This is a genomic window from Sunxiuqinia sp. (assembly GCF_055140945.1).
Genome location: NZ_JBSQYS010000010.1, coordinates 1 through 115343, shown reverse-complemented (window position 1 = coordinate 115343; position 115343 = coordinate 1). Strand labels below are relative to the sequence as shown.

The following is a 115343-nucleotide window of genomic DNA, read 5'->3' as shown; positions in this document are numbered from 1 at the left end:
CAGATTCGCATTTTCGGTGGCAGTCAAGTTCCAACCTTCCTGAAGTGCCAGTTCATCGAACATTTTAATGCCACTTGAAATCGATTGATGGTGCCAGCCTTCGGTTTTAGAGAATACCAGTACGTTCAAGGTTTTTGGAGGGAAATTTTTACTGGGTTGAGCATATCCTGAAAACAGACTAATGCCGAGAACCATTAGGAGAAATATTTTTTTCATGGCTTAATTCGAATTGGTTTATAGTGATACAATAATACAAAAAAAAGGTTGTCCTCAAGCGAGAACAACCTTTTGAATTATAGTCTTGTTTTTTTTTACATCAAGAAACTCAACAAGATACCTGCACCAATAGCAGAGCCAATTACTCCCGAAACGTTCGGAGCCATGGCATGCATTAGCAAGTGGTTTGTTGGGTCCTCTTTCAATCCCATGGTTTGCACTACACGCGCGCTATCGGGCACCGCTGATACTCCAGCTGCACCAATCATCGGGTTAATTCTATTGTCTTTTTTGGAGAACAAGTTCATAATCTTAGCACTGATGACACCACCAGCCGTTGCGATAACAAAAGACGCTGCACCAAGCAAGAAAATCTTGATTGACGAAGGGGTTAAAAATACGTCAGCTTGTGTAGATGCTCCTACCGTAATACCAAGCAAAATAGTAATGGTATTAATTAAGGCAAAGTTTGCAGTGTCAGCCAAGCGTTTTGTTACGGTTGATTCTTTCAGTAAATTACCAAAGAACAACATACCTAATAGGGGCAGAGCTGATGGCGCGATATAAGCCGTCAAAATCAAACCAACAACGGGGAACAAAATTTTCTCTAGCTTAGAAACCGCTCTTGGAGGTTTCATGCGGATGAGACGTTCCCTTTTGCTCGTTAAAAGTCTGATAACCGGAGGTTGAATAACTGGAACTAAGGCCATGTATGAGTAGGCTGCAATTGCAATTGGACCAATGAGGTTTTTCACCGTTTCTCCATTGGCCATCACATTCAGACCGTTGGCTAGTTTCGATGAAATGAAGATTGCCGTTGGGCCGTCGGCACCACCAATAATACCAATCGCACCAGCTTCCGGTGGTGCAAATCCCATCCAAAGTGCTCCAAGGAATGTTAAGAAGATACCAATTTGGGCCGCTGCTCCCAATAACATTAATTTCGGATTTGAGATTAATGAAGAGAAGTCAGTCATGGCGCCAATTCCTAAGAAAATTAATGGTGGATACCAGCCCTGCACAACCCCTTGATAAAGAATATTCATGACAGATCCCGGCTCGTAAATTCCTAATTTCAGGTTGAAGTCAACGGCCTGAAACATCGGAATGTTTCCGATCAGAATACCAAAGCCGATTGGCACCAGCAATAGTGGTTCAAAATCGTATTTGATAGCCAGAAACAAAAATACGAAGCCGATGAACATCATTAGAATGTGCTTCCACGAAACGTTTGCAAAACCGGAAAATTCGTAAAAGTTAAATAATCCGGAAACCGCTCCTGAATAGTTTTTGTATACGTATCCGTCACCGGTTAGTTTACCGTCTTTCAAGCTAAGTTCACGAGTGCCAAGCTCCAACAATTCGTCCTTTGAGACATAGTCATTGGATTGGCTATTCGGATTCATGTTTTTATACAGGTGGGTAACTGTTTTTGGATAGAACCCTAATATGACTTTATCATCTTCTATTTTCCATTTACCCGAATAACGTTGTTTCAAAGAGTCCATCACAAACGTGTTGTTCTCCGAAAAAGAAAGTGTTTTGTAACGTTTAGCCGTTTCAAAATCTTCCTTCTTGTCTACCTCCGGGTTGAATGTAGGCGACGCGACATAACCATCGCTTCGGTTAATCCATTTCCCATCGGTTATTTTTTCAGCTAAATCACTGCTTTCATCAGCCCTGGTAAATGAGGGTAAAATCAACAGCAACGCAGCTATTATTAATAATAGTTTTTTCATTACCAGCAGATTTTTTAGCTAATTTCAATTAATACATCATCCTGTAGCACAGCATCTCCTTCTTTAACTTTGACGGCTGTTACTTGACCCGATTTCTCAGCAAGTACCTGGTTTTCCATTTTCATGGCCTCCATGATGAGTAAGTTTTGACCTTCTTTCACTTCGTCGCCAACAGCTACAAGCATTTTAAAAATGGTTCCCGGAAGAGGCGCTTTTACGGCTGTTCCTCCGCTGGACTGTTGCTTTTTGATTTGACCTTCGCCAGGTTGTTGAATAATCGGTTTACGAACAAGTTTTGGGGTTTTAGAGGACTTCACCTCACCCTTAATTTCAACCTGGTATTTGGTACCGTTCACTTCAATTGTGGCAATGTTTTCTTCAATATCTTTGACATGAACATCGTATTCATCGCCGCTTATGGTAAATTTGTATTTTTTCATTTTCTAAAAATTATGCAATAATATTATTATCGCGGCCAGTTATTGGTCACACTGTAAATTTTTGAACTCCACGGGGAATAAGCTTTCTTAACCTTTTTGATGGTTACAATGTTACTTTCTTCGTCGTGTTGGTTTATAAAATAAAGGTGCAGTGCCATACCTATCGCGGCAGTCACATTTCCTTCTATGTGGCATTCTCCTTCTGTGTCTTCGCAATGGGGGTCTTTCTTTTTAGGTTCTTTCTTTTTGAACTTCATGTTGATTAGCTTTGGAAGCCTCAGAAAAACAATCACGAGCAAGGTCAAAGCGAAGAACACGATAAAGAACCCAACAAGGGCAACGGTCCATCCGAAATCCATTTGAGAAGCCAATATGATTAAAAGATTATTCATAGACTAGTTTGATTATAATGGAATGTTTGAATGTTTTTTAGGTGGATTGACAAGCTTTTTAGTTGCTAAGCTTTGTAGGCCACGAATAATACGAATACGAGTGTTACGAGGCTCAATGACATCGTCAATATAGCCGTATGATGCAGCTTGGTATGGATTTGCAAACTTTTCTTTGTATTCTGCTTCGTGTTCAGCTATAAACTTAGCACGTTCTTCAGGATCCTCGATTGAAGAAAGCTTACGTCCTTGCAATACTTCAACAGCACCGGCAGCTCCCATTACTGCAATTTCAGCTGATGGCCATGCATAGTTTAAGTCGCCACGCAATTGTTTACACGACATTACATCGTGTGCTCCACCGTATGACTTACGCAAAGTAATCGTGATCTTTGGCACAGTTGCTTCGCCGTAAGCAAACATTAGTTTTGCTCCGTGTGTAATGATACCGCCATATTCTTGCTTACTTCCAGGTAAAAATCCAGGAACGTCAACCAGCGTGACGATTGGAATGTTGAAGGCATCCAGAAAGCGAACAAATCGAGCAGCTTTACGTGATGCTTCAATATCGAGAACTCCGGCTAAGTAATTCGGTTGGTTGGCAACAATACCAACAGGTTGTCCGTCGAACTTAGCGAATCCAACAATGATATTTTTGGCATAGTTCCGGTGTACTTCTAAAAATTCGCCATAGTCGGCTAACGAGTGAATCACCTCTTTTACATCGTAGGGTTGGTTTGGATTGTCCGGAATGATTTCATTCAATGAATCTTCCAATCGGTCAATTGGGTCGTCGCAGTCGGTAATTGGTGCATCTTCCAAGTTGTTTTGAGGAAGGTATGACAATAGTTTGCGGATGACCAAAAGTCCTTCTTCTTCATTTTCAACTAAGAAGTGAGAAACTCCTGATTTTGATGCATGAACCTTACCGCCACCTAAATCTGCAACTGAAATATCCTCTCCGGTAACAGTTTTAACAACTTTAGGACCGGTTACAAACATGTACGAGTTTTCCTCGGTCATCATGATAAAGTCAGTTAGGGCAGGGGAGTATACCGCTCCACCGGCGCAAGGACCAAAAATGGCTGAAATTTGAGGAATAACACCTGACGCCAGGATGTTGCGTTCAAAGATTTCAGCATAACCAGCCAAGCTAGTCACACCTTCCTGAATACGTGCGCCACCACTGTCGTTGATTCCAATAACCGGAGCGCCTGCTTTCATGGCCATATCCATAACTTTGCAGATTTTTTGTGCAAAGGTTTCAGACAGGGATCCACCAAATACGGTAAAATCCTGTGAGAAAACATAAATTACACGACCGTCGATTGTTCCGTGACCGGTAACAACACCATCGCCCATAAATTTGGTTTTCTCCAAACCAAAGTTGGTACAACGGTGAGTGACAAACATGTCAAACTCTTCGAAACTACCTTCGTCTAGTAGCATTTCGATGCGTTCACGTGCGGTGAATTTGCCTTTGGCATGTTGGGCTTCAATTCGTTTGATGCCGCCACCTAATTTGGCCTCTGCACGTAATTCAATTAATTTGTTGATTTTATCTTGATTGCTCATTGTATATATAATAAATGATTTTTGGTTATTTATCGCTGCAGAACTCAGTTAATACGCCAAGTGTTGATTTTGGATGCAAGAAACCAATGTTCAACCCTTCGGCTCCTTTTCTTGAGGTTTTGTCGATCAGGCGGATACCGTCTTCTTCTGCTTGCTTTAGTGACTCATTAATGTTGTCGACAGCAAAAGCCAAGTGATGGATTCCTTGTCCTTTTTTCTCAATGAATTTACCAATTGGCCCTTCTGGATCGGTTGACTCTAATAATTCAATTTTAGTGTCACCAACTTTAAAGAAGGCTGTTTTTACCTTTTGGTCGGCAACCTCTTCAACAGCATAGCATTTTAGGCCTAATACTTTTTCGTAGTATGGTATGGCTTCTTCTAAGCTGTTTACCGCAATTCCAATGTGTTCAATATGTGAAACTCCCATGATTAGTTATTTATATAAATGGTTGATAGTATGTTTATTTATTTGTTAGAGTATTTTTTTAACAAATTGCTCAAAAGTTCGAAAATTGATTAAAAAAAGGAGCAATTAAAGTATAATTATAAAAACAGATTGAATACGAAAACAGGCAGGATTCCCCTGCCTGTTTGATTGTTATACGTTTTGCTGCTGTTGGACAAAATGATAATGAGAACCGAACCGTTCAAATGCGGCTTTGTCCAATGCTTCTCTATGTTCGGGATGTGCAATAGATGTTAGTAAGCGCGCACGTTCTTGTAGCGTCTTTCCGTACAAGTTAACGGCTCCGTATTCGGTAACAACCCAGTGCATATTGGCACGAGTACTTACAACACCTGACCCTGGTATTAGTATCGGACTAATTTTAGAAACCCCTTTTGCCGTAACAGATGGTAACGCAATAATTGGTTTACCGCCCTTTGAATGACCAGCTCCACGGATGAAGTCTATCTGACCACCAACACCTGAATAATGTATTGTTCCAATTGAATCGGCACAAACTTGTCCGGTTAAATCAACAGCCAGCGCAGAGTTGATTGCCGTAACCTTGTCGTTTTGTCTTACAATGTGTACATTATTTGTATGGGCAACATCCATCATGGCAACCATTGGGTTGTCGTCAATGAAGTCGTATAGTTCTTTGGTTCCCATCAAAAATGAAGCAACCATTTTACCTTTATCGGTTGTTTTGTGTTTACCGGTAACAACTCCTTTTTCAACCAAAGGAAGAATACCATCAGCAAACATTTCAGTATGAACTCCCAAATCTTTGTGATTTCCGAGTTGAGCTAAAACAGCATTCGGGATACCACCGATTCCCATTTGCAAGCAAGCTCCATCTTCAACGAGTTCTGCTACATTCTTACCAATGGTTACGTCAATTTCTGAAAGTGCTCCCATTTCGTGTGCGTACAGCTCAATATCATCTTCAACAAATAAATCAATTTCGTTGATATGAATCATTGCATCGCCCCAGGCTCTTGGCACGTTAGGGTTAACAGCAGCGATAACAACGTCGGCACATTCAATAGCTGCTTTAGTTGCATCTACTGACGTTCCGAGCGATACAAAACCATGTTTGTCTGGAGTTGATACCATAATCATCGCTACATTCACTTTCAAGTATCCTTCGCGGATTAACTTTTGTGTCTCACTTAAAAACACGGGGATGTAATCGGCATACCCAGCTTGGGTTTGCTTTCGTAGGTTTCCTCCGACAAAGAATTGCTCCGCTGCGAAAATCCCTTCAAATTCAGGATTCGCGTATTCCACTTCTCCTTCGATGTGGATATGCTGGATTTTTACATCTTTGAGTTCACCGTTGCGTCCGCGTTCTACCAATGGCTTAATTAATGTGTGTGGGGTTACAGCCACACTACTTAAATGAACACGATCACCGGATTTTATAACTTTTACTGCCTCCTCAGGAGTAATGTATTTAATTTGCTTCATAATTGTGAATTAGAATAGATTGCGCTCTGAGATTTGCGGCAAATATAAAAAAGAATCTATCAATAATAAGCGAATGAAACTTATTTAAAAATGGTCTATACAATACAGGCTTGTTTGTAAAGTTAACGTTAATAAAAGGCGTGTGTTTTACAAAAGAATATTCGCTTTGATGTGCTATTGCTTTTATCTATCATAAATCACTACGGTAGGTTTTTCTAACTATTGAAAGTAATATTCAAATCCTTAAAAATTCAAAAATACAATCTACTTAGCAAGATTGATTTGTGTTTGGTAATATGTTAATAATAGTGGGCTTTTTTCAATTGATTTTGATGGTCAGAAAACTGCTTAGGTGAAAAATACTCTTATTGAATCATGCATCATTGTGAGTGCCACTTTCCCGATATTTTCAGAAATATGATAACTGAACTTATTTTCAGAATAATAAACTTTTGTCCCTTTTTTGCTATTTCTTCTGTTTTGATAAATAGATAAATTAAAATTGAAAAAGATCAAAATACTTGGTTACCTTTTAGTTGTAAACTGTATTAACAATTAGAGGATATAATAAGAAAAAGATCGGAATGTATGAATAAGCGGGGTGGATCATGCTTTTTCTTGTTGTCGTATATTATCCTGAAACAATCAACTCGCTGAAGGATTCTACATGTTTTCTGGAAGCGAACTCTGAAAAAACACATGGTTCAAGAACCTGTACGTTCCGACTGTATTTAGTTAATCACTGGTTCTTAGAGCTAGCAAAATTAATTGAAAGCCCCATGATTGAACAATCGCTTTTCTTCTTGAAAAACCAATTGAATAATTACCTCAAATTACGTACTAATTCAGATGATGATAAGGTTGAGCTAATTCCACTTTTCGATAAAAATGGTAAACAACAGGTTTCCAGCTTGGCAATGACTCTGGTGAGTATTGAAGAGGAACGGGTTTTAAAAAATCAGAATCTATACCGAGAAACACCACAGGGAACAATCGCCAAAACCGATCCCAAAATCATGGTCAATTTGTATGTACTTTTTGCGGCCAACTTTGGTGACGATGAGTTTGGTTATCGCGAATCGCTCAAGTTTATTTCATATGTCATTAGCTTTTTTCAGTCACACAGCCTTTTCACGCCTACCAACTTTCCCGATCTTGATGAGCAAGTTGCCAAGTTGACAACTGAGCTTCACACTCTCTCTTTTGAGCAGCAAAATAACTTATGGGGATCACTCGGAGCTAAACTGATGAGCTCGGTGATGTATAAAGTTAAAATGCTGGCTATCTATGACGATAACATTAAAATGGATGCTCCACCAATTACAGAAGCAAACCTTAACTCTTAAATGATGCAGTTGTTTAGCTATCAGTCACCCATGCAAATAGAGATTTTAAACGACTACTATGAGTCTTTAATATCTCCAGATTTTTCTTTTGTGCCAGAACGAAATACAGCTCGTTTAATGAAAGGTTTGGGGATTCGATCGATGGAGAAAAATGGAGTGTTGAGTTTTTTTGCTGAAGTTGATGAAACCGGAAAACTGAAAAATGATCAGGTTTCAGGATCATTCAAACTTGTCTTTTTTCTGAAGTTGAATACCCCTTCTTATTTTAATTTTACAAATCTTCCCTTTGATTCGGGCAATTCAAAAATTTATTATTTCTCGAATAAAGCCAGTAACGAGCAAGAGGTTTTTAACACCGGTGTCGATTCGCTGCTTTTAAACCAGAATACTCATACCGGTGATGCAGATCAGATTGTTGCTTCCGGAATGGTTTATTCATACATCCATGATGGAGATGACGGAGCGAAAACGGCTGAGCTGGTTTCGGTTGATAACGATGGAACTGTCGATTCGCAAGAATTAGATCCAGTCGATGAGCATTACAATTTTCAATTTAAACTGAATGATCTTCCTGCCGGAATGTATAAGCTAATGATTGATGGAGGGGAGGTAGACCGATTTTATTTTACCGGCGAGCAATTTTCAAACAGGCATTTTGGAGTGCTTGAACTGTTTAGTCAGACTCCTTCAAATTATAGATGGTTTACTAATGCTAACGAAGTTGCGCCCAAAAAATACCGAATAGCATTTGAACACCGCAAAACCACTTGGCGGTATCAGGTTTTTAACCGTAGCGAAGTCGATTTTTCAAATCCGGGAGTGCGGGAAGCCGATACACCCTGGGAATTTACCGATATCGGGAACAATGTTTTTGTTTCCGACAATCCAATGCCCTTAAAAGAAGCCTCTATAAAAGGAATTGCCCTGCTCGGCAAAAAAAATAATATGGCTTCAGTTCTTATCGATAATCTACCGAATCCCGATCCTTCGCTGATAAAGCCTGATCCGGGAGATCCAACAACAATTTACTCTGATATGTACATCTATCTCTGACACTTAAATTTTAATAAATTATGGCTAAAACGTACAAAACACCGGGAGTTTACATCGAAGAAATTTCGTTGTTGCCTCCATCCATAGCAGAGGTTGAAACTGCTATTCCGGCTTTTATCGGTTATACCGAAAAAGCCAAAAAAAATAATCAATCGCTGACCAATGTTCCAACCCGAATTACCTCGCTGTTGGAATACAAAGCCTATTTTGGTGGGGCTGATTCCGAAACAGGTATTGTCGTGAATATTAACGATACCTATGACACATCCGGCAATTTAAGCCGGGTTCTCGATGTTCCTGAACCTGCTACCAAATCAAAATTTTTAATGTACTACTCTCTGCAAATGTATTTTGCCAATGGAGGAGGACCATGTTACATTATTTCGGTGGGCGATTATGCCGCAACCATTAGCAAAAGCGATTTGGGAGCCAACGGTGGCTTAGCCGAACTGGCCAAAGAAGATGAACCCACCCTGATTGTTTTCCCCGATGCAACCGGTGTTTCAACGGTCGCCAATTTTTATGGTTTATATCAAGATGCCTTGCAGCAATGCCAAAGCCTTCAGGATCGCTTTACTATTTTAGATACCTACAACGAAGCCAGTGGGTTTGCTGACACCTTGCGCACGAACATTAGTTTGGGAACCGACTACCTGAAATATGGTGCCGTTTACTATCCGTGGCTGAAAACAACTTTACCCTATGTTTATCGTGAAAGTGATGTGAGTATTGCTCATGTTGAAGTTGATGCACCCGGAGGAACGACCAGTTACGATGGAGATAAACTCAGCGACCTGACTGCCAATACTGAACTTTACAATCAAATTAAAATTGAACTGAATAAACTGACATTGACTTTACCTCCGTCAGCAGCGGTAGCCGGAATTTATGCCCGTGTTGATAGTAGCCGTGGCGTTTGGAAAGCTCCTGCTAATGTGGGCGTAATGGAAGTAATTGGACCTAATAAAAAGGTGACTAATCTGGAGCAAGATGGATTGAATGTGCATTCAACCGGAAAGTCAATCAATGTTATTCGTTCGTTTGCCGGAAAAGGAACATTGGTGTGGGGTGCCCGCACATTGGCTGGTAACGACAATGAATGGCGGTATGTACCCGTTCGCCGGTTTTACAATTTTGCCGAAGAGTCAATAAAAAAAGGTTCGCAGTGGGTGGTATTCGAACCCAACGATGCCAATACCTGGATACGCGTAAAAGCCATGATCGAGAACTTCTTGACTAAGCAATGGCGTGCAGGTGCATTGGCCGGTGCTAAAGCTGAAGATGCTTACTTCGTAAAAGTTGGTCTTGGCGAAACTATGACTTCACTTGACATTCTTGAAGGACGCATGAATATTGAAATTGGCATGGCTGTAGTTCGCCCGGCTGAATTTATAATCCTGAAGTTTTCTCACAAACTCCAGGAGTCCTAAAACAAACCTTTAATTAATTTGATAAAAACGAAATATTATGCCAGAATATCCAATTCCAAAATTTCATTTTCAGGTTGAGTGGGGCGGAACCAAACTCGGGTTTTCCGAAGTTTCGGGCCTCGATGTTGAAACCGAAGTTATTGAGTACCGTGATGGGAACATGCCCGAATACAACAAGCTAAAAATGCCCGGCATGCAAAAGTTTTCCAATATTACCCTGAAGCGTGGTGTGTTTCAAAAAGACAATGAGTTTTACGATTGGTGGAATACCGTCAAGCTGAATACGATTGAGCGACGCGACATCATCATCAGCTTGTTGAACGAAGAACACGCACCGGTTTTGAGCTGGAAAATCAAGAATGCTTGGCCGGTGAAAGTTCAGAGCACTGACCTGAAGTCAGATGGAAACGAAGTGGCCATCGAAACACTTGAACTGGCCCACGAAGGTTTGTCAATGGAAATGAGCTAAATAAGATAAAACATGGACTTTACTTATCCACCAGTAGGATTTCACTTTTCTGTTGTATTTGAGTTATTGCCCCAGCTGCCCAACGACTTCCGTTTTCAGGAAGTTGGCGGGTTAACAGTTGATGTGGAAACGGAAGAATATAAAGAGGGAGGTGAAAACCGGTTTGTTCATCAACTGCCAACTCGTACCAAATATCACAACATTGAGTTGAAACGGGGAATGTTTATGGGCTCCGGAATATTGATGTGGTGTCGTAATGCCATTGAAAGCTTTAATTTTCAACCTACAAATCTAACGATTGCTTTATTAAATGAAGATCATATCCCGGTTGCTGCCTGGTATGTCGTGAATGCTTATCCTGTTTCGTGGTCGGTTTCAGATTTCAATGCCATGGAAAACAAGGTAGTCATTGAATCGATTAAGCTTCAATATAACTATTTCAAAATTCTAGCAATATAAATATGCCAGTAGTAATTCGAGAACTTGTTATACGAGCCAATGTAACTGATAACGCTCAAGATGAGTCGGCTTTCACTTCTGCTGAAAGTCAATCTTCAAAAGAAGAAATTATAAAAGAATGTGTTGAGCAGGTGATGGAGATTTTGAAACAAAAAACAGAACGTTAGCATGGATATTTTCACAGGAATGGAAGGTCAGTTGACCAAAATGAAAATAAATATTTGTGAAAACACCGAGCCTTTTAATCCGCGCACTGGCGAGGATTACGAATTTGTGGTTTTGGTGAATCCGGAGCAAATAAAACAGAAGTACGCGACTCAGTTTGACGAGTCGCAAGCTGATGGAGCAACGGGTGCCGATGTTCGTTTTCGCGTGCAAAAGCCACAGAAATTCGAAACCGACTTGCTATTCGACAGTACTGGTGTGATTGCTAACGACCAGATGCCCTTGTCCAATATCTTGGGCACAAAACAGGTTGAGGGAGTTGACTCACAATTGGAGCGTTTCAAAAAAATTGTGTTTAAGTACAATGGCGAAAACCATGAGCCCAACTTGCTGCAAATTCAGTGGGGAAGCTTTTTGTTTCGGGGGAAGTTGAAAGATTTGATCATTACTTACTCGCTTTTCAAACCAGATGGAACACCAATTCGGGCAAAAGCAAAGTGCACATTTGTTGAATCTATGGCTGATGCATTGAGAGCAGCTCGTGAGCGATCAGAATCTCCGGACTTAACGCATGTTCGAACACTAAAAAACGACGAAAATTTGCCCTTGATGTCACATCGGATATACAAAGATCCGGGTTACTATCGGGAGGTTGCAAAAGCAAATAAACTGCGCAGCCTCCGCCAAATTAATATCGGTACACAAATTCATTTTCCACCCATAAATAAAACAAGCCGATGACAAACCAACGGAACATAGCAACTCCTTCTTCAGGTAGTGTTGTAACATTCACCATCTTAATTAACGGAGAACCAATTCAAGATTCCATTGGGGTGAAGTCGATTTTCGTTAAGAAAGAAGTGAATCGGATTTCCTATGCTCAGCTAAGTATTTTGGATGGTTCAGCAGCGGAAGAGGATTTTGCTATTAGTAGTGGTTCGTCTTTTTTGCCGGGAAATGAAATTGAAATCCAGCTTGGGTACAATTCCGGGGAGCAAACCGTGTTTAAGGGAATCATCACAAAACATGGTTTAAAAACGCGCAATAATAATTCGTCAGAATTAAAGGTTGAGTGTCGCGACAAAGCTTACAAAATGACCTTAAATCGAAAAAGTAAATACTTTCACGAATTGACGGACGGTGAGCTTTGCGAGCAAATGGCTTCGGAAAACGGGGTGGAAGCCGACAATATTGAAACGGACACCTTTACAAATTCCAGTATTGTGCAGATGAATGTTTCGGATTGGGATTTTTTATTGAGCCGTTCCGAAGCTTGCAACAAACTGCTTTTTACCGACGATGGCAAGCTGAGTTTTAAAAAGCCGGATTTGAGCAGCGATCCTGTGTTGAGCCTAACTTATGGGAACGATATCATGGAATTTGAGGCGGAAATAGATGCCCGTGACCAATATGCCGCTGTTCACGGGGAATCGTGGGATAATACCAGCCTTGAAGTTTTAAAGTTGGAATCGGCCGAAGAGCCTTTCGAAGAAGCAGGCGATTTGTCGACCAGTAAGTTATCAGAAACAGTTGGCCTCGAAAGCTTGAATGCCAGGCATTCCGGGCAGCTGAAAACGGAAGAATTGCAGTCGTGGATTGATGCTAAGATGTTGAAAAGCAAACTGTCAAAAATAAACGGACGGGTGAGCTTTCAAGGTTTTGCCAGTGTAAAACCCGACGATTTAATTGAGCTAAACGGACTTGGCAGCCGCTTCAATGGAAATGTTTTTGTTGCATCGGTTAACCACGAAGTTGCACAGGGAGGATGGATAACTCATATCCAGTTTGGCTTGGATAAAGACTGGTTTGTGGCTCACGCTAAAGGTTTTGAAGATAAACCTGCATCGGGCGTTATTCCGGGTATTAACGGACTTCAAATTGGAATTGTAACAGCTTTGGAGGGGGACCCGGAAGGAGAATTCCGCATTCAGGTTAAACTACCACTTATCTCGGATCAGGATGACGGGATCTGGGCGAGAGTGGCCACATTGGATGCAGGAGATAATCGCGGAACATTTTTTTTACCCGAGATCGATGATGAAGTGGTGGTTGGCTTCTTGAACGATGATCCGCGGGATGCCATTGTTCTTGGTATGCTGAATAGTAGTTCCAAGCCGGCGGCGTTTAATGCCAGTGACGATAATCATGAAAAAGGCTATTCGAGCCGCGATGAGCTTAAACTCGTGCTTAACGACGATGAGAAAAGTATCACCATTAGCACTCCAAGTGGAAATAAAATACAACTGAGCGAAGATTCCGGTCATATTTTACTGGAAGACGAAAATGGAAACAGCGTCACCATGAACAGCTCTGGTATTACGCTCGAATCAGCTTCCGATTTAATTTTAAAAGCCAGTGGCGACCTCAAATTTGAAGGAACTAACATTGAAATGGGCGCCAACTCACAAATGAAAGTGAGTGGTTCGGCTTCAACCGATATTACGTCATCCGGATCATTGAAAATTGAAGGATCAATAGTACAAATCAATTAAAAGGAAAGCACATGCCACTAGCAGCAAGAATAGGAGATATGCATACTTGTCCGATGGTGACCGGAACAGTGCCACATGTCGGAGGTCCCGTTGCCGTTGGTTGTCCAACAGTTTTGATTGAAGGAATGCCAGCAGCAAGAGTAGGAGATATGGCTGTTTGTACTGGGCCACCTGATACGATTGCAGCAGGCTCTGGCACGGTAATGATTGGTGGAATGCCAGCCGCACGAATGGGAGATTCAACAGTGCATGGCGGAGTAATTGTGGTGGGAGCTGGCACGGTGATGATTGGCGGTTAGACAAAAGCAAACGATTTAAAATCATGGAAAAAAACGAATTCTATACTTCATTTTTAGGAACAGGCTGGAGTTTTCCACCCGAATTTTCAAGGAAAGCAGAGCAGGTTCGCATGTCTACCGACGAAAGAGATATTGAAGAAAGCCTGCAAATCTTATTGTCAACAAGGCTGGGCGAACGAATCATGCATCCGGACTATGGGTGTGATTTGACCGATTTGATTTTTGAACCACTAAGCGTAGCGGTGAAAACATATATCTTCAATCTGGTTGAAACAGCCATCTTGTACCACGAACCGCGTATTCTGCTAAATAAAATTGACTTGTTGGCTGATAGTGAAAACGAAGGACTGGTGAAAATAAAAGTTGATTACACCGTCAGTTCAACCAATTCAAGAAAGAATTTCGTCTATCCATTTTACATGAATGAAGGAACAAACCTCAATAAATAATGCAAATGAAGGATTGTAAGGATAAAATACCGGTTTTAGTTCGCGACGGCACCAGCCAGTCAGATCGATTTCCAAAAAGTTTAGATCCTTCTTTTGTGAAGATTGATGGCCGGTCGGAAAGTGATTTAATCGACTATGCACTTCAGTTTGCCGAATTGCTCAACTATTACGATTTGGAGAATCAAGTGGATGGAAATTGGACGCCTTTCCTCAAACAACTAAAAGCTGATCCGAAAGCTGCCCTGAGTGGAACGATGTCACCTCAGGCTAGTTTGTTTTTAACTTTTCTGCGTTTGTTTCGACAACAGCAAGATCAGATGAATGGGCTGACCAAGAAGCATTTAGATGCCTTTTTTCGCGATGTGCTTCACATTCAACCCAAACTGCCCAAAGCTGATCAGGTGCATGTTTTGTTTGAACTGGCTAAAAAAGTTGATCCAACACTTGTAAAAGCTGAGAGCTTGCTGAAAGCCGGAAAAGATTCGGAAGGCAATGAATTGACCTATCAATTGCTGGACAATGTCGTTGTTAATCACACGAAGGTTGATGCAATAAAGAGCATTTTGGTTGATCCGACCAGTAATGATACTGTGCATTTTGGAGAAATGGCAAACAGCATCGATGGTTTGGAAGAAGAGCTTCCTGAAGACGATCCTAAATGGTCGGCTTTGGGACGGAAAGCCTTTCCAAAAGCCGATGTCGGTTTTGCATTGGCCAGTCCGGTTTTATGGTTGCAGGAGGGAGAGCGCAGCATTCAGGTGACATTAAATCTCCAAACGGATGAACTTGATATCCCAAATCAGGCACTTCAAAATGCCTTCAAAATATATTTGAGTGGTGAAGAAGAGTGGCTGGGACCTTACTATTCGACTCCTTCCCTAAAAAAAGTATCCGGACAATTTGAGCTTATTTTCAGCATCAATTTGCCAGCAGCGGAAAAACCGGTAATGTATTTCGACAGTCAGGTTTTAGCTGGCGATTTCCAAACTATATTTCCTATGATGAAGGTTGTTCCGGATACATCTTCTTCAAACTATCTGAATGCCTATTTACAAGGTGTTACTCTGGAAAGTGCCCGGATTAATGTTGACGTGAAAGGTGTGAAAACGATCAAAGCTCGTAATGATCATGGAACACTGGATGTTTCTAAAGCATTTTTGCCGTTTGGCGCAGAACCCGTTCAGGGAGCCTCGTTTGATGTGGGCTACTCCGAAGCGTTTACCAAAAGACTGAATGAGTTTAAAATCAAGGTTGATTGGATGGATGTTCCCTCCTCTAACCTGCGGAGTTACTATGGCTCATCGTACGGTGGCGATTACTCATGGTTGAATTATTACCTGTCGGGCAACCAGTTTAAAGCGAATTTGAGTTATCGGAATAAAAAGGGGGAGACTAGTACGAAAACTGTTGGTTTGTTTAACTCCACAAATAATAAAAATCGGGCGACTTACACGGTTTCAGAAAGTCCTTTGCTGATTGCGCTTGTACCACAACTCATGCTGAGCAAGCAATTGGCGGTATCGTCGAGCCGAAAAATTTCAAGCCTCTTTCAACGTAAATATGGCTTTTTGTTAGGAAATAAATTGATTCGGAAACCATTGCCAAAATTACAATTGCAAACAGAATCGCCTGATGAAGGATTTGTAACTTTCGAGTTGCTGGACGATTTTTTGCATCGCGAGTATCGTCAAAAGTATGTGAAAGCAACTGTCCAATTTGCTCAGGGAAGCACATTGCATTTGCCCAAAGAACCTTATCAGCCCAAAATAAAAAGCATCTCGCTTGATTATAAAGCTTCATCAACAAAAGTCGATTTTTCATTGACGGATGAAGATTCCTTTGCAGATAAAGATGTGGAGTTTTTCCAGATTGGAGCTTTCGGGCAGCGCGAACGACATGGTTATTTGCTGACCCAAATAAAGAAAGAGGCGGGGCGAAATACCTTGTTGGCGGACTATTCGCAGCAGGGGCAGTTGCTGATTGGCTTAAAGAACTGGAGCAAAGGGCAAATCGTAAACTTATTGATTCAAGTTGCTGAAGGCAGCGCCAATCCACAAAAAGATAAAGAGCCAGTCAATTGGGCTGTGCTGATTGAAGATGATTGGCAGGAGTTAAATTCGGACTACCTGCTGGCCGATGCAACCAATGGCCTGTTGAAAAGCGGAATTGTAAAACTCAATTTGCCCGATGATGCGTCAAAAGAGCACAGTTGGTTGCCTGACGATCTGGTGTGGATCAGGGCATCGGTAAAAGCCAACCCGGATGCGGTTTGTCAATTAATCAATATTCATGCACAGGCAGGTTTAGCTGGGTTAGTAGAGCCGGAAAAGCACCCATCTCATTTGCAAACATCATTGCCGGGGGAAACAATTAGTAAGCTGGTCAAGCCTATTGGCACGATTAAAAAAGTTGCTCAGCCCTATGCCAGTTTTGGTGGTCGTTCGGAAGAAAAAGACGAGGCCTTCTACACGCGAGTGAGTGAACGTTTGCGCCATAAAAACAGGGCCGTCACACTTTGGGACTATGAGCGGCTGGTACTTCAAGAGTTTCCCGATATCAGCAAGGTGAAATGTTTGAACCACACTTGCGACACCTTGGAGCGTGCTCCCGGGCATGTGAATTTAATTGTTGTTCCCAACCTTCAGAATAAAAATGCGGTGAACATCCTTCAACCGAGAGTGAGTAAATCAACCTTGGAAGATGTCAAAGCTTCTGTGAAACGTTTGGCTCCCTCGCTCATCGAAATTCATACCAATAATCCGTCCTTTGAAGAAGTTCAACTCGAATTTGAAGTAAGCTTCATAAAAGGCTATGAATATGGCTACTATCGAGAGGAATTGAATCGTGAGTTAATTGAATTTCTATCGCCGTGGACAACTGGGAAGCAGGCCGAAATTTATTTTGGAGGCCGAATAGAAAAATCAGTTTTACTCAAATTTGTTGAGACCCGAAGCTATGTTGATTTTGTGTCTCATTTCAAAATGTATCACAACACATCGTCCGAAGATGTAGAATCAGCGATTGCTACCGATGCGCGAGCCATTTTGGTGTCGCACGCCGAGCACCTTATTTACAACTATAACAGTTAGAAATACATGAAAGAAAGTCCGGTCATATCAAAAATAAATAAGCAGGATGAAAATCCCGGGAATTATTATTGGCTGCGAGAGCAGGGGCTGAAATATATTCAGGAGCTTTCCGGGCAAATCTGGACAGATTACAACACGCATGATCCGGGAGTAACCATTTTAGAAATACTCTGTTTTGCCTTGACTGACTTGGATTACCGGACAAATTTTCCGATTGAAGATTTGTTGGCCGAGGAAACTGATAATGAGCAGGTAATGCACGAGCAGTTTTTGTCGGCTAGTAAAGTATTGCCGTCGCGCCCGGTGAGTATTGCCGACTATCGCAAGTTATTGATCGATATTCCCGGTGTTAAAAACGCCTGGTTAACGAAAGGTGACTCTGAAGTGCCTGTCTATTTCAATAAGGAAAAGGAAGAATTAACAACGCTAAAAACGGGATTAAAAACCATTGATCCAATAGATATTAAGGGGATTTATAAAGTAATTATCGAATTTGAAGCCGAGTTGAAATCGGCTCAGCAAAAAGCAATTTTGTCGGAAGTTGAGCGCCGCTTACATGCCAACCGAAATCTTTGCGAAACCTTTAATTCAGTGGAGCCCATCACACAACAAGATTTTATTTTGTGCGGAGAGATTGGCTTGTCTTCTGGCGCAAAAATAGAGGAAGTGGAGGCCAAAATTCTGTTTGAAGTACAGAATTATTTGTCTCCTTCGGTTCATGCTTACACGCTTCAACAAATGCTCGATAAAGGCAAAAAAGCAGAGGAGATCTTTGAAGGGCCTTTGTATCAGGATGCGGAGCAACTTTTTTCGGGTGGCTTTATTGACGATGATGAACTGGAAGCATCCAAATTAAAATCGACTATTTATTTGTCTGATTTGATCCACCTGATCATGGACATTGACGGTGTTGAATCGGTGCGTGATTTAATTATTCAGCCCAATGTGGCGAAACTGCCCAAAAACTGGGACAAGTGGGTGGTGTCAATTGAAGAAAACAAACAAGCACATTTAGATACAGATCAATCGCGGTTGGTGTTTTACAAAGATTTGTTGGCTTTTCGCTCCAACAAAACCATGGTTGATGCCGAACTGGCAGAGTTGAATGAAGCAGCACAAACAGCCTTCGAGTCGGTGAAAGTAAGCGATTTTCCGATGATTAATGGCGAATATATCGATCCGGCTTCTTATTTGTCGGTGGTGAAAGAATTTCCTGCAAACTATGGCATTGGCGAAATCGGCTTGCCGGCTCAGTCAACTTTGGAGCGCAAAGCCCAGGCTCGACAACTGAAAGCGTATTTGTTATTTTTCGATCAGTTGATGGCCAATTATTTTGCTCAGCTTTCCAAAGTGAAAAAGTTATTCTCAACGGATAGTTCTATCAGCCAAACCTATTTTACGCAGCTTGTTGAGGCGATGGACGATATCGAAAACTTACTGGGCGATTGGGGAAATGCGAATAAAAACCTGAAACAGATTATTGAGAACGAAGATCTGTTTTATCAACGTCGGCATCGGTTTCTGGATCATTTGTTGGCAAGGTTTAACGAGCAGTTTACCGATTATGTACTGTTAATGTACTCGATGTCTGGCGAGCTTAGCGAGCGTGACGATATGCTGGAAGATAAATCCAACTTTTTGCAGAATTACGAATGGATTTCCCGCAACTGTTCGGCCGGTTTCAATTTTACGTTGAAAGACGAGCTGTGGAATACCTATAATGTTTCAGGACTTCAGCACCGTGTGGCTCATTTGCTGGGAATTCGGAATTACATGCGCCGCGATTTGGCGCGTATTCAGTACGATATTTACGATGAAAAAGATGACGATGATATTACCGAATATCGGTTTCGGGTGATTGATAGTGAAACCGACAAGATACTGATTAGCAGTAGTACGCGTTATCTGGATGAAGATGATGCCATTGCCGAAATGAAAGCCTGTGTGGCTTTGGGTATCGATTTGGAGAACTATGAGTTGAAAGAGACTACTGACGATCGTTTCTATTTCAATTTGGTCAATCAGGAAAAAGAAGTGATTGGTCGTCGGATAGAATATTTTGAAACGGTGGAGGAACGCACCGAAGCCATCAAGTACCTGAGACGCTTTTTGCAGACAAACTACAGTAGCGAAGGGCTCTTCGTAGTGGAGCATGTGTTGTTCCGACCGCTGGTGAAAGGACATCCGGTGTTTGAAATCTGCGAAGGAAAGGATTCCAATTGCTTGGTGAAAGATCCGTATTCGTATCAGATTTCTGTGATTTTACCCGCTTGGGAAAAGCGTTTTCAAAACATGAATTTCCGACGTTTTGTGGAGAAAACCATTCGCTTGGAAACACCCGCTCACATTTTTCCAAAAGTTTGTTGGATCGATGAAATTCAAATGTCGGAGTTCGAAGATTGTTACCAGAAATGGTTAGATGCCTACGCAATTTACCCGAAATACGCTACCAAATACAAAGAAAAGCTCCAGTGCCTGTTGGATGTTCTGGTTCGTCTAAAGAATGTTTACCCACAAGGAACTTTGCACGACTGTATTGATGGGGGTGATGAGAACCCCATGATTTTGAACCTGACGAGTCTTGGCTCAATGAAAAATAAAGACAGTGAACAGTAAACTCTGTTCACGATTGATAACGAAATAGCAATAGCAGCAACTTTTAAGAAACAGCATCATGGATAGCAACTTATTAAAATTGAAAAACAGATTGGATCAATTCCCGGTCTTTGAAGAAAACCAGGTGTTAACAGAAGATCATCTCAACCAGGTTGTGAGTTATTTTGATCAGCAAACACGGTTGAGTCGACGAAATCTGCATGGCTATGGAACCGTCTGTGGTTTAAAGCTGAGTGTGGTCAATCGTCAGTTGTTCCTTTCAAAAGGTTGTGGGCTCACAACCGATGGCGATTTGCTGGAATGGCAAACTGATACCAGCTTTCCCAATTTCAGGCTATTTAAAGATGATCAAGCAAAGTATCCATTATTTCAAGATGCCGCTGTTTATGAGTTGCTACCAATTGGTGTGAAAGAAGAAGATCAGATGAGTTTCACTCAGTTTGGTCAGCAGACCGAAAGGAAGTTAAGCGATTTTGCTGCAGTGCTTTATCTGGAAAGTTATTTGTATGATCCGGATTTGTGTACAGGAGGCGACTGCGATAATAAGGGACAAAAGCAGATTAATAAATTGCGTGTGCTTTTGGTATCCAAGTCGGCTGCTGCTCAACAACAAAGTTTGCTCTCGGCCGGGAAATCCTTTTTTAAGTTGAACAAACTTCCCGTTCAGCGGCTGGTGATGACTCCCGGCACTTACGACAATTACACTAAGCTGGCTAACGCTTATCAATCAATTATTAAAACAACAAGCCAATCGTTGCAGGAGGCTTTGAAAAGCAGCTATGCACAATTGAGTTTTTTGTTGTCCGAATCATTCAGCAACGTAAATCCAACAGTCGTTTGGAATCAGAAGTTAGCGCAAGTATCTGCTTCTACATCAAATTCGGGAAAGCAATACGTGTACGCATTTATGAAAGATGTGGTGCAGGCTTACAACGAGTTTGTTGATTCTTGCTATCAGCTGGATGTATCATGTTTGGCTGACATCAGTCTTTCGCCCAAGCATTTATTTATTGGCGATGCCGCGGCTCAAATTGAAGATAAAAAAGATCCGTATCGACAACAATTTGTAGAAATACCCTATCAGAGCGAAGGGCGGGAGAAATTGCAAAAATGCCTTTTCCTGTTTAAACGTATTGGCGCTTTAATTCAGTCGACCGATTTCTCAACCGATACAACGATTAGAATTACTCCATCAATCTTGAATGATAGTTTGGGAAACAAAGCGATTCCGGCATATTATCAGGCAGCAGGGAGCGCGCGACTTTTCGAAAACTGGAATTTTGATTTGACTCAAAAAGATCGAGAGCTTAGCATTCAAGGTTATCACGCATCGCAGTATTCGCAACTGCCTGAGGTTGTAAATCCGCTGAGTTATGATTTGACTAATACCGATCATTTCCGGATTGAAGGGCATTTGGGTAAGTCGTTTAAAACAGCTTTCGAAGCACTGAAAAGCATGATTGCCAGCAATAATCTGCCCATCAAAGTGCTACCGATCATGATTGAAACCGACTTTGAACGTGCATGGGTATGGCCGGGCTTGAAATACTATGGAATGGAAATTATGCATAAGCTTTATCGCGACGAACTGGTCAATAATCTGAATGAATTAAAACGCTTTAATGTAGAGCTCAACGACAAAGTGCAGGCTGCTGATGATGAGGAATTACCTCCACGGAATATTGAGTCTAACTCACTTTCGTTAAAAGCATTTACGGCTCAGCAAACCAATTTAGTCAACCAAAAAATTACAACAACCAAGCAGTTTCTGGCTAAGTCTATTGTTGATTTTGATCATGACTCCTTCGAAAATAATTACAAAGAAGTGATATCAAATGGAGCAGCATTAAATAAAGGAATTAAGGGAGTTACGTTTGCATCGGCTTACACGCCGCTCGAAAAAACTGTTAATAACATCAATTTTAGCAAGCTGAAAGGCTTGGCCGATTTGATTAAGAAGCGTGCTGAAAAAGATAAGGAAAAATCGATGTTGCAAACTTTTCTGGAAGAACATCCCGGATTGGAACATACCGGCGGTGTGCCGCGTGGCGGAACATTTGTGTTGTTGTATAGTTCTTCAACTAAAAAGGTAGTGGCTGATATGAGTTTGCCGTATTGGTATGTTGATATTCCGGTTCAGGAAGTGCCGGAAGAATCAGATGTTTCAGACGACAATTTAGTACTCGACTGGAAATTCAATAACGACATTTTCGTCTACACCAACCAAAATAATAAACTAAAAGAAAACTTGTCACATCTCAACCTTCAATTTGATCAGTTGAAGCTTGATGTTGAGACACAGAAAACAAATCTGAATTCATATCAGGGAAGTATTAATACGCTGATTCAAACTATTCCTTCCTATCAAATTGATTATGGAAGCATAGGTGGCATTACAGCAGGCGTGCAAGATCCGGATCTGGCGAAAAATGTTGGTTTACTTACTGAGATGAATAATTACAAGATGAATTTGGAAAACCAGATCAATGCCGGAAATGCAACAGATGCTGAAAAAGAGGTTTACAATGACATGGAAATGGTGATGGCCGGAATTGTGGAAGACACCATTGTGAAAACCTCTAAAACAAGCTCTGATATTGTGAAAGGAGGTGATGAAGCTAAATCACTTGAAATAATTGTCAATTTGACTAAAAACTTGCAGAGTGATGGAGCTAAGTCTAAAGTTCGCAATGTAGTAGAGACTGTAAAAACCGAGTCGTCAGCAAAAACAAACTATGTGGAAACACTTGGAATGTTTCGATTATAAGTAGTGCGAATAATTTAGTGTCATGTTTTGAGTCTTTAACAATTTGTGATAGAAGCGAAACCGAAAATATCAAATAGGTCCGTGACCTTAATTTAAATACACCCCAGCTAAAATGAAAAAAGAAAAACATCATATAATTCAAGGCCTTCAAGTTGAGATCAATGTTGCCAATGAACGAATTGGGCAGGCTGCAGCCGATCAGACTCAGGATATCATTAAAAATAAGATCATTCCAATTACAGAGAAGGCGTTGAATGAATGGTCCGATGAAAATACACATACCCAGCTGGATCGTCTGGAGATTGATTTGGGAGCCATTCCGTTTGATGATTTGGCGAATGAGATGCCGGATCTATTCGAAACAAAAATTAAGGAAACATTGAAGGGTTTGTTTTCGCAAAGGCAGAAGATTGAAGAAGAATCACTTGTTAATGTTGAGTATCTGCAGGTCTTATTAGATCAACTTATCTTCTTTCTGCAAAAAGGGCACTTCCCATGGCACTTGCATGTTGCGTACAAAAATCCTGACGAGATGGTGTTAGAACTGTTGAATGACGACAGTTCACAGCTGAAAAAACAACTAAAACCACTTTTGACTTTGGATGAGGTGTTGAACCGCTTGGTTCGTTCGCTGCATTCCGATACCATTGATTTGTTTTTAGCCGAAATTGCTTTTTCAGATGCAGCTACACAAGCTATGCTGCTGATTGGGGAGCTGGCACGTTTCAATCACATGCAAAATCTTCATCTTGGTCGGGAGCAAATTGAAGCCGCGGTATATCGACAGGCTATTAAAAGAGCTGCTCTCGGACAGATTGTTTTTACAGGCAAATCGGTGGCGAAAGTTGTTAGCGAGTTGCTCTTGTTTCTTAACTACGATCGAAAACAAATTCCGGGGTATGTCAGGCAATTCTCAATGTTTGCAAAGTCAGAACGGTTTTTAGCGCAATTTGTTGATGTGATTGATGAACTGAAAAAGCAAGGGAAACTGGACGAATTGGATCGACCTGATCCAGCAATTGAGGAAGGTAAGAAAAAGCAAAAGTCCGACGAAAAAGAAACCATGCAAGAACAAGAAAAAGAGCAGGTTGAAGACTCGACTATTTGCAACCTCGACAATGCCGGCTTAGTTCTGCTTTATCCTTATTTAAAACATCTTTTTGAACGATTGAACTGGATGCAAAACAACCAGTTCATAAACGAAAACAGGCGAGCACAAGCCGTATTGTTGACCGACTATTTGGTTTATGGTGAGCAGGACTTTGTTTCGGAGCATAAGTTGGTATTAAATAAAATTTTGTGCGGGATGCAGCCAAGGGAGTCTTTAAATCCTTTGGTTGAAATCGGTGAGCAGGAAAAAAAGGAAGCTGATGAGCTTCTGATTGCAGCGATTGAACATTGGAGCATTTTAAAAAATACGTCAGCAGATGGATATCGCTATTCTTTTTTGAAACGAGACGGCGTGCTGAAATTTGTAAATGAAAGCTGGCAGTTGAACATTGAACGTAAAAGCTACGATATGTTGTTAGAATCGTTGCCTTATACAATCAGCATTATTCAACTGCCTTGGATGACTAATAAACTGAAAGTAGAATGGTAATGGAAAGTATCATCAATAATGCGATGTCGCTTGAACAAGACTTGAAATGGTTTTCAAAGGTTTTGGAGGTTCGAATGAAACTCTACTTTGATCAGGAGAGCTCTGTGTCATCAGTTTACGATATTAAGCCACCTGCCTTTAAGAATGAAGAATCCATATATGCTGATTTTATTATATATTACAATTTGTCATTTGCTGAACGGATTTTGCTTTTGCTAGCCTTAATTCCGCATGTAAAACCCGAATTGCTTGATCCTTTGCTTGTGGTTAATCAAACGACCAATCGGGGATGGACAGAATTTGGCGGCATCAAAGGGAAGAATCATGGCGGGATTTTGCCAACGGGTGAAACCTTTGTGTTTATTATGACCGGTGGTGTTTTGCAGGAGCGTTTTGCTTTGTCGGAAGCATTCAGTAGCGAACATATTTTTGCGAAGCACCAAATATTGAAACTGGAATCAGCCCCGGAAGGAGAGCCTTTTTTGTCCGGGATTATTCAAATTTCAGGTGATATTCTTGATCATTTAACACGTGGTGAAATTCATCGTCCTATGATGAGCTCAAAGTTCCCTGCCAAGCTGATTACAACAGAGCGGGAGTGGACCGATCTCGTTGTTGATGAGAAGACTTTTCATCAAATTGAAGAGATAAAAACCTGGCTTGAATATGGCAACGCTTTGCTTTACGAATGGGACATGAGCAAGAAGCTTCGTAAAGGCTACCGCTGCTTGTTTCATGGCCCTTCAGGAACCGGAAAAACAATGACTGCCTGCTTGTTGGGAAAAGATACAAACCGCGATGTTTACCGAATTGATTTGTCGATGGTTGTTTCTAAATACATTGGTGAAACCGAGAAAAATCTGTCATCTGTTTTCAATCAGGCTGAAAATAGAAACTGGATTCTGTTTTTTGATGAGGCCGATGCCCTTTTTGGCAAACGCACCAGTGTATCGGATGCACACGACCGCTATGCCAATCAGGAAGTTTCATACCTGCTGCAACGTATTGAAGATTATAATGGCTTGGTTTTATTGGCTTCAAACCAGAAAGAAAATATGGATGAAGCCTTTACCCGACGTTTTGATAATATCATCAATTTCACTTTGCCGCGACCTGATCAGCGGTTGGAAATATGGAAAAATGCCTTTGCCGAAAAATCAACTTTGGCGAATGATATTTCGCTAAAAGACATTGCTAAAGGTTACGAACTGTCAGGCGGGGCGATTATGAATGCAGTTGGCTATGCATCGCTGATGACTTTAAAGAAGAACTCACAGGAGATTTCGAGAAACGACTTGCTAACTGGTGTTCGGAAGGAATACCAGAAAGAAGGCCGAACCATTTAACGCTAAAAACAAATTAGTATGAACACAACCAAAGCAAAAAAACAAGAATCGAAAGATAAAAATGTAAGCCGATCGGTCGCCGATTCGGTTGTTGTTGTTGTTCAACCCAAAATGAAAGTTGGAACACCGGGAGACCGATATGAAAATGAAGCCGATCGTGTTGCTGATCAGGTGGTGACCGGACCGGAACCATCGATTCAAAAACAGGAAGAGGAAGAGGCGGTGCAAATGTCGCCAATCAAGGCCGCATCGGTTTCTCCGGTTCAGGCTTGCTCGTGCGACCAGGAAGATTCGTTGCAAAAAAAAGGAGTAAATCAGTCGGCAAGTGTGGCCTCACCATGGCTCGAGCAGCAAATTAACAACTCAAAAAGTGGGGGAGAAGCGCTACCAAAAAATACGAGGTCATTTATGGAAACTCGATTTGGTCATGATTTTAGCGGGGTGCGTGTCCATCATGATTCTAGTGCTGCAACCATGAGTTCGAACATACAGGCAAAAGCATTTACCAATCGAAATCATGTCTATTTCAACCAAGGGTATTATTCTCCCGAAACCAACTCGGGTAAAAAGCTAATTGCCCATGAGTTAACTCATACGATTCAGCAAGGAGCCAGTCAAAAATCGGATACCGTTCAGCGTGATTTGGCAGTTGCTCCTACAACTCCCGATGCAGAGGTTATTCCATTAACACCTGAGCAGGTTAGTGCAGCCTTGCATTATAATTTAAATCGATTTGCGAACGAAGATGAATTAAAGGTAATTCGAGATGTGATTGGACTTTCTCCGGAGGCTGAACATTTGATTGACGAAGAATTTGTGAGAAGCGTCGGAAGATGGCAGGCTTCGCATGGACTGGGGCAGGATGGTAAGCTTGGACCCAATACCGTTGCTACACTGGTTGCCGAGTATCAGGCAGAAAGTACTCTTGCTCCTGATATGGCTGAGCGTGGCCGTCGGCTAGATATTAGAACCAAGAGTAATGAGCGGCGAAATAACATTGACGTGGGTGGACATAGCGATTTGTTTGATGCGATTTTAAGCCATAAAAATGCGATGCTGACTCTTCTGATGCGGATCAATTTTCGGTTTCACCCCGATAGCTCTGGCACAAATCTGACTAACAATGAACAGGATACTTTTATCACTCGTTTCCGGCGAGATGTACGTCGTGTGTGGTCGTTTATGTATGCGCTTGTGCCAGCGGGCAGAAACCTGCTTCGCAACTACCTGGATACCTATTATGCCAATATTCGAGTGGTCAATACTGCAACCAATCCGCACTATGTGGCTCATATTACAAGAACTGCAAATGCGTACAGCAATACCAACCCGCCGGGAGCTGCAATAGGGAATGGTGGACCTGCAGCTGACAATGACAATGGCTGGCTTCGATTGGGAAGCCGTGATGTAGGTCTATTTAGAGGGCAGTCTCGCGGAGGTTTTCCTATGCGGCAATATACATCTGCTCATGAATTTGGTCATATGATGGGCTTACCGCATATTCATTGCAATACAAACTCCAATGCGTGCTATGGAACGACCCGAGCGGAGCGTGCCAATATTATGGGCTTAAATAATACGGTAACACCGAGCAATTATTTACCATTTACGACAGCCATGCGTGTAATTACCGGTTCAAACTGGCGAGCCAGATAATCATTTAACTTTTAGAATAAACGATATGAAGGAATGGATTCCTTTTTTGCAACAGTTGATTTGGCCTGTGTTTATTGTGCTTTTGTTAATTGTATTTAAAGGTAAATTAGAGGGGCTATACAAAATGGCTACCGAAGGCCGAGAGATTGAAATTGCTGGCGTGCTTAAGATTGGTCAGGCTATTAAAGAAACGGAAATTAAGCAATTCGCAACCGGCGACCTTAGTATTGATGCGATGGAAGGAGATGAGTTTGCTATTGAAAAAGGAAGTTGGGAAATGCTCAATCAGTTACAAGAAAAATTACGTAACTCCGAATTGAATTCCATTGACGTGATGATTCTTCGACCCGATAAATACTATTTCAAAAACCTGCTACTTCGGTATGTTGGTACGCTGGGAATCAAACAACTCATTTTTGTTGATAGCAGTGGTAATTTTGATGGGTGGATTGAAAGCAGCATCTTTTCGGGGCAAATATTGGCTAACGAGCAGCAGGAATATAAATATGAACAGCTGAAAGAATTTTTGGCCGGCATTCATCACGAAACCATTCAACCAAATGACAATACCGGCGATGTTCTTGAAAAAATGAGAAAATATAAACAGGAGTATATGCCTGTGATCGATCAGAAAAAGTACAAGTACTTTGTGAATAAATCGGATATTTTAACAGCACTCGTATCAGCAGCCGTAACCCAGGATAAAGAAGTCATCGAAAACTAAATTGAATATAGAATTCCTGAAATTAAGATATGGACTATGAAAAAGCCGGTTATTCGGCCGGCTTTTATTCCTGAAAATTTGAGATGTTTAAAATGAATATCCGTGGGTTTACACGCGGACAAACCTTCTATTTTATATTTCCACTTTCAGAATGGTATCAGTATCGTTTCGTTTGTCATAAGGGATGTGTAGCAGCGTACCAAAATCTGTAATTTTATAGTTAACTTTTGAATCATCGTCAAAAAATGTGATGGCCTTGATTTTTGTTTCAACGTTTGGAATCAAAAGGTTTTCTTCGGCCAATTGCAATACATGCAAATAGATAGTATTTCCTTTTTGAGTTGTTGCTCCCCATTTTAGCGGTTTTATTGGCCCTTTCCGAGTGCCGTAAATTGATTTTCCATATTTTTCCATCCAGTCACCGATCACCATCAACGTGTCAATGTTTTCAGGTTGTATTTTACCGTTGGGCATCGGTCCGGTATTTAATAGAAAGTTTGCGCCATATCCGGCAGCTTTTACCATGGTTTGAATGAGTTGTTTGGATGATTTATAATTTTGGTCTTTAATATTAAATCCCCAGCTGCCATTCATGGTTTCGCACATTTCAATGGGCAATTCAGAAATTGTATTCGTTTGGTTGAAACCCATGGTATTTTCTCCCGGCAAATCGCGTTCAAACATCTGAAAATCTTCTCCCGGAATCGGCTCTTTATGATGGTTGCTTCCAACCATTGCACCTGGTTGAAGCTTATGAATTAGTCCGTATGTCTCATCTAACTGCCAGTCTGCATTCGGCTTGTCCCACATGCCATCAAACCAAATACCACCGATTTCACCATAGTTTGTCAGCAACTCGGTAAGCTGAGTGTTCATATAATCGATATATTCGCTCCATTCTCCTTGTTTCGGTCTGCCTGTGAAGTCTTGACCGGTACGACCTCTTGGATAATAATCAGGATGATGCCAGTCGAGTTGTGAGTAATAGATGAATAGCTTTATGCCTTGCTTGTCACATTCTTCTTTTAGTTGCTTCAGAACATCTTTACCATAAGGAGTCTGGTCTACGATATTATAGTCGCTTATTTTAGAAGCGTACATGGCAAATCCATCATGGTGTTTGCTGGTGATTGTAATATACTTCATTCCTGCCTTTTTAACCATAGACACCCATTCGGCAGGATCAAATTGCACCGGATTGAAAAAGGATGGCAGTTTTTTATATTGCTGAATTGGAATTTTCTTTTGGTTCATAATCCATTCGGCAATTCCATGATCGCCACCACCAGCCATCACCGAGTATACTCCCCAATGTATAAACAGCCCGAATTTAGCATCTTGAAACCATTCTCTATTTGCTACGTTTTCTTTGCTTGGCGTATAATTCGTTTGTGCGGAGACCACCGTTGATAAAAATACGAGTAATAATAAAACATTTAGTTTTTTCATGATTTAGTTTAGTTTAGTTTAGTTTGCTGTGCTGTATTGTGCTGTTAAAGTTATAAGAATAATTCGATTTTAGCTAGATTTCAATTCGGTGTTTTATAGCAGATATGTGTCTTCCCAATACTCAATGGAAGTGCATTCAGGATCTTTTAAGCAAACAAATTTTTCTTCAGGATAAACTCTGGTTTTTTTATTTCAATACCATTGTCTTGGATTGACTTCGACTGTGTAGTCGAGATTATTTACCCTTAAGTTAATGGAAAGCGACCGATTGTCAGGAATCGAATGTTTTAATTTTATGAAGGAGAATACTAAATAGGCTTTTCGCTTTTTTCTGGCTTAATGTAAAAAACGAATAATATCGAGCATTGTACTCTTTCGTGTATTCATAATCGATTCCGAGTTTGTTTGATACCAATTGGTATACTCTTCCGAAAGAGTTTTAGTAAAAGATTATTCGGGGTTGTAATTATTTTGTAAGCATTTGAATATGAGCAAGAAATGTGTTTTGTTTAAAAAATACACATAATTATTAAACAAACATACTGTTTGCTTGTTGGTTAAACATGAAAACATTCGGAGGATAGATGATGAAAGTAAAGGGTTTTGTTAAAACAAGTCAGCCGTCGCAATTAGTGAATGGTGGAACAAATGGGAGCTCTGTCAGTAATTTTGTAGATCATGATATCATAGGAGATAACCATGTTGCAACTTCAGTAGATACGCCATTGCGTGATGATGCATTTATGAAAAGCGATGAGCAAAAGATGGCAGTCATTGAAGATAAGTTCCGTGACATAATGAATGCACTTGGACTCGATTTGAATGATGATAGTTTGAAAGGAACTCCCGGGCGTGTCGCCAAAATGTACGTTAAGGAAATCTTTAACGGACTACATCCTGAAAACAAACCTAAGATTTCAGTTTTCGAAAATAAGTTTCAGTATGGCGAAATGCTAGTCGAAAAGAATATTAATCTGAATTCGACCTGTGAACATCATTTCCTTCCAATTGTAGGGAAGGCTCACGTTGCTTACGTTTCTAGTGGGCAGGTAATCGGCTTATCAAAAATAAACCGCATTGTCGATTATTTCGCCAGACGTCCACAGGTGCAGGAGCGCTTAACGGTTCAAATTGCAAGTGAATTGAAACGGATTTTAAAAACAGATGATGTGGCCGTTTTGATAGATGCCAAACATATGTGTGTTTCATCGAGAGGTATTGAGGATGAAAGTAGTTCAACTGTTACTGCTGAGTACGGTGGCATATTTAAGCAACAAGACCGAAAGGACGAATTTCTCAAATATATTTCACTTGGGAAGTAGCTAGTTTTGCGCTATTCAGATTAACCTCTCAATTTGTCTTGGGAGGTTTTTTTATTCTTTGACTTGATTAATATTTATTAAGAAAGTTTGCAGCTTTTTGGAACAATTCTTGTCATTGTTATAAACAAGAAAACAAGAATTACCATGAAAAAAAGGATACTTTCAATTATACTAATCTCATTTTTAACACTTCCTATCGCTTTTGGTGCCAGAGCGGCCGAACAGCAAGTTGATAATAAGTCTTATCTAATCGAGAAAATTTATCCAAATCCGGTAAAAGACTTTGTTTATGTTGAGCTTTCTTCTAAAGAATATTCAATCGTTCAGTTTGATTTGATTGATATTCTTGGAAATAAAGTCAAGATTTGGAAGAAAGTTGAACTAGTTCCGGGAAGTCAGCGTATCCGGCTAGAAACAAATGATTTAAATAATGGGTTTTACTTGCTTAGAGCTACGATAGACAAACAAATAATTGTGAAGCGAATTCGCAAGCTCTAAATTACATTAGTTGTTGCTTGTCTTATTTTTTCCAATTCTTCAATAAGTCCGTCGATCCAGCTAAAACAAACGGTATCTTCCAACGAATTACGAAAAGTTATTGATGATTTGCCTATTTCGTTTTGTAGTAATTAAACGATACGACACTTGCTTTTTGATGGTTTTCATAGAACCAGTTTTGTCATTCTTCAATGTGTGTTGCATAAAATGTTTCCATAATTTCGATCCATTGTTAGGTGTAAGGGGGATCTTTCAACTTGAATTACAAATTGACTGGAATTTGTAGGATAAGTAAAAGTTTATTTCAACGTCATTTTTTACTAACTTGTATATAAAACGTCAGAATTTAGCGATGAAGTTGATATTGGAAAATATTAAGGAATTGGTGCAGGTTGAAGAAAAATCCAGGGTGCGGGTTGCAGGAAAAGAAATGGCCAAATTAGACGTACTGAAAAATGCTTATTTGGTTGTTGATGATGACCAAATTGAGACTTTCGGATCGATGGATGATTTTAGCGAAGACTTGGTTGATGGTATGGAGTTGATTCTGGAGATTGATTGTTCAGGAAAAATTGTGCTACCCGGTTATTGCGATTCTCATACCCATTTGGTTTTTCCGGCTGGTTGCGAGTATGAATTTGTTAACCGGATCAAGGGCCGAAATTGCGAAGAGAAAGCACGACGGGAGCGAATGATTTTGAATTCGGCTAAAGAAATGGAGCAAGCTTCGGAAGATGATTTATTCGAAGCTGCAACAGTACGCTTGAATGAGATCAAACAAATGGGAACCACTTCGGTGGAGATCAAGAGTGGGTACGGGCTAACTGTAGAGTCGGAGTTGAAAATGTTGCGTGTGATCAGGCAATTGAAAGAAGATAGCCCTTTAGTGATAAAAGCCACATTTCTAGGGGCAAATGCAATACCTCCCGGTTTTATGAATAACCGTCAAAAATATATCAACCTGATTATTCAGGAAATGCTTCCAGAAATTGGTAATGAAGGATTGGCTGATTATATAGATGTATTTTGCGATCAAGGCTTTTTTACTCCTGCAGAAACAACCAGAATTTTAGAAGCAGGCTTGAAGTATAATCTCCAACCCAAAATACATGCGAATGAATTTGGTCTGACCGGAGGGGTGGATATTGCGGTAAACAATCAAGCACTGTCGGTTGATTATTTGACGTATATTGGAGAAAACGAAATTTCTGCTTTGCTTAATTCGGAGACCATGCCGACCATTTTGCCGGGAGCTGCTTTCTTTTTAAACCAAGCTTTATCACCTGCTCGAAAGATGATTGGTGCTGGTTTGCCAATCGCTTTGGCCAGCGATTATAACCCGGTAACTGCACCTTCAGGTAATATGAATTTTATTCAATCATTGGCCTGTATTAACTACTGCATGACACCTGAAGAAGCGCTTAATGCCAGTACCTTGAATTCAGCTTATGCGATGGGCTTAGAAAATAGTGTGGGAAGTATTTGTAAAGGAAAGCAGGCCAATTTGTTAATAACAAAGGAACTTCCATCGTACACAGCTATTCCGTATTATTTTGGAACCAATCCTATTGAAACTGTCATTATCAATGGCGAAATTTATTAGTTTCGAAGAACCAGTTCGTATATATTTGAAGCAAAATTTACGTTAGTAAAGACTCGTGAATAAAAGTTTAAATTTAATGACAAAACTAATAGAATGTGTGCCGAATTTCAGTGAAGGAAGAAATCCAGCCGTAATCAAGCAGATTACAGATGCGATTGAAAGTGTTAGCGGCATTAAACTGCTAAATGTTGATCCAGGGAAAGCTACCAACAGGACTGTTGTGACTTTTGTTGGCAAACCACTTGCAGTGATTGAAGCGGCTTTTCGCGGTATCCAAAAAGCTTCGGAAGTTATTGATATGAGTAAGCAACAGGGGGAGCACCCTCGCTTTGGTGCTACTGATGTTTGTCCACTGGTGCCAATTACGGGTATTTCAATGGGGGAGACTGTTGAGTATGCCTACCAGCTAGCAAAGCGAATTGGCGAAGAGCTGGAAATACCCGTGTTTTGCTATGAGTTCGCAGCACGAAGTGAGGTTCGAAAAAGCCTTGCAAATTGCCGTTTTGGTGAGTATGAAGGATTGCCTGATAAGTTGAAAGATTCAAATTGGCAACCAGACTTTGGTCCCTCAAAACCAAATGTAAATGCTGGAGCCATTGCAGTTGGAGCCCGCAATTTCCTGATTGCTTACAATGTTAATTTGAATACCCGTTCGATAGTAAAGGCTAACGCTATAGCTTCTGATGTGCGGGAGTCTGGCCGCGTAAAGCGTGAGACAGGAAAAATAGTTAAAGATGAAAACGGGAATTCGGTTCGCATCCCGGGAGCATTAAAGAAAGTGCGTGCGATTGGTTGGTACATCGAAGAATATGAGATTGCACAAGTTTCCATGAATTTGATCGACCTTTCAGTAACCCCGATCCATATCGCTTATAGCGAAGTTTGTAAAAGCGCAGAAAGAAGAGGGGTGAGTGTTACTGGTTCCGAGCTAATCGGACTTATTCCATTGCAGGCAATGCTTGATGCCGGTAACTATTTTTTGCGAAACCAAAATCGCACAACTAATATTTCTGATCAAGAGATTGTCGATATGGCAATCAAGTCAATGGGATTAGATGAGCTTGCGCCATTTAATCCACGGGAACGGATCATTGAATATTTATTGGAAGATCGACTGACATAAGAAGAGTTTCACCGGAAACAGTGAACTCTGTATTCCATCCCAATTATGAAGTGATTACGTGTCTTGGTATGACGAGCAACATGAAGCTTTATGCGGTTTTAAAGGAAGTTTGAAATTTGGCGCAAGTCTTTCACTTTATCCTGGTAGCCGAGTGACTCATAGCTTTCGATCAGGCTTTCAAGCAGTTTTTTTATGATGATTTTGTCTTCACAAGCGGCATAAAAATCATCAGCTCCAAATTGCTCGTTTTTGTTTAAAAAATAATCAACTTCTTTCCGCCCTATAATAGCTCCTTTATTTGAAGGGTTGATATAAAAAAGGACGGGCGATTGGTGTTCACTTCCGTGTGCTTTTTGAGCTGCTTCAGCATCAACATAAGCAAGTAAAGGTGTTTTCGGAAAGTTGACGAACTGTACTGGCAAACTCAACTCACGAGCAACCAATGCGTACAAAATAGCGACTGAAATGGCGTTGCCTTTTTTGGTCTCAAGTAGTTGATTGATGTAACTGTTTTGCGGCGAATTGAGGTTGTTGAGATTGACCGAAAATTTGTTGGTGTCGTAGAAAATATGATTTAGGACGGTAATCTTTTCCAGGGAAGTCAGCCTGTTATTAATTTCAAGCCAGACATCATTACTAATTTTCTGAATTTTGGATTTGATGCTTTTCAGCTTCAAATCAGGGTATTGGTAACGGGAAATGAGAAAGAAGCCTTCAAATAAATCAACTTCTTTTTGGTTGTTCCAATTCCATAGTTTCGTTCGGGTTTCGCTGAATTGAATTTGTTGAATCAGGTTTTCAATTCGCATTTGGATTAATTCATCCAAACTTGTCTCCCAAATATGTTCCAATTGCTCAACAATTTTGCTATCCTCACACAACAATTGTTGCTCTACTTCTTCATACACGGCTTCATCCGGATCATCCAACAACGTAATTAAGGCTTGTAATCGATCACTTTTCATAGCATCCTATGAGTTACTTATCTTTTCTAAAACCAATTCAATCAATTTTTCCATATCGGAATGGTAGGATTCATTTGCTTCCTTATTCGTTCGGCTTGCAATAATCAGGCAAACCGTTACAGCCTCATGACCCAGTAGAGCCGAAAGTCCGTAAATAGCAGAGCATTCCATCTCGTAGTTCGTAACCTGAAGTTCTTTGTAGTAAAAGCTCTCTATTTTTTCGTTTAATGATGGATCAATTGTTTTCAGCCTTAGTTCACGGCCTTGGGGGCCATAAAAGCCAGGAGCCGAAATTGTCACACCTTCGTGAAAAACGTTTTTGTCAGAAAATAATCTGAGTAGTAAGGGCGAACAATCTACAACGTAGGGACGTCCCAGTATCGTGTTCCACTCTGTGTGATTAAAAAAATTCTTCTCAAAGTCAATATCTGATATGAGTTCTCGATCTGCATAAAAATTCAGCAATCCGTCGAAGCCAATTGCTTTTTTTGATACTACAAAGGAATTAACCGGCAAATGTTTTTGCATACCACCAGAAGTTCCAATGCGTATAATTTTAAGAGAGTGCTTTTCATCTTTTATTTCACGTTTGTTCAAATCAATATTTACCAATGCGTCAAGTTCGTTTAATACAATGTCGATATTGTCGGTGCCAATTCCTGTAGAAATGACGGTTATCCGTGTGTTGTTGTACTTTCCGGTAGTGGAAACAAATTCTCTGTTTTGAACAGTATATTCAACTTCTGAAAGAAATGACTGAATTGCTTTAACTCGGGATGGATCGCCTACAAGAATCACATAATCAGCTATGTTTTCTGGCTTTAAATGAAGGTGAAAAATACTTCCGTCTTTGTTGATGATTAGTTCTGAAGACCCGATCATACAAGAGTATTTTTTGATTACATGCCAAATCTAAGTAAAAAAAAGATTTTAACAAACCTTTCCACGCTATGAATCAGACTATTTTAATGTTCGGCTTTAATTTGAGCTAAATATTTGAGTCTTTGTTTAAAAACCTTACATTTACCTGAATGACAAATTAAAAATATAGAGCGAATGGATTTCAATTTTAAAAAATCGTATTTAATTATTGTGGGTGTAGTAGTGGTGGTACTTTTATTTTTTGGAAGTAGCATGTTTGTAACCGTTCAACCAGGAGAACGGGCAGTTCTTTTCCGCCCTTTTACTTCGGGATTAGACAAAGAGAATATTTACATACCCGGGTTTCATGTTGTGGCCCCATGGAATACCCTATTTGTATACGATGTAAAGGAACAACAGCGTGAAGAAACAATGGATGTATTGGATAAAAACGGATTGTCGATAAACGTCGATGTTTCGGTTCGTTTCAATCCTACTTATACCAGAATTGGCTATTTACATGAGATTTTTGGCAAGCGTTATATCGATAATCTTATCGTGCCAGAGGTTCGCTCTTCGGTTCGTCAAGTAGCCGGGCGTTACACTGCCGAAGAAATATACTCTACCAAGAGGAGCGAGGTTGAAGCATCAATTATCAATGAAACCAAACAGGTTTTGGAGAATAATGATATTGCCATGCAGGCCTTGCTGATTCGTTCTATCAATCTTCCCGACAAGATTAAACAAGCTATTGAGAAAAAGCTGGAGGAAGAACAGGCTTTTTTAACTTACCAGTATACGCTTGAAACTGCCAAGCAGGAGGCCGAGAAAAGACGGATTGATGCCGAAGGTATTGCACGGTTCAATCGCATTCTAGATGCATCGCTGACTGCCAGTATTTTAAAACAACGAGGCATTGAGGCGACTTTGGATTTAGCCAAATCACCAAATGCTAAAGTGATAGTCGTTGGAAGCACAAAAGATGGATTACCGCTTATTTTGGGTGGAAACTAACAAATAGTAGTTGAGAGAACAAGGAGCCGGCAAGATTTTATCTCGCCGGCTTTTTTATATCGGTTCTGGTTTAAACTTGACTATTTACCTCATGATTTTTTTCTGATATCGTATGCTCCAAGATAGTTGCCATGCCTTATGTATAAAACTCCATGATGAATTACCGGATGAGCAAAATGTTCCTTGGTGCCTTTTTTAATATCAAAAGAGCTAATTAATTCCAGCTTATTAGAAGGGTCGATAAGTGAAAGCTCCCCATTATCAGCGTAAAAATAGATCAGCCCGTCTGCCAATATCGTAATTCCTCGGCCAAGTTTGAGGCTGTCGGTTTTTTCTGCTGTTTCACCGTTTATGCCAACGAGTTGTCGTTTACTGTGGCTGCCTGTATAAAGTTGGTCGTCGAGCTTAATAAAACCACCCATATAGTTGTCGAAATCTGGTGTTTGCCATATTTCATCAATCGAATTTCCATCTTCGCTGATTGCTAGTTTTACGCCTCCATTTCCATCTGCCGCAGAATAATAAATAAAACCGTTGTCAAACAGGATCGTGTTTCCGTGGGTGTCACCTTTTCCCGGGCTTCTGTCGGCAACAGGAGTATTTGTCTGTTCATGCGACCAAAGCAGTTCTCCCGATTGAGCATCAACTGCAAGTAGATGATAGGCTGAAAATGTGGCTAGTATTTTTTTATTATTCCATTCGAAGAGGAGAGGAGAGTTGTAACCGGGGCGTTCTTTAAAACAAGGATGTGACCAAACCAATTCTCCACTATTTCGGTCCAGTGCAATCAAATTATGCTCCTCTCCACCGGGTTGACAATAAACTAGATCCCCGTTAATAACTAGCGATTGCGAATATCCAAAGCGTGGGATCTCGCCGCCAAAGTCGTCGAGCATATTTATTTTCCACAAAACACTGCCGTTTTCCGTTTCAATACAACACAAATCACCAGATCCAGAACAAACATAAATCTGGTCATTCAATAAGCTTGGTGTTCCTCGCGATCCTGGGAAGTTCTTTGTCCATTCTTTACCATAGACTGAACGCCAGATTTCTTTTCCTTGATGATCCAACTTAAACAGGTATCCGAGGCTATCAATTTCTCCGGTTGTATAGACAAATTTATCAGTAATAATAGGGCTGCTGTAGCCATTTCCAATTGATTCAGTTCCCCATATTTCAGCAGGACCAAGCTCCGGCCAACTTTTTAATAAGTTGGTTTCGTGATAGGAGCCTGAACGATTTATTCCGCGCCATTGGGTAACTTTGGGTTTAGGATTACAAGCCAATAGACTGGTTGCAATAATTAGGAAGAAGATTTTTTTCATATGTTTGTAGTTATGACGACAATTAGTTTTTAACTAAGAGTAGCTAAAAACATGTTTTTATTACAACCTATATTGAATTAAGCATTGAGTAGCAGATCGTCGATCCAATTTCTGAAGGACCGAATTTCATTCAACATGCTCGTTCTGTTTTTGGTAGTTCCTACGTCTGAGGATATTCCATTCGCATCATTTTGCGTGTAAACAAAAGCATTTTCAAGGGCTGAATCGCACTCGATCAAAACGGTTTCACGCTCGTAAAAAGGAACATCTTCCCATAGATCCAAAATTTTTAATTCCTCCTCATTAACCTCTACTAATTTTCCACTTACTGTTGATCCTTGATCCGGTTTTACAAACAGATAGCCACTTTCTTGATTTACAAAAAGACTAAAGTTAGACAGACGGCCCGCTTTGTATTTGGGTTTTCGTTTCAATAAACACTCAAAAAATTCAGGATCACCAATTGTTCCGTAAACAAAAAGTTGTGTTTTTTCCATTGGTCGTTTTTAATTGGAAGAAGCTTTTGCAGATAGTGGTTTGTGTACTTCTTTTTAGGTTTTGTTTTTTTATCGATTAAGATTAAATGTAAGAAATTTGGAAAGAAAACAGAGGCGATTGTTCCAGGAAAAGTAAAATTTGATTAATTTCGGGTTGTATTAATAACTTAAACCCCCGCCAAAATCCTTTCTCTCACCTTACCGGCGGGGGATTTTTTTGCAATATGTCGGAAATTACTTGTAGTGTCAGGCTTCGAAAAGCGGAAAGCTTAAATAGAACTCCGATCCTTTACCTTTTTTAGAAATAACATGAATTTTTGAGCCGAGCAATTGCGCAAGAGAATGAGAGATCGCTAGTCCTAAACCGGCACCTTGCTTTAAATTATCGACTTGAGTAAATCGAGAAAATAGAAGTGCCCGGTCCTCTTTGGAAATACCGATGCCAGTATCTTTAACGAAAAGATCAAAATTGCCGGGAATGGATGATTCTCGACACCCTAGTGTAACAATACCTTCAGGCGTATATTTAAATGCATTCGAAATAAAGTTGTTTAATATCTGTTCCAGGCGAGTTTGATCGGTATTGATGATGCAATTGTAATAATCCAACTGAATATCTAGTTTAAAGTCGATCGAAGCAGGACAATCTTCTTTGTGTTGGTCATAGATACTTTTCAGTAAAGGTTTTACTTCGGTTCTTTTTTTTACGATTTCAAGCGAGTTGGTTTCTATTTTCGAAATATCAATAACATCGTTAATGATTGTCAGTAGGGTTTCATTTTGTTTGATGATAATATTGATGAAATCCTGTTTTCTATCTTCTTCAACCTCATTAGACGCAATTAAGTCTGAAAAGCCAATGATTGAGTTCAGTGGGGTTCTTATCTCGTGACTCATATTTGCTAAAAAAGCTGATTTCAGTTTTTCGTTTTTTTCGGCTGTTTCTTTTGCTTTAATTAGCTCTTGTTCATGCAGTTTCTGATTTGTTATCATTTGGATGATTCCGATAGATTTTACAGGAATTTGTTGCTCATTTTTTAAAAGCTGACCGACAAGCCGGACGTAAATTGTTTGATTCAGCTTGTTAATTATCCGGCATTCTTTTTCGATCGTGTCTTTCTGGTCAATTTTCCTAAAAAAATTTATTACATCCTCAAGATCATCAGGATGAATAATACTCTTGATATATTCTGCAGTCAAATATTCTTTTTCTTTGTTTATCCCAGTAAAACTATACACTTCGTCAGACCAGTAAATTTTTCTAGTCTCCAAACTCATTTCCCAGGTTCCCATTTCTCCAACTTCCATTGCTTTGTGCAAATAGGTATCCCGGTCTTTCAGTTCCCGGGTTCTTGTTTTTACTTGTTGTCTTAGCACTGCTATAAAAAGAAAAGCAACACCAAAAAGAGTGATAAATCCGTAGATCAAAAATTGTAACCAGATTGGCAGAACCCAGTGAGATTGCTCGAAAACAGCCCTTTTGTAATCAGTAATTAGTTGATAATATATTGAGTTAGGAATGCTTTTGTATATAGACAGGCGGTGGTCGATCATTTTTCGCAAAGCTTCATTTTTGCCAATTGGGAAAGAATATTTCAACTCGGTGGGGTTAAAATACAGGCCAGAGCTAACCACTTCTGGTGGGAGTTCACCCAACAAATTCGGAGATGGACCTACAATGGCAAACAGTTCTTTCCTCTTCAGCCTGTTTAAGGCTTCGGAATGACTATCGATGTATATCGCTTGTATTTCGATATCGAATTCGTTGATGTAGTCAAGAAAACCAGCGGCATTGTTGTCGTCAACAACCAGTCCTATTTTTTTATTCTCAAGCTGAAGTATATTCTTGAAGTCAGTTTGCTTGTGCATATAGAGCTCGCTCCACATGGTGTACAAATTGGCATCGGTAAAGTCAAGTATTTCTTTTCGCTTAGCCGTTTCCTGTGTGCCCGGCAACACATCAATTTCCCCGGTTTGCACTTTAATGAAAAGCTCATTCCATGATCCATCGACCCATTCAAATTGAATATTTTCATCTTGAGCTATTTTCTCGAACAGTACCAACGGAAATCCTTTTACTTCTCCATTTTGGCCGTGAGACATAAAACCGGGGACATTTGGGAGTCCCACCTTATACAAAGCAGTCTCTTTGGCAAAGGTCGCAATGAAGCCCAAGCACAGGATGAGAATCAATCCGGTTTTGTACAAGCCTTTAATGTTTTTAAAGTGATTTTGGGATGTACCGTTTTTAAGGCTGTAATGGTTTGGGTTCATTTTGCACTATTGATATTATCAAAAGTACAAAATGAACTTGTATTAAAAAAGATGAATATGAGTTTGTTAGAAAAATCTATTTCCCTAGCACTTCGAAGTATTTTAATTGCTTCTCAAATTCTTCAATTGTTGGAAAGTCGTTGTAATGCCATTTATCCAGAATGGTACCATTTTTAATAAGCATTAGCCCTGGGTTTGAACGGATCATTGTTTTTAAGGTAATCTCGTCGGCATTAAACATTTCGAAGGGTAAATCATGTTCGGCAATGTAGGCGTCAATGTTTTCGGGGAGCGAAGAAGTTAATCCTATAAAATTCATCCCTTGGTCATTTGCGTATTGAGCCAGTTCTTTCAGCTGTTCTAAATTAGAAGTGTCGGCGTCATCGAGGTGTTTAGAGATGAAGAAAAAAGTATAATTCTCATCGTAAAGGAAAAAGTCTTTAATGTCTTCTCCTTCTGGTGTTTCTATGAAAAAATTGTGAATTGGAGCTTTGTAGCCTTCCTGTACCAATTTCGTGTCGATTGATTCAAATTCCCAAGTTGTGGAATCTTGCCAGGGGGAATTATCTTCAGTGAACTGCTTTACTTCTCCTGTCTTTTTGTTTTTATAGTACAAGGTGTTTTCATACACATCTATAGGAGCATCGTCGGGTACAGTCATTCCCTCAGGAATATTCACACCAATTTTGTAAGGTCGAAAATCGATAATGGGAAGGTGGTTGTACGAGTAGTCAACTAGATAAGCAAACACCAGTATTGTAGAGATTGCCATCATGGAGGCAATTGGTTTAAAATTTCCGGGATGATGTCGTTTGCGATAGGCAAAAACAATAATTGCGAACGCAAGAAATACGATATTTTTAAAAAAGGTTTCCCAATTGGTTAATATTAATGCATCACCAAAACAACCACAGTCGGTAACCGGATTCGTCAAAGCCAAAATAAAAGTAAGAACCGTGAAAAAAAACATCATCAATACCGCAAGGGTCGAGGTGAGTGAGATAAAAACATTGAAAACCAGCGCAATGCCAATGGCAAATTCTGTTGCCGATAACAAAATACCAAGTGGGAGCGCGAATGACGTTAGGGAATCCATACCCCAGACATTAAAATAATCGGTGAACTTATAAGCCATTCCCCAAGGATCAACGCCTTTTACAAAACCTGAAAAGATAAAAACCAACCCGAGCAGAATTCGGGCAATGTGCCACAATGTTTTCATAAAATTCCTCTATTCTTTATATTCTAGCTTAATTAACGCAAAAACGGCGTAATTGATCATGTCTAAATAATTAGCATCAATTCCTTCCGAGATAATTGTCTTTCCGGCATTATCTTCTATCTGTTTTGTTCGCTTAATCTTCATCAGAATAAGATCGGTAATGGAGCTGATTCGCATTTGACGCCAAGCCTCATCGTAGTCATGGTTTTTGTTTAGCATCAGGTCTTTAGCTTGATTGAAATAATTCAGGTAAAGCTCAAGGGTTTCCTCTTCAGTAAGGTCATCTTTATCGGCAATCCCTTTTTCAAGCTGAACAAGTGCCATGATGCAGTAATTGATAATTCCGATATATTCTGAGCGACTACCTTCATCAACTTTCATGTTTTCCTTCATTTCAATGCTTCGTATTCGCTGAGCTTTGATGAAGATTTGATCAGTCATAGAGCTGGGACGCAAAATACGCCAGGCAACTCCGTAATCTTTCATTTTTTTAACGAAAATATCCTCACAAATTTCAATAATATGATTGTATTGTTCAATGGTTCTTTCCATTTTGTGCATTTAATTTTGAGCCATAAAAATAGGAAAAAATGCGTATTTTGTTGGCTTTATTATACTTTTGTATGAAGCATTGTTTAACTTATCTAATACTTAGGTTTTATGTTGATCACAAGCTCAGCAAGTAAGTTCTTTAAACGAAAACATACGATCAATGTTAATGGGCAACTAATCGACCTGTCAAACCCCGTTGTGATGGGGATTTTAAACGTAAGCCCCGATTCTTTTTTTGACGGAGGAAAATATGTAATCGAAGATGCCATTCTACAGCGTGCCGAACAGATGCTGGAAGAGGGGGTAAGCATTATCGATATTGGAGCAGTGTCATCTCGTCCGGGTGCTGATGCCATTTCAACAAAGGAAGAACTGACCCGCTTATTGCCGGCGGTAACCGCCATTCGGAAACGGTTTCCGCAGGCTCCAATTTCAATCGATACTTTTCGTTCGTGGGTGGCATTGCGCGTAATTGATGAATGTGGCGGTTGTATCATCAACGATATTTCAGGGGGTGATTTTGATGAGCACATGTTTGACACCGTTGGGAAGTTGGGAATGCCGTACATTTTGATGCACATGAAAGGAACGCCTCAAACGATGCAGGACGATCCTCAATATGATGATATAATAAAAGATATTTCGAAGTATTTTTCTGAAAAAGTACGAAAACTGACCAAAGCGGGAGTCAAAGATGTTATTCTTGATCCGGGTTTTGGTTTTGGTAAAACCTTAGGGAATAATTATGATTTGCTAAATCGGTTGGATTCCTTTAAGGTTTTTCAATTGCCGGTAATGGTCGGTATGAGCCGAAAATCAATGATCCATAAGTTGTTGGAAGTTGATGCCGAACAAAGTTTAGGAGGAACAATTACGGCTAATACAATGGCACTGCTTGGTGGAGCTGATATTTTGAGGGTGCACGATGTGAAAGATGCTGTTGAGTCGGTAAAGATTTTTACCATGCTTAAGGAGACGGCTAATTTATGAGCTTATTTATAACATTAAGGTTTTTAGATGTTTTAGACATATTGCTGGTGGCGTTTTTGCTTTACCAGCTATACTTGCTGATTAAAGGAACCGTAGCCTTTAATATTTTTATTGGGCTTTTTTTAGTGTACCTATTCTGGTTGCTGGTGAGAGCGCTAAATATGGAGTTGCTCGGATCATTTATGGGACAGTTTATTGGGGTCGGTATTTTGGCTCTGATTGTCGTGTTTCAACCCGAAATCCGACGCTTTTTATTGTTGATTGGGAGTAATCCACAGGTAAATCGCTTTCTGAGCGTTGAAAAATTATTCAATTTAAAAACGAAGTCAGCTTCAGGACAACATTTGAAAATGATTGTTAGAGCGTGCGAAAACATGGCGAAAGTAAAAACAGGAGCTTTAATTGTTGTGGCGCAAAACTCGGAGCTGAAAGAGTATATCAGAACAGGTGAAAAATTGAATGCTCGGATTTCGGATAGTTTACTGGAGACCGTTTTTTTTAAAAATACCCCTTTACATGATGGAGCTGTAATCATTAACGGGAACAAAATAATGGCAGCAAGATGTATTTTGCCGCTGACCAATAAGGAAGATTTAAATCCGCTGTTTGGATTGCGACATCGGGCAGCAGTTGGGATTACCGAAAACACTGATGCTTGCGCTATTATTGTTTCTGAAGAAACCGGAAGGATTTCGGTTGCTTTAGCTGGCGAGCTTAGGCACAATCTCTCGGGGATTGATTTGAGTAATATACTTGAAAATATTATTATAGATATTGACGATGCTGACTAAACTTAAAGAACTTGTTTTATTCGAAAATAACGTGTTCAGGGTTGATCTGTTGGATTTGATTTTGATCATTGCGATAGGCTTTGTTGCGTTTCTAATAATACGTTTATTACATCGATTCATTAAAAAACTGCTGACAAATAAACATATTTCTTTTCGTTTTTCTCGCTATTTGTTGCAAGGAGCCAGGTTGTTGGGATGGATCAGCTTCTTTTTTATTGCACTTGAAGTGCTGGGTATTAAAAGTTCCGTAGTTTTTAATTACATATTGTATGACGGAGAAAAACTCAAGCTGCAGATTTTTAATATTTTCATCATTCTGGTCATACTGTATATTGTCAGGGGTTTATCTTTTTTAGTAGAGTATTGGTTCGATGATCGGATTGATAGTAAAAAACTGGATAAGGGGAGGGGGAAGTCGTTCCTTCAGATTGTTAAATACATTATTTGGATGCTGGGGATTAGTGTGGCAATTGGCTCACTTGGATTCGAAATTACCTTGATTATTGCCAGTGTATCAGCTCTGTTGATTGGTGTTGGATTCGGCTTACAACATATTTTTAACGACTTCTTTTCAGGCATTATCATTTTATTTGATGGATCGATTGAAGTGGACGATGTGGTAGAAATGGAGGGCGTTGTAGGGCGCGTGCTGGAAATTGGCTTACGTGTTTCAAAAGTGTTGACGCGCGACAATGTTGTTATTATTGTACCCAACTCTCGGTTTACAGGGCAGCAAGTGATCAACTGGAGTCACAATGCCGATGTCACCCGGTTTTATGTTCCTGTGGGCGTTGCTTATGGTTCTGATGTCAGGTTGGTGGAACGAATATTACTTGAGGCTGCTAAAGATCACTCTCAAATTGTGAAGACCCCGGCCGCATTTGTTCGATTTAATGATTTTGGTGAGTCTTCGCTTGATTTTGAGTTGTATTTCTGGACAGCTAATGACTTCATGGTCGAGAATATCAAAAGCGATCTACGCTTTGAAATTGATCTTCAGTTCCGGGAAAACAAAGTTGAGATCCCATTTCCACAACGTGATTTGCATTTTAAAAGCAGGAATTTTGATTTATAGGATCTGGTTTAAGGCTCCTTTGAAAATTCGATATCTTTTAAACGAAAAAAAACAGTTTTGGCGTGACTAAAGCAAGGAAAGCGATCGCTTACAATTTGGGATACTTTTTGATATCTACCTCTCGCATCATTTCGTAAATATTTTCAAAGATCTGTTCGACGTTTGGTTTGCTAAAAAACTCACCGTCAATTCCATATGCCGGACGATGCGCTTTCGCTGTAAGCGTTCGAGGGGCAGTGTCCAGATAATTGAATGCTTGTTGTTCTTCAATCACTTTTTGCATCATATAGGCTGTTCCACCTCCCGGCACATCTTCATCCACAAAGATGACCTTGCCCGTTTTTTTGATCGATTCCAGAATTCGATGATGAACATCGAAGGGTAAGAGGGTTTGAACATCTATAACCTCTACTGAAATTCCCTTCGTGTCAAGTAGCTCGGCCGCCTTAATGGAGTGATTAACATTCCAGGCATAAGTCACAAGAGTAACATCCGAACCTTCAACCATCACTTCAGGAACACCAAGCGGGATTTTAAACTCGCCCAGGTTTTGGGGAAGTGGCTCTTTGGTGTTGTAGCCTTTTAATGGTTCAATAACCAACGCCGGATCGTTAGCCGATAAAAGCGTATTATAAAAACCTGCAGCTTGTGTCATATTACGTGGTACACACAGATACAATCCGCGCAACGATCCAAGTATCATTTGCATGGGTGAACCGGCATGCCACATGCCTTGTAGCTGATGTCCACGGGTACGAATAATAAGAGGTGCAGACTGTTTGCCTTTTGTGCGATATTGCATACTGGCTAAATCGTCGCTCAGGGTAGAATGTGCATAAATCAAATAATCGAGATATTGAATTTCTGCAATTGGGCGAAACCCTCTTAGTGCCAATCCTATTCCCTGACCAATAATCGTTGTTTCCCGTATGCCGGCGTCAGAAACCCGATCGTTTCCATACTTTTCCTGCATCCCTTTCATGCCTTGGTTTACGCCACCAAGTTTTCCTGTATCTTGCCCAAATGTCACCAGATTTGGGTATTTGTTAAAGAGCGAATTGAAGTTATTGCTCAATATTCCTGAGCCGTTCACTTCGGTTCCCTCTTTACCATATTGAGGAGCTACGGCTTCTACATTCAATGCAGAGTCAACTCCTTCGCGGTATAGTTGACGATTATAAAAATCGGTACTTTGATTTTTGAATTCTTCAATCCAGTGGTACAATTCATTGCAAGCATCTTTAACTTGTGTGGTGTTAAAAATATCGTAATAAATACGTTGGGCAAAGCTCAAATATTTTCGGCGCGTAGGAAAAGTCCTTTGATCAATTTCCTCCAATTCAACCAGATGATCGATTTCTCCTGAAGACTGTTTATCTAAGTTTTTAAGGATCTTTTTAAGACTGTTGGCCTCCTTTAAAAATCCATTGCTATAGTTCTTCCACGCTTTGTTTTTAGCTTCTTTGGCACGCTTTGCGGCTTTATTTTCAATGGCTGAAATTGCGTTCATCTTGATGCCATTTTCAACCAACCATATTTTGAATTGGTAAAGACAGTCGTATTCTTTCTCCCATTCCAAACGCTCTTTACTTTTATATCGCTCGTGTGAGCCGGAAGTCGAGTGCCCTAGCAATTGAGTGACTTCCTGAATATGAAACAAGGTCGGAGTATGCGTTTTTCTACAGTTGTCAATACCTTTTGCAAAAGTTTCTAACAGCTCGGTATAGTTCCAACCCCGGCAGGTGTGAATCGAAATGCCATTCGTTCCACGTTTCTTTTGAAAACCTTTGAGCGCCTCAGAAATACTTGACTTCGTTGTTTGCAGTTCGATCGGAACGCTGATTCCAAATCCATCGTCATAAACTGATACCGCTAAAGGAACCTGCATAACTCCGGCAGCATTGATTGTTTCGAAAAACATTCCTTCCGATGTGCTGGCATCGCCAATACTTCCGAAAGCAACTTCATTACCGGTTACATTGTTATTCAGTGCTTTTGCCAGCGATGCATTATCCCGCACTAATTTCGAAGCTTGAGCCAAGCCGAGTAGTCGGGGCATTTGGCCTCCCGTAGAGCTGATATCTGAGCTGGAGTTATAGCTTTCAGACAAATTTTTAATTTCTCCTTGCTCATTAATGTTAGCAGTACAAAAGTGATTGTTGAAGTTTCTTCCACCGGTTGATGGATTCATTTTATCATCGGTATCACCATAAATCATGGCAAAGAATTCTTCCGGTTGTAGCAGTCCGAGAGCCAGCATGAAAGTTTGATCGCGGTAGTATCCGGATCTCCAATCTCCTTTTTTAAAGGTTTTGGCATAAGCTACTTGTGCTAGCTCTTTTCCGTCACCAAAAATACCAAAATGAGCTCTGCCATTGTGTACTTCCCGCTTACCCAAGACGCTCAATTGACGGCTTAAATAAGCAATATAATAATCGTTGAGTAACTCATCCGTTTTTGTATTGCTTGATGTAAGCATTTCAGCTTTTTCTAAAAGCATTTATCGTAATTTAGTGATTAAGACTATTTAGTCTGAAATACATTAGAAACAACGCACAAAATGGTGTTTTGTTTACAAAATCTAATGTTTCAAACACGATGTCAATTCTAATAAAAACTTGATACTATTCAAAGTAAATAAACCTCAGCAGTCTGTCTATTTTCGTACTTTCCGATAGCGTGAAACCGTTTAACGAGGTAAACGGAAAATTGTCCGTTAGCTGTATTTTCTAACGAACAATTTTCTGTAACATCATTTATATTATAGTGGAATGTTTCCATGCTTTCTTGGCAGGTTCGATTTTCGTTTGTTGTTTGTCATTTCTAATGCGTTGATAATCTTAATTCGTGTGTCTTCCGGATAAATAATTTCATCAATGTAGCCAAGTGAAGCTGCCCTGTATGGGTTTGCAAAAGCTTCGCGGTATTCTTCAACTGCCTTGGCCTTTTCCTCCGGATCTGTAATCTTTCGGTTTAAAATATTTATTGCACCCTCGGGCCCCATTACTGCAATTTCGGCGGTTGGGTAGGCATAATTAATATCACCGCCTATGTGTTTGCTCGACATCACGTCGTAAGCACCTCCATAAGCTTTACGAGTAATTAGGGTGATTTTAGGAACGGTGGCTTCGGCAAATGCATACAGCAATTTAGCGCCATGTTTAATGATGCCTCCGAATTCCTGTTGTGTTCCTGGCAAGAATCCCGGAACATCCACAAGCGTAACCAGGGGGATATTGAAGGCATCGCAAAAACGCACAAACCGTGCAGCTTTTGAAGACGAATTAATATCCAAAACACCCGCTAGATGAGATGGCTGGTTGGCTACAATTCCAACAGATTTTCCCCCAAAACGAGCAAAGCCTATAATAATGTTCGATGCATATTGAGGTTGAACCTCGAGAAAATGTTCTTCATCAACAATTTTATAAATGATGTCTTTCATGTCGTACGGCTTATTTGGATCTACCGGAACGACATCATGTAAAGCATCAACTTTTCGATCAATAGGGTCGGTTGTGGTTTGTAGAGGGGGTTCTTCCATGTTGTTCGATGGAAGGAAACTGATCAATTCGCGAACCATCATAATGGTTTGCTCTTCACTATCGCCGGTAAAATGAGCAACACCACTTCTCGAACTATGTGTTACAGCACCGCCCAGGTCTTCTTTAGAAACTTCTTCATGCGTTACGGTTCTGATTACATCTGGGCCGGTAACAAACATGTGACTGGTTTCATTCACCATGAAAATGAAATCGGTTAAGGCAGGAGAATAAACTGCACCACCGGCACATGGCCCAAGTATGGTACTAATTTGCGGTATCACTCCTGATGATAAAACGTTATTATAAAAGATATCAGCATATCCCGCTAAACTTTGTACGCCTTCCTGAATACGCGCACCACCAGAGTCGTTTAACCCAATCAGAGGTGCTCCGTTTTCAACGGCCATCTTTTGTATTTTAACGATTTTGTCAGCATTGGAGCGGCTCATTGTACCTCCGAAAACGGTGAAATCCTGAGCGAATACATAAACCAGACGGTCATGTATTTTTCCGTAACCGGAAACGACACCGTCTCCGCGAAATTTCTTTTTATCGATACCAAAATCGGTAGCGCGGTGAAGGACAAATTTGTCTATTTCGTTGAATGTGCCCGGATCCAAAAGTTCATCAATCCGCTCACGCGCAGTTTTTTTTCCTGCTGCGTGTTGTTTTTCAACGCGCTCAACTCCACCACCAGATTCGGCTTCTATATTTGTCTGTTCAAACTTCTCAAATTTGCTTTTTAAATCCATAGTCCTCTGAATTAGTCAATTTCAATCAATACTTGGTTTGATTCCACCGTGTCTCCATCTGAAACATTTACAGCTTTTACAACACCATCAATAGCGACTTTATATTCACTTTCCATTTTCATGGCCGAAATGATCACCGCTGTTTGTCCTTGTTTTACTTCTTCGCCTTCTTTCACCAAAACTTTTACAATTTTACCGGGCATCGGTGCTGTTATCTGTTTTTCACTTTGGGCAATTGCTCCGGCTCCGCGATTACGGATATAGCGTGCTTCAGCATCAATCACTTCCAAGTCATAAGTGTTGTGAAGTGTAAATGCAGTGTAGGTCTTGGGTTTTTGTGATGGAACCAGCGAAATATTATGAGACCGATTGTTCTCAATTATTGAAAAGGTTCCTTCATCGTTATGCATCAGGTCGATATTGTATGTTTTATCATCGACCATTACCTCGATGAGGTTTTCATTTTGATTTAAAATTTTAACTGAAGCAATACGGTCACCTAATTTAATTTCAATAGGCATAATTATTTTGTTTTATAAACGATCAAAATTTTTCTGGTAAGTATATTTTTTCCAGCGGTTGTTAGCCGGATTGAGTTCTTTTGTTGGAATAATTTTATTCTTGCGATTCACGAAATCAAAATAGGCTGAAATAATAACCATATCTTGTTGTTCCAATTCTTCGACACTTTCAGCCATCAAGGTTGTTCTATTCTTCTCAATGAAATTGGTATCATAGTTTCCTGTCACAAAATCAGGGGTTTCCATAATCCGGTTTAGAAACTTTAGCGAACTGCGGATTCCTGTTATTTTGTACTCGTAAAGGGCTCTTCGCATGCGTTGGATTGCCTCTTCGCGGGTTTGCGCCCAAACAATGAGCTTGGAGATCATCGGATCGTAGTGAATTGGAATTTCATAGCCTTCGTATACATAGCCGTCAGTGCGTACCCCGAGCCCAAGTGGTTCGGTAATACCATGGATTTTCCCTGGACTTGGCATAAAGTTATTGTCTGAATCTTCAGCATATATCCGGCATTCTATGGCGTGACCTTTCTGTTCCAATTCACTTTGAATTAAATTGAGGTGCATTCCTCCGGCAACTTCAATTTGCTTTTTAACCAGATCGATTCCAGTTACCCGTTCGGTAATTGGATGTTCAACCTGCAAGCGCGTATTCATTTCCAGAAAGTAGTAGTTTAAATCGTTGTCTACCAAAAACTCAATGGTTCCGGCTCCAACATAATTTACTGCTTTTGCGGCATCAACGGCGTGCTTGCCCATCTGGTAGCGCAGTTCCTCAGTCATTAACACGGAAGGTGTTTCTTCTACCATCTTTTGGTGTCGCCTTTGGATTGAGCATTCCCGCTCAAAAAGGTGAACCACATTGCCGTGTTCGTCTCCAAGCACTTGAAACTCGATATGGTGCGGTGAGCTTACATATTTCTCAATGTAAACTGCATCATTGCCGAAAGAAGCCAGGGCTTCGGATCGAGCAGCACGAACGGCAGAAATAACATTTGCCGCTTTTTCAACTAGCCGCATTCCTTTGCCACCACCTCCGGCAGAAGCTTTAATCATAACCGGTAGCCCAATGGATTCAATGGTCTCAATGGCTTCGTCCTCTGACTTGATGGCTTCCGTAGTTCCGGGAACAACAGGAACACCGGCCGCAATCATTGCTTTACGAGCCTGAATTTTATCACCCATTTTATCGATCACTTCGGCAGTAGGACCAATAAAAATAATACCGTTTTCTTTACACAGCCTTGCAAAGGCGGCATTTTCAGATAAAAAGCCGTAGCCTGGGTGGATCGCATCAGCTTTTGATTTTAAAGCAACTTCTATAATTTTATCAGCTTTTAAATAACTGTCTTTTGAAGGAGCCGGGCCAACGTAGTATGCTTCATCAGCATAGCGAACATGCATCGATGTACGGTCGGCTTCGGAAAAAACAGCAACAGTTGCTATGCCCATTTCACGGCAGGTGCGCATGATTCGGACAGCAATTTCACCCCGGTTTGCCACCAGGATTTTGTTGATTTTACTCATAAATAAACTTTTAATACTTCAAATACTTGTCTTATTAAATAGTCTAATTAGGTCCTTTTTGACCTAAATTCTACCATAAAAACCATATTCGGTCTAAAAAGTTTTCGCAAGCCTATTATTAATTAATCTTTACGCCTGAAAAAAAATAATGTTAAGAAGTACATGAAGTAAAAAATTATGTATATTCGCCGAGCCTTATCGAAAAACTATGTTGTACCAAAAATCACTATCTAAATTAATCCTGCTTTTTGGATTTGTATTTTCAGTGAGTTCTGTTTGCGCTCAGGGTGATGCTGACTATTCACTATCTACAGATTCAATGGTTAACCGAGTAGCTAGTGATATAAAAGTGTATCACGCTGACTTCACTTCAGAAAAAATAAAAATTGATGGAGAGCTTGATGATGCTGTCTGGAGACATGTGAAATGGGAGGGTGGGTTTGTACAGCAACAGCCTTTACAGGCAAATGCGCCATCGCAACAAACCGAATTCTGTATTTTATATGATAAGGATAATCTATACATCGCGTTAAAATGCTACGATGATGAGCCTGAAAAAATCAGATCCATATTAAGTCGACGAGATGAAATGAGCGGCGATATTGCAGGCGTGGCTATTGACTCGTATGCAGACAAACGAACAGCTTTTGAGTTTAATGTGTCGGCTGCCGGCCAGAAGGTTGACCTCATGCATCTTGGAGCATACCAATGGGATCATAATTGGGATGCCATTTGGGAGGGTAAATCAGCAGTAAAAGATTCGATGTGGACGATTGAGATGCGTATTCCTTTTAGTCAGCTGAGGTTTTCTGATAAGGAAGAGCAGGTGTGGGGAATGCACATTTGGCGATGGATTGATCGAAATTCGGAAGAAGATCAGTGGAAGCTAATTCCGGTTGATGCTCCAGCCATGGTTTATTTATTTGGCGAACTGCGTGGAATAAAAGGCATTAACGCAAAACGAAAAATGGAGTTTCTGCCATACTCCAGCTTTAAGTATTCGCCAAATACCGACCTGGAAAATAGTACAAGATTCGACATCGGACTAGATGGAAAGATTGGTCTGAGTTCCGATTTTACACTGGACTATACTGTAAATCCTGATTTTGGACAAGTTGAAGCCGACCCTTCAGAGTTGAGTTTGTCGTCGTATGAAGTTTTTTACGATGAAAAGCGGCCGTTTTTTCTGGAAGGAAATAATGTACTTGACTTTAGCATGGGGCGCGATTTGCTTTTTTACTCCCGAAGGATTGGACGTGCTCCTTCTTATCGGCCGGGTCTTCAACAGGATGAAAGTCTGTCGATGCCTGATAATACATCGATTATTAGTGCGTTAAAGGTAACCGGGAAGAATAAGAAGGGCTTGTCGTTGGGAGTTGTTCAGAGTTTTACAGCAAAAGAAAAAGCCACTGTTTATTCTCCTGGCAACGAAGAGCAAGTTACGGTAGAGCCATTTTCGAATCACTTTGTTGGTCGTGTAAAACAAGATTTTAATGAAGGGAATACCGTGCTTGGCGGAATTGTGACTTCCAGTGTGAGTTCGATCAATGAGGAGCATTTGGAGTTTCTACCTCACTCGTCCTTGGTCGGAGGAGTTGATTTTCAGCATAATTGGAAAAAGCGAAAGTATTTTATTGATTTGAAGAGTTTCTATAGCCGAATTGGTGGAACGGAAGAAGCTATTGCTGACTTGCAATTGGCATCGCAGCATTATTTTCAACGACCAGATGCTGATCACTTAACTTATGATCCATCAAAAACAAGTTTAATCGGTCATGGAGGACAACTTGCAGGAGGAAAACAAAGTGGCAAGTTTCGTGCGAATGGAACCTTTAGCTGGCGCTCTCCCGGTGTAGATTTGAATAACCTCGGCTATATGTATCAGGCCGATTACCTTGAAGGGATTGCCGAATTTAAGTATCAAGTGAATAAGCCGATTGGAATTTTTCGTGACTATTACTTAAAATATACTCAAAAGCACGAATGGAGCTATGGAGGTGAAACAACCAAAGAAGAATTTCAACTCCACTCGTATACCCGGTTTACAAATTTGTGGCGTATGCATGCATTTCTTGAACACGATTATAATGTGTTTGATACCCGTGAGTTGAGAGGAGGCCCCAAATTGTTTAAAGATGATACCTGGGAAACCCGCTTGTTTTTTCAATCAAACAACGCAAAAAATCTACTTTTTGCAGGAGGACCGCACTACATCTGGTCGGTTGATGGGATATCAAAAAGAGATCGGTACAATTTTACTGTCCGCTGGCAAATTGGCGATCGGATTTCCATTTATGGACAAATGGACTATGAAGATATGACAGATTACCACCAATATGTTCGCAGACTTTCGCTTTCAGATAACTCAACGGGGTATCTGGTTGGAAAAATGGATCGTAAGACGATTTCAACAACCCTGCGGTTGGAGTATTTCATTACGCCGGAGATATCCTTACAATATTATGCCAATCCTTATGCTTCGGTTGCTAAATACTCTGATTTTAGAAGGGTAAATAAAGGTGACAGTAAAGATCTGAATGACCGCTATTTTCAGGCTGAGTCTGTTGAACTCGAAAATAACAGCTACAGTATAAAAGACGAAACAGGAGAAGAATACGCATTCGTAAATCCGAATTTCGACTACAAAGAGTTGCGATCGAACTTGGTTGCCCGATGGGAATTTCGCCCGGGATCGACACTTTATCTGGTTTGGAACACTTCCAGTATACTTTACGAGCGAAGTAGTAACTACTCGGTTAGCAAGAGTTATGGTGACCTGTTTGGCGTGAAATCCGACAATGTTTTCATGATAAAATTCAACTACTGGTTTTCGCTTTAATCCATCTCAATCGATTACTTTTGTCACTTTTATAATTCTGAAGCAACAAGTAAACTATTCGTAACTGAAGGTTTTTTTTTTTGTGGTGACAATCAACGCGAGCGCAGTGAAATTTTCAAACTATATACCTCTTTATAAAAGTAACTTACATCTGGCCTTTCCGGTTATTTTGTCCCAGATAGGACAGGTAACGGTTAGTCTTGCCGATAATATGATGGTTGGACATGTTGGAACAGTCGAATTGGCTGCTGCCGCTTTCTCCATCAATATCTTCCATATTGGTATGTTAATGGGAATTGGAATCACGATGGGAATAACGCCGCTTGTAGGGAACGTATACAGCCAGAAAAAGGAGCAAGAGGTGGGCGAATACCTGAAAAATGGTTTGCTGGTTCACATGGGTACAACTGTACTAATTGCTTTAGTGATGGGGCTGTTAAGTGTTTATCTTGATCGGATGGGGCAGCCGGAACAAGTTGTAACCAAAGCTATTCCTTATTACTTATTGTTGGTTGCATCGTTGCTGCCGATGTTGCTATTTATGTCATTCAAACAGTTTTTGGAAGGAGTGGGGAATACCAAAATAGCCATGTATATTACGCTGACGGCTAATTTACTAAATATAGCACTGAACTATGTTTTGATTTATGGAAAATTTGGAGCTCCGGCGTTAGGCTTAAATGGAGCAGGAATTGCCACTCTAATCTCAAGAATTTTGATGCCCATCTTATTGATTCCGTTTGTACTAAAAAATAAGCAGTTTAAGCGGGAGTTCAGGATCGCTTATCATGCCCGGATTAAATTAAAGAAGCTTAAAGAATTGTTTGCGGTGGGCTTGCCAATAGGCTTGCAGATTATTGTAGAGGTAAGCACATTTAGTTTTGGTGCAATTATGATGGGGTGGATTAGTAAAGAAGCGTTGGCAGCCCATCAGGTTGCTATTGGTTTGGCCTCATTTACGTACATGATCAGTTTAGGAGTTGGAGCCGGAACAACTATTTTAGTGAGTCATGCGCGAGGAGCAAATGACAAATTACAGTTGCGCAGGAGTATATACTCCTCCTTTCATCTTGTTGTTCTTTTTATGGGAATTATGGCCATTTTGTTTGTGCTTTTCCGACATCAGTTTCCGCTATTGTTTACCAACGATCCTGCTGTTATTACCATTGCCGCCAATCTGCTGATTGTAGCTGCTCTTTTTCAGATTTTTGATGGAGTTCAAGTCATTCTATTGGCTTCGTTGCGTGGAATGTCTGATGTGAAATACCCCATGTTCATGGCATTTATCAGTTATATGATTTTAGGCTTGCCAATAAGTTATCTATTGGGTGTTATTCTTAAATTTGGAGCTGTGGGTGTTTGGGGTGGTTTTTTAAGTGGGCTTGGCTTCGCTGCTTTGTTATTTTCCTTGCGGTTAAAAAGGCATATTCGATTTGATTAGTAGGATCAGGTTGCTTCTAAGCAATATCGCAACAGATATTTCGCCGTTGTTGCGGGTTTTTAATTCCACTTGTTTTTATCGAAAGAACTACCTTTTCTTTGATGAAATACATGCCGGAATAAAACAAAAAAACAGCACCAAAGAATGATGCTGTTTTTGACTTATTTTTCAATTGTCTTGTTGGAAATCTAACTGTCGATAAGCCTAACTACTAAATTGGAAATATTAATTGTTGTTGTTTTAAACTAAACCACTGAATCCCATAAAAGCCATTGCCAGAATTCCGGCTACAATTAATGCAATTGGCGTTCCCTTTAAGCCTTTCGGAATATTCATTAAATCTAAATGTTCTCTAAGTCCTGCAAATAGTACCAATGCCAATCCGAATCCGATTGCGTTTGCAATAGCAAAAACAACTCCTTCCATCAGGTTGAATTCCTTTTGGTAAGTCAAAATTGCAACACCGAGAATTGCACAGTTTGTTGTGATTAAGGGTAAGAACACGCCAAGTGCCTGATAAAGCGAAGGACTTACTTTCTTCAATATAATTTCAACCAACTGTACTAAAGAGGCAATAACCAAAATGAAAAAGATGGTTTGTAGAAATACCAAATTCAATGGATTCAAAATATAATTTTGAATGAGGTATGTAACAATTGTCGCAATAACCATCACGAAAGTTACTGCACCAGTCATTCCGACAGCCGTAGACAGCTTTTTGGAAACCCCAAGGAAAGGACAAATTCCTAAAAACTGATTCAGTACAATGTTGTTTACAAATATGGCGGCTATGATAATAAAAATATATTCCATGGTATATTTTTTAAGCTTTGTTCAAACGATTAATAATGGCAATTAAATAGCCCAATACAAGAAAAGCTCCGGGAGCTAACACGAATAGTAGCATTCCGTAATCTTCAGGAAAGATTGTCAGATTGAAAATTTTTCCGCTACCTAAAAATTCACGTGCTGCACCAAGCAAGGTGAGTGCAAAAGAGAAACCAAGTCCCATCCCCAAACCGTCAATCGCCGAGGTAGCAATCGTGTTTTTTGAGGCGAATGCTTCTGCACGTCCTAAAACAATGCAGTTCACTACAATCAGAGGAATGAAAAGCCCCAGGCTCTTGTAAAGAGCAGGTAAGTACGCCTGCATAACCAACTCAACAACAGTAACCAATGAAGCGATTACCACAATGAAACTAGGTATTTTTACTTTGCTGGGGATGACATTTTTGATGACTGAAATAACGATGTTTGACATCAATAGTACAAAGGTTGTAGCCAAACCCATGCCCAGCCCGTTGATGGCCGATGACGTAACCCCAAGGGTGGGACACATACCCAGTAGTAAAACAAAAACCGGATTTTCTTTGATAAATCCTTTGGTGAAGTTTTGCATCTGATTCATGATTGTCCTCCTTCTTTAGTCTGATTATCTGCTGTCTTTTCCGACTCTTGATTTTGATTATAGGTATTGTAAGCTCTTCTGACGGCATCTAAAAATGCGCGGCTGGTAATCGTCGATGCTGTAATGGCATCCACTTCACCTCCGTCTTTACTTACTTCAAATTTTGTTGTTGCCGGGCTTTTGCCAATAATGTTTTGCTTGGGTTTTGATTCATCTTTAAACCACTTATCCATTTTAGCTCCAAGCCCCGGAGTCTCTTTGTGTTCGAGTATTTCGTAACCGGTAACTGCTCCTTCGGGTGAAAAACCAGCCATCAGCGTAATTAAGCCGCTAAAGCCATTCTTAGTGTATGTCTTAACAGCTACTCCTACCAATTGCTCATTTGCTCCGTAAGCCGGGAAAAACTCCAAGCTGTCAGTTCCGTCAGCAGGAAGTACTTTGTACGAATCGCCAAGCGTTTCAAAAGCGGGAAGCACACTTTCAATGGCTTCTTTTTGAGCTTTCATTTTTGCTAGAGCGATATCTTCCTTGGTTAGGTCGTGTATAAATCCAAGTATAGTTGCTGCAATCAGCGTTACCAAAAATAAGGTAACCGTCATGTTCGTAAATGTCGATTCTTTTTGTGCCATTACTTCGCCCCTCCAAATCGTTTTGGTTTGATGTACGCATTTATTAGCGGTGTAAACCCGTTCATAATCAAAATGGCAAAGGAAATTCCTTCAGGGTATGCTCCAAAATTTCTAATGAGTACTGTAATGACTCCAATGCCAACTCCAAAAATTAACTGTCCTTTTACCGTCATCGGTGAAGTAACCATATCGGTAGCCATAAAAATAGCTCCAAGCATGGCGCCACCTGTTAATAAATGAAATACGGGTTCGATAAAATTTTCAGGATTCAGCATCCAAAGCGCACCCTGAAAAACAAAGATAGTGCCGAGTACAAAAAACGGAATGTGCCAGGTAATTACTTTTTTCCATAACATGTAGCCAAATCCCAGCAAGAGAAACATGGCTGATATCTCACCTAGTGACCCTGACATATTTCCATATAAAAGGTTCAGGTTTGATGGGAGAGCGGTCATTATTTCGCTAACTGGTTGCCCGGCTTTAACGCCTTCTTTTAACAAAGCTAGCGGAGTGGCTGTTGTTAAAGCGTCAACAGCAGCATGCTGTGTTACCGGCCAGCTGGTCATGTGAACCGGAAAGGAAATCAGTAAAAATACACGACCAACCAGCGCCGGGTTAAATGGGTTGTTTCCCAGCCCGCCGAATGATAGTTTTCCCACTCCAATTGCAACAAGTGCCCCAACAATGATCATCCAGGTTGGAAGGCTTGCCGGAACGTTAAATGCTAATAAAATACCTGTCAATGCAGCCGAACCATCGGTGATTTGAGGTATTTCTTTCATGATGAATTTTTGAATCAGGTATTCAAAAGCCACACAGGCAGTAACCGCAATGAGCGTTACTCGAATAGCTTCGAAGCCAAACATAAAGACCGACCAGGCAAGTGCAGGAACGAGAGCCAGCAGTACCCGGTACATGATTTTATTCACCGAATCGCTGGTTTGAACGTGCGGTGAAGGCGATATCGTTAGAAGTTTACTCATTTCTTTTGATCAGAATTATGAATTAGACTTTTGTGTTTTTAGTTTTTGCGGTTTCGGATAATATTTCCAACTTTTCCTTTTCCGAGACGAATATAATCTAATAATGGACGATCGGCAGGGCAGGTGTAACTGCAGGAGCCACATTCAATACAGTCCATAATGTTGTTCCCTTCGGCCTTCTCCCAAATTTGCTTGTCGGATACGGTCATCAAAAAGTAGGGCTCCAGTCCCATTGGGCAAACAGTAACACAGCGAGTACAACGAATGCAGTTTTTCATTTGCTCACGATTGGCTTCCTTTTTGGGTAGAATTAAAATACCCGACGTTCCCTTGGTTACCGGAATATCAGTCGTGGAAATTGCTTTTCCCATCATAGGACCGCCGCTGATTACTTTGCCCGTATCTTCTGGTAATCCTCCGGCAGCATCAATTAAATCTTGTACAGGAGTTCCTATTCGAACCAGCAAGTTTGATGGCTTGGCAACCGACTTGCCGGTAACTGTGACAACCCGCTCAACCAGTGGTTTATTTTTCTGCACCGCATCGTAAACTGCCAATGCTGTTCCAACATTGCTAACAACTGCGCCAACCGAAATTGGAAGAGCTCCCGAAGGAACCTCGCGACCTGTCACGGCTTTTATCAATTGCTTTTCTCCACCTTGTGGGTATTTAACCTTTAGCGGTACGACATCAATTGCCGAGTCTGATGCGGTTAGTTTATTCAGATGGTTAATCGCATCCGGCTTGTTGTTTTCAATGCCAATGTGAGCTTTGTTAACTTGCAAGGCACACATTAAAAGACGAATGCCAACCAATAGTTCTTCTGCTTTTTCCAGCATCACCCGATGATCGGATGTTAGGTACGGTTCGCATTCTACACCATTGATTAACAAGACTTCGGCTTTCATGCCTTGCGGTGGCATCAGCTTTACGTGGGTCGGGAAAGTTGCTCCACCCAGTCCAACAACACCGGCTGCATTTATTTTGTCAATAATTGTTTTGCTATCAGCTTCAAAATTTTCAACTAACTCTGAAGAAGTGTCAATTCCGTCTTCCCATTCATCGCCTTCAACATCAATATAAAATCCTTGTTTTGGATAACCGGAACTGTCCATTGACAGGTCAACCTTTTTTACCTTTCCGGAAACGGATGAATGAATATTTGCAGAAACAAAGCCGCCAGATTTGGCAATGAGCTGTCCTACTTTTACTTGATCGCCTTTTTTTACCAGGGCTTGCGCTGGTGCACCAATATGTTGGGCTACGGGGATAAAGACACTTTTTGGTAAAGCCAGCTTTTCTATGGCTTTGTTGGCCGAAAGTTTGTTTTCAGCCGGGTGAACCCCGCCGAGTTTGAATGTTTTTAACACGATGGCCTCCTATTTTTTATCTAAGTTATCTGGTTTAATATCTTCGGATGACTTGCCTTCTACTTTTTTCGGGACTTCCTTTTTTACTGTAGGTTTGGGAGGTAAGTCTGTTTTGACTTTTCGAGGTGGAAAACCAACTTCGATAATAGCATTTGTAGGACATTCGACAACACATTTACGGCACAACTTACATTTGTCTGAATCGATAAATGCCAGGTTGTTGTTCATCGTAATCGCATCGAACGGACATACCTTGAAACATTTGGAACATCCAATACAGGCGACTTCGCATGATTTCTTTGCTACTCCCCCTTTGTCTTCGTTGCGGCACGAAACGTAAATTTTACGGTCTTTTGGTCCTCGTTTACGAAGCTCAATCAGCGTTTTTGGGCAGGCTTCAACACAGGCACCACAGGCAACACACTTGTCGTCCACAACTTCCGGTAATCCGGTTTCCCGGTTCATGTGAATCGCATCAAAGTCACAGGCTGCAACGCAGTCGCCGTGTCCGAGGCACCCATACTGGCATCCGGTATCTCCGGCATAAAGCGAAGACGCTACAGCGCAAGATGTTGCTCCATCATACTGATTGGTTTTTGGCCGATGTTCACAGGTTCCGTTGCACCGAACAACCGCTATTTTTGGATCTTGTGCAATGGCTTCGAGTCCTAAAATATCAGCAACTCCTCCCATGCAATCGTTTCCACCAACAGGGCAAAAAAGAGACGATAACTCATTTTCTTTAACACATGCTTCAGCAAACGCGCGACAACCGGCATAGCCACATCCTCCGCAATTGGCTCCAGGCAAGGCATTTTCAACTTCGTCGATCCGTGGATCTTCATATACTTTAAACTTTTGAGCTACCAAGTATAAAATGACAGCAGCCAAAATACCTATAGCGCTCAAGGCAATCATAGTATAAATAATCGTATCACTCATAATTATAGTAAAGGCTTGATTTCAAATTCAAAGCTCTTGCGAATTTTATTTCGAGTAAGATAAAGTATGGTGTAATATGGAATTAAAGTGGACAACGAAACGAGTCCGCTGATGCCTTCGCTAAACTGAAGGCTTGTTAATAATATCAATGCAAACAAAACAAGTATAAACGGAAAGACGTAGCCATAAAACAAAGCCTTGAAACCTTGCGATGTTTTTCCAACGACTTCAACAGATTGTCCGAGGCTATAATCACCGTTGAAATGATTAATTTCAATTTCTTTGTCTTTCATGTCTGACATAGAACATGCTCCTTTTGCATGACATCCGGAGCAGGCCGATTCGTTGACAATGCCAACGACTATACTTTTTTTAGTAAGCTTTTTTATAATCCCTTTATGTGAAATCTCTCCCGACATTTGTTTCTTCTTCCAGCTTTTATGACTGCAAAACTAAAGATGTTTGGATAACTAGAATCCATATTTTCATCATTTTTAAAACATCTTCGGTTATTTATATTCTTTTTAAATAGTTAATTTCATCTGAAATGTTTTTATGTGTCACATAGTCAATTGATTAGAGTCTGTTTTGGGTTGTTTTGGTTGTACTCGTTTTGTTTTATTGCAATGTAGAGATTGCATTAAATAATCAGTAAAACAATCTCTGAATTGCAAAAAATGCTCTACTTTATATTCTGAGTTGAACAAAAAGGACAAAATTCTGCTAACTTCTATTAACTAAATCGACATAAATTGATAATTGAAAAGGTCATTTTAGAAGCGTCGAAAAAGGACAATTAATTTCTGTAATAAAAAAATAAAAGAGGGATGTCGACTTTAAAATTGACATCCCTCTTTTGAACTCTAATTTGATCACCAATTATTTTTCTTTCTTCTGTAATAATCTTGACATCTCGTCGGCAAATTGAATTCCAAGGTCAATAAATCCTTTTGAATCGTAGTGCCATTTATCTGAATACTCGTAATTATCGGTTGTTTTAACCAGAGCTGCAGCCGGATCATTTTCAACAAAATGCTCTTGTGCTGCGCGAATCACATTTCCAAAATCCCATACCAAGCCATCTTCATCTTTTCCGCTGTCAGAAATACGTCCAATAACCAGCGGGAGTTTATCGTGTCGCAACGATGCTCTGATCATATCCATTAGTTGCGTCAGGTTCTCCCCGTATTTTATGGCCACCTCGGCGGAGTGTCCATCGCTTTCACCCTGCATCCAGACAATCCCTGTCGGAATTAATTGATCTTTTTCTCCATCACCGTCAATATCTTCAACTTGTAAAGCACCCCGGAGGGTTGCCAAATAGTGATCCCACTGATTTACACCATTTTTCTCAGAGTAATCGGGATCCCAACATCCGGCAGAACTTGCTCCAATAGCGATTGACGTTCCTCCACGAGAGTATTTAATCAGCGCAATTGATTCTCCGGGAAATAATTCCTGCATTCTTTGTGCAAAGGATAGTTCAACTCCAAAACGCTCACCGTATTGATTCGTTTTTCCGTCAGTTTTAAAATCCTTGCCATGACCCGGTTTTAGTTTTGCCCATATCCCGTCGCCTTTCGGTTCCTCTCCATCTTTGGCCATTTGCGCTTGGTAAATCATAACGTCTTCAAATGTTTTAGAAAGATCCGATGGTAACTCTTTTACATAGCCATAGCCGTCCATGTTTGACTGTCCTCCCAGGTAAAAGACCCGATAAACTTTGGACTGACAAGTAAGGCTTACCGCCAGTAGAAAAGCAATTGAGAAGTAAATTTTTGATTGTTTCATGTTAGTTTCGATTTATTATTTAGCTTATTACACTCCAGTTAAATTCGGTGTTTTTCATTTTTTGAAATTGATACCGTAGTATTTTGTTTTCTTCCTTTTCCAGTTTCGGATCGTCATCAAGAATATCGCTGGCAACATTTCGGGCAATACGTAAAATCTCGCCATCTTTTCCCAAGTTGGCTATATTCAGGTCTACACCCAATCCGCTTTGCTGCGTGCCTTCTATGTCTCCGGGCCCCCGCAATTTCAAATCCACTTCGGCAATTTCAAATCCATCATTGGTACGCACCATGGTTTCCAGTCGTTTTCGGCTTTCGTTGCTTATTTTATACGAAGACATTAGTAGGCAGTAGGATTGTTCAGCTCCGCGGCCAACCCGACCTCGAAGTTGATGTAGTTGCGACAAGCCAAAACGTTCGGCACTCTCAATGACCATGATTGAGGCATTCGGTACATCAACGCCAACCTCAATAACAGTTGTGGCTACCATGATCTGTGTTTTACCTTCTTTAAATAATTGCATTTCTGCATCTTTTTCAGCTGGTTTCATGCGGCCGTGAACCATGCTTATTTTGTAACGCGGAAAAACTTCTTGCATCAATTCATAACCATCTTCGAGATTTTTGTAATCCATTTTCTCCGATTCGCTGATCAGCGGATACACAATATAAGCTTGTCGGCCGGCATCAATCTGCGAACGAATAAACTGATAAACTTGCTTCCTGCGGTTTTCGAAATAATGGCGGGTGTCAATTGGTTTTCGTCCCGGCGGAAGCTCATCGATGACCGATACTTCCAGGTCGCCATAAAGCGTCATGGCTAAAGTTCGTGGAATAGGAGTCGCGGTCATTACTAAAATATGAGGAGGAGTTCCTGCATTCTTTTTCCAAAGTTTAGCCCGTTGGGCAACTCCAAATCGATGCTGCTCATCAATAATTACCAGTCCTAATTTATCGAAGCTTACCACGTCCTCGATTAATGCATGTGTTCCGATTAATAGCTGTAAATCGCCACTTTCCAATTGCTCATGAATAATTTTACGTTCGCTCTTTTTGGTTGATCCTGTTAGCAGCGCAGTTTTTACACCAAGTCCGGTAAGCATTTTTCGAATGGTGTTGAAATGCTGAATGGCCAAAATCTCAGTTGGCGCCATCAGGCTGGCCTGAAAACCATTGTCAAATGAAATGAGTGAAACCATTAAAGCAACCAGTGTTTTCCCACTACCCACGTCGCCTTGTAAAAGGCGGTTCATTTGTTTGCCGGAACCTAAATCTTTACGTATTTCTTTAATGACCTTTTTTTGTGCTCCCGTGAGTTCGAACGGTAAATTATTGTTGTAGAATTGGTTGAAGTTGTAGCCTATGTTAGAAAATACAAATCCCCTGAATGCTTCATATCGGCTGTGTTTGAGGCTCAGTATTTTTAGTTGAATGAAAAATAGCTCTTCAAATTTAAGTCGGAAGGTTGCTTTTTGAAGCTGTTGAGTACTTTCCGGAAAATGAATTTGCCGGAGGGCATCCTTGAGACCCATCAACTTGAACGGTTCAATTACTTTTGGAGGCAGGGTTTCATAAATTTTACCGCGTATTTGTTGCGCGAGCGAATACTGAATTTTATTAAGTGCCTGCGTATTTAAAAAACGCTTTTTAAGCTTCTCGGTCGTATTGTAAAAAGCCTGAAGAACACCGGTTTTAATTTGTTCGCTGGTCTTATCTTCAACTTCAGGATGAATAATATTTACCCGACCATTAAAAACTGAAGGTTTGCCAAAAACCACATAAGTTTTTCCCGGCAACAAATTTTCTCTGATGTATTTAATTCCCTGGAACCAAACCAAATCCATTACACCGGTTTCATCTGCAAAAACAGCAGTTAGCCGCTGCTTATGTCGCTCGCCTTGTAATTCAAAAGATCGGATTTTTCCTTTTACCTGAATGTAGGCTTGATTGGACCTTACCTCGGCAATGGAGTGGAATTTTGTTCGATCGATATATTTATAAGGAAAATAGTATAGCAGATCGCGAAATGTATTGATGTTAAGCTCTTTTTTAAGTAGCTCAGCTCGCTTTGGGCCCACACCCGGTAAAAATTTAATGTCCTGATCTAAATACTCCGGCATAAAGCAAAGATAAAAAACAAAATTCAGCTCAAGTTTGAAATATTTTTAGAGTTATTAAGATTTTTTGTTCATATTTATTATGTATTGCATGGTTTTTGTTAATTGCACGAAATACGAATACTTAAAAGTACTTATCGCAAGTGAGAAATCAATATCATATCCTTATATTTACTAACCAAATAAAAAAGAGTATTGTCAGTTTTCTCTTTTTTGAAATTAATCAAAGTACATGTCAAACATAACAAATGAGGTAATTAGTTTAACCGATATTGTAAAGAATTACAAGGTTGGAACGCAGGTTGTTCGGGCTCTTCGCTCGGTTAGTATTCATATTAATGAAGGCGAGTATGTTGCCATTATGGGGGCTTCAGGATCAGGTAAGTCTACTTTAATGAATGTAATTGGTTGTTTAGATACGCCTACAAGTGGTACCTACATTTTGAACAAGCATAACGTTAGTGATTTAACCGATGACGAATTAGCGATGATTAGAAACCGCGAAATTGGTTTTATTTTTCAAACCTTTAATTTGCTTCCCCGAAGTACAGCTTTAGACAACGTGATGTTACCCATGGTATATTCGGGCGTGAAGAAGCAAGAGCGAATGCAACGAGCTACCGAGATGTTGGCAGATGTTGGTTTGGCTGACCGGATTGACCATAAACCTAATGAACTTTCCGGAGGACAGCGACAGCGGGTTGCAGTAGCTCGCGCTTTAATTAATAAACCTGCAATTCTTTTAGCTGATGAACCCACAGGAAACCTGGATTCAAAAATTTCAGAAGAAATTATGCAGTTGTTTTCCGAAATTCATCAACAAGGCAATACCCTGATTGTTGTAACTCATGAGGAGGATATTGCCTTGCATGCACACCGCGTTATTCGGTTAAAAGATGGGGAAGTAGAATCAGATGAAATCAACCCAAATCCGGTAATTTAATGGAAAAAGAAGTTCGCGTATATACAAAAACAGGAGATGATGGCACCACTGGTTTGATTGGTGGTGCGCGGGTAAAAAAGTATAATATCCGTTTAGAATCGTATGGAACAGTCGATGAGCTAAATAGTCATGTTGGCTTAATTGTGGCGATGGATATTGATGAAAAGGCAAAGGCAGTTTTGAAGCATATTCAGTCTGTATTATTTACGATTGGAGCTCAACTGGCAACTGACGATTCGGTGTCGGAGTTTAAAAAGCAGATCCCATGTAAAATAGAAGACATTGAAATGCTTGAAAAGGAAATGGATCAAATGTTTGAAGTGCTCCCTAAGCTAAACAGTTTTATTTTGCCGGGAGGAAGTATTGCTGCCGCACATACACAAATCGCACGTACAGTTTGTCGGAGGGCTGAGCGCCGAATAATTGAACTTTCAGAGCAGAATGAAGTCAATAAAAACCTGGTAAAATTCATAAATCGACTGTCTGACTACCTTTTTGTGCTGGGACGAAAGATCTCATTCGATGAAAATGTGCCAGAAACGCAATGGAAATCGGGGGTTTAGATAACAAATCTTTTTTTTAGGTTTTGCTTTTATTTTTTATATATTCGCAAAATCGAAAAAATGAATCAAAACTAAATACCGTCGAATATGTATTGGACACTAGAATTAGCTTCAAAATTAGAGGATGCTCCTTGGCCTGCAAGCAAGGACGAGTTGATCGATTATGGCATCAGATCAGGTGCACCCCTTGAAGTGATTGAAAATTTGCAGGAAATTGAAGACGAAGGAGAGATTTATGAGAGCATTGAAGATATTTGGCCTGACTATCCAAGTAAAGACGACTTTTTCTTCAATGAAGACGAGTATTAACTAAGTCGAGGGCAAGTAAAAGAAATATTGGAAGCAAGGTGGATCAGTTCGCCTTGCTATTTTTTTGCCTTTCAAAGATATCTTCAACTCGCTTTGGCCGAATGGCATCCAGCCAGTGAAACCCGGGGAGTACTTTTTCCTCATCAGAAATTTCTGGAAGCGGCATCAGTTGCCCGTCAGGCGATTTTATAAACACAATTTTTTTGATCTTGCTGCTGTCCAGATAGATTTCTATGGTGCTGCTAATCGCCTTATTTAATCCAATTATGCCATTTTTATCTTTGGCATAATAAATCGATTGCCCGTTTCCATCCACATCAATTTTGTTAAGCTGATTGTTTTTAATGTACCCAAGCATATCACGTCCCTTGATCTGGTTATATCTCCCGGAATCTTCCATGGCAACGATAAATGCGTTGTGATCCAGTTTTACCAAATCAGGATCGTTTGTTTGATTAATCATTTCAATATAGTCAGCTGTCATTTGGTTATTGTCTGACCAAACAACCGGATCGTGGAAGAGCTGAATCGTTGAATCCAGTGACCAATAAACCATCGAGTCGCACTTCCCTTGCATGTCGTCTCTGAAAAACTTAACATGATAATAGGCCATCACCAGTTTCTCGTCAGGAATGGTGTCAGGGATTGATTTGAGCGTGTCGGCGTGTAGGTAAAGGGTATCTTTCTCCGAATAGAGTAGAAGGTGGGCAGAATCAGTCGCCATGGCTGTTTCCTGTGTTTCATTATAAACAACCCGATTTCCTCTTACAATCATTCGGTTTTTATAATCCTCAATGCTGGCATTGCCAATTGCTCGACCATCTCCGGTGGTTTTATCGTAGAAAATTGAGTCGGCAATCACTTCTTGTTCCTCACCCGTAATCACCGGATTTTTGTACAACTCCGCATTCCCTGTGATACTGTTGTAAAAACCACTTTCAGCATAAAGTGTTGTTTCTTCATCGTGAATATGGGTTGGCCCCACAATCGAAACAACTTTAGTTTGGGTATCGTAAATCAGGGTGTCTGAGTCCAATGTGTAATCCTCAGAAAATACATGAACTTCTTTTTTGAAGTAGGCTTTATTAAGGTCGGCATAGTACTGACCGATTTTACTGTTTAAGGTACTTGTGCTGTCTACCACAGTTCCGTAATCATCATAAAATCCGATGTTCTGAGCCATGTCGAAATCCAATGTGTCTGTGGTTAGGGTAGTGGATTTGTTTACTAGTTTTACATTTCCTGTTGCCACTGCCCATTTGGTATCTCCATTGTAATTAAGGTAATTGGAGTACATATGCAGGGTGTCATCTTTTAAAATATGAACATGCCCATAAGCATCAACCATATTAGTATCGGTATATGAATAGGCGCTGTCGCACCACATCCGAATACCTTCATGGGTAATAATCACATTTCCAATTAACCGTTGGGCATTTTGAATAATACTTTCATTGTACTCTAAAAAGTCGGCCTGTTCGATATCTACCCGTTTTTTTGTTTGCGAAAAAGCAAATGCCGGAATGAGTACAAGTAAAAATATTAGTTTGCAGGTGGTCGCTTTCAACTTCATTCAACTTATAGATTACAACAATTCCTGAATAATTTGATCAACGGAGATGTTTTCTGCTTCAGCTTTGTAATTTTTGATAACCCGATGACGAAGGATTGTTTTTGCAATGGCTTTCACATCTTCAATATCAGGAGAGTATTTTCCCGATAGCGCAGCATGGGTTTTGGCTCCAAGTACTAAATATTGTGAGGCTCTGGGGCCTGCTCCCCATTTCAGGTATTTATCGGTAATTGGTGCAGCTAGTTTTGTTCCGGGGCGGGTTTTGGCCGACAAGGAAACAGCATATTTCAATACATTGTCGTTAATGGGTATTTTTAAAACAAGCTGCTGGAAATACTTAATTTCTTCGGCTGAAATTATTTCTTTCAACTCGGTTGAAAAGTCAGAAGTTGTATTTCTTACGATGGTTAATTCATCTTCATATGCCGGGTAGTCCAGCCAAATGGAGAACATAAACCGGTCGAGCTGGGCTTCGGGCAGGGGATAGGTTCCTTCCTGCTCAATCGGATTCTGCGTTGCCAAAACAAAAAACGGCTTATTCAATTCGAAACGTTCCCCACCTGCTGTTACCGCTCTTTCTTGCATGGCTTCGAGCAGTGCCGCTTGCGTTTTAGGTGGTGTTCGGTTAATTTCATCGGCCAAAATAATATTGGCAAATAAAGGCCCTTTGATAAACTTGAACTCACGGTTTTTATCAAGGATATCAGTACCGATGATGTCGGAAGGCATTAAGTCGGGCGTAAACTGTATCCGACTATATTTTAAACCCAGTACTTCTGCAATTGTATTTACTAACAAGGTTTTCGCTAGCCCGGGAACGCCAATTAATAAGCAATGTCCGCGACTAAAAAGCGAAATGAGCACCTGTTTGATGATTTCATCCTGCCCATAAATACGTTTCTGTATTTCTGCCTGAAGTAAATCTATTTTTGCTTTTAAAGCATCAACTGCTTCAACATCATTTTTGAAATTCATAAAACTATTTTCTCGTTTATTTTATCCAGCCTTTAAACTCGAAATTACAATTCACGTATGTGTCATCAATGCTGATGTATGTTTTCGATTGTTGTTTGGAGATCCATTCGTTCATGGCTTCTTCTTGCTTTTTCTGCAAATAGATGTCATTCAGCATTTGGTAATCCTCCTGGAGGTTGGCGCGGTGTTGTTTGATCCGGTTTTTTAGCTTGACAATTTTATATACCGAACGCTGTTTATCATCGATGGTTTTAAAGGGATCAGAAATTTCATTCACCTTCAATTCGTCCAATACTTTACTGACATCGGGATCCAATTCTTCCTGGTTCCACTTGGTTGACATGGTTTGTGGGTTAATAACTGTTCCGCCACTATTTCGTGAATTTTTATCGAACGAGTAACGCATCGCAGCGTCCTCAAAAGAAAGATCTTCTTTACGAATAAAATTGGCCAGGCTATCTAAGCGGTTGTATGCATTTTGCATTGTTTCGGCTGTTGCTTTTGGCTTTAAAATAATGTGGCGGGTATTGACCTGCTCACCTTTGCGATCAACCACCTGGATAATATGGTAGCCAAACTCGCTTTTAACCACATTCGACACACGGTCGCCTTTTAGGTTGAATGCTGTTGATGCGTAGTTCTTATCGAGCTGTGCACGTCCCATGTAGCCGAGCTCTCCACCATTTGCAGCCGAAGGTCCTTCAGAATAAAGAACAGCAAGTGTAGCAAAGTTTTCACCATCTTCAACCCGCTTTTTAAACTCACGAAGGCGTGCTTTAATTCGGTTTTCCTCTTCCAGCGATATGGCAGGGAAAAGGGTAATCTGGGAATATTCAACCTGTGATTCGACCATCGGAATTTCGTCCTGTTTTAAGCTTCTATAATGATAGCGAACTTCAGATGGTGTTACCTGAACTTTATCAATGATTTTCGACTGCATCTGCTGCGTCAAAGACTGGTTTCGAATTACGTCTTCCAAGTCAGCCTTAATTTCGGTAATCGGTTTTTTAAAGTAGGCTTCAACCGCTTGCTCTGAACCTAAATGCTGTACAAAATACTGAATACGCTGATCTAACTGTTGATTGATCTGATTATCTGTTACTTCAATTAATGTATCAAGTTCAGCTTCGGCTAAAAGCAGCTTTTCAACCAGAAAATCTTCTAATATTTCGCATTTCATGTCTCCATCCGACACAATCCCTTGTGCCTGTTGTTGGATGTACATGTTCTCGACATCCGATTTGAGGATAATATTGCTACCAACCACGGCTACAATCTGGTCAACAATTTTATCCTGGGCCATGATTGCTGTGGATAAGCAGCTTAAGAACAGTGTAACGACAAAAATTTTTCTGAACATATTATTTTAATTTTGAATATTATAAAGTCTAAATTTATTCGATTCCATTCCTTCCTGGTACACATCAGCTTCGATTTTTTTCAGAAAATTAATCTTTCGCTGGTTGAGTAGATTATTTTTTATTGACGATGACACAAACTCAACAGGTGCATTTTCGCCTTTAAACCTGAAATCGCGGATACAAATAAAATAATAATAATCTGTATCTTCACTTTCAATAAACTTGTTTCTCCTTAAAAAGCGTTCCAGGTCATCGATTTCATCCGGAATCTGCTCCAACAGTTGGTTGGCCTCGACCCATTTGTTGTCAAAACGATCGTAAGCTTTGGCATACCGGATGCAGTACTCATCCAGTTCCTCTAGCTTCTGAGGATCCTCGTCCATCGACAAGCTTTTAATTGTTTCCGGGTTTGCAACTTCCAATGGTGTCTTTAAATAAATTGCTTTCACAATATCATTCTTCAGTACAAATTGGTTGATGTGACCATCATAGTAAGCATTGATTTGCTCATTGGTAATTGCCGTATCCATTTTTTGCTCCATCAACGCTTTTTTATAACGATAAGTAAGCAACGAGTTTCGATAATCTTCTACTTCCTGGCTTACGTCTTTTTCGGCTGGAGTGAGGTTGGCTTCAGCATTCAAAATCATTAATTCCTGTTGCACCCATTTTTTGATAAAATCATCGACCCAAAGGCTGCTGTCAGTTTCTGAAAGCCTCTCCGGAATCACCTTTCTCACATCTTCAAGAAAAAGTAGTTTGTCGCCGACCTGAGCGAGCGGCACCTGATTTTTCACCTCGGAGCATGCCGATATGAAAAGTATTAAACAGAAAATGTATAAATATTTTAAGCTCATTTTATTGATTCAACGCTTTTCAAGACACGCCTTTTCACTCTTATTTTATATCTCTTTCTCAGTTCTTTTAACCAGTTGTCTTCTAAAAATTGCTGATAGTCTGAAATGTACAATCCCTTGGCTTCTTCCAATGTTTTGGGCTGTGGTAGTATTTCATTTCCGCGGATAAAATGCAAACTTTCCTTATAATCTTCTGGTTGGGGGGCATTCCAAACTTGGTTGTCGACGAGTTCATCATCACCGTTTTCAAAATAGCCATAAATAATTTCGGCTTTTCCCTCTCCGAAATGGTCTGTAACCTGATCACGAAGCCCTGCTGCCTGAATGTCGGGATCTTGTTCAAAAACAGCATCTATAAAGTCCCGAACCTCCAGGTTGTCGCACTTGATAACCCATCCCTGAAATCGATCTCCCCAGAAATACTTCTTTTTGTTTTTCTCGTAAAAAGCTTGTAAGCCAATAGAATCTTGTGCTGCGGCATTCCAAATTTTATCTTCCGAAATATTGAATAATAAAATACCGTCGTGGTATTCTTTGATCAAATATCTGAACTCCGGATAGTTGTCTTCCAAGTGAGCATCTTCATACTGAAGGAGTCGATCTTCAACGAATTTCTGGTATTTGTTTTCTATTGATAATTGAAAGTCGGTGAGTTCTTCTGTGTCGGGATTGTTTAAATAGTAATCCCAGAAATCACCACTTGTAATCTGTTGATCGGAAAAACTAAAAATAACTTCTCCCGGCTTTTTAAGCTTGAGTAATTTGAAATGATCATTTCCAAAAGCGGGCTCTATTTCTTTTTTCAATTGCCCGAAAATTTGGTTGTCTTCTTTGAAGCCGTATTCTTGTTTCAGCTTGTTGATGAAAATTTCGTCACTGTGCCGGCTAATCGACGGATCTTTGCGGATTTTGTCAGTTAGAAAATCTTCGATTTCTTCAAATTCGGGAACAGGACGATATTCAATTCGTTTGATAATATGCCAGCCGTATGGTGTGCGGATGACAGGGGAAATATCGCCATCATGCTCAAGTGCAAATGCCGGGTCGGCAAATTCAGGCATCATGCCCGATGAACCAAACCAAGATAACTGGCCTTCATTTGAAGCAGAGCGTCTATCGTCAGAATACGTTTTAGCCAACTCCCCGAAATCGGCTCCTTTTTTTAGGTCTGCCGCTAAGCTGTCAATCACGTGTTTTTGATGTTTGATGGTCTCTTCGCTGGAGTTTTCGGCTAACCTTTTCATGATATGAGCCACCTTGATTTGTCCTTTAGCAGCTCGTCTTTTATTCAGCTTGATTAGGTGATATCCAAACTTTGTGCGAACAGGTTTTGATACCTCGCCTACTTCTAAATTATACGCAGCGTTCTCAAACGGGTAAACCATTTGAAAAGCACTGAAGTATCCTAGATTACCCTTGTTTTGTCTAACGGAAGGGTCATCAGAATATTTTTCGGCTAGAGATTCGAAGCTCTCACCATTCTCGTATTTTTGAATTATTTCATTCGTTTTATTCCAGGCTTTTAGCGTATCATTGGGCATTGGCTTTTCAGACAGTCGAATTAAGATATGACTGGCATTAAGCTCCGTTTTCATACGTTGGTAAGCTGTTTTTACCATTTCCTTGGTGTACTGAACATCAGTGAGGTATGGTTTTGCCAATTCGGCGCGATAACTTTTCAATTCACTAATAAATCCAGGGAGCGTATCGTATCCCAATCGTTCTGCTTCAAATACTTTCAACTTAAAATTGACGAACAGGTCGAGGTATTCTTTGGGGGTCTTTTTCTCTGACTCATCCATCAGGTGATCGTTGTTCTTTTCATACAAGTGAACAAATTCATCTTTTAATATGACATGATCACCAATTTTAATAATAAGGTCACTGTTGTTTTGTGCAAATCCGCTTATCGCGAAAAGAATAACAAAAAATAATAGCGTAAAACGATTCATAAATGATTGTCAGTTTAAAATATCAGACAAAAAATTAATTCAATTTTTATCAACGGCTGCTGTAATTGGGGGCTTCGCGTGTTACCGAAACATCATGCGGGTGACTTTCCTGAACTCCTGAAGAAGTAACTCGTGTAAACTTAGCATGCATTAATTCTTCAATATTTTTGGCTCCGCAATAGCCCATTCCTGCTCGTAGTCCACCAATCATTTGATAGAGTACTTCATGTAGAGATCCTTTGTAGGGGACTCTTGCTGTAATACCTTCAGGAACTAGTTTTTTAATATCGTCTTCGACGTCCTGGAAATACCGGTCTTTTGATCCGGCTTGCATGGCTTCAACAGAACCCATTCCCCGGTAGGCTTTAAATTTTCGTCCCTGAAAAATGATGGTTTCCCCCGGAGACTCTTCAACACCGGCAAATAGCGAACCGGCCATTACTGAATTTGCCCCCGCTGCAATAGCTTTCACAATATCGCCTGAATAGCGGATTCCACCATCGGCAATTAATGGTACATCGCTTTTACGAAGGCTTTTTGCTACTTCGTATATTGCTGAAAGCTGCGGGATTCCAACTCCGGCAATAACCCGTGTAGTACAAATTGACCCGGGGCCAATACCAACTTTCACGGCATCAGCTCCTGCCAAAACCAGATCCGCAGCTGCTTCAGACGTTGCAATGTTTCCGGCAACAAAATCGATCTCCGGATATTTGGCTTTGGCTTTTCGGAGGGTTTCCAAAACACCTTTTGAGTGTCCGTGTGCGGTATCAATCACAATCGCATCAGCCTGAGCTTTTACCAACTCATCAATCCGATCGATTGAATCGTGAGTAACGCCAACAGCTGCGGCTACACGCAAGCGACCTTTTTCATCTTTACAAGCCAGTGGTTTATCCTTGGCTTTCGTAATATCTTTGTAAGTTACCAGTCCAATCAGCTTTTTAGACTGATCGACAACCGGAAGTTTTTCAATTTTATGTTGCTGAAGAATTGCAGCAGCTTTCTCCAGCGTAGTGGATTCTGTCGCGTAGACCAAGTTTTCCGATGTCATCACTTCCGAAATTGGTCGATCAAGGTCTTGCTCAAAACGTAAATCACGGTTAGTTACAATTCCAACCAATATTTTATTTGAATCAACAACCGGAATGCCGCCAATTTTGTAGCTTCTCATTATTTCCTGCGCATCTTTAACCCGCTTTTCGCGTTCAATGGTAATGGGGTCGTAAATCATTCCATTTTCGGCCCGTTTAACCGAAATTACTTGCTTGGCTTGCTCTTCAATACTCATGTTTTTATGGATAACACCAATTCCTCCTTCGCGTGCTATCGCAATCGCTAATGTTGCATCGGTAACGGTATCCATTGCCGCCGAAACAATGGGAGTATTTAGTTTAATATTTCTTGTAAATGAAGAGCATAAATCAACATTTCGGGGTAATACATCAGAATATGATGGGACTAAAAGAACATCATCAAATGTCAATCCCTCTGAAACTACTTTTTCTGTGTAAAACGACATGCGCAGGCTTTTTATTTTAATACGCCAAAACTACAAAAAATAACCGGATATAGCGGTGGAATTGGGCTTGCATGTCAGCATTAAAAAAATTAAATTTCATTAAAATTTGTTAAGTTGAAATCGTTTTTATAATCATTGCAAAAAAATAGTTTTATTGAGTGATTTCAAATCCATATTGACCCGCTTTTGGGGCTATTCAGCATTTCGTCCTTTACAGGAAGAGATTATTCAATCCATTGATGATGGTCATGATACACTGGGATTAATGCCGACTGGTGGAGGAAAGTCAATAACCTTTCAGGTTTATTCGTTAGCGAAGCCGGGAATATGCCTGGTTATAACGCCTTTGATTTCCTTAATGAAAGATCAGGTGGAGAACCTGAATAAGAAGGGAATAAAAGCCTTGGCGATACATTCAGGCTTAAGCCAGCAAGAGATAAAAATAGCTTTTGATAAAGCTAGTTGGGGCGATTACAAGTTCTTGTATTTGTCGCCGGAGCGGATTAACACCGAGCGCTTTAAAGATAACTTGTCAAATATGGAGGTCAACTTAATCACGGTTGATGAAGCCCATTGTATTTCGCAATGGGGATTTGATTTCAGACCATCGTACCGAAAAATAAAGGAGTTACGAAAACTATTGCCCGGGGTGCCGGTTTTAGCGCTTACTGCCACTGCTACACACGAGGTTGAAAAGGATATTCAGAAACAGCTTGACTTTAAGAAAGAACATGTTCTTCGGAAAAGTTTTTTTCGTGAAAACGTGGTTTATGTGGTTCGCGAGCGTGAAGACAAAATGCAGTATTTATTGCAATCAACCCAAAGGGCGAAAGGGTCTGGTATTGTGTACGTTCGAAGCAGGAAGTTGACAAAAGAGATTAGCGAGTATCTAAAAAGGAATCGAATTTCAGCAGACTATTATCATGCTGGTTTAAGTAGTTTAAATCGGGAGAAGAAACAAAATGATTGGAAATCGGGGAGGACTCGGATAATTGTGGCAACCAACGCATTTGGGATGGGAATTGATAAAGCCAATGTGCGTTTTGTCATACACTTTGGCCCGGCTGATTCTCCTGAAGCATACTTCCAGGAAGCGGGCAGGGCAGGACGTGATGGAAACAAAGCCTTTGGTGTCATGATTTTTGGGAAGTCTGATATTTTGACCTTGAAAAAGAATGTTGAGAAGTCATTTCCTGAAGTTGAAATTATAAAAAAGGTGTATCAGGCTATTTGCAATACGTTCCAGTTGGCTGTTGGTTATGGAATTAATCAAACGAAGGATTTTAATTTGGGTGAATTTGCATCGAAATACAACATGCAGATTCAGCAAGTTTACAACAGCATTAAAATATTACAACGCGAAGGATATTTGGAGTTGACCAGTGAGGCTGATAATCCGTCTCGGGTAAATTTTATTGTAACACGCGATGATTTATACAAATTTCAGGTGGCTAATTCCAGTTTCGACGGGTTCATTAAGCTACTGCTTCGTTCGTATTCCGGTTTGTTTTCGGATTATGTGCCGATTAATGAGGAGCTGTTGGCAAAACGAGCCGGTTTAAGTATGGAGGTGGTGTCGCGTTTTTTATCTCATTTAAGTTCGAACAAAATTATTCATTATATTCCGCGAAAAAATACGCCTTACATTTATTTCCCGAAAGAACGGGTTGACATTAGTCGGTTGAAGATATCTAAAGAGCATTATGCTGATCGAAAAAAGGACTACCAGAAGCGTATTGAGGCGATGATCTATTATGCTACCCAAAAACTGAAATGCCGAAGTCAGGTTTTGCTCGAATATTTTGGAGAAACAGATTCGGTCCGTTGCGGAAAGTGTGATGTTTGTTTGGAACGAAATGAACTGGGACTTAGTAAGCTGGAGTTCGATCAGCTTGCACAGGAAATTAAGAAAATCCTGAATGAGGCATGTACTTTTGAGGAACTGATTATGAAACTTGCCGGAAATGAAGACGAAAAAATTAATGTTATTCGCTGGCTGATGGACAACGGAAAAATCGTACATCGTATTGATAATAAGTTGGAGTGGAAGTGAGTTAATGACAAAAGGTGCTAAATACGGACGAAACGAAAAATCTTTTCTATTTTTGCATGATTAATCTCAAGCTATGGCAGAGGAAAATTTAAATCCAATTGTTTATTCAAAAAATGTAATCGAATTTGTTACGGTTGCCAATGAATACTGTGGTTTCGTTGAAACTGCAGGTAATCACACAACTCGTAGCTTTTTAGATAAGGTGCAAAAGATTTTACCTTTGTTGTATCTGAAAACCTCGGTATTACACGAAATTGAGAGCTACGAGGAAATGGGGCTCGAAAAGTTTGTAAGTGAAGTAGACTATAATTTTCTTCAACAAAAAATCATGAATCTTCTTGGTCAATACGATGATTTTCAAGAGGTTTTTGATCCGGAGATGCAGTTTAGTGATGCTCCTTTAACGGCAAGTATTTCTGAGTGCCTGGCAGATATATTTCAAGATTTGAAAGACTTTCTAATGTCATACCGGACAGGCGACGAGCTTGTTATGGAGGAAGCGTTGTGGATTTGTCAGGATAATTTCAGACATTTCTGGGGGCAGCGTCTGGTCAATTGTTTACGTGCAATTCATTCGCTTGTTTACAGCGATTTAAATCTGGATGACCAGGTGACCGGAAGAAAGACTGATGAAGAGGAACGTGATGGAGAAAGCAGTAAACCGGACTGGCTGAACCAATTATTTAACAATCAGGAAGATTAACTATGTTTATTGAAAGTATAACAAAAGAAGCACTGGCTGACTTGCCGTTGCAATCCTTTGAAGGCGATATTGTGTTGGTTGAAAACGAAAGTCAATACAAAGAAGCGGTGAGTTATTTAAAAAAACAATTGGTTCTTGGTTTTGACACTGAAACGAAGCCTTCGTTTAAGCGAGGCCAAATTAATCAGGTTGCGCTGTTGCAGTTATCTACTGACGAAAAAGCTTTTATCTTTCGGATCAATAAAATTAGTTTGCCTGATGGACTGAAAGCAATTTTAGCCGATAAGAAAATCACCAAAGTTGGTGTTGCCATCCGCGATGATATAAAAACCTTACAAAAGGTAAATCACTTTAACCCACGTGGTTTTGTGGAACTTCAAGATGAGGTTAAAGAACACGGCATTCAGGATTTCAGCCTGAAAAAAATTACCGGTATTGTGCTTGGTTTTCGTATTTCCAAATCGCAGCGTTTATCGAACTGGGAGTCTGATAATCTCACTGAAGCACAATTGAGTTATGCGGCGACAGATGCCTGGGTTTCGCATGAAATTTTCAATTCGTTAATAGCAGCACAATCATGACATTACCCGTTATTACATTAAAATCAGGGAAAGAACAATCGCTTAATCGTTTTCATCCCTGGGTGTTTTCTGGTGCTGTAAAATACATCAGTCGCGAACTCGAAGAAGGAGAACTGGTTCAAATTGTTTCCAACAAGAAAGATTTTCTGGCGATTGGCCATTTTCAGATTGGCTCAATTGCTGTTCGTATTATTTCATTCGAAGATAGCCCAATTGATGAGGATTTTTGGACAAGAAAATTGTCTGATGCCGTTCAGTTGCGACGCGATTTAGGATTGCTGGGTAGTGAGCACACGAATGTCTTTCGCCTTATTCATGGCGAAGGAGATGGCATGCCCGGCCTTATCATTGACTACTATAATGGAACGGCAGTTTATCAGGCTCATTCAGTCGGAATGTACCCAATCAGGCACGAATTGGCTAAAATCCTGAAAAAAATAATGGGCGATTCGTTGAATGCTGTATATGATAAAAGTGAAAAGACACTGCCTTTTAAAGCTGATATCAATCCTGAGAATGGATATATTCTCGAAAGTTCAGAACCTTGTGTTGTGAAGGAGTACGATCTGTCCTATCAGGTTGATTGGATTTCGGGGCAAAAGACAGGTTTTTTCATTGATCAACGCGAAAACCGAAAGCTGGTTGAGCAATATTCCAATGGCCGGGATGTACTGAATATGTTTTGCTACAGCGGAGGCTTTTCGTTTTTTGCCTTGCAGGGTGGAGCTAAGCTGGTTCATTCGGTCGATTCTTCGGTAAAAGCTATTGAACTAACCAAGCAAAATGTTGAGCTGAACTTCAAAAATGACGAACGACATGAAGCGTTTGTAGCAGATGCTTTTGATTTTATGCGAGAGATTAAAGATCGCTATAACTTGATTGTATTGGATCCGCCGGCATTTGCGAAACACCGGGGAGCATTACGTCCGGCACTTCAGGCCTACAAACGAATAAATGCGAAGGCATTTGAGCAAATCCGTCCGGGTGGAATTCTGTTTACATTTAGCTGTTCGCAGGTGGTTAGTAAAGATAAATTCAGAGAGGCTGTCTTTTCTGCAGCAGCCATATCGGGCCGTAAAGTGCGTATTTTGCATCAACTGCATCAGCCGGCCGATCATCCCATCAACATCTACCATCCCGAGGGTGAATATTTGAAAGGGTTGGTTTTATATGTTGATTAACTGCAAGATAGTAAGTCTAAAATTATTATTCGCTTTATGCAAAAAAAACGTGTAAAGTATTTGCAGATTTAAAACAATACTTATTTTTGTATATGAGTATGGTTGAGAATTGGCTGTTTTCTAAGTTTTTGAGACCTCCCTTTTCACTTAAAATGATTTTTTTCATTCCCAAACTGGAAACGTTACTTTATGTACTTAGGGTGGGGTAAACTGATTAGGTTTCTGCGTTAATTTCATTTTTGCGATTAAATTTTCCGATCCCCTCTTTACCTTATCTATTGTGTTTTTGTTTTATTTCTAATTTTTATTTTTTTGATTATGAACATTTATGTAGGTAACCTGGACTACAATCTTCAAGAAGACGAACTAGGTCAAATTTTTGCAGAATACGGAGAAGTTACATCCGTAAAAATTGTAACAGATCGTGAAACGGGCAGAGCTAAAGGTTTTGGTTTTGTTGAGATGGCTATTGACTCAGAAGGCGAAAAAGCTGTTCAAGAGTTGGATGGAGCTGAAGTAAACGGACGAAATATAAAAGTGAACCAAGCCCGTCCAAGAACGGAACGGCCTCAAAGAAGACCTCAGCGTTATTAATTGAGGCTTTTATAATGTACGATGATAGTGGTTCGCCAGGGGTTACCCTGAGCGAACCTTTTTGTTTGTTAGAATGTGTCGCCCAATATTTTACAAACCTTTTCAAGAAATAGCTGATCGTCGGCTGAAAATGGAGCAGGAGAGTGGCTGTCAATGTCTAATTCGGCAACAAACTCACCATTTTTTAGCACCGGAACCACAATCTCTGACTGTACGTCAATGCTGCATGCAATGTAATTATCTTCCTGGCTGACATCCTGTACAATTATGGTTTTCTTCTTTTCAGCAACCTGTCCGCAAACTCCTTTTCCAATAGCGATACTCGTATGATCGGTTGTTTTCCCAACATAGTCTCCAAGTTTTAAAGCATTATCGTATAAAATATAAAAGCCAACCCAATCGTAATGGAAAACTTCCTCTTTTAGCAAAGCACAAATTTGATAGTGTAAATTTTCTGGCTTTTCACGAGCTAAGTCTTCAATTTTTTCAATTAACCCACTAAAGTTTGTTCGTTTCATTTTAAATAATTGAATGCTATTTTTGTATTTATTTGATAACCATCTGGCTTTCGCTTGTGATCTTTTCACAGTACATGCATTTCAGTGCAATTGGCTCTTTTGACGTTACTTTAAAAGAGGTGGTGATTGGTTCCGCATTAGTAATGCACTTGGGATTAAAACACTTTACAATACCAATTACCTGATTTGGAACTTCAACAACTTTCTTTTCAACAACTTCGTAATCTTTAATAATGTTAAGTTTGGCATGCGGTGCAATTAATGCAATTTTGTTGATGTCGTCATTTTCAAAAAACTGATTGGAAACTTTAATAATCGCCTTGTTAACAAGCTTGTCGCTATCCAGATTGGCTCCAAAGGTGATCATGTTTGGAGTTTTGTCTAATTCGAGAATGGAAATAACATCGAATAAATTTTCGGATGGAATATGGTCAATAACAGTACCTTCGCTAATGGCACTGACTTTCAGTTTTAGTTTCTTTTTGTGTTCACTCATGGCTGATTACTTTAAATTTAAGGCATGTGCTATAATTGCTTCCCGGGTAAAAACACCATTTAAGGCTTGTTGAAAATAGTAGGCTTTTTCGTTTTTATCAACGTCAGGCGCAATTTCGTTTACACGAGGTAGTGGGTGCAGAATGCGCATGTTTGGCTTCGTATTTTCAAGCATGCTGTTTCTTAAAATGTACACGTTTTTAACTTCTTCGTATTCCATCGGATCAGAGAAGCGTTCTTTCTGAACCCGGGTCATGTAAACAATATCAGCTTCTGAAATAATGTCGGTAAATTCGAGGTGCTCAAAAAAGCGGATTCCTTTTTCGCGTAGGTAGATTTTGTACTCCTCGGGCATTAAAAGCTCTTCGGGTGCGATAAAGTTAAAAATAGGATTCTCAAATTGCGACATAGCCATTAGTAGCGAATGAACGGTTCGTCCGTATCGTAAATCGCCAACCATGAAGATGTTTAGGTCATCGAATGTGTTTTGTGTTTTCAATATGGAGTACATATCCAATAAGGTCTGAGTAGGATGTTGGTTTGCTCCATCGCCCGCATTGATTACGGGCACCGATGAAACCTCGGCTGCGTAGCGAGCACTTCCTTCCAGTGGGTGCCGCATGACGATCAAATCAGCATACTGAGAAACCATTCGAATCGTATCATGCAGTGTCTCTCCTTTCGTAACACTGGAAGAGCCTGCATCCGAAAAGCCAACGATTCGTCCTCCCATGCGGTTTATGGCTGTTTCAAAACTTAGCCGGGTGCGCGTAGATGGCTCAAAAAAGAGCGAAGCAACCACTTTCCCGTCCAGTAGTTTTTGGTTGGGATTTTTTTCAAAATCAGCTGCCAGATCCATTATTCGAAGGTGTTCTTCCTTCGAATAATCCATGATGGAAATCAAGTCTTTTTTATTCATGCGATCTATTTATTAAGGTTTCAAAAAAAAACCAACAGGATTAAAGATCCTATTGGTTTTTACTTTTCCGGGATAAAGGCCGGTAATAAAATTAGGTGTTGAGCAAAAGCTTCTATCAAAAAAATAAGTAATGCAACGTTTAACGAATGGGGAAAAAATTGTCAGGTGATCCTGATCACCTCGCAGGGAATTATATTGAACGATTAAACGCCTCATCAAAATTCAAAATTAGATAATCTGGCGTATATAAACATATGACAATGGACAGGATTTATTACTGACTTATTAACAGATCGAATTTTATTCAACAACCCGAATTTCAACACCTTCCAGCTTTTCAAATTTTTCGATTACCCGATTGGCTTCACTATTTCGGATCGAACTTGTTATTTTACACCGTAGTTCGAACCGGTTTTTCTTTTGTTCCAGCTTGTCTTCTTTAAAAATGCGCATCACCGGATTCATCATCGAATAGTCAAATTCAATCTCAAAAGTCGTTTTGATTAATTTTTCGATGATCGTTGCTTTCTGAAGTACATCAGCACTAGCTTCTTTGTAGGCAGTTATCAGCCCGCCAACGCCAAGCAAAGTGCCGCCAAAATAGCGAACCACAACTACCAATACATTGGTAAGATTATTACGCTTAATTTGTCCTAAGATCGGCTTCCCTGCCGTGGATGAAGGTTCCCCGTCGTCATTTGCACGGAAGCGTTTTTTGCTAGCTCCCAATCGCCAGGCATAACAATGATGACGTGCAGAATGATGAGTTTTCTTTAGTTCCTGGATCAGCTCTTTAATTTCGTCCTCTGTTTCAACCGGATAGGCGTAAGCAATAAATTTGCTACCTTTTTCTTTAAACAATCCTTCTTCAGCTTTTGAAATGGTCAGAAATGAATCAGTCATCTTTCGAGGATAAAAAAGGCAGATCATAATGACCTGCCGTTATTTACATCTTTAATTTCTTTTCTATTTCATCGACAAAGACCTTAAAGTTTTTGTCGGTGTCTTTGAGGTTGTTCACCGTCTTACAAGCATGTAATACCGTGGCGTGGTCTTTATTTCCTATTTGAGATCCGATAGAGGCCAGTGACGATTTCGTGAGGCTTTTTGAGAAATACATGGCCAGCTGCCTGGCTTGAACAATCTCCCGTTTACGAGTGCGTGCCTGAAGTGAATCAGTTGGCATGCTGAAGTAGTCGCATACCACTTTTGAAATATAGTCGATTGACAATTCTCGTTTTGAGCTCTTTACCAGTTTGTTGACCATGTCGCTGGCTAGTTCAATCGTTACTTCTTTACGATTCAATGTAGACTGAGCCAATAATGAAACCAGAGCACCCTCCAATTCGCGAACGTTATTGCCAATGTGCGAAGCAATATATTCTAAAACTTCGTCGCTGATTTCAATACCATCTTTGTAGGTTTTCCTTTTCAAAATCTCCATTCTGGTTTCAAAATCAGGAATTTGCAAGTCTGCAGTTAGTCCCCATTTGAATCGAGATAACAATCTCTGCTCCATGCCTTTCAGCTCAATTGGTGGCTTGTCTGATGTCAATATCAGCTGTTTTCCGCTTTGATGAAGATGATTGAAAATATGGAAGAATGTTTCCTGTGTTTTTTCTTTACCCGCAAATTCATGTACATCATCTAAAATCAATACATCAATCATTTGGTAAAAATGAAGGAAGTCGTTTCGGTTGTTATTCCGAATGGCTTCGGTGAACTGTGTTTGAAACTTGTTAGCATTTACATACAAGACAATTTTTTCAGGAAACTGTTCTTTTACCTCAATACCAATTGCGTGGGCAAGGTGTGTTTTTCCTAATCCTGAATTACCGTAAATCATTAGCGGATTAAAAGCCGTTCCTCCTGGATTTTGCGACACAGCATAGCCTGCACTACGTGCTAATCGATTACATTCTCCTTCGACGAAATTCTCAAACGTGTTATCCGCTTTTAATTGAGGATCAACCTGAAGTTTTTGGATTCCAGGAATGATAAACGGATTTTTAATTGATGATTTCCCCTCTGTTCTTAATGGTACATTGAGTGGTTTATTCTGAATTTTACTATTGTTGTTTGTTGGATACTTGACGGTATATGGTTGAGCATTGTTTTGGTTGTTTCCCATAACGACAACATACTCCAATTTCGCGTCGTTCCCAACTTCTTTACGCAAGGTCTTACGAAGCAAGTCAATGTATTGCTCTTCCAAGTATTCATAAAAGAATGGACTTGGAACTTGAATCGTCAACACTTGATTGTTGATCTTTACTGGAACGATTGGCTCAAACCACGTTTTAAAACTAATTGCTGGAACATTATCTTTAATAACAGACAGACAACGATTCCATACAGCAAGATGATTGTTACTCATTTTGAACAGCAGGATTAATATATGTTCGACAAATTTTTTCCCTATTTGAATTCCCGAAAACAAATTTTGTGAAAAAAAAAGTATTAAAAAAATGCAAAATCGCTTGACTTTTAAGAAAAGGATACAATCTAATTACTAGTCAGGCAGTTAAAAAAAATTAATTTTTTATGCTGTACAACAATCAGATTATCAGGTGTTTAAAATAGAATTCTTTTGGAAGTGTTGTATTTAGAGGGACTTGAGTATTTCAATATTTTTTTAGAACAATTCGGATGCTAATTTCCTAATTTCCTTAAAGCCTTTTCTAACCGTACTTTTCGCCCATTTTTGAAAGCGATTATACTTGCATCAGGAAAAACAGCTTTAGCAGCAGTGTGATTTTCCATAATTTTTGCGATGTCGGATGTTTCTCCAGTTAGATAGCTATATCCTCCTGAAATTTCAACTTCTTCGACTTGATCAAAATCACTAAATATGGTATTGTCTTTTGATAATCTTGAGGGGCTTGAAATAAGGTGTATCTTGAAAGTGTATTCAGTTTGACTGGCATCATTTTTTTCTTTTTGAGGTGAGATATAAACATCTTTTCCAAGGTCGAATGCAGAAAAATGAACGTAGCGTTTGGGATTGTTCCGAATGTCTTTCAATAAGAAATCGAGGCTTTGGCTCATATCCGCCAGATTATCGTATAGCTGTTCGTCACCTAAAAGTTTGCCTGCAGTGCCTTCTCCGTTTTCAATTTTAGCCAACACGGCGTTAATTCCTTGTACTGACATTTGTAGGTCAGAAACCATACCAGCGATATTTACAGCCGCTAAACTGTCGCTTATAGATGAAAAATTACCTACGATGTTTGTAAAATCATCGGAATTCTCGTTAAGAGTTGAGCTAATATCGTTCATGTTTTGAATAATCCCTTTTAAATTAGATTTTTCGGTAACCAGCAATTCGCTAATATCAGCTGATACTGACTCCAGATTTAAGATGGTTTGATTAATACGAGCAAAGCTTTCTGAAAGGTTTTTTCGTGCTTCTTCGTTAAAAACGTATGTAACAACGGTAATAGCAGAATCAAGCGATGCTAAAAGCTGCTCCGCTTTATTTTTTAAAGGGAGTACCTGCATACTTACTTGTTCTTTCAAACCTTCTTCAATACTTCCCGGTATCGTGTCACCTTCCTGATAGTATACATTGGACGGATTGATTTGCAATACGATCGATTTGGTTCCCATAAGATCCGAAGAAACAATTCTGGCGATGGAGCCTTCCGGGATTTCAAAATCTCCTTCCAGCGAGAAATTAACGACCAAGCTACCATCATTCCTGTCTGAGAAGTCAATCGTTTTAACCTGACCGACTTGGTAGCCATTAATCATAACAGCACTTGATTCGAGTAGTCCTTCAATCCTCTCATAAACGACATAGTAGCTTGTATTTTGTTTGAAGAAATCGATTCCTTTCAAATAGTTCATTCCCCAAATAAAAATGGCAAAACTAAAGACGATAAGAATTCCCAGTTTGGCGTATTTAGACAGTTTCATAATTGTTTTCAGCTTGTTTTATACAATATTAATAAGCATTCTGATACTAAACAAACAATGAGATCAGAACTATGGTTTTATTTTTCTCAAAGCCTTTTTTATCGAGATGGGCTCTTCGTTTTCAAAAGCAACAATAAACGCGTCAGGATATTTTGCTATTATTTCTTGTTTAAGCGATTGTATCTTTTCCAATGAGTTACTTTTTCCGTAGAAAAACTTGAATGTGGATTTAATTCTCTTTCGCTCAACTTTTTCAAGGCCTTTAAAATTTGTTGCCGTTGGCTCTATCGCCTTGCTGGTGGCAGCTAGCTGAACACTAAAATAAAAGTTGTTGGTGTGTTCTTCTTTTTTCTGGGAAAGCGCTTTTTCGGTTGTTTCTGCTGATGGTTTCAAACTTTCAGGTATTGATGAACCTAATTGGTATTCACTTTTGTGATCAACCGCATTTTTATAATCGCGTATTGCTCTGAATATAGCCGAAGCCAGATAGGCCTGCCCTTCATCACTATTCATATAGTTTGCTTCATAGCGATTGCTTAAAAAACCGGCTTCAACCAATACGCTTGGCATGCTTGTTCGTCGCAAAACCAGAAAGCCTGCTTGTTTCACGCCACGGTCATGACGCCCGGCTCTATTCTTAAACTGATTTTGGATTGCCGCGGCCAGGTTGATGCTTTGATCGAGGTGTTCATCCTGTACCATTTCAAACATGATGTATGATTCGGGTGAATTGGGATCAAACCCCTGGTAGGTTGAAGAATAATCTTCCTCCATCAAAATTACAGCGTTTTCTTTCTTGGCTACCTCCAGGTTTTCTTCTGATCGGTGAAGACCCAAAACAAAAGTTTCGGTTCCGGTGATCGAAGGAGTTCCACAATAGTTAGCGTGTAAGGAAACAAAAAGGTCGGCCTTGTTACTATTTGCAATAACAGCACGCTGATGTAACGGCACAAACACATCGGTGTTTCTGGTGTAAATTACACGAACACCGGGTAATTTTTCTTTCAGGTAGTTCCCGAGTTTTATTCCAATGTTTAAAACAATGTCTTTTTCCCGGATACCTTTATATACTGCACCCGGATCTTTCCCTCCATGACCGGGATCAATAATTACTGTAAACGGATGATCTGGCGCGCTTTTTGCTCGTGCAGGATTCAATAATTCAAAAAATACACACAGAAATACAATAAACAACTTTCGGCTAATGTTCATATACATGTTGTTTGAACGCAACAAAAATAGAAATATTAAAATTATTTTGCATTTGTTCACGCATTTGTCTGGGTTGAATTTATATTTTTGCAGTCCAATGTAACCGAAATGGCTAACATTTTCTAATTTGACGAAAATAATCTTCACATATATTTTGTTTTTTTTCTGTGTTAATACTTATGCACAGGAATTGCCCGACACGGAACTTTCTTCTATTCCTCAGCCTGAGTTAAAGCCTGATTCTATTTTGTCATCCAGAATATCGGCTACCCAGGATTCAATAGCGAAGCCGGATACTGCAAATACAACGGTTCTTGAGGCTCCTATAAATTATAATGCGTTGGACTCTATCGTGATTTCGCTGGATGGCCAAAAAGTATATTTATACAAAGAGGCGATGGTGACTTACCAAACGATTGAGCTGAAAGCCGATTACATAGAACTAGATTTGGAAACAAAAGAGGTTTACGCCGAAGGTGTTCCCGATTCGGCGGAGGTTGTTCAAGGTTCGCCGGTATTTAAAGATGGGGAAGAGGAGTTTGAGAGTAAAACGCTGCGGTACAATTTTGAAACTCAAAAGGGAATAATTACTGAAGTGAAAACGCAACAGGGCGACGGATATGTTCATAGTGAGCGAACCAAAAAAATTGATGCCAACTCTTTTATTTTGAAAAAAGGAAAGTATACGACCTGTGATGCAGACCATCCGCATTTTTATTTAAGAATGACCAGAGCAAAGGTTATTTCGAATAAAAAAATTATTACCGGCCCGGCATATTTGGTGTTAGAAGATTTTCCAATTTATTTCCCAATGATCCCATTTGGGTTCTTCCCAAACTCCCCCAGTTATTCGTCTGGTATTATAATACCTACCTATGGTGAAGAACAAAGCAGGGGATTCTTTTTGCGCGAAGGAGGTTATTATTGGGCAGCAAGTCCTTATTTCGATTTGACGATGAAAGGGGATATTTACTCTAAGGGTTCGTGGGGAGCCAACGTGCATACCAACTATAAAAAACGGTATAAATTCTCAGGAAATTTTGATTTCAGGTATAATGTAAACCGTTACAGTGATCCTGACTTGCCTGATTTTAGCCGTTCGCCGGGGTTTTCAGTTAAGTGGTCGCATTCGCAGGACAGTAAAGCCAATCCATATCAATCATTTTCGGCTAGCGTAAACCTGTCTACAACAAGTTACGACAAACAGAATTCGTACGATGTGCAAAGCTATTTGCAAACCACTAAATCGTCGAGTATTTCATATTCTAAAAAATGGGAAAACTCACCATTTAATATGTCAGCCAGTTTCAGACACTCACAAAACTCACGAGATACTACTATTTCATTAAGTTTTCCGGAGCTAACCTTCTCCATGGCGAAAATTTATCCGTTTCGACAAAAAGATCGTGTTGGGGCTCCAAAGTGGTACGAGAAAATTGGTTTTAGCTACACCGGTAACATAAAAAACTCCATAACGGCAAAAGAAGATGAATTGCTGAATCAGTCAATTATACGCGATTGGCAAAATGGATGGAAACACTCCATCCCAATCAGCTTGCCGAATTTCAACCTATTTAAATATGTCAATGTAAGTCCTAGTGTGAGTTATTCGGAGCGTTGGTATACAAATTATATTACCCAAAATTATGCCTACGACAATATCGCTCAGAAAGGAACCGTTTGGGAGGATACCACCTATCATTTTCGTCGAAATTATAACTATTCATTTAGCCTGAGTTCGCAAACGAATATTTACGGGATGTATTTAATGAAAAACCCCAATTCCCGAATGAAAGCCATCAGACATAAAATGTCGCCTTCCGTTAGTTTTAGTTATACTCCTGATTTTGGCGATCCAAAATACGATTTTTATGACTCGTATATGGACCATGAGGGAAATCAGATCTATTACAATCGTTTTAAAGGGGCTATTTTTGGGTCGGCCGGGAGAGGGGAGAGTGCCGCGATTAACTTCGGACTTACCAACAACCTCGAAGCTAAAATGGCGGCTAAAAACGATACCACCTCAAACGAAGAGAAATTTGAAAAAGTAAAGATTATCGATAATCTGGGATTTAGCGGATCGTACAATTTTATTGCAGATTCATTAAATCTAAGTACCATTCGAATAAACGGGCGAACAACAATTAAAGGTGTAAGCCTGAACTTTGGAGGGACAGTTGACCCATACAATACGGATGAAAAGGGAACCCGAATTAATCAGTTTATGTGGAACGAAGCTTCGGGGTTGGCGAAGTTGGGCCGGCTAACCAATGCAAACCTTTCCTTCGGAATGTCTTTTAAATCGAAACAGAAAGAAGAGTCGAATGCCGAAGAGGGAGAAGAAATTGGTGAGCAAATCATGTATCCTGATGGGAGCATCGAATACTATGATTTTGATATTCCATGGGACTTTCGGTTTAATTATAGCTTTAGCTACTCAAAAAGAAGTAATTATCATGATGCACAAGTCAACCAGAGTTTAAACTTTAGTGGCCGGGTAAAATTAACGCGCGAATGGAATATGTCGCTTTCTACAAACTTTGATATTCAGGCCGGTGAGTTTTCTTTTACCACCTTCAACATAAATCGTCGGCTACATTGCTGGAATATGGCCTTTAATTTTGTGCCTTTTGGTCGGCGCAAAAGTTACAGTTTCACAATTAATGCTTCATCAGCCATGCTTAAAGACTTGAAGATAGACAAGAAACGAAGCTGGTTTGACAATAATTAAAGGCGGTAGACGGTCACATTTTTAAGTTGCTTATTCACAACTATCTGTATTTATTAGAAGAATGCTTTTCCAATCTTGTTAGTACAGCATGTTTTCTGAAAGGAAGATTTGTTAGATGATAAAATGTGTTTTGAGAGAATCTTTCTAAATAAACTGTAAAATATGGTATAAAGACGGACAAATTATAAACCAACAGAAATCTATGATGTTAACATTAAATGTATATTCCATCGAGTTTTGTGCTCTTTGATATATCAATGTTTTTTATTTCTTTGCAAGTATTATTCAAAATCAATCTAAATAGTTTAAAATGGCAATTACTAAAAACAAAATGGTTTCTTTGACTTACGATTTAAGAATCGAAGGAGCAAACGGAGAATTGATAGAACAGGCAACAGCCGAGAAACCACTAAACTTTGTTTATGGTGCAGGACTTATGTTGCCAAAGTTTGAAGACCTTTTACAAGGTCTTGAGCAAGGCAAGGACTTCAATATAAATCTTTCATGTGAAGATGCTTACGGGCAAGCTGATGAAAATGCAGTTGTTGATCTTCCTAAAAACCTGTTTCTGGTTGAAGGAAAATTCGATGAGGAAATTATTAAAGTTGGCAATACTGTTCCAATGATGAGTGCTAGCGGTCAACGTATGAACGGCCTGGTGTTGGAAATTACGGACGAGCATGTAAAAATGGATTTTAACCATCCTTTGGCTGGTGAAGACTTATTCTTCTCAGGAAAAGTATTGGAAGTGCGCGATGCTACTGATGAGGAAATTGCAGCAACTGTGCAAGGTAGCGGCTGTGGCTGCGGTAGTGGTGGTTGCGAAAGTGACAGCGGTGGCTGCGGATGTGAAGAGGGCGAAAGCTGTGAAACAGAGAAAGCAAATGGTGGAAGCTGCGGTTGTGGCTGCTAATTGATAAAACGTATTCAAAATATTGCTTCTGAGCAATCGGGAGCAATGTTTTTTTAACCTAAAATAATGAATAGCTTCGGACAATTATTCAGATTAACTTCTTTTGGAGAATCTCATGGCGTAGGAATTGGTGGTATTATTGATGGCTGCCCGGCAGGTGTCGAAATCGATTTGGATTTTATTCAAAATGAACTCGATCGTCGTAAACCCGGACAATCGAAAATTACGACCCAACGAAAAGAGTCGGATCAGGTTGAGTTTTTATCGGGAATTTTTGAAGGAAAAACGCAGGGGACACCCATCGGTTTTCTGATTAGAAATAAAGATCAGCACTCGAACGACTACAATAACCTGAAAGACATTTTTCGTCCTTCACATGCCGATTATACTTATCTGAAGAAATATGGGAGCCGCGATCATCGGGGAGGAGGACGTTCCTCTGCGCGTGAAACAATCGCACGGGTTGCAGCCGGAGCTGTCGCTAAATTGATGCTGAAGCAATTTGGTGTCGATATTAATGCATTCGTAAAGCGAGTGGGCGAAGTTGAACTGACAAAGAGCTACAAAGAGCTTGATTTAAAATTGATTGACAGTAATATTGTTCGCTGCCCCGATACCGAAACTGCCGATAAAATGATTGCCCGTATTGAAGCAGCCGGTAAAAATCATGATACCGTTGGCGGAGTTATTCAGGGAGTTATCCAGGGAGTTTCAGTTGGTTTAGGCGAACCGGTTTTTAATAAGCTGCATGCCGATTTAGGTCATGCCATGTTGGGAATCAATGCGGTCAAAGGATTTGAATACGGATCAGGTTTCGATGGCACAAAGCTTAGTGGCTCCGAGCATAACGATGTCTTTATAAAGTCGGGGAGCGGTATTCGAACAAAAACCAATAATTCCGGCGGAATTCAAGGTGGAATTTCGAATGGAGAAGACATCTATTTTAATGTGGCTTTTAAGCCAATTGCAACCTTGTTGAAAGAGCAACATACGGTTGATAAAGATGAAAAAGAAGTAACGATCAATCCAAAAGGTCGTCACGATCCTTGTGTACTACCACGTGCTGTCCCTATTGTTGAAGCAATGGCAGCCTTGGTTATTGCTGATCATTATTTGTTGAACAAAGTAAATCAAAGTTAGATGCCTCGTAAAAAAAGACAACGGCGCTTATTAGCCCCGCCCTCCGTTAAAGGATTTTCTGTATTTGGACCAAAAAACAGAGCTCAGCAGGTTGTGCTGTTTTTTGAAGAGTATGAGGCAATAAAATTGCTGGATTACGATAATCTTACCCAGGAAGAAGCTGCAGTTTGTATGGATGTTTCTCGTCCTACACTGACCCGGATTTATGAGTCGGCCCGAAATAAAGTAGCACAGGCAATGGTTGAAGGGAAAGACTTGATCATTCGCGGAGGTAATTTTCAATTCGATGAGAATTGGTACTGTTGCAAATCTTGTAAAGCTAAGTTCAACATGGCTAAAGTCGGCGAAAATTGCCCGGTTTGTAATTCAACGGAAATTGAATCTTTGAATGATTTTTATAAGAAAAGCAACTAAACCTGCAGTTCTTCTCCTTCACTTTTTGCAATAATAACTGCTCCACAGCTATCACTCCACACATTGGTAGCTGTTCTAAACATGTCTAAAATTCGGTCAACCGCAAGGATTAATCCAATACCTTCCAGCGGAAGTCCAACGGCTGATAAAATAACGGTTATCATAACCAAACCGGCCATGGGAATAGCAGCTGCTCCAATGGACGCTAATAAGGCTGTCGCAACAATAATTGCTTGTTGAATGATGCTTAAATCATGGCCATAAGCCTGGGCAATAAAAATAGCTGCAACACATTCATAAAGCGCAGTCCCATCCATATTGATGGTTGCTCCCAGGGGCAGTGTAAAACTGCTTATTTTGTTTGACACTCCTGATTTTGACTCAACTGCATCCATCGTTAATGGTAAAGTTGCTCCTGACGATGAAGTTGAAAAAGCAGTTAGAAGGGGAGTGGTCATATTTTGAAAATGTTTCCGCGGATTAGCCTTTCCAAGTAGCTTCATCAACACTGGAAGAGTAACCAAAAAATGTATGGTCAGTGCTAAAACAACAGTGCCCATGTAAATTCCCATGCGCGACATCAAACCGGCTAAATCATCTTGGTCTGCAATTACTTTGGAAACAATACCAAATATACCAAGAGGCGTGAATTTGATGATAAACATGGTGATTTTCATCATGACTTCGAAAATAGCATTGAATGCCTTTTTTAGAACTTCACGATTAACGGTATCCACTTTCGTAATGAAAAAACCAAACAACACGGCAAAGAAAATAATGGAAAGCATATCACTTTCGTTGAATGCCTGAAAGATATTTTGAGGAATAATTTCGACCAAAATATCCCGAAAGGATCTTTGCTTTTCAACCAAGCCTTCAACCGTTTCCTGAAAGTTTAAATCAGCCCCAACCCCAGGCTTAAAGAGATTGACAAAAAATAAGCCTGTTACAATGGCCAAAACAGATGTCATTACATAATATCCTATTGTTTTTAAGCCCAATCGGCCTAAGTTTTTACCGGTGCCAATATTTGTAATTCCAGATATTAGTGAGCTTAAAATCAGTGGAATAATCAACATTTTTAAAGCGCGAAGAAACAAATCCCCCATCCAGCTAACAGCATCGATTTGAGGGTTGTTGTAGCTTGCTTTTCTAATTGTAGATTGGTATTTATCGTATTCATCAGAAGTCAGCAATTGTTTCATTTTTACCTGAAAGTCTTGCATTGTACTGTATTCTTCACCTTGCAATCCCCCAACTTTTTCAATAACAGCCGCACTTAAATGCGTTTTCTGCAATTGACTAATAGCTTCTTGATCAATGGCATATTTCGTTGGGAAAATTATTCCATAACCAATTGATAGTAGTAACGCAATCAGTATTTGCCAGTGGAGCTGTAGCTTAAATATTTGCATGTGTTTTGAATTGAGATTGATACAAATCTAACTTTTTAAACCATGTTTTCCAACATGACCATACGATTGAATTTTTTCTACTTTAGCAGCACAGTACAGCACAACACGAAAAATATAATTTAAATATCAATTCAATATGAAAAATCGTTTAATCGGACGTTTGCCCAAAGTAGGAATCCGTCCAGTAATAGATGGTCGCGAACGTGGAGTTCGTGAATCACTCGAGGTTCAAACCATGAATTTGGCGAAAGCTGCCGCTCAACTAATTGAAGAAAACTTGCGCTTTCCTTCTGGAGAAAAGGTGGAATGTGTTATTGCAGACACAACCATTGGAGGTGTAGCAGATGCTGCTAATTGCGCTGATAAGTTCAGTCGTGAAGGAGTTGGCGTTTCGCTAACTGTAACGCCATGCTGGTGCTACGGAACAGAGGTGATGGATAGTGACCCGCTTCTTCCTAAGGCCGTTTGGGGTTTTAATGGTACTGAGCGTCCCGGAGCCGTATATTTGGCCGCAGCTCTTGCCGGATATACTCAGAAAGGCTTGCCGGCTTTTGGCATTTATGGTCGCGATGTACAGGATGCGGGAGACACAGCCATTCCCGATGACGTTCGCGAGAAAGTATTGCGGTTTACAAAAGCCGCTTTAGCTTCAGCGCAAATAAAAGGAAAATCATATCTGTCGCTTGGCTATACGTCAATGGGAATTGCCGGCTCTATGGTTGATGCCGACTTTTTTCAGGAATATCTGGGGATGCGTACAGAGTTTGTTGACATGACTGAGATTAAACGTCGAATTGATCAGGAGATTTTCGATCCTTCAGAATATAAAACAGCCTTGGCTTGGGTAAAGGAAAATTGCCAGGAGGGTGATGACCACAATGCAAAAGACAAGCAGAGCGACCGGAAAAGAAAAGATTGGGAATGGGAAATTGTAGTTAAAATGACCCTGATTTGCCGCGATCTAATGATTGGCAATCCGAAATTAACAGAGCTTGGTTTTGGAGAGGAAGCGAAAGGACATAATGCAATCGCAGGTGGTTTCCAGGGGCAGCGCCAATGGACAGACTACTATCCGAATGCTGACTTTACTGAAGCGATGTTGAATTCTTCATTCGACTGGAATGGTATACGCGAAGCCTATGTTTTTGCCACCGAGAATGATAGTTTAAATGCAGTGCCCATGTTGTTTGGTCACCTGTTAACCAATACCGCTCAAATATTTTCAGACGTTCGCACATTCTGGAGCCCTGAAGCTGTAAAACGAGTAACCGGAAAAGAACTGACAGGATTAGCTCGAAACGGAATTATCCACTTAATCAATTCTGGGTCGACAACCTTAGATGCCACAGCACAGCAAAAAGATGCTGAAGGAAATCCGGTGATGAAACCTTATTGGGATATTTCGGATGAAGAAGCCCAAGCATGTTTAGATAAAACAAACTGGTGTCCTGCTGATTTAGGTTATTTTAGAGGTGGTGGTTATTCATCTCAATTTAAAACCGAAGGCAAAATGCCGGTAACCATGTCGCGTGTAAACCTGGTAAAAGGGCAGGGGCCAGTGATACAAATAGCCGAAGGATGGACTGTTGAGTTACCCGAGGATATTCATCAATTATTAGATGAGCGCACCAATCCAACCTGGCCAACAACCTGGTTTGTGCCACGCTTGAACGATGAAGACGCTTTTAAAGATGTATACAGTGTAATGGCCAATTGGGGAGCCAACCATGGTGCAATTTCGTATGGCCACATTGGTGCCGACCTAATCACCTTAGCATCGATCCTCCGTATTCCGGTTTCAATGCATAATGTGGAAGATAAAGATATTTTCCGCCCAAGTGCCTGGGCTTCATTCGGAGCAAATAAGGAAGGTTCGGATTACCGGGCGTGTAAAAACTACGGGCCTCTTTATGGCTAGTCGTTTATTTTAATTTATTTTGAAATTAATATCATGAAATGAGCATCAGTAAATTTCATCATTCGATACAAGTATGATTAATTTACTGATGTGAGTTTCATCTGTTACCATTTTTAATCAAAATTATACAGATGAAGATCATTCATGTAAAACATTTAATCTCAATAATCATAGGATTGTTGGTGGTTCACTTGATTACCACCGGCTTTGAAAAAGAAGAAACGATGAGCTTAAAAAAAGGTCAGTATGGCTACGATCTGGAGAAACTACAAAAGTACTATTCTACTATTGAGCTAGTTGCCGGAGAATCTCGGGTGGTTATTGTTCCTGAACTGCAGGGACGGGTGATGTCTAGCACAACCTCAGGATCAACAGGTTTCTCGTTTGGCTGGATCAACCACAAATTACTTGGAGCCGATCAACTGTCCTCTCAGTTTAATCCTTTTGGTGGCGAAGAGCGGTTTTGGATTGGTCCGGAGGGAGGACAGTTCTCTTTCTATTTTGATCAGGGGAAAACCATGGCAATGGAAAACTGGCGTGTTCCTTCTGCTATCGATACCATGCCCTGGGATGTAATTGAAGCTAATCAGGAAACGGCGACGTTCCGACAATCATTTCAGCTAGCGAATTATTCTGGCAATAAATTTTCAATGGAAATCACCCGCCGGGTGAGCATTATTGATCCGATTGAATTGGACGAATTTTTGCCCATTAATTTGGATGAGTCCGTAAAAGTTGTTGCTTACGAATCATTAAACCAACTGAAAAACACAAACGATTTTAGCTGGAATAAAGAAACAGGTATGCCATCAATCTGGATGCTTTCCATGTACCAGCCATCACCCGAAGTAACCATTGTACTACGCTATAAAAAAGACGGCGAAGGCCCCGTGGTTACTGATGATTATTTTGGTGAAATGCCAACGGATAGGTTGAAATCTGATGATGGAGTCATCTATTTCAAGGCCGATGGAAAGTACCGGAGTAAGATTGGTGTTTCTCCCGAGCGGGCACTGCCAACTTTAGGAAGTTACGATGCCCAAAACAAATGCCTAACCATTTTAATTTGTTCGTTGGATTCTACTTCAACTGACTATGTCAACTCTTCGTGGGAAGAGTACCAGAAAGAACCGTTTAATGGCGATGCCATTAATGCATACAATGACGGTCCATTAGCAGATGGTGGTCAGCTTGGCCCGTTTTACGAGTTGGAGTCTTCGTCGTCAGCTGCTGCTTTAAATGCAGGTGAAGTTAAGATTCATTTTCAACGAACATTTCATTTCGAAGGAGATGAGCAAGCATTAAATTCCATTGCTGAAAAGCTACTGGGTGTTTCAATTGCTGAAATAAAAAACGCTCTTTAAAATACAAACCGATACGAACTAAACGAATAACTAAAAAAGAAAAACAGTGAAATCTAAAATTAAAGTCGTTCCAAAGGAATACCTATTTCCATTTATCTTGATCACAAGTCTTTTTGCTTTGTGGGGCTTTGCTAATGATATTACAAACCCGATGGTGGCTGCATTTAAGACGGTAATGGAAATCTCTAACGCCAAAGCTGCGATGGTGCAATTTGCTTTTTACGGTGGATATGCAACAATGGCTATTCCCGCAGCGCTTGTTATTAAACGCTATAGTTATAAAGTAGGCATTATTGTTGGCTTGACTTTATATGCAATAGGAGCTTTATTGTTTTACCCGGCTGCTCAGTTTGAATTTTTTGGGTTCTTTCTGGTTTCTCTATACATTTTAACCTTCGGTTTGGCGTTTCTTGAAACAACTGCCAATCCGTATATTTTGTCGATGGGCCCCGAAGAGACAGCAACCAGGCGGCTAAATCTGGCGCAGTCATTTAATCCAATGGGATCAATTTTCGGGATGTTTATCGCCTCCAATGTAATTCTGGCTACACTAGAGTCCGATAAAAGAGATTCAGCAGGGAATTTGATTTTTGAAACTTTAAGTGCATCTGAAAAGGCTGGTATTCGGGCTCACGATTTGGCTGTTATTCGCGATCCCTATGTCATGCTCGGATTTTTTGTTATCCTTATGCTGGCGATCATCGTCTTATCGAAGATGCCTAAGCGAGCTAAGGCAGATCATTCTATTCGAACAAAGGATACCTTTAAGCGATTGGCAAAAAACGTAAAATATCGCGAGGGAGTCCTTGCTCAGGTCTTTTATGTTGGAGCACAAATCATGTGCTGGACCTTTATTATTCAGTATGCTGATAATTTGGGAATACCGAAAGCTGAAGCTCAACGCTATAATATTATAGCCATGGCCATTTTTATTGGGAGCCGGTTTGTGAGTACCTTTTTGATGAAATACTTAAATGCCCGTTTTATGCTGACCATTTTCGCTGTTGGCGGAATGTTGACAACTACCGGAGTTATTTTGATAGAGGGTATGCCGGGCTTATATCTGCTGATTGCCACTTCTGCTTTTATGTCATTGATGTTTCCAACAATTTACGGTATTGCTTTGGAAGGACTTAGTGAAGATTCAACTTTGGGAGCGGCAGGCTTGGTGATGGCAATTGTTGGAGGTGCCTTGATGCCTCCCTTGCAAGGGTTGTTAATCGACCAGGGAACTATCGCTTGGTTGCCAGCCGTTAATTTCTCATTTATTTTGCCATTCATTTGCTTTGTAGCAATTGCTATTTATGGATACCGGACAATGAAAATACACGTGTAGCTTATAAAATCATCAAATAATTAAAGGGGATGGATGCTGTGTATCCTCCTCCTTCACTTAGAAAAAAAATATGGCATTTCAATTTCAACTCGACCATTCCTCTTCCCAAACTAAAATACAGCAGCTGATCCATGCCGTTACTGAGGCGATTAGTGATGGAGTTCTAAAAGAGGGCGATTTTTTGCCGTCAGTTAATAAGTTGAGTCGCGAAAGTGGATTGTCGAGAGATACCATCTTTAAAGCCTACACCACCTTAAAGCTACGCAGTGTGATCGCATCAACTCCAACGAAGGGCTACTTTGTAAGTAACGAGTCCTTTAAAGTGATGATGCTGCTTGATGATTTCAGTGCTTTCAAAGAACAGCTGTATGGTAGCTTTCGAAATGCATTGCCCGAGAATTATTCCGTTGATTTACTCTTTCATCATTACAACCCCAATGTGTTTGAACAGCTCGTTTTAAATAACCTGGGTCGCTACAGCATGTATGTGGTTATGAATATCAATAACGATCGGATTGAGAAAGTGGTGAAAAAAATCGATTCGAGTAAGCTGTTGATTTTAGATATGGGATCGCCGGAGAATGATGAGATGGCACATATCCTCCAGGATTTTGAAAATGCTTTTCGTAATTGTCTGGAACAAGGGAAAGAGCAAATTCAGAAGTATGATGAGTTCAGCTTGGTTTTTCCATCATCCACACCACATCCCAAGGTGACAATTGAGGTGTTTCAGAGGTTTTGCGATGAAAATACGATTAAGCATTCAGTCATTCAAAAAATAAAAAATAAGACCATCGAAAAGGGACAAGCCTATTTGGTTATTAAAGAAGATGATTTGGTCTACATTATTAAAGAATGTAAGCAAAAGGGACTAAAAGTAGGTCGCGATGTGGGCTTGATATCTTACAACGATTCACCCATGAAAGAAATCGTTGGAGACGGAATTACGGTAATCTCTGTCGATTTTGAGGAAATGGGCGAGAAGGTAGCAAACTTCATCAAGAGCAAACAAAAAATCTTTGAAGTTCTCTCGCCGCGGTTAATTCTTCGGGGATCGCTGTAGAGACTTCCACAACGACTAGTATTATTTATGTGATGTCTTATTTGATCTTCTCTTTGAAAATCTGTCTGAACTTGTCCAGTTTTGGAACAATTACAAACTGGCAGTAGCCCTGTGCCGGATTTCGTTCATAGTAATCCTGGTGCTCATCTTCGGCTCTGAAAAAGTTTTCCCAAGGACTGATTTCAGTCACCACAGGCTTTTCGAAAATAGCCTCTTTATTCAAGTGCTGCTTGATGATTTCCGCGGTTTCCTGTTGCTTATTATTGTGGTAGAAAATAACTGAACGATATTGCGTTCCAACATCGGCACCTTGTTGGTTTAGCGTGGTCGGATCATGGGTTGCCCAAAATACTTCCAGCAATTCCTGAAAACTTATTATTTCGGGGTCAAACTCAATTTCAACTACTTCGGCGTGCCCGGTCCTTCCAGTACAGACTTCGCGGTACGCAGGATTAACAATATCGCCACCCGAATAGCCGGAAGTGACGGATTGCACTCCTTTTAATTCTTTAAAAATGGCTTCGGTACACCAAAAACAACCTCCTCCAAATGTTGCGAGTTCCATATTCTTATCTTTTTAGAAATGAATTTTTAACTACGAATCAATAAACGAAGAGAACAGGCAGGTAAATCGTCCGATTAATCAATCTTTATCCCGAATCGGCGTAAAAGCTTTTTTTCGAAATTCCAGAAAAAGGTGAACTGCCCCAAGAGGGTTCCAAACAGCATCAGCATGATCTGATATGCCGGAACAATGGTAAGCACATAGACAATCGCGGAAAGCCAGAAAGGCCAGTCGGGGCTATAATCAAGCCAGTGAAAAACCAATTTACGAATAACAAGAGCTCCACTTCCAGAGATTGAAAAAACGACAAAAATGACGATTAATTGCAGGTCGGAATCAACATTCCATTTTTCCTTCAACCGTTTAAACATAGTTCCTTTTCTTTGAGTACAACTAGTAAACAAGCTTTTTCCTGAATGGTTGAAATCTTGTTCGATAAAATAGGCACATTTTTCCTGATCCACTAGCCGAACTGGTGGCTTTGGTAAATGATATAACCGTATATCACAAAGCGTAGGATCCTGAACAGAGCAAAATTAAGGTATCTTTTCATGGGATAATTTGTTGTTCCTACCAGCATACTGATAGCCGACCATGGAAGGGGAGTAAGTGCCGAAGCAACAATGAGAAAAGCACCGTACTTTCGGAAAAGGGGCCAGTACTTGCTAAAAAACCTCCGTCCCAGGTATCGAAATAAAACAACCCGCTGAAGGTATCGCCCGACTAGAAATGCGATGTATCCGGCTCCATACGATACACCTGCAAAAAAGCCCAGGTTTAGCACATAGTGCCAAAGGTCGCCTTTGTAATAGGCCCAAATCATAAAGAACTCCGGTGGGAAAAGTCCAAAAAAGACCTCCGAACCAACATATACCCCGTAGATGATGAGTGGTTGACTGTAAAATCGTTTGAGCCAAAACTCTTTGTTTTCATCAACGATAAATTCTTTGGCAAGCAGGTATAAAACAGCAAGGATTGCCATCCAAAGCAATCCTTTGAGTATATTTTTTAAGAGGAATTTGAACTTGAAATGTAGTTTCATTCAATTGTTTTTATTCGTTGGTATGCCGAAGAACTTTCTCCAACACCAACTTCAACGATAATCTGAGTTGCAATTGCAGGTGTTATAATTCCTCTATGATGTGTTTTGAGATGATTATAACGCGTCAATTTTCGAAGCCAGCTCGTGGTCTTTGTTGGTTACTTTGCCTTCGCTGTGCGACGTTAAGCTAATCGATACTTTTTTGTATGAATGTATCAAAATATCGGGATGGTGATCCATGCCTTCTGCCAATTCGCCCACCTGGTTTACAAAACTGAGTGCTTCTTTGAAATTATTAAACGTAAATTCTTTGGTTATTTTCTCTGTTTCTTTGTTCCAATCCATAATAATAAATTTTACTTGTTTTTAAATTGCTTATACAATTCCAAACAAGTTGAAATTTACATGGTTCAATCAAAGTCAGTCATTTATTTTATTTAACAGCCAAGCCATGTTTTCACCCAGTGTATTCATAATTTGCATGCCTTCTTCGTCTTGTAAAACGGCTCCTTCAGGTCCACCTACTGCAAAGTTCCAGTAGCTTGATCCCGGCACAATCATTTGACTAATCAGGAAAAAGTTATTGAGTGTTTCGAAAGCGTGTAATTGCCCTCCACGGCGAACAGCAAGTACGCCGGCACCGACCTTGCGTTTTAACAGATGTCCGTTTCCGCGGGTAACATAACCAACCACATCAATTAAGGCTTTCATTTCGGTTGTAACATCTGCAAAGTAAACCGGCGACCCCAGAATGATACCATCCGCTCGGAGTATTTTTTCAATACATTCGTTAAGCACATCATTTTTGATGTGACATTTTCCATCTTTAATTTCCCGACATTTGCCACAGGCGGTGCAACCATGAACCGGCTTCCCGCCAAGCTGGAAGTACTCGGTTTCGATGCCTGCTTGTTGCAGTGGTTCAAATACCTTTTCGATTAATATTTTGGTGTTTCCGTTTTTACGAGGACTTCCATTAATGGCTAGTACTTTCGTCATGTTGATATTTTGTTGTTTTTTGAGTTGTTAGTTGTTGAAGACGTATGAAATCAGGTTCGCACCCATTTGCAAAGCTTTCTTCCGAACGTTGGGCGTGTCGTTGTGCACCGAAGGGTCTTCCCATCCGTCCGAGATATCGGACTCGTAGGTGTAAAAACAAACCAAGCGGTCTTCAATGAATAAACCAAACCCTTGCGGCCGCTTATTATCGTGCTCATGAATTTTAGGTAAGCCGTTTTCGAACCGGTATTTTTGCTGATAGATCGGATGATCTGCAGGCAACTCCACAAACTCTTGTTCCGGGAAAACCTTTTTCATTTCGCGCCGAATGTAGGAGTTAAGCCCATAATTATCATCGATGTATAAAAAACCACCAGCCTCCAGATACAACCGCAGGTTTCTGCTCTCTTCTTCAGAAAAAATGATGTTGCCATGCCCGGTGATGTGGACAAATGGATAGTTGAACAGCTCAATACTCCCGGGTTCTACAGTTGCCGGCTCCGGATCGATATTGGTTTGGAGTTCCTGGTTGCAAAAACGAATCAGGTTGGGCAAAGCTGTCGGATCAGCATACCAGTCGCCACCACCTTTGTACTTGACCAGTGCCAACTTTAAATTGGGGTTTTGGCCGAAAAGGGTAGCGGAAAATAAGAAAAGGAGTAGTGTTAAAAGCTTTCTGTTCATCGCTTAATTCTTGGATGAACAAAGATAATAAGATAAGCCGTTGTGTGAAACCTGTTCAAAATGATTTCGCAATTTTATTTACCAGTCTGTGCTGCGTATTTCCCGAAATGGAAAAGTTTGAGAATCATGGAAGCCATTTGAAAACGGTCGAATGCAATTGTTTTGCATCGTCTTCAGCTTTTACCTGCTCAAAACAAGTTCATTGAGAGCTGAAAGACCACCCCTCGCACCCAAATAAAAGAGCCAGTTAGATGATTTTTACACTGAGTGAACTTAGCTGATTTTACCGAAGGGGATAATTTTCTAGAACCGATTTAAATTAGAGCTGTTATCTTTGCGAAGGATTTACAAAAGAAGAAGAATGAAGAAGAGTTTTACAACCCGATCGTTACATGTCCCATTCCCCAAAAAGGATGTTCACCGCTCGTTAGATATGCCGATATACGAATCAGTTGCTTTTGAGTTTGATTCGGCGGAAGATATAGCTGCTAATTTTAGAGGCGAACTGCCGGCGCATGTGTATTCGCGTACCAGCAACCCAACGGTTGAGTATTTTGAGCAGAAGCTGAAAGCCTTAACGGGAGCTCACCATGTACTGGCACTTTCATCGGGCATGTCGGCCATTACGAATACCATTTTAGCCATTTGTAAAAGTGGCGACAATATAATTTCGGGCAACCATTTGTTTGCTCATTCTTATTCCTTATTCGATCAAACCCTTCGGAACTACGGATTAGAAACACGCTTTACCGATACCACCAAGGCTGATGAGGTAGAAAAACTGGTTGACGAAAATACCCGGGCCATTTATTTCGAAACGGTAACCAACCCGCAACTGGAAATAGCAGATATTTTAAAACTCTCGGACATCGCAAAAAAATATAAGCTGCTGTTGATTTCGGATAGCACCATTACGCCACCGGTTTGTTTCAATGCCAAAGACTTTGGAATTGACATTGAAGTGATGTCGACTACCAAGCACATTTCGGGTGGAGCAACTTCGTTTGGAGGCGTGATTGTGGATCATGGAACCTACGATTGGCAATTAAATCCGAACCTGAAGCCCTTGGTTGAGAAATTTGGGAAAGACACGTTTGTAGGTCGTCTGCGCAAAAACTACTACCGAAACACCGGAGGCGCGATGACCGCTCATACCGCTCACTACCAAATTTTGGGCTTGGATTTGTTGGAGTTACGCTTCGAACGTTCGTATGACAACTGTATGACTCTTGGCGAATTCCTGGGCAACCATCCCGAGGTGAAGGGCGTGACTTATCCCGGTTTGAAAAACGCCGCGAACTACGATCTGGCCAAGGTGCAGTTTGATGGAAAGCCCGGGACGATCATAACCTTTGACCTGGAATCGGAGCAAGCTTGCTTTGCCTTTATGAACCGCTTGCAACTCATCCGCCGTGCGACCAACCTGAACGACAATAAATCGTTGATTATTCACCCCTGGTCAACCATTTATGTTGAGTTTTCGGAAGCAGATCGCCTGGCTATGAAAATAAAGCCAACGGCCATGCGCCTTTCGGTTGGCATTGAATCGGCTGACGATTTAATTGCCGATATTGAACAGGCGCTGAACGGCTAGCAGTCAGGAATCCAGCCACTCCTTAAACCGGGCTGAGCGCTCAATGCTTACCAGGCTATCTTTATCATCTTGGGTCGTGGGAGTTAATACCAGCTTCACACGTCCGCGCGACCAGGCATACATTTTATCAATAGCTGCCATGTTAATGATGTATTTTCGGTTGATTCGAAAATAGTGTTCCGGGCTTAACAGCTCTTCCAGCTTGTCGAGCGAGTATTCGACCGGGTAAGACTTATTGGTAAACGTTGTAAGAAAGACCGATTTGTCCATGGCATAAAAATAGGCAATTTCCGAAGTTTCAACCTTTTGTATTTTTTCGCCGTACGAAACCAGGAACCGTTTTTTATAAGGCTGTTGTTGTCCGGTGAGCATGGGGTGTAAACTTTCGAAATTGATGCTGAAAGCCGCTTTCATCTTTTTATACTTCTCCAGACTTTCTACTAAATCGTCTTTCCTGATAGGTTTCAGTAAATAGGAGATGCTATTGAGTTGAAACGCCTTGATGGAGTATTGATCGTAGGCGGTGGTAAAAATGATGGGAATATTCACCGGAACCTGCTCAAAAATGCTGAAGCTTAATCCGTCGGATAGCTGAATGTCGAGAAAAATTAAGTCGGCGGTTTGGTTCATTAGCCAGCTGACCGATTCTTTGATGGAACCCAGCTTGGCGGCGACCTGGTATTGCGGGTTTATTTCCAGTAAGAGGTTTTCGAGCCGGTCGGCAGCTACTTTTTCATCTTCAATGATTAATACGCGCATAATCGTCTGGTTTTAAAAGTGGCAGTTCAACTTGATAGCGGTTATTTTTTACAATAAAACGAGGCACTTGCCGGCCGATCAGGGCATAGCGTTTTGTAACATTGTTTTGTCCAATTCCGGTTGATTTGCTTTGCGAAAATCTGGGCTGAAGCTTGTTTTTAATGACAAGTGTGTCTTCGGCTGTTGCCACCGAAATGGTTAAGGGTTTATTCTCGTTGATGATATTGTGTTTGATGGCATTCTCCAGCACTACCTGCAACGAAAGTGGTGGAAGCAACCGGCTCAAAAATTCAGATGAAACATCTATTTCCAGTGAAAGAGACTCGCCATAACGCATCTGCTGTAAGCTAAAGTATGATTGTATAAAAGCCAGTTCTTCTTTCAAACTTACAACGGGTTGCTCAATGGTTTCCAGCACATACCGATAAATCAAGGCAAACTCATCAACAAATTGCTGGGCTTTCTTCGAATCGCTTTCAATTAGTCCCGATAACACATTCAAACTATTAAACATGAAATGAGGATTGATTTGCTGCTTAAGCATTTCATACTTTATTTGCGAAAGTTCCTGTTCGAGCAGGCTTGCTTTCACTCGTGTTTGGTTGTACTCGAAGAAGTAAATACGAGCCTCCAGAACAATCATCAACAGCAGATTGACGACCGCATAAATCAGGGCATTTTTGATGAGCACAGCATTGAGCTCGTTGGTGTAGGCACTAATCCAGTAAGCTGTAAGGGTTATGATGGTTGAAATAACGACTGCTATAATTACGGTTAACGACAATTGAATGATCAGCCGTTTCACTGTGTTTGCCGTACTCCAGGGGAGTCGGTAATTGAGGTGGCGGATAACAAATAAATCGGGGTAAGCCACCATGAACGCCGAAAGGAGACTTAAAAATGAATTGTAAACCAATCGAATTCCGAAATGGCCAAGATCATTCACCGGGTAATAGCCCGTGAAGTGGTTGTAAGTAATAATAATCAGTTGCACGCCAACGGCCAGTCCGAGCAGTAAGCGGAATAGCCTTTTGAATGGAAAAAGCTGGTTGATTGGCTGAAGAGGCATCGCGTATTGGTTCACTTTATGGGAGAATTGGTTTTGCTTTAAAATTACATAAAAATGAAAAACCCTCTCCCGATTATCAAAATAGATTGATTAAAAATCCGGTTCATGCCTAATTGGTCACAAACCGGATTTGCTGTTTTGCTTAAAATATACCGTAGCGAACAGTGATACCGGCATTGAATTTCTGCAATACATCTTCTTCAACCCCCAACATTTTTATAGGCGAAGTATTCCGATACGATCCTTCGAGGCCAACCCACCAGTTGCCGGCCACATGAATCATAAATTCGGCTCCAAATTCATTGGCAGCAAAACGTTCGGCATCGATGTATTCATCTGTCCAGGTCAACGCTTTGCGGTATTCTTTATCGTACTGATAGAACAGTAAACCCATGCCACTGGTCCATGAAATGCTTAGTTTACCCCAGTTGTTAAACGGTACGAGGTATTCTAAAAACATACCCGAATAGGCTCCCTGCAAATGGTAAGTTCCGTCGGTTACCAACTGGCTTAACTCGTGGTCGTAGTTCAGTGCGCTATGAGCCAGCCCAATTCCCCAATGTTCGTCAATCACTACACCAACACGGGCTGTGAGCCAGTTAGCCGATTCATCCATTACCGTTGAGTAGGTTCCCCCCAGGCTTCCGTACATCCCCACGGTGTGTTCTTTTTTCTTCCCTTTATAGCTGAAAAGGTAATTTTTGTTTGTTTCCTGTGCTGTTGAGATTATGCACATCACCAAAAATAACAGGCTTAAAAAAATCGCTTTTGTTTTCATCGTTTCAATTGTTTAACGTGTTTGTTTTAAATTTCACTTCAAAACTAGCGTGGCAACACCGAACCGAAAACGATAAGATGACGAGCCTGCAAAATGGGGGAATGAACCTGTTTTTATTCGGATGAATGGGATGAGATAAACGATATGGTACCACTTTGATTGTCGCTTGCCGCCGTTCTGAAAATAGGAAGAAAATCTGGCAAGCTGTTTCCAGCTACCGGGTGGAATCGATACCTAATGCGTTTAGGCTGGTGTCCATTGAACGGCTTGTCGGATCAACCGAATTTTCGAGGCTGCAAGCTTGCGTGGCTTTACGCTGAAATGCGTTTGATAGCTTCTCCATGCGCATGGGGATGCAACAAAACACGTTTTTTTTGATGCCCACGGCCGTGGTGGTGCCCCCAAATATGTTTGAAACCATAATTGGCATCATGGAGATGAGCGCAAACACGTTTGAAGCTATCTCCATGCTCATGGGGACGCAAGCAAACGCGTTTGAAGCCATCTCCACGCGGATGGTGACGTAAGCAAACGCGTTTGAAACCTTCACCCACGCCATGGGGAGGCTTGTTTTACAGTTAGTTAAGGGTTTTGGTGGCTGTTTTCCTTGCGCATCGCCATTTTGAGCCGTTTCGCGTAAAAATGACAAGCTCATATCGCAGACGGATAGATCCCGCTCCCAAATTCTCCTCCTCGAAAAAGGAAGAGTCCGGGCTTTGGCCGGGGAGGTGGTTGCTTTTTTCTGCCCCGGATTTATAGCCGAGCCAACTTGAAATACCAAAAACGTTTAGGTTAATACACTAACAGGTTACGGCCTTCGCCGGAATGAGGGATGAAAACAGATCGTAGAAGACACAAATACCAAGGTTTCGGACATCATCCGGTTTCTATCCGTTCACATTAATGGAATGCCCGCAATAAGAACAGTTCGTTACAACTAGTCGGGTTTCACCATTTGGTACTTTTTATCCAATCGACCACAAACTTGGCATTTTCGTAGGGTATGTCCGGTAAAAATCCGTGCCCCAGGTTGAAAATCCATTTGCTGTTCTTCTGGAAAAATGGTTTGTATTTCTCCAATTCCAGGGCGATCTCTTCCTGGCTGGCATACAGGTGGCGTGGATCCAAATTTCCCTGCAGACCAACTTCGGCGTGTACAATCTCGCGGGCATCTTCAATCGGCATTTGCCAGTCGATGCTTACAAAATCAGCAATATCCGGGGTCATGTATTTCAAACCGGTACCAATGCCTTTTGGGAAAAAGATAAATGGCGTGCCGGTGTCGCGCACAGCACGACTAATTTTTACTACCGCCGGCATAAACAGTTCGTTGTAGAGCTCCACCGGAATTAGGTTGGCATGCGTTTCGAACAACTGAAACGCGCTGATGCCATGCTCCACTTGCTTTTTCGCATAGATGACCGAAAAGTCAGCAATTGCGTCAATTAGCCGCTTAGCTTCCTTTTTGTGTTGAAACAGAAACTTGATGGCATCGGGGAAATTGGGGTTCGAACTGAAGCCCTGTAGCATGTAACACATGGTCGTTAGAGGTGCCCCACAAAAGCCAATTAACGGGGTGTTCGCAGGTCGTTGACGAATAATTTCATCAATTGCCCCATAGATATACTCCAATTTGGCAGGATCAGGATTCAGGTGATCGGCCGGTTTACTCAGCCCTTTTAATGGCTTGTTGAATACCGGCCCATGGTCGGTAAATTCCAGTTCCATGCCCATGGCATTCGGAATCACCAAAATGTCGGAAAACAGGATGGCGGCATCAACGCCCAAATCCTGGATCGGCATCAAGGTCACTTCAGCAGCCAGCTTGGCATCATCCATCAACTCGCGGAAGGTGTATTTTTCCTTCAGCTGATTATAGTTGGGTAAAACCCGTCCGGCTTGGCGCATAAACCAAACCGGAGGTCGTTCCGTTTTTTTCCCTTGAAGTGTATCTAAAAATAGTGATTGCATCGTTTCGTATTTAGTCGTGAGAAATGAGAGGGGAGCACGGAGTTCTGAATGCTGCCCTCCGCTATGATTCCAACTTACGCGTTACAGACTTCTTAAGGCTTTTTCGTTAGCCGCAATGATTGTCTCGATATCCTCGTCGGTGTGAGCGTCAGATACAAACAGGCACTCAAATTGCGATGGAGCCAAATAGATCCCACTTTCCAGCGATTTTTTGAAATAGCGGGCATATTTAGAGGTATCAGAAGTCATCGCATCCTCGAAGCTTTTCACGGTTTCATTTTCGGTGAAGAACAAGGTCATCATCGACCCCATGCGATTAATAACACCCGATACACCTGTTTTTTCAAGATTGGCTCGTAATCCGGCTTCCAGTTTGGCAGCCTTACGTTCCAGCTCTTCGTATATCGAAGGATTCTTTTTCAAGGTTGTTAACATGACCAAGCCGGCAGCCATGGCCAATGGGTTTCCCGATAATGTTCCGGCCTGATAAACCGGACCATCAGGTGCCAGTTGATTCATAATTTCTTCGCGTCCGCCATAAGCTCCAACAGGCAAGCCTCCGCCAATAATTTTACCGAGGGTTGTCAGGTCTGGTTCCACACCAAAACGTTTTTGAGCACCTCCGGCCGATAATCGGAATCCAGTGATCACTTCATCAAAAATAAGCAGTGCACCGTATTGTTGTGTTATCTTTTTCAAGCCTTTCAGAAAACCTTCTTCCGGAAGTACAACTCCCATGTTTCCGGCTACCGGCTCTATGATAATGGCAGCAATATGGTCGCCGTGTTCTTTAAAAAGTTTTTCAACTGATTCGAGATTGTTGTAATCTGCCGTTAGTGTGTCTTTTGCTGTCGCTTTTGTTACTCCCGGGCTATCAGGCAATCCCAGGGTAATGGCACCCGATCCGGCTTTGATTAAGAAACTGTCGGCATGTCCGTGAAAACAGCCTGCAAACTTCACCACCTTATCCCGACCGGTGAATCCGCGGGCCAATCGCAGCGCACTCATGGTTGCTTCTGTGCCGGAGTTTACCATGCGAACTTTATCGATGGAAGGAATCATGCTGACAATCAGCTCGGCCATTTCATTCTCGATGAGGGTAGGGGCACCATAGCTGGTTCCCAACTCAGCAGCTTGTTGCACTGCTTTTACAATTTTGTCGTTGGCATGTCCCAGAATTAGCGGTCCCCAGGAGGATACAAAGTCGAGGTATTCGTTACCATCAATATCCCACACTTTTGCACCTTTGGCTTTGGCTATAAATACCGGATCGGCATCTACGCTTTTAAATGCACGGACCGGAGAGTTAACGCCTCCGGGTATTCTTTTTTTTGCTTGATCGAATGCTTGTATGCTTTTTTCGTATGTCATCATTTGAAGTTCAATGTTTTGAGTTTAAAGTTTTGAGTTTAAAGTTTCGAGTTGTTCGTTACTTATACCCGGTTTCCTTTTTCAAGTTCACTTAAAACAAATTCCTTGGCGTGGTAGGTGATAATCACGTCAGCACCTGCGCGTTTTAGGGAAGTCAGTATTTCTTTGATCAGTCGTTGTTCGTCGATCCAGCCATTGGCAGCAGCGGCTTTTACCATCGAAAATTCGCCACTTACATTGTAGGCCACTACCGGTACATTATAAGTCATTTTCACCCGGCTGATGATATCCATATAGCTCAAGGCAGGTTTTACCATCACCATGTCGGCTCCTTCTTCCAGGTCGGTTTCCACTTCGCGAAGGGCTTCATCGCCGTTGGCCGGATCCATCTGATACGTATTCCGGTCACCAAATTGGGGTGCACTGTCGGCAGCATCGCGGAAAGGTCCGTAAAAACCCGATGCATATTTGGCCGAATAAGCCATGATTGGTGTATTTTGAAAGCCACTTTCATCCAATGCTGCGCGGATGGCTGCTACACGACCATCCATCATATCGCTTGGTGCAATAATATCAGCGCCGGATTTCGCCAAAGTAACTGATTGTGCTGCCAGTGTTTTCAGCGTGCTATCATTGTCCACATCGCCATCGACAATGGTTCCGCAGTGTCCGTGTTTGGTGTATTCGCAGTTGCAAACATCAGCCACGATAACCACATCGGGTAGTTCCGCTTTAATTGCCCGAATGGCTTGCGGTACAATTGCGTCATGCTGGCAAGCCACTGCTCCGGTTTCATCTTTTTCGGCAGGAATACCAAAAAGTAAGATTTTATCGACGCCTGTTCGCTCAACCAGGTCTTTTACTTCTTTCACCAACAAGTCAATCGACAATTGAAAGTTGCCCGGCATTGATTTGATTGGATTGCTGATATTTTCGCCGGGAACTACGAAATAAGGCATAATTAAATCATCGCGGTTCACTTCGGTTTCGCGCACCATATTTCTGATGGCTGCTGTTTTTCTTAATCTTCTGAGTCGTGTAATTGGAAAGCTCATATTGTTAGTCTTTTATGGTCGTTTTATTCGATTTTAAATACTGAATGGTTGTTTCTGCTAATCCCAAATAACTTGTTTTTTTTGCTGTTGCCAGTGCTACAGCTTGATATTCGTTGATCGCAGCGGTCGTTGTTTTTCCAATACTGATAAAACGTAATTGCTTTGGACTTATTTTTATCTTTTCAACTAACGCTTTTACCGCCGAAGGACTGGTCGCAATTAGTGCATCGTATTGATTGGATTCGACTAAATTAAGGATTTTGGGATCAACGGATTGGACAAAACGGGTTTCATAAACGTTAACCCGCTCCACATTCGCTTTTTGTTTGAATTTATGCAGTAGCGTGTCCTTTGCCAGATTTCCAAGGATTAGTAATATCCGCTCATTTCCTTTGAGCTTTGCCATAAATTCATCGGCAAAGTCTCCGGACGATTTCCCGGATCCTACAAAAGTAGGAACTATTCCTTTTTGCATAAGCATTTCGGCTGTTTTAAGGCCTATGGCTGCTATTTTATTCGATAGCTCCGGGTGGTTGGAAACAAAAGAAGGTACCGCATTTTTGCTGGTAAAAACCAGCCAATCATAATCGGTTAGCTTTCGTTTCGTTTTGAACGGTATCGAAGTGGTTTCGATCAGTGGCATCGCATGTACGGTTGCTCCGCTTTGAGCAAGCATTTCATAAAACCGATCGTGCTTCCGTTGAGGATAAGTGCAAATGACCGTTCGGTCTTTTAATATGTTACTTTCATCATTTGTTGACATCTGTTTACGCGGGTCTGATGCTGTCCAGAATTTCTTTACCACCATCGTCCAAAATGGACTGGGCTAATTCAATGGCTTTTTCCGACGCTTCATCCAGTGTGGAATTCACCGATTTTCTGATTAATGTCTTTCCATCTAAACTGGCAACCATTGCGGTGAGTGTGATTTGCTCCCCATCAATTTCAGAATAGCAGCCTACAGGTACCTGACAACCACCCTCAAGGGTTCGGAGGAGTGAACGTTCTGCCAGCGTTGTTGCCCGGGTCATCTCATCAGTAATGGCATCAAGTAGCGACTGGACCAACTCATCTTCTTCACGAATCTCAATGGCAATGGCTCCCTGACTAACCGCCGGAATCATCACGTCAGTATCAATAAACTCCGTAATTATTTCGTCATACCCTAAACGTAAAATACCCGCTCCGGCCATAATCAGTCCATCGCAATGGCCATCTTTCATTTTCTGAAGTCGGGTTTCTACATTCCCACGAATGTCAACAATCGTTAGTTCGGGATTGAAATGCAATACTTGCGATTGGCGTCGCAAACTTGAGGTGGCTATTTTATCTTTTGCGGTGAAATCAGCCAATTTGCGTCCATCCTTCGAAATAAAAACATCACGAACTTCAGCTCGTTCCAACATGCCACCGATGATTAAATTTTCGGGGAGTTCTGTTGGGAGATCTTTTAAGCTGTGGACAGCCAAATCAATTTCGTTGTCGTAAAGTGCTTGTTCAATTTCTTTGGTGAAAAGTCCTTTATCGCCAATTTTCGAAAGGGCAACGTCCAGAATTTTATCACCCTTTGTTTTGATGATTTTTAACTCAAAATTATCGGTGGGGTGTACTTTTTCCAGTTCTTTTTTTACAGTCTCTGCTTGCCACAGGGCAAGTTTGCTTCCACGGGTTCCGATCCTGATTGTTTTTTTACTCATGAGTAGGGGAGAAAAGATCGTTTATTACTTTTATATATTCAGTTTTTCGGCCATTATCGCTGATGGTTTTTAGGTTTTTAATCATCGATTTCACCAGTTTTTCAGCGATATGTTTACCGTATTTTTCCATGTTCTGGAATTCTTCTTCGTTATGAAATTTCCTGAAGACTTCCAGTTCCGATGTATTGATCTCGTGTACACCCATAATGATATTTTGAATGGCCGGTGATAAATTTTGAACGCTTAACCAATCGGCATATTCATGGGCTTTTTTCTTGATGATTTTTTCGGCAGTCGAAATGTAGGTTTTCTTCTTCTCCATGTTTTGGGCAACCACTTCCTTTAGGTCATCCACGTTGTATAGGGCAATGTTTTCAATGTCGGTTACTTTGGGATCGATGTTGCGCGGTACACCAAGGTCAATAAAAACGGTTTGTTTATTGGTATTCTCCGCGCTGAGCATATCAGGGGTAATCAGCGGTTTTTTGCAGGTAATTGAACTGACCACGATGTCAGCCTCACGAATACCAGTCTGGAGTTCTTTAAAATTCAGTGCACTTCCTCCAAAACGTCCGGCAAGTTCTTCTGCTTTTGACATTGTCCGGTTTGAGACAATAATATTTTGACATCCCTTTTTAGCCAGGTTTTTTATAACCAGTTCTCCGGTTTCTCCTGCACCAATCAATAATATCTTTTTATCAGGTAGTTGTTCGAAAATGCTGTTGCATTTTTCTACCGCCGCGTAACTGACTGAGAATGCTCCGCTGCTAAGTGCCGTTTTTGTGCGTACCTGTTTTCCCGTTTCCAGTGCTTTATAAAACAGTCGGGTCAATATCTTGCCAGCAGAACCAATCTCTTCAGCATGGTTGATGGCTTCTTTAACTTGCGAAACAATTTGATATTCGCCCAACACCATTGATTCCAGTCCGGAAATTACATGGAATAAATGCGAAACGGCACTTTGAGTTTCGTATTTGTAAAAATGAGATTCAATGGCATCTTCTTCCTGAATATGTGCTTTCAGGAAATGAAATAAGATATGGAAAGCTCCTGGAGAGCAACATTCTTCGGCGGTAAAATACAACTCTGTCCGGTTGCAAGTTGAGATGATGACCAGTTCATCAATATTTTTATCTTTCAATATCGTTTGTGATAAATCGGTATACTCATCCTTCGTAAGAGCAAATTTCTCACGAATGCTTACAGGTGCCGATTTATGACTTAAGCCTACTACTCCAATCATGCGTTTTGAAAATAAATGAAAGTTTGGTTATTGATTTCTTCTTTTTTTGAATGTACTAAGAAATCACAATCGGAGGAGATAAGCCAAAGAAAGTGTGGTAAATATCAAATGAATACTTTCTGTGATTACTAATTGTAAAGCTATTCCCGTCAGGTTTAGGGACTAAAAGATTATCAGCTTTAGATAAAGCTGTTTGGCTAGATTTATAATCAGGTGTAGTTTTTTCCGATACATCGAAAAAATAGCAACTATTGTTGTTTGCACTAATTTGAGCCGATTGGCTGCCAGAGTCTTTGTATTCAATGTTTTTTTCTGTGAGTTCAGC

103 protein-coding genes (1 of these 103 running past the window's edge) are annotated in these 115343 nt (G+C 40.5%); 44 read left to right on the top strand and 59 right to left on the bottom strand.

Annotation, left to right across the window (positions count from 1 at the left end):
* The 7 genes from ACTB00_RS06790 to ACTB00_RS06760 all read right to left on the bottom strand — a co-directional run.
* Nucleotides 1–216, bottom strand: partial view of a ThuA domain-containing protein gene (locus ACTB00_RS06790; protein ID WP_463299158.1) — the start only. Its footprint begins 543 nt before the window's first position; only the first 216 of its 759 coding nucleotides appear in the window; it begins with the start codon at nucleotides 214–216; the stop codon falls past the left edge of the window.
* 95 nt (nucleotides 217–311) lie between these two features.
* On the bottom strand, nucleotides 312–1955 hold the full coding sequence (locus ACTB00_RS06785) for a sodium ion-translocating decarboxylase subunit beta (protein WP_463299157.1): 1644 nt from the start codon (nucleotides 1953–1955) through the stop codon (nucleotides 312–314).
* 14 nt (nucleotides 1956–1969) lie between these two features.
* Nucleotides 1970–2395, bottom strand: coding sequence for a biotin/lipoyl-containing protein (locus ACTB00_RS06780; RefSeq protein WP_463299156.1), 426 nt, complete (start codon nucleotides 2393–2395; stop codon nucleotides 1970–1972).
* 26 nt (nucleotides 2396–2421) lie between these two features.
* Nucleotides 2422–2787, bottom strand: a complete 366-nt coding sequence (locus ACTB00_RS06775) for an OadG family protein (protein WP_463299155.1) — start codon at nucleotides 2785–2787, stop codon at nucleotides 2422–2424.
* A 12-nt stretch (nucleotides 2788–2799) separates the two neighbouring features.
* Nucleotides 2800–4359 (bottom strand): acyl-CoA carboxylase subunit beta, encoded by a 1560-nt coding sequence (locus ACTB00_RS06770; protein ID WP_463299154.1) that lies wholly within the window; start codon nucleotides 4357–4359, stop codon nucleotides 2800–2802.
* A 25-nt stretch (nucleotides 4360–4384) separates the two neighbouring features.
* Nucleotides 4385–4789 carry a methylmalonyl-CoA epimerase gene (mce, locus tag ACTB00_RS06765; RefSeq protein WP_463299153.1) on the bottom strand — a complete coding sequence of 135 codons (405 nt, stop codon included), beginning with the start codon at nucleotides 4787–4789 and terminating at the stop codon, nucleotides 4385–4387.
* Nucleotides 4790–4960: 171 nt separating this feature from the next.
* Complete coding sequence (locus tag ACTB00_RS06760) at nucleotides 4961–6277, bottom strand: acetyl-CoA hydrolase/transferase family protein (RefSeq protein ID WP_463299152.1); 1317 nt, start codon at nucleotides 6275–6277, stop codon at nucleotides 4961–4963.
* Nucleotides 6278–7056: 779 nt separating this feature from the next.
* Here ACTB00_RS06760 and ACTB00_RS06755 point away from each other — a divergent pair.
* The 17 genes from ACTB00_RS06755 (at nucleotide 7057) to ACTB00_RS06675 (ending at nucleotide 28237) form a co-directional block, all read left to right on the top strand.
* Entirely contained in the window at nucleotides 7057–7623 is a 567-nt protein-coding gene (locus tag ACTB00_RS06755) for a Pvc16 family protein (protein WP_463299151.1), read from the top strand.
* Nucleotides 7624–8676 (top strand): hypothetical protein, encoded by a 1053-nt coding sequence (locus ACTB00_RS06750; RefSeq protein ID WP_463299150.1) that lies wholly within the window; start codon nucleotides 7624–7626, stop codon nucleotides 8674–8676. It begins immediately after the preceding gene.
* Nucleotides 8677–8696: 20 nt separating this feature from the next.
* Nucleotides 8697–10106 carry a phage tail sheath family protein gene (locus tag ACTB00_RS06745; protein ID WP_463299149.1) on the top strand — a complete coding sequence of 470 codons (1410 nt, stop codon included), beginning with the start codon at nucleotides 8697–8699 and terminating at the stop codon, nucleotides 10104–10106.
* Between the two features lie 37 nt (nucleotides 10107–10143).
* On the top strand, nucleotides 10144–10575 hold the full coding sequence (locus tag ACTB00_RS06740) for a phage tail protein (protein ID WP_463299148.1): 432 nt from the start codon (nucleotides 10144–10146) through the stop codon (nucleotides 10573–10575).
* Nucleotides 10576–10587: 12 nt separating this feature from the next.
* Nucleotides 10588–11034, top strand: coding sequence for a phage tail protein (locus tag ACTB00_RS06735; protein ID WP_463299147.1), 447 nt, complete (start codon nucleotides 10588–10590; stop codon nucleotides 11032–11034).
* Nucleotides 11035–11036: 2 nt separating this feature from the next.
* Entirely contained in the window at nucleotides 11037–11201 is a 165-nt protein-coding gene (locus ACTB00_RS06730) for a DUF5908 family protein (protein WP_463299146.1), read from the top strand.
* Nucleotide 11202: 1 nt separating this feature from the next.
* On the top strand, nucleotides 11203–11940 hold the full coding sequence (locus tag ACTB00_RS06725) for a CIS tube protein (protein ID WP_463299145.1): 738 nt from the start codon (nucleotides 11203–11205) through the stop codon (nucleotides 11938–11940).
* Nucleotides 11937–13691, top strand: a complete 1755-nt coding sequence (vgrG, locus tag ACTB00_RS06720) for a type VI secretion system tip protein VgrG (RefSeq protein ID WP_463299144.1) — start codon at nucleotides 11937–11939, stop codon at nucleotides 13689–13691. The genes ACTB00_RS06725 and vgrG overlap by 4 nt, the downstream gene beginning before the upstream one ends.
* A gap of 11 nt (nucleotides 13692–13702) precedes the next feature.
* Entirely contained in the window at nucleotides 13703–13990 is a 288-nt protein-coding gene (locus ACTB00_RS06715; RefSeq protein WP_463299143.1) for a PAAR domain-containing protein, read from the top strand.
* A 23-nt stretch (nucleotides 13991–14013) separates the two neighbouring features.
* Nucleotides 14014–14439 (top strand): GPW/gp25 family protein, encoded by a 426-nt coding sequence (locus ACTB00_RS06710; protein ID WP_463299142.1) that lies wholly within the window; start codon nucleotides 14014–14016, stop codon nucleotides 14437–14439.
* Nucleotides 14440–14444: 5 nt separating this feature from the next.
* The gene (locus tag ACTB00_RS06705; protein WP_463299141.1) at nucleotides 14445–17528 is read left to right on the top strand and encodes a baseplate J/gp47 family protein; all 3084 of its coding nucleotides are present in this window, start codon (nucleotides 14445–14447) and stop codon (nucleotides 17526–17528) included.
* A 6-nt stretch (nucleotides 17529–17534) separates the two neighbouring features.
* Nucleotides 17535–20144: a YegP family protein gene (locus ACTB00_RS06700; RefSeq protein ID WP_463299140.1), complete on the top strand. Its 2610-nt coding sequence runs from the start codon at nucleotides 17535–17537 to the stop codon at nucleotides 20142–20144.
* Between the two features lie 58 nt (nucleotides 20145–20202).
* Nucleotides 20203–22911, top strand: coding sequence for a hypothetical protein (locus ACTB00_RS06695; RefSeq protein ID WP_463299139.1), 2709 nt, complete (start codon nucleotides 20203–20205; stop codon nucleotides 22909–22911).
* A 112-nt stretch (nucleotides 22912–23023) separates the two neighbouring features.
* Nucleotides 23024–24511 (top strand): contractile injection system tape measure protein, encoded by a 1488-nt coding sequence (locus ACTB00_RS06690; protein ID WP_463299138.1) that lies wholly within the window; start codon nucleotides 23024–23026, stop codon nucleotides 24509–24511.
* Nucleotides 24505–25857 carry an ATP-binding protein gene (locus ACTB00_RS06685; protein WP_463299137.1) on the top strand — a complete coding sequence of 451 codons (1353 nt, stop codon included), beginning with the start codon at nucleotides 24505–24507 and terminating at the stop codon, nucleotides 25855–25857. Before ACTB00_RS06690 ends, ACTB00_RS06685 begins: the two co-directional genes overlap by 7 nt.
* Nucleotides 25858–25875: 18 nt before the next feature.
* Nucleotides 25876–27513 carry an eCIS core domain-containing protein gene (locus tag ACTB00_RS06680; RefSeq protein WP_463299136.1) on the top strand — a complete coding sequence of 546 codons (1638 nt, stop codon included), beginning with the start codon at nucleotides 25876–25878 and terminating at the stop codon, nucleotides 27511–27513.
* A gap of 25 nt (nucleotides 27514–27538) precedes the next feature.
* A complete protein-coding gene (locus ACTB00_RS06675) occupies nucleotides 27539–28237 on the top strand; it encodes a CBS domain-containing protein (RefSeq protein WP_463299135.1) in 699 nt (232 codons plus the stop codon).
* 132 nt (nucleotides 28238–28369) lie between these two features.
* Here the strand turns inward: ACTB00_RS06675 and ACTB00_RS06670 are convergent, their stop codons facing one another.
* Nucleotides 28370–29686: an alpha-L-fucosidase gene (locus tag ACTB00_RS06670; protein ID WP_463299134.1), complete on the bottom strand. Its 1317-nt coding sequence runs from the start codon at nucleotides 29684–29686 to the stop codon at nucleotides 28370–28372.
* A 584-nt stretch (nucleotides 29687–30270) separates the two neighbouring features.
* Between ACTB00_RS06670 and folE the strand changes: the two genes are divergently transcribed.
* From folE to ftcD, 4 genes are all read left to right on the top strand, one after another.
* Nucleotides 30271–31008, top strand: coding sequence for a GTP cyclohydrolase I FolE (gene folE, locus ACTB00_RS06665; protein WP_463299133.1), 738 nt, complete (start codon nucleotides 30271–30273; stop codon nucleotides 31006–31008).
* A gap of 144 nt (nucleotides 31009–31152) precedes the next feature.
* The gene (locus tag ACTB00_RS06660; RefSeq protein ID WP_463299132.1) at nucleotides 31153–31506 is read left to right on the top strand and encodes a T9SS type A sorting domain-containing protein; all 354 of its coding nucleotides are present in this window, start codon (nucleotides 31153–31155) and stop codon (nucleotides 31504–31506) included.
* A gap of 352 nt (nucleotides 31507–31858) precedes the next feature.
* Entirely contained in the window at nucleotides 31859–33109 is a 1251-nt protein-coding gene (gene hutI / locus ACTB00_RS06655; RefSeq protein ID WP_463299131.1) for an imidazolonepropionase, read from the top strand.
* A gap of 76 nt (nucleotides 33110–33185) precedes the next feature.
* Nucleotides 33186–34232: a glutamate formimidoyltransferase gene (gene ftcD / locus ACTB00_RS06650; RefSeq protein WP_463299130.1), complete on the top strand. Its 1047-nt coding sequence runs from the start codon at nucleotides 33186–33188 to the stop codon at nucleotides 34230–34232.
* Nucleotides 34233–34330: 98 nt separating this feature from the next.
* On the opposite strand, the gene ACTB00_RS06645 is transcribed toward ftcD, so the two are convergent.
* Complete coding sequence (locus ACTB00_RS06645) at nucleotides 34331–35197, bottom strand: transglutaminase-like domain-containing protein (protein WP_463299129.1); 867 nt, start codon at nucleotides 35195–35197, stop codon at nucleotides 34331–34333.
* 6 nt (nucleotides 35198–35203) lie between these two features.
* Nucleotides 35204–36079 (bottom strand): nucleoside phosphorylase, encoded by an 876-nt coding sequence (locus tag ACTB00_RS06640; protein ID WP_463299128.1) that lies wholly within the window; start codon nucleotides 36077–36079, stop codon nucleotides 35204–35206.
* 174 nt (nucleotides 36080–36253) lie between these two features.
* On the opposite strand from ACTB00_RS06640, the gene ACTB00_RS06635 reads away from it, so the two are divergent.
* Nucleotides 36254–37072, top strand: coding sequence for a prohibitin family protein (locus tag ACTB00_RS06635; RefSeq protein ID WP_463299127.1), 819 nt, complete (start codon nucleotides 36254–36256; stop codon nucleotides 37070–37072).
* Nucleotides 37073–37161: 89 nt separating this feature from the next.
* Here the strand turns inward: ACTB00_RS06635 and ACTB00_RS06630 are convergent, their stop codons facing one another.
* The 5 genes from ACTB00_RS06630 to ACTB00_RS06610 form a co-directional block, all read right to left on the bottom strand.
* Nucleotides 37162–38400, bottom strand: coding sequence for a PQQ-binding-like beta-propeller repeat protein (locus tag ACTB00_RS06630; protein WP_463299126.1), 1239 nt, complete (start codon nucleotides 38398–38400; stop codon nucleotides 37162–37164).
* A gap of 77 nt (nucleotides 38401–38477) precedes the next feature.
* Nucleotides 38478–38897 (bottom strand): gamma-glutamylcyclotransferase family protein, encoded by a 420-nt coding sequence (locus ACTB00_RS06625; RefSeq protein ID WP_463299125.1) that lies wholly within the window; start codon nucleotides 38895–38897, stop codon nucleotides 38478–38480.
* Nucleotides 38898–39143: 246 nt separating this feature from the next.
* Nucleotides 39144–41171, bottom strand: coding sequence for an ATP-binding protein (locus tag ACTB00_RS06620; RefSeq protein ID WP_463299124.1), 2028 nt, complete (start codon nucleotides 41169–41171; stop codon nucleotides 39144–39146).
* A gap of 76 nt (nucleotides 41172–41247) precedes the next feature.
* Complete coding sequence (locus ACTB00_RS06615) at nucleotides 41248–42393, bottom strand: BT_3928 family protein (protein ID WP_463299123.1); 1146 nt, start codon at nucleotides 42391–42393, stop codon at nucleotides 41248–41250.
* Between the two features lie 9 nt (nucleotides 42394–42402).
* Nucleotides 42403–42945: a DUF1599 domain-containing protein gene (locus ACTB00_RS06610; RefSeq protein WP_463299122.1), complete on the bottom strand. Its 543-nt coding sequence runs from the start codon at nucleotides 42943–42945 to the stop codon at nucleotides 42403–42405.
* A gap of 108 nt (nucleotides 42946–43053) precedes the next feature.
* Here ACTB00_RS06610 and folP point away from each other — a divergent pair, with 108 nt between their 5' ends.
* From folP to ACTB00_RS06595, 3 genes are read left to right on the top strand one after another with little or no spacing between them, the layout of a single operon-like run.
* Nucleotides 43054–43935, top strand: coding sequence for a dihydropteroate synthase (gene folP, locus ACTB00_RS06605; protein WP_463299121.1), 882 nt, complete (start codon nucleotides 43054–43056; stop codon nucleotides 43933–43935).
* Nucleotides 43932–44726: a diadenylate cyclase CdaA gene (gene cdaA / locus ACTB00_RS06600; protein WP_463299120.1), complete on the top strand. Its 795-nt coding sequence runs from the start codon at nucleotides 43932–43934 to the stop codon at nucleotides 44724–44726. Before folP ends, cdaA begins: the two co-directional genes overlap by 4 nt.
* The gene (locus ACTB00_RS06595) at nucleotides 44716–45801 is read left to right on the top strand and encodes a mechanosensitive ion channel family protein (protein WP_463299119.1); all 1086 of its coding nucleotides are present in this window, start codon (nucleotides 44716–44718) and stop codon (nucleotides 45799–45801) included. Before cdaA ends, ACTB00_RS06595 begins: the two co-directional genes overlap by 11 nt.
* A gap of 88 nt (nucleotides 45802–45889) precedes the next feature.
* Here ACTB00_RS06595 and ACTB00_RS06590 read toward each other — a convergent pair whose 3' ends face one another.
* The 4 genes from ACTB00_RS06590 to accC form a co-directional block, all read right to left on the bottom strand.
* Nucleotides 45890–48301, bottom strand: coding sequence for an alpha-ketoacid dehydrogenase subunit alpha/beta (locus ACTB00_RS06590; RefSeq protein ID WP_463299117.1), 2412 nt, complete (start codon nucleotides 48299–48301; stop codon nucleotides 45890–45892).
* A gap of 261 nt (nucleotides 48302–48562) precedes the next feature.
* Nucleotides 48563–50098, bottom strand: a complete 1536-nt coding sequence (locus ACTB00_RS06585; protein ID WP_463299116.1) for an acyl-CoA carboxylase subunit beta — start codon at nucleotides 50096–50098, stop codon at nucleotides 48563–48565.
* Nucleotides 50099–50109: 11 nt separating this feature from the next.
* On the bottom strand, nucleotides 50110–50619 hold the full coding sequence (locus tag ACTB00_RS06580) for an acyl-CoA carboxylase biotin carboxyl carrier protein subunit (protein ID WP_321289886.1): 510 nt from the start codon (nucleotides 50617–50619) through the stop codon (nucleotides 50110–50112).
* Between the two features lie 12 nt (nucleotides 50620–50631).
* Nucleotides 50632–52146 (bottom strand): acetyl-CoA carboxylase biotin carboxylase subunit, encoded by a 1515-nt coding sequence (gene accC, locus ACTB00_RS06575; RefSeq protein ID WP_463299115.1) that lies wholly within the window; start codon nucleotides 52144–52146, stop codon nucleotides 50632–50634.
* Between the two features lie 208 nt (nucleotides 52147–52354).
* On the opposite strand from accC, the gene ACTB00_RS06570 reads away from it, so the two are divergent.
* Together ACTB00_RS06570 and ACTB00_RS06565 are read left to right on the top strand one after the other, a co-directional pair.
* Nucleotides 52355–54985 carry a DUF5916 domain-containing protein gene (locus ACTB00_RS06570; protein WP_463299114.1) on the top strand — a complete coding sequence of 877 codons (2631 nt, stop codon included), beginning with the start codon at nucleotides 52355–52357 and terminating at the stop codon, nucleotides 54983–54985.
* Nucleotides 54986–55091: 106 nt separating this feature from the next.
* Entirely contained in the window at nucleotides 55092–56426 is a 1335-nt protein-coding gene (locus tag ACTB00_RS06565; RefSeq protein WP_463299113.1) for an MATE family efflux transporter, read from the top strand.
* 240 nt (nucleotides 56427–56666) lie between these two features.
* On the opposite strand, the gene rsxA is transcribed toward ACTB00_RS06565, so the two are convergent.
* From rsxA to recG, 9 genes are all read right to left on the bottom strand, one after another.
* Nucleotides 56667–57239 (bottom strand): electron transport complex subunit RsxA, encoded by a 573-nt coding sequence (gene rsxA, locus ACTB00_RS06560; protein WP_159517477.1) that lies wholly within the window; start codon nucleotides 57237–57239, stop codon nucleotides 56667–56669.
* Nucleotides 57240–57249: 10 nt separating this feature from the next.
* Nucleotides 57250–57834, bottom strand: coding sequence for an electron transport complex subunit RsxE (gene rsxE / locus ACTB00_RS06555; RefSeq protein ID WP_159517476.1), 585 nt, complete (start codon nucleotides 57832–57834; stop codon nucleotides 57250–57252).
* On the bottom strand, nucleotides 57831–58463 hold the full coding sequence (locus ACTB00_RS06550; RefSeq protein ID WP_463299112.1) for an RnfABCDGE type electron transport complex subunit G: 633 nt from the start codon (nucleotides 58461–58463) through the stop codon (nucleotides 57831–57833). The genes rsxE and ACTB00_RS06550 overlap by 4 nt, the downstream gene beginning before the upstream one ends.
* Complete coding sequence (locus ACTB00_RS06545; protein ID WP_463299111.1) at nucleotides 58463–59446, bottom strand: RnfABCDGE type electron transport complex subunit D; 984 nt, start codon at nucleotides 59444–59446, stop codon at nucleotides 58463–58465. Before ACTB00_RS06545 ends, ACTB00_RS06550 begins: the two co-directional genes overlap by 1 nt.
* A 38-nt stretch (nucleotides 59447–59484) precedes the next feature.
* Nucleotides 59485–60816: an electron transport complex subunit RsxC gene (rsxC, locus tag ACTB00_RS06540; RefSeq protein WP_463299110.1), complete on the bottom strand. Its 1332-nt coding sequence runs from the start codon at nucleotides 60814–60816 to the stop codon at nucleotides 59485–59487.
* Nucleotides 60817–60825: 9 nt separating this feature from the next.
* Nucleotides 60826–61758 (bottom strand): Fe-S cluster domain-containing protein, encoded by a 933-nt coding sequence (locus ACTB00_RS06535; protein ID WP_463299109.1) that lies wholly within the window; start codon nucleotides 61756–61758, stop codon nucleotides 60826–60828.
* Between the two features lie 2 nt (nucleotides 61759–61760).
* Nucleotides 61761–62177: a SoxR reducing system RseC family protein gene (locus tag ACTB00_RS06530; protein WP_463299108.1), complete on the bottom strand. Its 417-nt coding sequence runs from the start codon at nucleotides 62175–62177 to the stop codon at nucleotides 61761–61763.
* A 460-nt stretch (nucleotides 62178–62637) separates the two neighbouring features.
* Nucleotides 62638–63549 carry a sialate O-acetylesterase gene (locus ACTB00_RS06525; protein WP_463299107.1) on the bottom strand — a complete coding sequence of 304 codons (912 nt, stop codon included), beginning with the start codon at nucleotides 63547–63549 and terminating at the stop codon, nucleotides 62638–62640.
* Nucleotides 63550–63568: 19 nt separating this feature from the next.
* Nucleotides 63569–65668 (bottom strand): ATP-dependent DNA helicase RecG, encoded by a 2100-nt coding sequence (gene recG / locus ACTB00_RS06520; protein ID WP_463299106.1) that lies wholly within the window; start codon nucleotides 65666–65668, stop codon nucleotides 63569–63571.
* Between the two features lie 229 nt (nucleotides 65669–65897).
* Between recG and ACTB00_RS06515 the strand changes: the two genes are divergently transcribed.
* The 3 genes from ACTB00_RS06515 (at nucleotide 65898) to ACTB00_RS06505 (ending at nucleotide 67480) form a co-directional block, all read left to right on the top strand.
* Nucleotides 65898–66608, top strand: a complete 711-nt coding sequence (locus ACTB00_RS06515; RefSeq protein ID WP_463299105.1) for an ABC transporter ATP-binding protein — start codon at nucleotides 65898–65900, stop codon at nucleotides 66606–66608.
* Entirely contained in the window at nucleotides 66608–67171 is a 564-nt protein-coding gene (locus ACTB00_RS06510; protein WP_463299104.1) for a cob(I)yrinic acid a,c-diamide adenosyltransferase, read from the top strand. Before ACTB00_RS06515 ends, ACTB00_RS06510 begins: the two co-directional genes overlap by 1 nt.
* Nucleotides 67172–67258: 87 nt before the next feature.
* The gene (locus tag ACTB00_RS06505) at nucleotides 67259–67480 is read left to right on the top strand and encodes a DUF2795 domain-containing protein (RefSeq protein WP_027585323.1); all 222 of its coding nucleotides are present in this window, start codon (nucleotides 67259–67261) and stop codon (nucleotides 67478–67480) included.
* A gap of 43 nt (nucleotides 67481–67523) precedes the next feature.
* Here ACTB00_RS06505 and ACTB00_RS06500 read toward each other — a convergent pair whose 3' ends face one another.
* Genes ACTB00_RS06500 through guaB form a run of 6 tightly spaced genes read right to left on the bottom strand, consistent with a single transcriptional unit; the run spans nucleotide 67524 to nucleotide 75720 of the window.
* Nucleotides 67524–69053 (bottom strand): OstA-like protein, encoded by a 1530-nt coding sequence (locus ACTB00_RS06500; RefSeq protein WP_463299103.1) that lies wholly within the window; start codon nucleotides 69051–69053, stop codon nucleotides 67524–67526.
* 12 nt (nucleotides 69054–69065) lie between these two features.
* Nucleotides 69066–70028 (bottom strand): AAA family ATPase, encoded by a 963-nt coding sequence (locus tag ACTB00_RS06495; protein ID WP_159517465.1) that lies wholly within the window; start codon nucleotides 70026–70028, stop codon nucleotides 69066–69068.
* A 16-nt stretch (nucleotides 70029–70044) separates the two neighbouring features.
* Nucleotides 70045–71388 (bottom strand): peptidylprolyl isomerase, encoded by a 1344-nt coding sequence (locus tag ACTB00_RS06490; protein ID WP_463299102.1) that lies wholly within the window; start codon nucleotides 71386–71388, stop codon nucleotides 70045–70047.
* 6 nt (nucleotides 71389–71394) lie between these two features.
* A complete protein-coding gene (locus tag ACTB00_RS06485) occupies nucleotides 71395–72246 on the bottom strand; it encodes a hypothetical protein (RefSeq protein WP_463299101.1) in 852 nt (283 codons plus the stop codon).
* The gene (locus tag ACTB00_RS06480; RefSeq protein WP_463299100.1) at nucleotides 72243–74198 is read right to left on the bottom strand and encodes a peptidylprolyl isomerase; all 1956 of its coding nucleotides are present in this window, start codon (nucleotides 74196–74198) and stop codon (nucleotides 72243–72245) included. The genes ACTB00_RS06485 and ACTB00_RS06480 overlap by 4 nt, the downstream gene beginning before the upstream one ends.
* Nucleotides 74199–74247: 49 nt before the next feature.
* Nucleotides 74248–75720 (bottom strand): IMP dehydrogenase, encoded by a 1473-nt coding sequence (guaB, locus tag ACTB00_RS06475; protein WP_463299099.1) that lies wholly within the window; start codon nucleotides 75718–75720, stop codon nucleotides 74248–74250.
* A gap of 154 nt (nucleotides 75721–75874) precedes the next feature.
* Between guaB and ACTB00_RS06470 the strand changes: the two genes are divergently transcribed.
* The 5 genes from ACTB00_RS06470 (at nucleotide 75875) to ACTB00_RS06450 (ending at nucleotide 80832) form a co-directional block, all read left to right on the top strand.
* A complete protein-coding gene (locus ACTB00_RS06470) occupies nucleotides 75875–77773 on the top strand; it encodes a RecQ family ATP-dependent DNA helicase (protein ID WP_463299098.1) in 1899 nt (632 codons plus the stop codon).
* A 73-nt stretch (nucleotides 77774–77846) separates the two neighbouring features.
* A complete protein-coding gene (locus tag ACTB00_RS06465) occupies nucleotides 77847–78476 on the top strand; it encodes a DUF5063 domain-containing protein (RefSeq protein ID WP_463299097.1) in 630 nt (209 codons plus the stop codon).
* A gap of 2 nt (nucleotides 78477–78478) precedes the next feature.
* Nucleotides 78479–79057 carry a 3'-5' exonuclease gene (locus ACTB00_RS06460; protein ID WP_463299096.1) on the top strand — a complete coding sequence of 193 codons (579 nt, stop codon included), beginning with the start codon at nucleotides 78479–78481 and terminating at the stop codon, nucleotides 79055–79057.
* Nucleotides 79054–80238 (top strand): class I SAM-dependent rRNA methyltransferase, encoded by a 1185-nt coding sequence (locus tag ACTB00_RS06455; protein ID WP_463299095.1) that lies wholly within the window; start codon nucleotides 79054–79056, stop codon nucleotides 80236–80238. The genes ACTB00_RS06460 and ACTB00_RS06455 overlap by 4 nt, the downstream gene beginning before the upstream one ends.
* 318 nt (nucleotides 80239–80556) lie before the next feature.
* A complete protein-coding gene (locus ACTB00_RS06450; protein WP_159517456.1) occupies nucleotides 80557–80832 on the top strand; it encodes an RNA recognition motif domain-containing protein in 276 nt (91 codons plus the stop codon).
* 68 nt (nucleotides 80833–80900) lie between these two features.
* On the opposite strand, the gene ACTB00_RS06445 is transcribed toward ACTB00_RS06450, so the two are convergent.
* The 7 genes from ACTB00_RS06445 to ACTB00_RS06415 form a co-directional block, all read right to left on the bottom strand.
* On the bottom strand, nucleotides 80901–81350 hold the full coding sequence (locus tag ACTB00_RS06445) for a GAF domain-containing protein (RefSeq protein WP_463299094.1): 450 nt from the start codon (nucleotides 81348–81350) through the stop codon (nucleotides 80901–80903).
* A gap of 28 nt (nucleotides 81351–81378) precedes the next feature.
* Nucleotides 81379–81846: an aspartate carbamoyltransferase regulatory subunit gene (gene pyrI, locus ACTB00_RS06440; protein ID WP_463299093.1), complete on the bottom strand. Its 468-nt coding sequence runs from the start codon at nucleotides 81844–81846 to the stop codon at nucleotides 81379–81381.
* Nucleotides 81847–81852: 6 nt separating this feature from the next.
* Nucleotides 81853–82764, bottom strand: coding sequence for an aspartate carbamoyltransferase (pyrB, locus tag ACTB00_RS06435; protein ID WP_463299092.1), 912 nt, complete (start codon nucleotides 82762–82764; stop codon nucleotides 81853–81855).
* Between the two features lie 300 nt (nucleotides 82765–83064).
* Entirely contained in the window at nucleotides 83065–83667 is a 603-nt protein-coding gene (locus ACTB00_RS06430) for a YigZ family protein (protein WP_463299091.1), read from the bottom strand.
* 43 nt (nucleotides 83668–83710) lie between these two features.
* Complete coding sequence (gene dnaA / locus ACTB00_RS06425) at nucleotides 83711–85141, bottom strand: chromosomal replication initiator protein DnaA (RefSeq protein WP_463299090.1); 1431 nt, start codon at nucleotides 85139–85141, stop codon at nucleotides 83711–83713.
* 275 nt (nucleotides 85142–85416) lie between these two features.
* Nucleotides 85417–86682 (bottom strand): MlaD family protein, encoded by a 1266-nt coding sequence (locus ACTB00_RS06420; protein ID WP_463299089.1) that lies wholly within the window; start codon nucleotides 86680–86682, stop codon nucleotides 85417–85419.
* Between the two features lie 69 nt (nucleotides 86683–86751).
* The gene (locus tag ACTB00_RS06415) at nucleotides 86752–87894 is read right to left on the bottom strand and encodes an N-acetylmuramoyl-L-alanine amidase family protein (protein ID WP_463299088.1); all 1143 of its coding nucleotides are present in this window, start codon (nucleotides 87892–87894) and stop codon (nucleotides 86752–86754) included.
* A 127-nt stretch (nucleotides 87895–88021) separates the two neighbouring features.
* On the opposite strand from ACTB00_RS06415, the gene ACTB00_RS06410 reads away from it, so the two are divergent.
* The 4 genes from ACTB00_RS06410 (at nucleotide 88022) to ACTB00_RS06395 (ending at nucleotide 93095) form a co-directional block, all read left to right on the top strand.
* On the top strand, nucleotides 88022–90628 hold the full coding sequence (locus ACTB00_RS06410; protein WP_463299087.1) for a putative LPS assembly protein LptD: 2607 nt from the start codon (nucleotides 88022–88024) through the stop codon (nucleotides 90626–90628).
* A 310-nt stretch (nucleotides 90629–90938) separates the two neighbouring features.
* On the top strand, nucleotides 90939–91541 hold the full coding sequence (locus ACTB00_RS06405; RefSeq protein ID WP_159517447.1) for an FKBP-type peptidyl-prolyl cis-trans isomerase: 603 nt from the start codon (nucleotides 90939–90941) through the stop codon (nucleotides 91539–91541).
* Nucleotides 91542–91607: 66 nt separating this feature from the next.
* Nucleotides 91608–92681 carry a chorismate synthase gene (aroC, locus tag ACTB00_RS06400; RefSeq protein WP_463299086.1) on the top strand — a complete coding sequence of 358 codons (1074 nt, stop codon included), beginning with the start codon at nucleotides 91608–91610 and terminating at the stop codon, nucleotides 92679–92681.
* Nucleotides 92682–93095, top strand: coding sequence for a DUF134 domain-containing protein (locus ACTB00_RS06395; RefSeq protein WP_463299085.1), 414 nt, complete (start codon nucleotides 92682–92684; stop codon nucleotides 93093–93095).
* Here the strand turns inward: ACTB00_RS06395 and ACTB00_RS06390 are convergent.
* Nucleotides 93092–94510, bottom strand: a complete 1419-nt coding sequence (locus tag ACTB00_RS06390) for a dicarboxylate/amino acid:cation symporter (protein WP_463299084.1) — start codon at nucleotides 94508–94510, stop codon at nucleotides 93092–93094. The two genes, ACTB00_RS06395 and ACTB00_RS06390, sit on opposite strands and share 4 nt — an antisense overlap.
* Before the next feature lie 136 nt (nucleotides 94511–94646).
* On the opposite strand from ACTB00_RS06390, the gene ACTB00_RS06385 reads away from it, so the two are divergent.
* The 4 genes from ACTB00_RS06385 (at nucleotide 94647) to ACTB00_RS06370 (ending at nucleotide 100191) form a co-directional block, all read left to right on the top strand.
* Nucleotides 94647–96428 (top strand): L-fucose isomerase, encoded by a 1782-nt coding sequence (locus ACTB00_RS06385; protein WP_463299083.1) that lies wholly within the window; start codon nucleotides 94647–94649, stop codon nucleotides 96426–96428.
* 131 nt (nucleotides 96429–96559) lie between these two features.
* Nucleotides 96560–97792 carry a DUF6786 family protein gene (locus tag ACTB00_RS06380; protein ID WP_463299082.1) on the top strand — a complete coding sequence of 411 codons (1233 nt, stop codon included), beginning with the start codon at nucleotides 96560–96562 and terminating at the stop codon, nucleotides 97790–97792.
* A gap of 46 nt (nucleotides 97793–97838) precedes the next feature.
* A complete protein-coding gene (gene fucP, locus ACTB00_RS06375) occupies nucleotides 97839–99128 on the top strand; it encodes an L-fucose:H+ symporter permease (RefSeq protein ID WP_463299081.1) in 1290 nt (429 codons plus the stop codon).
* 70 nt (nucleotides 99129–99198) lie between these two features.
* Nucleotides 99199–100191 (top strand): GntR family transcriptional regulator, encoded by a 993-nt coding sequence (locus ACTB00_RS06370; protein WP_463299080.1) that lies wholly within the window; start codon nucleotides 99199–99201, stop codon nucleotides 100189–100191.
* A gap of 37 nt (nucleotides 100192–100228) precedes the next feature.
* Here the strand turns inward: ACTB00_RS06370 and msrA are convergent, their stop codons facing one another.
* From msrA to ACTB00_RS06340, 6 genes are all read right to left on the bottom strand, one after another.
* Nucleotides 100229–100756 (bottom strand): peptide-methionine (S)-S-oxide reductase MsrA, encoded by a 528-nt coding sequence (gene msrA, locus ACTB00_RS06365; protein ID WP_463299079.1) that lies wholly within the window; start codon nucleotides 100754–100756, stop codon nucleotides 100229–100231.
* Nucleotides 100757–100830: 74 nt separating this feature from the next.
* Nucleotides 100831–101127: a DUF6787 family protein gene (locus tag ACTB00_RS06360; protein WP_463299078.1), complete on the bottom strand. Its 297-nt coding sequence runs from the start codon at nucleotides 101125–101127 to the stop codon at nucleotides 100831–100833.
* A 92-nt stretch (nucleotides 101128–101219) separates the two neighbouring features.
* On the bottom strand, nucleotides 101220–101798 hold the full coding sequence (locus ACTB00_RS06355) for a hypothetical protein (RefSeq protein ID WP_463299077.1): 579 nt from the start codon (nucleotides 101796–101798) through the stop codon (nucleotides 101220–101222).
* 114 nt (nucleotides 101799–101912) lie between these two features.
* Nucleotides 101913–102143 (bottom strand): 4a-hydroxytetrahydrobiopterin dehydratase, encoded by a 231-nt coding sequence (locus ACTB00_RS06350; RefSeq protein WP_463299076.1) that lies wholly within the window; start codon nucleotides 102141–102143, stop codon nucleotides 101913–101915.
* A gap of 75 nt (nucleotides 102144–102218) precedes the next feature.
* Nucleotides 102219–102797, bottom strand: a complete 579-nt coding sequence (locus ACTB00_RS06345) for a flavodoxin family protein (protein WP_463299075.1) — start codon at nucleotides 102795–102797, stop codon at nucleotides 102219–102221.
* Between the two features lie 27 nt (nucleotides 102798–102824).
* The gene (locus ACTB00_RS06340; protein ID WP_463299074.1) at nucleotides 102825–103481 is read right to left on the bottom strand and encodes a DUF4159 domain-containing protein; all 657 of its coding nucleotides are present in this window, start codon (nucleotides 103479–103481) and stop codon (nucleotides 102825–102827) included.
* A 361-nt stretch (nucleotides 103482–103842) separates the two neighbouring features.
* Between ACTB00_RS06340 and ACTB00_RS06335 the strand changes: the two genes are divergently transcribed.
* Nucleotides 103843–105075 (top strand): aminotransferase class I/II-fold pyridoxal phosphate-dependent enzyme, encoded by a 1233-nt coding sequence (locus tag ACTB00_RS06335; RefSeq protein ID WP_463299073.1) that lies wholly within the window; start codon nucleotides 103843–103845, stop codon nucleotides 105073–105075.
* 3 nt (nucleotides 105076–105078) lie between these two features.
* Here the strand turns inward: ACTB00_RS06335 and ACTB00_RS06330 are convergent, their stop codons facing one another.
* The 11 genes from ACTB00_RS06330 to ACTB00_RS06280 form a co-directional block, all read right to left on the bottom strand.
* Entirely contained in the window at nucleotides 105079–105834 is a 756-nt protein-coding gene (locus tag ACTB00_RS06330) for a LytR/AlgR family response regulator transcription factor (RefSeq protein WP_463299072.1), read from the bottom strand.
* Nucleotides 105815–106903, bottom strand: coding sequence for a sensor histidine kinase (locus ACTB00_RS06325; RefSeq protein ID WP_463299071.1), 1089 nt, complete (start codon nucleotides 106901–106903; stop codon nucleotides 105815–105817). The genes ACTB00_RS06330 and ACTB00_RS06325 overlap by 20 nt, the downstream gene beginning before the upstream one ends.
* A 142-nt stretch (nucleotides 106904–107045) precedes the next feature.
* Complete coding sequence (locus ACTB00_RS06320; protein ID WP_463299070.1) at nucleotides 107046–107681, bottom strand: hypothetical protein; 636 nt, start codon at nucleotides 107679–107681, stop codon at nucleotides 107046–107048.
* Nucleotides 107682–107895: 214 nt separating this feature from the next.
* Entirely contained in the window at nucleotides 107896–108462 is a 567-nt protein-coding gene (locus ACTB00_RS06315) for a hypothetical protein (protein ID WP_463299069.1), read from the bottom strand.
* Nucleotides 108463–108629: 167 nt separating this feature from the next.
* Nucleotides 108630–109652 carry a uroporphyrinogen decarboxylase gene (hemE, locus tag ACTB00_RS06310; RefSeq protein ID WP_463299068.1) on the bottom strand — a complete coding sequence of 341 codons (1023 nt, stop codon included), beginning with the start codon at nucleotides 109650–109652 and terminating at the stop codon, nucleotides 108630–108632.
* 81 nt (nucleotides 109653–109733) lie between these two features.
* A complete protein-coding gene (gene hemL / locus ACTB00_RS06305) occupies nucleotides 109734–111026 on the bottom strand; it encodes a glutamate-1-semialdehyde 2,1-aminomutase (protein ID WP_463299067.1) in 1293 nt (430 codons plus the stop codon).
* Nucleotides 111027–111085: 59 nt separating this feature from the next.
* Nucleotides 111086–112078: a porphobilinogen synthase gene (hemB, locus tag ACTB00_RS06300; protein ID WP_463299066.1), complete on the bottom strand. Its 993-nt coding sequence runs from the start codon at nucleotides 112076–112078 to the stop codon at nucleotides 111086–111088.
* Between the two features lie 4 nt (nucleotides 112079–112082).
* Entirely contained in the window at nucleotides 112083–112841 is a 759-nt protein-coding gene (locus ACTB00_RS06295; RefSeq protein ID WP_463299065.1) for a uroporphyrinogen-III synthase, read from the bottom strand.
* A gap of 4 nt (nucleotides 112842–112845) precedes the next feature.
* Nucleotides 112846–113775: a hydroxymethylbilane synthase gene (hemC, locus tag ACTB00_RS06290; protein WP_463299064.1), complete on the bottom strand. Its 930-nt coding sequence runs from the start codon at nucleotides 113773–113775 to the stop codon at nucleotides 112846–112848.
* Entirely contained in the window at nucleotides 113768–115018 is a 1251-nt protein-coding gene (hemA, locus tag ACTB00_RS06285) for a glutamyl-tRNA reductase (protein WP_463299063.1), read from the bottom strand. Before hemA ends, hemC begins: the two co-directional genes overlap by 8 nt.
* Nucleotides 115019–115073: 55 nt before the next feature.
* On the bottom strand, nucleotides 115074–115343 hold a 270-nt coding region (locus ACTB00_RS06280), incomplete at its 5' end, for a hypothetical protein (RefSeq protein ID WP_463299062.1).

Excerpts from the sequence above, each read along its gene's own strand:
- ACTB00_RS06785 (WP_463299157.1), bottom strand. The coding sequence starts at position 1,955 with ATGAAAAAACTATTATTAATAATAGCTGCGTTGCTGTTGATTTTACCC.
- ACTB00_RS06780 (WP_463299156.1), bottom strand. The coding sequence starts at position 2,395 with ATGAAAAAATACAAATTTACCATAAGCGGCGATGAATACGATGTTCAT.
- ACTB00_RS06775 (WP_463299155.1), bottom strand. The coding sequence starts at position 2,787 with ATGAATAATCTTTTAATCATATTGGCTTCTCAAATGGATTTCGGATGG.
- ACTB00_RS06770 (WP_463299154.1), bottom strand. The coding sequence starts at position 4,359 with ATGAGCAATCAAGATAAAATCAACAAATTAATTGAATTACGTGCAGAG.
- mce (WP_463299153.1), bottom strand. The coding sequence starts at position 4,789 with ATGGGAGTTTCACATATTGAACACATTGGAATTGCGGTAAACAGCTTA.
- ACTB00_RS06760 (WP_463299152.1), bottom strand. The coding sequence starts at position 6,277 with ATGAAGCAAATTAAATACATTACTCCTGAGGAGGCAGTAAAAGTTATA.
- ACTB00_RS06755 (WP_463299151.1), top strand. The coding sequence starts at position 7,057 with ATGATTGAACAATCGCTTTTCTTCTTGAAAAACCAATTGAATAATTAC.
- ACTB00_RS06750 (WP_463299150.1), top strand. The coding sequence starts at position 7,624 with ATGATGCAGTTGTTTAGCTATCAGTCACCCATGCAAATAGAGATTTTA.
- ACTB00_RS06745 (WP_463299149.1), top strand. The coding sequence starts at position 8,697 with ATGGCTAAAACGTACAAAACACCGGGAGTTTACATCGAAGAAATTTCG.
- ACTB00_RS06740 (WP_463299148.1), top strand. The coding sequence starts at position 10,144 with ATGCCAGAATATCCAATTCCAAAATTTCATTTTCAGGTTGAGTGGGGC.
- ACTB00_RS06735 (WP_463299147.1), top strand. The coding sequence starts at position 10,588 with ATGGACTTTACTTATCCACCAGTAGGATTTCACTTTTCTGTTGTATTT.
- ACTB00_RS06730 (WP_463299146.1), top strand. The coding sequence starts at position 11,037 with ATGCCAGTAGTAATTCGAGAACTTGTTATACGAGCCAATGTAACTGAT.
- ACTB00_RS06725 (WP_463299145.1), top strand. The coding sequence starts at position 11,203 with ATGGATATTTTCACAGGAATGGAAGGTCAGTTGACCAAAATGAAAATA.
- vgrG (WP_463299144.1), top strand. The coding sequence starts at position 11,937 with ATGACAAACCAACGGAACATAGCAACTCCTTCTTCAGGTAGTGTTGTA.
- ACTB00_RS06715 (WP_463299143.1), top strand. The coding sequence starts at position 13,703 with ATGCCACTAGCAGCAAGAATAGGAGATATGCATACTTGTCCGATGGTG.
- ACTB00_RS06710 (WP_463299142.1), top strand. The coding sequence starts at position 14,014 with ATGGAAAAAAACGAATTCTATACTTCATTTTTAGGAACAGGCTGGAGT.
- ACTB00_RS06705 (WP_463299141.1), top strand. The coding sequence starts at position 14,445 with ATGAAGGATTGTAAGGATAAAATACCGGTTTTAGTTCGCGACGGCACC.
- ACTB00_RS06700 (WP_463299140.1), top strand. The coding sequence starts at position 17,535 with ATGAAAGAAAGTCCGGTCATATCAAAAATAAATAAGCAGGATGAAAAT.
- ACTB00_RS06695 (WP_463299139.1), top strand. The coding sequence starts at position 20,203 with ATGGATAGCAACTTATTAAAATTGAAAAACAGATTGGATCAATTCCCG.
- ACTB00_RS06690 (WP_463299138.1), top strand. The coding sequence starts at position 23,024 with ATGAAAAAAGAAAAACATCATATAATTCAAGGCCTTCAAGTTGAGATC.
- ACTB00_RS06685 (WP_463299137.1), top strand. The coding sequence starts at position 24,505 with ATGGTAATGGAAAGTATCATCAATAATGCGATGTCGCTTGAACAAGAC.
- ACTB00_RS06680 (WP_463299136.1), top strand. The coding sequence starts at position 25,876 with ATGAACACAACCAAAGCAAAAAAACAAGAATCGAAAGATAAAAATGTA.
- ACTB00_RS06675 (WP_463299135.1), top strand. The coding sequence starts at position 27,539 with ATGAAGGAATGGATTCCTTTTTTGCAACAGTTGATTTGGCCTGTGTTT.
- ACTB00_RS06670 (WP_463299134.1), bottom strand. The coding sequence starts at position 29,686 with ATGAAAAAACTAAATGTTTTATTATTACTCGTATTTTTATCAACGGTG.
- folE (WP_463299133.1), top strand. The coding sequence starts at position 30,271 with ATGATGAAAGTAAAGGGTTTTGTTAAAACAAGTCAGCCGTCGCAATTA.
- ACTB00_RS06660 (WP_463299132.1), top strand. The coding sequence starts at position 31,153 with ATGAAAAAAAGGATACTTTCAATTATACTAATCTCATTTTTAACACTT.
- hutI (WP_463299131.1), top strand. The coding sequence starts at position 31,859 with ATGAAGTTGATATTGGAAAATATTAAGGAATTGGTGCAGGTTGAAGAA.
- ftcD (WP_463299130.1), top strand. The coding sequence starts at position 33,186 with ATGACAAAACTAATAGAATGTGTGCCGAATTTCAGTGAAGGAAGAAAT.
- ACTB00_RS06645 (WP_463299129.1), bottom strand. The coding sequence starts at position 35,197 with ATGAAAAGTGATCGATTACAAGCCTTAATTACGTTGTTGGATGATCCG.
- ACTB00_RS06640 (WP_463299128.1), bottom strand. The coding sequence starts at position 36,079 with ATGATCGGGTCTTCAGAACTAATCATCAACAAAGACGGAAGTATTTTT.
- ACTB00_RS06635 (WP_463299127.1), top strand. The coding sequence starts at position 36,254 with ATGGATTTCAATTTTAAAAAATCGTATTTAATTATTGTGGGTGTAGTA.
- ACTB00_RS06630 (WP_463299126.1), bottom strand. The coding sequence starts at position 38,400 with ATGAAAAAAATCTTCTTCCTAATTATTGCAACCAGTCTATTGGCTTGT.
- ACTB00_RS06625 (WP_463299125.1), bottom strand. The coding sequence starts at position 38,897 with ATGGAAAAAACACAACTTTTTGTTTACGGAACAATTGGTGATCCTGAA.
- ACTB00_RS06620 (WP_463299124.1), bottom strand. The coding sequence starts at position 41,171 with ATGAACCCAAACCATTACAGCCTTAAAAACGGTACATCCCAAAATCAC.
- ACTB00_RS06615 (WP_463299123.1), bottom strand. The coding sequence starts at position 42,393 with ATGAAAACATTGTGGCACATTGCCCGAATTCTGCTCGGGTTGGTTTTT.
- ACTB00_RS06610 (WP_463299122.1), bottom strand. The coding sequence starts at position 42,945 with ATGGAAAGAACCATTGAACAATACAATCATATTATTGAAATTTGTGAG.
- folP (WP_463299121.1), top strand. The coding sequence starts at position 43,054 with ATGTTGATCACAAGCTCAGCAAGTAAGTTCTTTAAACGAAAACATACG.
- cdaA (WP_463299120.1), top strand. The coding sequence starts at position 43,932 with ATGAGCTTATTTATAACATTAAGGTTTTTAGATGTTTTAGACATATTG.
- ACTB00_RS06595 (WP_463299119.1), top strand. The coding sequence starts at position 44,716 with ATGCTGACTAAACTTAAAGAACTTGTTTTATTCGAAAATAACGTGTTC.
- ACTB00_RS06590 (WP_463299117.1), bottom strand. The coding sequence starts at position 48,301 with ATGCTTTTAGAAAAAGCTGAAATGCTTACATCAAGCAATACAAAAACG.
- ACTB00_RS06585 (WP_463299116.1), bottom strand. The coding sequence starts at position 50,098 with ATGGATTTAAAAAGCAAATTTGAGAAGTTTGAACAGACAAATATAGAA.
- ACTB00_RS06580 (WP_321289886.1), bottom strand. The coding sequence starts at position 50,619 with ATGCCTATTGAAATTAAATTAGGTGACCGTATTGCTTCAGTTAAAATT.
- accC (WP_463299115.1), bottom strand. The coding sequence starts at position 52,146 with ATGAGTAAAATCAACAAAATCCTGGTGGCAAACCGGGGTGAAATTGCT.
- ACTB00_RS06570 (WP_463299114.1), top strand. The coding sequence starts at position 52,355 with ATGTTGTACCAAAAATCACTATCTAAATTAATCCTGCTTTTTGGATTT.
- rsxA (WP_159517477.1), bottom strand. The coding sequence starts at position 57,239 with ATGGAATATATTTTTATTATCATAGCCGCCATATTTGTAAACAACATT.
- rsxE (WP_159517476.1), bottom strand. The coding sequence starts at position 57,834 with ATGAATCAGATGCAAAACTTCACCAAAGGATTTATCAAAGAAAATCCG.
- ACTB00_RS06550 (WP_463299112.1), bottom strand. The coding sequence starts at position 58,463 with ATGGCACAAAAAGAATCGACATTTACGAACATGACGGTTACCTTATTT.
- ACTB00_RS06545 (WP_463299111.1), bottom strand. The coding sequence starts at position 59,446 with ATGAGTAAACTTCTAACGATATCGCCTTCACCGCACGTTCAAACCAGC.
- ACTB00_RS06535 (WP_463299109.1), bottom strand. The coding sequence starts at position 61,758 with ATGAGTGATACGATTATTTATACTATGATTGCCTTGAGCGCTATAGGT.
- ACTB00_RS06530 (WP_463299108.1), bottom strand. The coding sequence starts at position 62,177 with ATGTCGGGAGAGATTTCACATAAAGGGATTATAAAAAAGCTTACTAAA.
- ACTB00_RS06525 (WP_463299107.1), bottom strand. The coding sequence starts at position 63,549 with ATGAAACAATCAAAAATTTACTTCTCAATTGCTTTTCTACTGGCGGTA.
- recG (WP_463299106.1), bottom strand. The coding sequence starts at position 65,668 with ATGCCGGAGTATTTAGATCAGGACATTAAATTTTTACCGGGTGTGGGC.
- ACTB00_RS06515 (WP_463299105.1), top strand. The coding sequence starts at position 65,898 with ATGTCAAACATAACAAATGAGGTAATTAGTTTAACCGATATTGTAAAG.
- ACTB00_RS06510 (WP_463299104.1), top strand. The coding sequence starts at position 66,608 with ATGGAAAAAGAAGTTCGCGTATATACAAAAACAGGAGATGATGGCACC.
- ACTB00_RS06505 (WP_027585323.1), top strand. The coding sequence starts at position 67,259 with ATGTATTGGACACTAGAATTAGCTTCAAAATTAGAGGATGCTCCTTGG.
- ACTB00_RS06500 (WP_463299103.1), bottom strand. The coding sequence starts at position 69,053 with ATGAAGTTGAAAGCGACCACCTGCAAACTAATATTTTTACTTGTACTC.
- ACTB00_RS06495 (WP_159517465.1), bottom strand. The coding sequence starts at position 70,028 with ATGAATTTCAAAAATGATGTTGAAGCAGTTGATGCTTTAAAAGCAAAA.
- ACTB00_RS06490 (WP_463299102.1), bottom strand. The coding sequence starts at position 71,388 with ATGTTCAGAAAAATTTTTGTCGTTACACTGTTCTTAAGCTGCTTATCC.
- ACTB00_RS06485 (WP_463299101.1), bottom strand. The coding sequence starts at position 72,246 with ATGAGCTTAAAATATTTATACATTTTCTGTTTAATACTTTTCATATCG.
- ACTB00_RS06480 (WP_463299100.1), bottom strand. The coding sequence starts at position 74,198 with ATGAATCGTTTTACGCTATTATTTTTTGTTATTCTTTTCGCGATAAGC.
- guaB (WP_463299099.1), bottom strand. The coding sequence starts at position 75,720 with ATGTCGTTTTACACAGAAAAAGTAGTTTCAGAGGGATTGACATTTGAT.
- ACTB00_RS06465 (WP_463299097.1), top strand. The coding sequence starts at position 77,847 with ATGGCAGAGGAAAATTTAAATCCAATTGTTTATTCAAAAAATGTAATC.
- ACTB00_RS06460 (WP_463299096.1), top strand. The coding sequence starts at position 78,479 with ATGTTTATTGAAAGTATAACAAAAGAAGCACTGGCTGACTTGCCGTTG.
- ACTB00_RS06455 (WP_463299095.1), top strand. The coding sequence starts at position 79,054 with ATGACATTACCCGTTATTACATTAAAATCAGGGAAAGAACAATCGCTT.
- ACTB00_RS06450 (WP_159517456.1), top strand. The coding sequence starts at position 80,557 with ATGAACATTTATGTAGGTAACCTGGACTACAATCTTCAAGAAGACGAA.
- ACTB00_RS06445 (WP_463299094.1), bottom strand. The coding sequence starts at position 81,350 with ATGAAACGAACAAACTTTAGTGGGTTAATTGAAAAAATTGAAGACTTA.
- pyrI (WP_463299093.1), bottom strand. The coding sequence starts at position 81,846 with ATGAGTGAACACAAAAAGAAACTAAAACTGAAAGTCAGTGCCATTAGC.
- pyrB (WP_463299092.1), bottom strand. The coding sequence starts at position 82,764 with ATGAATAAAAAAGACTTGATTTCCATCATGGATTATTCGAAGGAAGAA.
- ACTB00_RS06430 (WP_463299091.1), bottom strand. The coding sequence starts at position 83,667 with ATGACTGATTCATTTCTGACCATTTCAAAAGCTGAAGAAGGATTGTTT.
- dnaA (WP_463299090.1), bottom strand. The coding sequence starts at position 85,141 with ATGAGTAACAATCATCTTGCTGTATGGAATCGTTGTCTGTCTGTTATT.
- ACTB00_RS06420 (WP_463299089.1), bottom strand. The coding sequence starts at position 86,682 with ATGAAACTGTCTAAATACGCCAAACTGGGAATTCTTATCGTCTTTAGT.
- ACTB00_RS06415 (WP_463299088.1), bottom strand. The coding sequence starts at position 87,894 with ATGAACATTAGCCGAAAGTTGTTTATTGTATTTCTGTGTGTATTTTTT.
- ACTB00_RS06405 (WP_159517447.1), top strand. The coding sequence starts at position 90,939 with ATGGCAATTACTAAAAACAAAATGGTTTCTTTGACTTACGATTTAAGA.
- aroC (WP_463299086.1), top strand. The coding sequence starts at position 91,608 with ATGAATAGCTTCGGACAATTATTCAGATTAACTTCTTTTGGAGAATCT.
- ACTB00_RS06395 (WP_463299085.1), top strand. The coding sequence starts at position 92,682 with ATGCCTCGTAAAAAAAGACAACGGCGCTTATTAGCCCCGCCCTCCGTT.
- ACTB00_RS06390 (WP_463299084.1), bottom strand. The coding sequence starts at position 94,510 with ATGCAAATATTTAAGCTACAGCTCCACTGGCAAATACTGATTGCGTTA.
- ACTB00_RS06385 (WP_463299083.1), top strand. The coding sequence starts at position 94,647 with ATGAAAAATCGTTTAATCGGACGTTTGCCCAAAGTAGGAATCCGTCCA.
- ACTB00_RS06380 (WP_463299082.1), top strand. The coding sequence starts at position 96,560 with ATGAAGATCATTCATGTAAAACATTTAATCTCAATAATCATAGGATTG.
- ACTB00_RS06370 (WP_463299080.1), top strand. The coding sequence starts at position 99,199 with ATGGCATTTCAATTTCAACTCGACCATTCCTCTTCCCAAACTAAAATA.
- msrA (WP_463299079.1), bottom strand. The coding sequence starts at position 100,756 with ATGGAACTCGCAACATTTGGAGGAGGTTGTTTTTGGTGTACCGAAGCC.
- ACTB00_RS06360 (WP_463299078.1), bottom strand. The coding sequence starts at position 101,127 with ATGTTTAAACGGTTGAAGGAAAAATGGAATGTTGATTCCGACCTGCAA.
- ACTB00_RS06355 (WP_463299077.1), bottom strand. The coding sequence starts at position 101,798 with ATGAAACTACATTTCAAGTTCAAATTCCTCTTAAAAAATATACTCAAA.
- ACTB00_RS06350 (WP_463299076.1), bottom strand. The coding sequence starts at position 102,143 with ATGGATTGGAACAAAGAAACAGAGAAAATAACCAAAGAATTTACGTTT.
- ACTB00_RS06345 (WP_463299075.1), bottom strand. The coding sequence starts at position 102,797 with ATGACGAAAGTACTAGCCATTAATGGAAGTCCTCGTAAAAACGGAAAC.
- ACTB00_RS06340 (WP_463299074.1), bottom strand. The coding sequence starts at position 103,481 with ATGAACAGAAAGCTTTTAACACTACTCCTTTTCTTATTTTCCGCTACC.
- ACTB00_RS06335 (WP_463299073.1), top strand. The coding sequence starts at position 103,843 with ATGAAGAAGAGTTTTACAACCCGATCGTTACATGTCCCATTCCCCAAA.
- ACTB00_RS06330 (WP_463299072.1), bottom strand. The coding sequence starts at position 105,834 with ATGCGCGTATTAATCATTGAAGATGAAAAAGTAGCTGCCGACCGGCTC.
- ACTB00_RS06325 (WP_463299071.1), bottom strand. The coding sequence starts at position 106,903 with ATGCCTCTTCAGCCAATCAACCAGCTTTTTCCATTCAAAAGGCTATTC.
- ACTB00_RS06320 (WP_463299070.1), bottom strand. The coding sequence starts at position 107,681 with ATGAAAACAAAAGCGATTTTTTTAAGCCTGTTATTTTTGGTGATGTGC.
- hemE (WP_463299068.1), bottom strand. The coding sequence starts at position 109,652 with ATGCAATCACTATTTTTAGATACACTTCAAGGGAAAAAAACGGAACGA.
- hemL (WP_463299067.1), bottom strand. The coding sequence starts at position 111,026 with ATGATGACATACGAAAAAAGCATACAAGCATTCGATCAAGCAAAAAAA.
- hemB (WP_463299066.1), bottom strand. The coding sequence starts at position 112,078 with ATGAGCTTTCCAATTACACGACTCAGAAGATTAAGAAAAACAGCAGCC.
- ACTB00_RS06295 (WP_463299065.1), bottom strand. The coding sequence starts at position 112,841 with ATGTCAACAAATGATGAAAGTAACATATTAAAAGACCGAACGGTCATT.
- hemC (WP_463299064.1), bottom strand. The coding sequence starts at position 113,775 with ATGAGTAAAAAAACAATCAGGATCGGAACCCGTGGAAGCAAACTTGCC.
- hemA (WP_463299063.1), bottom strand. The coding sequence starts at position 115,018 with ATGATTGGAGTAGTAGGCTTAAGTCATAAATCGGCACCTGTAAGCATT.